Genomic DNA, 115,343 nt, shown 5'->3' on the forward strand with positions numbered 1-115,343 from the left:
GTTTTATTAGCACTTATAATTTTAGGAGGATTGTTTTTTGAGTTTAAAAGGAAAAATGAATAAAAAAAAAGTTTTAATCATTACATACTATTGGCCACCAGCAGGAGGACCAGGAGTACAGCGTTGGTTAAAATTTATGAAATATTTACCTCAATTTGGAGTAGAACCTATAGTTTACTGTCCGTCTAATCCTATTTATCCACAAACAGACGAAAGTTTGTTAGACGAAGTTCCAAACGGAATAACAATACTTAAACAGCCAATTAACGAACCATATAAACTAGCAGGTTTCTTTTCTAAAGAATCTAAAACCATTAGTAAAGGTATTATTCCAGAACAAAAGAAGCAGAGTCTTGTTCAAAAAGCAATGCTTTTTGTGCGCGGTAATTTTTTTATTCCAGATGCTAGAAAAAACTGGATAAAACCATCGGTAAGATATCTATCTACTTATATTCAAGACTTCGGTATAGACACTATTATTACAACAGGTCCACCGCACAGTTTACATATTATTGGTTTAAAATTAAAACAACAATTAGGTGTTAATTGGATTGCCGATTTTAGAGATCCTTGGACAACTATTGGTTACCACAAGCAACTAAAACTTACAGAAGCTTCTAAAAATAAACACAAAAAACTAGAGAGCGAAGTACTTAATACGGCAGACACTATTATAGTAACCAGTGCGGTTACTAAAACAGAGTTTAAAGCATTAACTAATAAACCAATAGAAGTTATAACAAATGGTTACGATGTTACTAAAAACAGTACTGTAACATTGGATTCGGAATTTAGTTTAGCTCATATTGGATCGTTTTTATCTAAACGGAATCCAGAAATTTTATGGCAAGCTTTAAAAGAATTGGTGAACGAGAATCAAGACTTTGCAAAGTGTTTTAAACTTAACTTGGTAGGATTAGTTAGTGAAGAAATTTTAGAGAATATTAAAAATTATAACTTAACTAGCTATGTTAATAATATAGGTTATGTATCACATGGTGAGTCTGTTATTTATCAAAAAAAGTCTCAAATTCTATTATTAATTGAAATAGATTCTGAAGATACAAAAGCAATTATCCCAGGAAAATTGTTTGAGTATATGGTATCTAATAGACCAATAATAGCAATAGGCCCATCTGGTTCTGATGTAGAGAGAATTGTTAAGGAAACAAATACTGGAGATTATTTTTATTATGATGCTTTAGAAGATTTAAAATCGAAAATTCTTAATCATTTTGAAGCCTTTATTGCTGGAGAATTAAGCGTAAATGCGATAGGATTAAAACAATATAGTAGAGAATCTTTAACCGAAAAATTGTCTAAAGTTATTCTTAAAGACTAATTTTAAAAAAATCTCGAATTTTTAAAATACATGGGAATTGTAATAAAACAGTCTATTCAAAATACTATTACAACCTATTTAGGTTTTGTAATAGGAGCTGTAAATACTCTGTTTCTATATACTCAGTTTTTAACTCCAGAATATTATGGTTTAGTTGGCTATTTACTATCTACAGCTAATGTAATGATGCCTTTTTTTATGTTTGGTGTTAATAACACATTGGTTAAATTTTATTCTTCTTATAAAACCAAAAATCAACAAAATAGCTTTTTAACTTTAATGCTTTTTTTACCTTTAGTAGCAATTGTACCCATTGGTTTTATTGGTGTTTTGGGATACGAGTCTATAAGTAATTGGTTAGCTTCAGAAAATGCAATCATTAAAAATTACACGTATTTAATTTATGTAATTGCTGTTGCAATGGCCTACTTTGAAGTGTTTTTTGCGTGGAGTAAAATTCATTTTAAAAGCGCTTTTGGTAATATAATGAAAGAAATCTTTCATCGTGTTTGCATTTTATTTTTACTATTAGCTTTATATTATAAAGTGCTTACTATAGATCAATTTATTATTGCAATTGCAATAGTTTATGTAGTTAGGATGGTGATTATGAAACTTTATGCTTTTAGTATAAGATTTCCGAAGCTCGATTTTAAATTTAATTTTGAAGTGTCTTCAGTTTTAAAATACAGTTTTCTTATTATTATAGCTGGATCTGTAGCTATGCTTATGCTAGATTTAGATAAGTTTATGTTAGGTAAACTTATTGTAATAGAAAATATAGCCTATTATAATGTGGCTGTATTTGTTGCTATTGTAATTGCGGTGCCAGCAAGAGCAATGCATCAAATAACCTATCCTTTAACAGCTAAGTATTTAAACGAAAAGGATAAGGTTTCGCTTGAAGATTTATATAAAAAATCGTCTTTAAACCTTATTATTGTTAGTGGTCTTATATTTGTTTTAATTGTTGTAAATATCAATCAGTTATACGCATTGTTAAAGCCAGAATATCGTCAAGCTTTGTACGTGGTTTTAATAATTGCTGTTGTAAAACTAACAGATAGTCTTTTAGGTATTAATAACTCTATTATTTTTAATTCGGACTACTATAGAATTATCTTGTTTTTTGGTGTTTTAATTATTGTTGTAGCAGTTATTTTAAATTACATATTAATTCCAATTTACAATATTAACGGAGCAGCAACGGCTACTTTCTTAGCCATGATTTTATACGGAAGCTTAAAATTATGGTATGTAAATAAGAAGTTTAAAATACATCCTTTCTCTATAAATACGCTTTATTCATTAATGCTAATATTTATACTATCAGTTTCATTTTACTTTTGGGAATTTAGTTTTCATCCTATAATAAACATTGTAGTGAAATCGGCTATAGTTACCTCTATATATGGAATTGTTGTGTATCGCTTTAAGCTTTCCGAAGACATTTCTACTATTCTTAATAAGCTATTAAAAGCTAGTAAATAAAAAAATCCTGCTACTTGCTTTGGGAAACAAGGTAGCAAGATTATGGTATAAAATACCTTTTATTATTATCTACGACTAGTTTTACTTCTAGAAGATGAAGAGCGATTTGTACTTGATGAAGGTCTAGACGCTCTAGATGTTGTGCTTCTGTTTATAGAGGCTACTCTTTGTTGTGTTCTTGGAGTACTACTAACAGTTCTAGTTCTTGGTTTAGAAGTTGTTGTTGTATTACGAGTTTGTATTCTTGGTTTTGTAGCAGTATTTACTCTAGTTCTAGGTTTAGAAGTCGTTGTTGTGTTACTACGTGTTTGTGTTCTAGGTTTTGTAGCAGCATTTGCTCTAGTTCTTGGCTTAGAAGTAGTTGTTGTATTGCTACGTGTTTGTGTTCTTGGAGTAGCTGTATTATTACCTCTAGTTCTTGGTGTAGAATTTGTAACATTGTTACGTGTTCTAGTTCTTGGTGTAGAAGCTACACGAGTTCTCCCTTCTGTTCTAGAAGCATAACTTCTATTTCTTGTTATTGTATTACCTCTGCGACTTCCAACAGCAGTAGTACGTCTGTAATTGTTTACATAAGGTCTATTATAACTATAACGAATAGGAGTGTAGTGCTGTCTGTAAGGCGTATTAAATACTACACAGTAGTTAAAGCTAGGTACAGCATAATACCTGTGCCATGGTCTGTAAACATAGGCTCTGTTGTAAACATTAATATATCCAGTATAATGATCGAAAGCATTATATCTGTTATAGTGTACATATAATCCACCAACTCTTGTAATATAACCTCTGCTATTATAGCTTATGTTTATATCTCCAGCTTGGCTTATTCTTCCGTAGTAATCGTAATAGATAGGAGTGTTTTCAATTTGAATAATGGCTCCAAACTCATCGTATTGTACATAAGCATCATAATTATAACCAGAGTTAAAACTAATGTTAACATTTGGAGAGCCAACTGTTACATTTACTTTAGGACCATAATTAGGCATGTAAAAATCAAACTGTCCATCTGCATAAATAGAAAATTCTATACCTTGCTCGTTAAAGATAAAAGATTTACCATAACCTCTATAAGAAGTTGAAGTATTGGTTTCTAAAGCGTTTTTGGTGTTAATATTGTCTGCATTTACAGTAAAACCCGTAAGGAGTAGTGCTGAAAATAAATAGATTAGGTGTTTCATAATATTCGTTTTTAAGATTGAATACTAACTAAAAAGCAAGCATCGTGCCAAAACGGAAACGCTGTAGTTTTGTAAAACGGATAATATCACGTAGTTTCGCGTTATACTTAAATTTATCAAGTAAATATGTCTTTTAAAAAATTGAACCCAGAAATTTTAGAAGCTTTAGAAATTAATGATTTTGAAGCTCCAACACCATTACAAAAAACAGCATTACCTATAATTAAAGGAGGTGCAAACGTATTTTGTATAGGTAGTAAAGGCTCTGGAAAAACAACTACTATTGTAATTAGTGTATTGCAAAAATTAAAATGTAAAGCCGTTGGTGATGCACCTCGTGCTTTAATTTTAGTAGAAACGAAGGCTGAAGCTCTTAAACTTAAAGAAGAATTTGAAAAGTTTATAAAACCAAGAACACTTAGAGTGTACACAGCTTACGATGAGCAAACACTAGATCAACAGCGTGAAGAAATTTATTACGGACAAGATATTTTAATTGCAACTCCAAAGCGATTAAACAAGCTTTATTTAATGAATAGTTTAGACTTAAGTCAATTAAAACTATACATAATAGAAGATGCAGAATTTGCAGAAAAAGGACTTTATTTTGCTGCAATTAATCGTATTCCAGAAAGCATAGATAAATGTCAATATCTTGTTTTTGCCGAAAAATTAAGCCCAAGATTAAAGCGTTTTGAAGAGACTTTTATGTTTCGCGCTCAGGTTGTTAAGGTTTAATAAATACTATAAATCATAAAAAAATCCCACAAACTATAAGTCTGTGGGATTTTTTATTTCTATAAATTGATAAATAATTATCTTTTTGTTTTTACTGATTTAAGTTTTTTCTGCTTTATTACTTTCCCATTTTTCTTATAATAGTAATGGCCATTATCGGTATTCCAATCGTTATTCCAGTTATTATCATCTTCATGAGAATTACCAAAATGATTTGTACTACAAGACGTTACACCGCAAATACCACATCCTTTATTATGGTAATTTACTTGGCCAACTAATCTTATTAATTGTCCTTGTCTATTGTATTTTAAATGTAGACCACCAACTTGTGTTAGTAAACCAGTTCTGTTGTAGTTTATATAAACACTACCTAAGCGTTTAACTTGCCCAATACGGTTATAGTTTACAAATACATTACCAATACGTCTTACTTTTCCACTAGCATCATGTGTAATAATTGTACCTCTGCTTCTTGGAGTTGTATATTTTACTCGAGTTCCTGGAGCACCAAAAGTGGTATTAATAGAACGTCTTTTTGTATTTGATTTCCTATAATATTCATTGTCGTAATCATTATCATAATGGTTGTCTTCAATGTGTGTATTAAAATCGAAAGTGCCATCTGGGAAAATTAAAAATTCGACACCACGTTCTGTAAACTGAATAGGTTGTGTGTAATTGTTGTAGCGATTATTTGTTAAATCTTCACCTTTCGATGCAGATTCAACTTTTTCTGCTGCTGTTACAGTTGTTAATCCTATTAACAAACCTGTAAATAATAGTACTAGTTTTTTCATAGTATTATGGTTTTAGATTTTGTGCCTACTCTTTAGCTTTTCGGCTTGCGCTATTTACTTTTAAGGTTTCAATTCGCGTGCCAAACTTGTTAGGTGTTGATTTTGTTGATGTTTTAAAAGGTTTTATAGAGATCATAATAGTTGGTTTAATATTGAAAACCTCGATTTTAATATTATATTTACAGTTATCAATCTAACCAACCTATGTCAATTCAATACAAAACTTGTAAAAATTGTGAAAGCGATTTTAGAGAGAATTTCGATTTTTGTCCACATTGTGGAATGAATGAAAAAGAGAAATTGACCTTAGGTGTTTTGTTTTATAATACTGTTAGTAATTATTTCTCTTTTGATGCTCGTTTTTTTAAGAGCTTTATTCCATTACTAATTAAACCAGGTTATTTAGCCACAAAATTTGTTTCAGGTAAGCGTTTGTTGTATTTGCATCCAGGTCAAATGTATCTTTTTGCGGCTGTTTTGTTTTTCTTTTTGTTTTCATTTAGTGCAAAAAAAGGTGCAAATGAATTTGATAAGGGATTATCACAATCCTTCGGTAAAAACACAAAAATTGATTCATTATCTGTAAAAGCGTCAGAGGCGAAAGTAAAAATCGATTCTGTTTTAATGGAAGAGGCACGGATTGCACTTAAAAAGAATTCAAATCTTACAGGAATAACAGATAAACAAGTAGACTCTTTAGTTAATAATGAAAATTTTAATAAAGAAAAAAACACCTTTACTTTTTCTGGGAAGAAAATAGACTCTTTAATTGAAGCTAAAGTCCCAGATAGTGAGATTTTAAAGGAAATGGGTTTAAATAAAGGAGATAGTGTTTTAAAGAAAAGACTCTATAGTCAAGCACTAAAATTCATAAAATCTAAACAAGGGAGTGGTATTCTATTTGCATTTTTAGACGCAGCTCCAATAGCAATGTTTTTTATACTACCAATTTTTGCTTTAATATTGATGTTGTTTTACAGAAAACGCGGACTTTATGCACATCATTTAGTGTTTAGTTTTTATTACTTTGCGTTTTTATTTACTGTTTTTAATCTTGTTATTATTACTAACTTTATTGTAGATATTCCAGATTATATAGATTCTTTAATTGTTCTATCTGTTTTCTTTTATCTTATTGTAGCATTAAAAAAGTTTTATAAACAAGGTTGGTTTAAAAGCTTTTTAAAAGGAAGCCTATCTACAATGATATTTTTCCCAATTTTAATTTTCGTTTCAGCCTTTGTGCTATTATTCTCTTTTATGTTTTATTAGATTCTGCATGCCAAATAGGAATATTTAAGAATTCGCTTAAAGTTTCAGCATCGTTAATAATACCTCTAAGATTAGAATGGTCCATAACATTTAATCTCTCTGCATTATTTAAAATTATATTCAGCTCAAAGCTTTTAAAGCTACCGTCCTCGTCTGAGATAGTTTCTCCAATTAATTGTATGGCAACAATAGTTTTTAAACTAATATCTACAGACATTTTGGTTTGAATACTTTTAAAGCCTCTATAATATCTATTGGAAGCTTTATCAAAGCCATGTGGTGAGAAGTAATTGAATAGTAAATACATACTAACACAGAAAAAAATCAACCCTACAGCAACAAACAAAAGTCTGTTAAATTCCCAAGAGCCTGTTTTATTGTGTATTAATTTGTAAAGTGGAAATCCGGTAAAACAGATGCTAAATGTTGTAAAGACAGCAACAAATAAAGCGAGTCCAAATGTAGGTTTAATAACAAGTTCACTATTGTTTTTTTTAAATAGAACGTGAGTTTCAAAATTAGAACCACCTTTTGATAGTGGACTTCTTTAAGTTTTTATTTTTATGTCTTCAATATCCAAAAGACTATATTTTTTCTTTCAAATATTTACCTGTTTCAGATGCTTTAATTTTTACAACTTCTTCTGGAGTTCCAAAAGCGACTAAATTCCCACCATATTCACCACCTGTTGGTCCTAAATCGATAATATGATCGGCACATTTTATAAGCTCTAAATTATGTTCTACTACAATTATAGAATGTCCTTTTTCAATTAATGCATTAAAGGATTTTAGTAACTTCTGTATATCGTGAAAATGTAAACCTGTTGTTGGTTCGTCAAAAATAAATAGTGCGGTCTCTTTTGTATTTCCTTTGCCTAAAAACGAAGCTAGTTTTATACGTTGTGCTTCTCCACCAGAAAGAGTAGAAGAGCTTTGTCCAAGTGTTACATAGCCTAAACCAACATCTTGTAAAGGTTGTAGTTTATTCTTTATTTTAGTAACATGATTATCATTAAAAAAAGCAATTGCATCGTCGATAGTCATGTTTAAAATGTCGTCTATATTTTTATCAGCAAAAGTGACTTCAAGTACTTCTTTCTTAAAACGCTTGCCTTTACAAGTTTCACATTCTAAATGCACATCTGCCATAAACTGCATTTCGATTGTTACTTGTCCTTCTCCTTTACAGGTTTCGCAACGTCCACCATCTACATTAAAACTAAAATGCTTTGCGGCGTAATTTCTAATACCACTTAGTTTTTGTTTACTATAAAGTGCACGAATATCGTCGTAAGCTTTTATGTAAGTAACAGGATTTGAACGCGAAGAACGCCCAATTGGGTTTTGGTCTACAAACTCAATATGCTTAACATTGCTATAGTTTCCTTTTAATTCTGAAAACTGTCCTGGTTTATCTCCAAATCCAGTAAGTTGTTTTTGTATTGCAGGATATAAAATTTTCTTTACCAAAGTACTCTTTCCGCTTCCAGAAACACCAGTGATAACTGTTAACATTCCTAGAGGAAAGCTAACATCTATATTTTTTAAATTATTTTCTCTAGCACCTTTTATTTCGATGCTATATTTAGAAGTACGTCGTTTTTTTGGTACTTCAATTTTAAGTGTTTCATTTAAGTATTGAGCAGTTAAAGAGTCTGAAGCTAAAATATCTTTAAATGTTCCAGTGGCAACTACGTGTCCACCAAGAGTTCCAGCTTCTGGTCCAATATCTATAATTTCGTCGGCTTCTTTCATGATGTCTTCATCATGCTCTACAACAATTACAGTGTTTCCTAAATCGCGTAAGGCTTTTAAAACTAAAATTAGTCTCTCAGTATCTTTTGGGTGCAAACCAATACTAGGTTCATCGAGAATATACATAGAACCAACTAGGCTACTTCCTAAAGAAGTTGCAAGGTTAATTCTTTGGCTTTCTCCACCAGATAAAGTGTTTGATTTTCTGTTTAATGTTAAATAATCTAAACCTACTTTAGATAGGAAAGCCAAACGATTTTCAATTTCTTTTAATAATCGCTTTGCAATAGTATTATCATGCTCATTAAGCTCTAATTCCTTAAAGAAAATTGATAGTTTATCTAGTGGCATTTCTACCAAATCGGTTAAAGTAGCGCCTGCTATTTTTACATAATTAGCTTCTGGTCTTAAACGTTTACCGTTACAAAATTTACATTTCGTTTTACCTCTGTAACGCGATAACATTACTCGGTTTTGTATTTTGTACGCTTTACTTTCTAGTTCTGCAAAGAAGGTGTTTAAACCTTCAAAATATTTATTGCCAGACCACACTAGGTCTTTGTATTTTTGTTCTAATTCAAAATATGGTTTGTGTATAGGGAAATCGAATTTATGGCAATTATTAACCAATTGATCGCGATACCAACTCATGCTTTCTCCTCTCCAAGGAAAAATAGCATTCTCGTATACAGATAATGCTGTGTTTGGGATCACTAAATCATCATCAATACCAATAACATCTCCATAACCTTCACACTTTGGACAAGCACCGTAAGGATTATTAAAACTGAATAAATGTACATTTGGTTCTAAAAAAGTTATGCCATCTAATTCAAATTTATTAGAAAATTGTCTAGAGGTATTATCACTTAATTGTTCTATAAAACACTCTCCCTTACCTTCAAAAAAGGCAGTCTGTATCGCATCTGCTAATCTGTTATAGAAATCCTCATCATCTTTAGTAACAATTCTATCAACTACTAAATAAAGATCTTTAGTTTTTTCTGTAATGCCTTCAGCTTTATCCAACCGTAAAACTTCGCCATTGGCTTTTATTCTAGCATAACCTTGTGCGTTTAAGGCTTTTAATTTGTCACTCATTTCACGACCATCTTCAAGATGAATAGGAGCGAGGAGTAATAATTTTTCGCCTATTGCTATAGATTTTACATAGTTTAAAACATCTGTAACGCTGTCTTTTTTTACTTCTAGTCCAGAAACAGGAGAATAAGTTCTACCAACTCTAGCGAACAGTAATTTAAGATAATCGTAAATTTCTGTAGTTGTACCAACGGTTGAACGTGGATTTGTAGAATTCACTTTTTGCTCTATAGCAATGGCAGGAGCAATTCCTTTTATATAATCTACTTTAGGTTTGTTTAAACGACCTAAAAACTGTCTAGCATAACTAGAAAGGCTCTCTACATAACGTCTTTGACCTTCGGCATACAAGGTGTCGAAAGCTAAACTAGACTTTCCAGAACCAGATAAACCGGTAATAACAACGAGTTTATTTCTTGGAATTACAACATCAATATTTTTTAAATTGTGCAATTTGGCACCTTTAATAATGATATTGTGTTTAGGGTTTACTTCGGAAAGCTTAGTGTTCATAAGTGTTTTTAATCTAAAAGAATAACAAAGATAACACTTAAAAGGAGCTTCTTAAAAAGAATATTGTGCAATAAAATGTTAAATTTTCAAATTATTTTTGCTTTTTTGGAATGATTGTTGTTATATTTACCTCAATATTAATAAACTAATTGTCAAGCCTATAATACAACATTACTTTTTAAATTAATTAACCAAGCTGAAGCCCTAACTTCTGCAATAAAAGTAATGATTATGCGACAAGAACTTATCTCAGATGCTACTCTAGTTAGTAGTTATATTGGAGGCGACGAATCTTCTCTAGAAGTTTTAATTAAAAGACACAAACAACGTATTTACAGTTTTATATACTCTAAAGTCTACGATAGAGATATTGCTGAAGATGTTTTTCAAGACACCTTTATTAAGGTTATTCGTACGCTTAAATTAGGGAAATATAACGAAGAAGGTAAATTTTTACCGTGGGTTATGCGTATTGCTCATAATTTGGTAATCGACCATTTTAGAAAGAGTAATCGTATGCCTAAATTTCAAAATAGTGGAGATTTTAGTATTTTTTCTGTGTTAAGCGACACGAGTTTAAATGCTGAAAAAGCAATTATTAAAGACCAAGTAGAAAGCGATGTTAGACGTTTAATAGAAGAATTACCAGACGACCAAAAGGAAGTTTTAGTAATGCGTATGTATCAAGATATGAGTTTTAAAGAAATCTCAGACCGAACAGGCGTAAGTATAAATACAGCATTAGGGCGTATGCGTTATGCATTAATTAATATGCGTAAAGTAATAGAAAAGCATAATATTATTTTAACGAATTAATTTTATACAATATTAGAATAAATGTTGCGTTATTTATTTGAAACAAAAAATCAAATACATGGCAAAAATTTACTCTGAGAATTCTAAAAATGCAAAAAAAATGAATCCTAATGATGAAACCATAAGTTTCATTCTTAATTACTCCAAGGCTTTAAGTGTTATAAATTATAAAAAAATGAAGTTTGAAGCACTTCTGAATTAGACTGAGAGATCCTGTTTTTTTATAAATCAGGATCTTTTTTTGAATTGTAATTCTAGATAATTTTGGGTTCTTAAGTATTCTTTTCTAAGGGCTTCCAAATAATTAATTACTTTTTTATTACTTGGGTGTTCAGGCTTTAAACAGTTTTTTAAAGCATCATCGTAAACGGTTAGTAAAATGTACCATTTGCCGACTCTTTTTGAATAATTATCTTCAAAAAGCCTTGAATTACCATTAGATTCTCTTTTTGCATCTATAGCTGCTAAAGCTAAATTAACGGTTTTTGTTTCTCTTTCTGTCTCTCTGTAAGATAAATAATAGGTTTTATTATCTATTTTAAAAGGTGTATTGGCACCAACGTTTACATGGTATAAGCTATATTTGGCGTTTAAATAATTATAAAATTCACCATCATCTTTTGGATCGTTAAATATAAATGAGGTCTCTTTTGGGAGTTTCCTTTTAAATTTCTTTGCTGTAGTAATTTTATGGTTTTCAATATTTGGTGCAATCTTTACAGGAAAGCAAGATGATGTTAATAGTAAAATAACTAAGATTAGAAGTTGGTTTTTCATAAGTTAGATTTTCTACTAAGCATCAATTATTAGACCATAAAGTATAGGTTACTATTTATATGGAAAACTACTATTTTTTAGATTTTTCGTAGTCATTTATAACAGTACTTCTACCAATAGTTTTTGTAATAATATCTTTATCTAAATCCCAACCTCGAGCAGGTGAGTATTCTCTACCATACCAAATAATTTGTAAATGTAAATCGTTCCAAGTTTCTTTTGGAAACAAACGTTTAGCGTCTTTTTCGGTCTGTACTACATTTTTTCCATTGGTTAAATTCCATCGGTACATTAATCTGTGAATGTGTGTATCTACAGGAAATGCAGGCACACCAAAAGCTTGAGACATTACAACACCAGCTGTTTTGTGGCCAACTGCCGGTAAAGCTTCTAAGTGTTCAAAACTTTGTGGTACTTCACCGTTGTGTTTGTCTATTAGAATATGAGAGAGTCCATGAATACCTTTGCTTTTCATAGGAGATAGACCACAAGGTCTTATTATTTCTTTTATTTCCTCTACGCTCATTTTTATCATATCGTAAGGGTTATCTGCTTTAGCAAAAAGTAGTGGCGTAATTTGGTTTACGCGTACATCTGTACATTGAGCAGACAATAAAACGGCTATTAATAAAGTATATGGATCTTTATGATCTAAAGGAATTGGTATCTCTGGATAAAGTTCATTTAACGTATTTATAACAAAATTTACCTTTTCTTGCTTATTCATTAGTCGTATTTTTGATAAAAGATACCAAAGTAATAATTTATTGGTATAATAATGAAAACCAAAATTACAACTATGAATACATTAAAGCAAGGAGATAAAGTACCAGATTTTACAGTTAACGATCAAAGTGGAAATGCAATTTCTTTAAGCGACTATAGAGGAAAAAAGTTAATTGTATTCTTTTACCCAAAAGCGAGTACGCCAGGTTGTACAGCCGAAGCTTGTAATTTAACAGATAATTATAAAACACTACAAGATAAAGGCTACGAGATATTGGGTGTAAGTGCCGATTCTGAAAAACGCCAAACTAATTTTAAGGAAAAATATAAATTTCCATTTCCTTTATTAGCAGATGAAAATAAAGAAGTAATTGAAGCTTTTGGAGTTTGGGGAGAAAAGAAATTTATGGGGAAAATCTATGACGGAATCCATAGAAAAACCTTTTTAATAGACGAAAATGGAGTAGTTGCACATGTTATTGATAAAGTAAAGACTAAAGATCATGCGGCACAAATACTCGAATTATAAATAATAATTTTAATAAAAAAAGCACTCATTGAGTGCTTTTTTTTACATTTTTATATAGTAATAAAATATTTGCTGGTATTATATTTAATTACCTAACAAAAAAGCTCAGAATTATATTAATTCTGAGCTTTTTTATTTTACTTTTTAATATTCTATTATTGAATACTTACAGAAAAAGTAGCTTCAATATCAGTTTCACCACCAGCATCAGATAAACCAGTATTTGGTTTAGTAGGCTCGTGACGTAATGTAAAAGTTAATGTTCCATTACTAGCTGCTCCAGCTTCTAATGTAAATTCTGTACCTAATGGATTACCATTGCTATCGAAACTTGTATAAGTTGTAGTGACATCAAGATCTCCTCCAATAGTGTAAAAGAATTGGTGCTCATCACTTTCTTCTTCAACTTCTTCTGTAATATTCTCAGCAGGATTCTCAGTTTCATTAAGTAATTCTATAACTGCATTATAGGTAGTTCCGGCAACTAAATCTCCAGAAACATCAACAGTTGGAGCATTTGGTCCATCTCCATCTAAATCTTGTTTTTGTAATATAATTTCTGTTCCTCCACCTTCAGGTGTTAATGTTACAGTTACAGTAGTTATTATTTCTTCTTCATTTATAGGTGTTGGAATAGAAGAATTATCATCATCACTTGAACATGCTGTAGTTAAAAAAAGAGATAAGAATGCGATAGTTAAAAATTTAAAGTTTTTCATTATTTTGTATTTTAAAATTAATAATTTATTTTAAGGTTTATTAAAAAATTTCTACCTAAATCGTCTGCATAAAAGCGTGTGCGATTTAAGTAATTACGGTAGGAAGTATTAAAAATATTAGAAACATCAAAACCTACCGTTAATGATGTTTTGTTACTTAATTTAAAGTCTGCACTAGAATTAAAGCTGAGTAAGTGGTAGGCATCAGGAGGAGTGCTAATGTCTACAATTTCTGTGGTTTCAGTTTCGGCAACAAATACCTCAAAGTTATTATCTGGGTATTCATTTTGTCTAAAAACATATTCACTTTCTAGCTTTAAGTATAGGTTATTTAGTTTTTTGTTATTATAAATAATAGCGTTTTTTGTGCTCGCAGCGGGCATGTTTATTAAAGCTTCGTCTAGGGCAGTGTCTTTTCCTTTTACTAAAGAAAATTGATTTTTAAATTGAAAATTATTTGTCAAGTTAAAAGCACTATTAACATCTACACCTAATAACCTTGCATTAGTTTGTCTATATTCCCAAACCTGAAAGTTTCCTCTAATAGTTTGCTGAATTTCTACGGGTTCAATGACAATAAAATCTTTAATAAAATTAACATAAGGATTTATTGAGAAACTAAAATTATTGCTTTCTCGTTGTAATGTTAACGATACTTTGTTTGCAGTTTCAGAATTGAATTGTAAATCTCCATATTCTATTCTTGAAGCAGAATGGTGTAAACCTTCACTAAATAATTCTGAAGGATTAGGTGCTCTAGAAGCTAGAGAGTAATTGAATAATAATTTATAATCGTCTTTAAATTGATAAGTTAATCCTGCTGTAGCAGAAGGATTGTAGAAATTTAATTTCGGATTTGCTAACACTTGATTTCCAAAGTCTCCATCAATTACAATGTCTTGAAAAATAGTATCATAATCTCTACTTTCCCAAAACGAAGTTCTATAAAACTTTAATGCATCTAGATAAGTATAATCAAATCTAGCTCCAATTTCAAAGAGCAGTTGGTTGTTAATTTTCTTATCTAAAACGGCATAAATTCCAGCGTTATATTTATCGTAATCAGGTATTAATCTTCTAACTCCCGTACTAGGATCTGCAAAATTAGTTTGGTATTGTCCTGTTAGACCTAATTTTAATTTTGTAGTACTAGAAATTTTAGAATCCAAATCTAAAAGTAGTGTGTGCGTATTAAGTTTTAAATCTAAAGAAGCTTTGTCTTTGTCATCTCCACGTCTTACGTCAAACTCTAATCTATTATTTTGTTGAAAGCCATACTGAAAATTTAATGTGCCAATGTTCTCAAGCTTTTTAAAAGCTTTAATTCTTGCTAGATGGTGTGTAACATCTTGGTAAGGAGCGTCTAAATTGTATGTAAAATCTTCAATATATAAAGGTTCTTGGCTATTAATAGCTCTAACCTGGTCTTGTGCACCTCCCAAATGTGAAGCTCTTAAAATACCAGTTTTTACTTTATACAACGAGTAATAGGCTTCTATGCCAGAGTTAAATTTATTTACACCACCACGCAAAGAGAAACTATGCTCAAAAACACCTGTATTACTCAGGTTATAATCCGGTGCATTAAAATCTCCAAAGCGTTTGGTAGAACCTTGTACTTTTCCATACCAACCACTTTTAAAACTTTTGGTTAGTTGAGATGTTATAGATCCGCCACGACCATTGGTAGCACCAGTAATAATTGTTTTGCCATATAAACTATCTTTTACAGGTGTTTTAGCATTTTCAGTAATAATTATACCGCCTATAGCATTTCCGCTATACTGTAAAGCACTTGCTCCTTTTATTACAGTAATATTGTCTATTGCATTAATGTCTATATTAGGAGCATGTTCGGATCCCCAATCTTGATCTTCCATTCTTAAACCATCATTCATTACAACAACTCTACTACTGTGTAAACCATTAATTATTGGCTTAACAATTGTGTTTCCTGTATTTAAAGAAGAAACACCAGAAATATTATTTAAAACATCGCCTAGAGATTTAGCACTATTTCTGTCTATATCTTCTTTTGATATTTTATTTTCTAGAGTAGTGTTAGATTTCTTTTCTACACTTTTCCCTTCTAAAATAATTTCATTTAATTCTTCTAAATGATGTTCAAGACGAAAAGTTTTATCAATATCGCCAGAAACAGCTATTGTATAGGTTTTAGAGTCGCAGAATGCATGATACACTTCAATAGTATATGTTCGATTACATAAACCTGAGATGCTAAATTCACCTTGAAAATTAGTTAAAGCTATTTGCTTAGTCTCTAAAACGGTAACTTTAGCATCAATTAAAATTGTGCTATCATGTTGGTCTATTACTTTTCCAGTAATTGTGTTTTCACAATTTTGTGAAATAGCAATTTGACTACTTATAAAAAGTAAACTTATAAAAAATAAACGCATAATTGTAAAGCGTATTATTAGTTAAACGCACAAAAGCATTTAACTAATTTATATGTTAAGATGGTTTTTTTATGAGTGTATCATAAAAAAGAAGATTGGTAAATTACTTTAGAATAAAGTAATTTAAGAGAAAATAATTAATGAAGAAGGAGGGCCTCTTAATGCAATACCAATACTTTCGTAGCTGCTAATATAAAAATATTGATTATCAATTTTTTTATGATTATTTTGAAATATAGGTATAATAACGTCGTTAAAAACGAACGAAAAAGTATTATTTAATTTAAACTTGTAAAATTCACAGTCTACCTCAATTTCGTGAAAATGAGTATCTGATGGATTATTACAAACCTCGTGTTTATGATCCTCAAAAACATGAGCAAACTTTACAGCAGAAGGAAAAAGAACAACAAGCAAAAGGAGTATTGCCGTGCCTTTAAATAATATATGTTGTAATTTTTGCTTCATTTAATCTAAATACCTACCTAAGCCAAAACGGCGTAACATTTTTTTCTCAAATTCCCAGAAAAATTTACCTTGACCAAGTAAGTAACCAATTGTTACTAGTAAAACTTGATAAAAAATAAGCCCAATGATAATATATAAAATCCAATAGACAAAGACATTTAAGTTTTCTTTAGTAATTCCTATAAACTTAATAAAAGGTCTGCCTACCAATAAAGAGGAAGAACCAGTGATTGCAAAAACTATAAATATTCTAATTATTTCCCAGCGTTGTTTAACAACCCATTTGTTTTCTAACTTCTTGAATATTAGCAAAACTAAACGTAAAAGAAAGAAAGCTATTAAAAGTGCAAATGCAATTTGAAATGCTATATGGGATTCCTTTCTAAACAATCCAGCTATTTTAAAGCTAGAATAGAAGAGACCTAACAACCCAATTAAAGGAAATAGTAATTGCCAGTTTTTTGTAATCTCCCAACGTTTTTTAAATTGCTTCATTGCCTTTTTTTAGAAGCTGCAAATATAAATTAATTTTGAGGAACTCTTGTGCCTAAAAGGTTTTGCTTGTATCTATTTTGAAAATAAACAAAATAGTTATACATTTTGTAGTTTACATCGTAGCCATAATTTACACCTTGAGAGTAGTTAATTTGCATTTCGTATAAATTAGTATTGTATTGTCTAGGTTGTAATACGCGTCTGTTCCATTCTTGAACATATCGTATGTTTCTAGTTTCTAAATAGTTTTGTGTATAGAATCCTTTTGGTTTAGCAATAGAAGAGAGGTATGTGCCAAAACCAGGTTCAATAATAATAACATCGTACTCAATATTGTCTCTCGAAATTTTAATAGTATCACCTTTTTTAATTTCAATGTCTTCGTTTTTTGCAGCTGCAGTTTCTTTAGAAGAGTTACAAGCAAAAAGCATAAGTATAACGGAGAATAAAAGGAATACGTTTTTCATCAGTTTAATTTTTATAAAAATACAAATTATATAATTGAGTTAAGTATTTTAAATAAAAAGAGCCAAACCTTAGTTTGACTCTTTTTATTTATTATTTCAGGATTTTTGAAATATTATTTACCAAAAAGACCTCCTAATAGTCCACCAAGACCACCTTTGCTTTTTGCTCCACCAAGTACCATTCCGGCAACATCATCTACAATACTTCCGTCTCCATCTGCATCTAAAATAGACTCTAAGAAACTTTGTTCTTTATCAGCAGAGTTTCCTCCTAATAAACCACCAAGTAAATCTCCAATACCATTAGAAGAGCTTACGTTTTGCTGTTGTGCTTGTTTTCCTAAAACACCCATTAAAATTGGTGCAGCTACTTTTAAAATATTTGCAACAGAACTAGCATCTAAACCAGACTTCTCACCTATAATTTTTTCTACTCCTTCTTTTTTAGCACCTAAAACGTGATTTAAAATCTTATCTCCATCATTTTTAACTTCGTCATCAACACCACCACCAAATAATCCACCAAGATTATCTAATATACTTCCGTTGTGTTTTCCTTGTATTGCACCCATAAGTCCTTCAGCTCCTTCTGGAGTAGCGGCATTACGCTGCATAGCTTTCATTAATACAGGTAGAGCCATTGTAAGTACGCTACTTGTTTTTGATGAGTCGTTTCCTGTTGATCCTGCAACACCACTAATTATTGATTTTCCTAAATCGCTTCCTAATAAATCTAAAATTCCAGACATTTTTTAATATTGTTTAAGTTATTATTGTGTTGAAAAGGTACATAAAAAAAGCCCTAACATAAATATTAAGGCTTTGCATTTTTTTATTTTTTGAAATTAATCGGCTAAAACGTTAGTTTTTACCGTCAAGTAACAGGTTCTTTATTTGTGTTGCTAATTCTACACCTATACGATCTTGTGCTTCATTTGTTGCCGCACCAATGTGAGGTGTTAATGAAATTTTTGGATTCATAAGTACTTGTACAGCTGGAGTTGGTTCATCTTGAAAAGTATCTAAACCAGCAAATGCAATTTTACCACTGTCTAAAGCTTTTACTAATTCGACTTCGTTAACAACACCACCACGAGCAGCATTTATTAATGCAGAACCATCTTTCATCATATCAAACTGTGCTTGACCAATTACGTAGTCTTTTTGTGCAGGTACGTGAAGCGTAACAAAATCCGATTGCTTTAAAACATCGTCTATTGCTTGTGTCTTAATATTAAAGTTTACCGATTGTCCGTCGAAAAAATCTACAGATACATCTGCAGTTTCAATAAATTTATCGGCAGCAATAACTTTCATACCAACACCTAAACCTATTTTAGCAACTTCTTGACCAATACGTCCAAAACCAATAATACCAAGAGTTTTACCTCTTAATTCAACTCCTTTTGCGTAGTTTTTCTTAAGTTTCTTAAATTGAGTATCACCATCTAATGGCATGTTTCTATTAGAGTCGTATAAGTAACGTACACCTGTAAAAAGGTGAGCGAATACTAATTCGGCTACAGATTGAGAAGAAGCAGCAGGTGTGTTAATGACGTGTAATCCTTGTTCGCGTGCATAATCTACATCAATATTATCCATACCAACACCACCGCGTCCAATAATTTTTAAATCTGGACAAGCATCAATAACTTCTTTTCTTACTGTTGTTGCACTACGTACTAAAACAACACTAATCTTGTTTTCGTTAATATAGTTTGCTAATTGTTCTTGTGCTACAGTTGTTGTAGACACTTCGAATCCAGCACTTTCTAAAGCGTCAATTCCACTTTGAGAAATACCATCGTTTGCTAATACTTTCATAGAAATTTATTTTTTCATTTCCGTGAAAACGGAAATCTCTTTAATTAATATTTTATTTAAATAAGTTTGAGTAAGACTGCCGATTAAAGACTGCTCACTACCAACTGTTTTAAGCTTTACTCTCTAATTCACTCATGATCTCTACTAATACTTTTACGCTGTCTAGTGATAAAGCATTGTACATTGATGCTCTATAACCACCAACACTTCTATGACCATTAATACCGTTAATACCGCCTTCTTTACACATAGCATCGAAGGTTTCTTTAAGGTTTTCATTCTCTAACGTAAAAGTAGCATTCATTTTAGAGCGGTCTTCTTTGGCAGCAAATCCTTTAAATAGAGGATTTAAATCTATTTCAGAATACATTACAATTGCTTTCTTTTCGTTTTCTTTTTCTATAGCTTTTATACCACCTAAGTCTTTTAACCATTGCATAGTTAACATAGAAGTATATACTGCAAATACTGGAGGAGTATTAAACATACTGCCTTTATCGATATGTACTTTGTAATCCATCATAGATGGCATTTTACGAGATACTTTACCTAGAATATCTTCTTTAATAACAACTAAAGTTGTTCCTGCAGGTCCCATATTTTTTTGAGCTCCAGCATAAATTAAATCAAATTGAGAAAAGTCTAATGTACGAGAGAAAATATCACTACTCATATCGCAAACTAATGGTATATCTACTTTTGGAAAACTTTTCATTTGTGTTCCAAAAATAGTATTGTTTGAAGTACAGTGAAAGTAGTCGTAATCTGAAGGGACATCGTATCCTTTAGGAATGTAATTATAATTAGCATTTTTAGATGAAGCTACTTCGTAAACATCGTCATAAATTTTAGCTTCTTTAATCGCTTTATCACTCCATGCACCTGTATTTAAATATCCTGCACGTTTTTCTAATAAATTAAGAGCAACCATTAAAAACTGTGTACTTGCTCCACCTTGTAAAAATAAAGCTTTGTACCCTTTACCTTCTAAGCCTAACAGCTCCAAAGCTAAAGCTCTAGCTTTTTCCATTACATCAACAAAAGGTTTACTTCTATGCGATATTTCAATTAAAGATAATCCGTTATCGAAATCTAATAATGCTTCCGAAGCTTTTAAAATTACTTCTTTAGGTAATACGCAAGGTCCTGCGCTAAAATTGTGTCTTTTCATGGTATGCTGAATTTATTTCAGGATGAATTAATTTTTCATTTCTGTTAAAAATGATTTGAATAACAAGAATACAAAGGTGCTAAATATTGAATTGTTTTCTGTTATTAATATGATAATTTATTAGCGATAATTTTAACAAATGTTAATGTTTAATTTTTCGCAAAAGAACAATATTAATACTGCAACATAAGTTAAAAACTGTTTTTAGTACAGTTTTTAACTTAGTAATATTAGTTTTAATGATTTGATATTGAGTATGTTTTGTTCTTAAGCTATACGCCGTTCAAAAAGTTAAACTAAATGTGTTATAAGTTTTGTTAAATATTCCTTTTGAAAGAATGGTCTAATATTTTAATAATTAAATCAAAAGTAAAGTAGTCTTAAAACTGAAAGGTATTAATATAGCTGTTTCTTCTTTCTATAAGTTTAATAAAAAAGTAATAGTATCTACATTATCTGCATAATCCCAAAGTTCCGGTTTTTGAGTATTACCGAATTTAATTTCATTTTCTGTGAAATCCTTAGCTACAATGCATTGTATGTTTTCTGTTTCTTGTTCTAGTGTATCTTGCAATGCTTTAGTGTTTTCATAAAACTCGTAAAATACTGTAGCTATTGGAGAGGAGAAGCTTTTGTCTTCTTTAATCATAAGAAAACCATTTTCAAGCATGTCAAACTCACTCATTATATAAACGGCCTTATTATAATCGTAATTATTAGCATATTTAGATTCGTTTATAATAGGATTCCATTTGTACATAGCTTTAAAAAAAGCGTCGAAATTATAATCTTTTGGTAAGAATAGCTTAGAAACGTTTCTACATCCTAAACCGTAGTACCTAAAGATATCTTCAGATAGATTTTCAAGTTCTTCGTGAGTTTCGTTTCCAGTTAAAACAGCAACTGAATTTCTATTTTTTCTAATTATAGAAGGTTTGTCTTTAAAATAATATTCAAAATAACGAGCTGTATTAGAACTTCCTGTAGCAATAACGGCATCGAAGTTTTCCATCTTAGCTTCTGTAAACTTTATTTTTCCTTTAAAACCAGGCTCTACATGTTCTAGATATTTTGCTAGGAAAGGTAACAAATGCTTATCGTTAGACGATTGTTTTACTAAAACCGAATGTCCTGAAATTAAAACAGAAATAAAATCGTGAAAACCAACCAAAGGAATATTTCCAGCCATAATAATGGCAACATTTTGAGAGGTGTTTTCTGTAAAGTTATAGTATGAAGTCCATTTTGTTAATTGGTTTTTTGTTAACGAGTTAACCCAACCATTAAGAGAAAATATAATATTGGCTTTTGTAAACCATCCATTATTTTCCTGTGCTAATTTTATTTGATGCTTAAAGCCCTCGAAAAACAATTCATTGTGTGGAATGTTATCTTGTTCTTGGAATGTTTCCGAAGAAAATTGACTAATAAATGTTCCTAATTTTGAGAAAGCGTTAATTCTTTGTTCTAAAGTCATTCTGTATTTGGTTATGAATGGTTTTGGCTTTATTTTTGCAATTGCAAATTTACGCAAACTAAATAAAAAAACTACTATGGCAATTATTATAACAGACGAATGTATAAATTGTGGAGCATGCGAGCCAGAATGCCCGAATACTGCAATTTATGAAGGTGCTGACGATTGGAGATATAAAGATGGAACAAGTTTAGACGGTAATATTGTACTTACAGATGGTAAAGCTGTGGATGCAGATGAAGCGCAAGAACCTATTAGTGATGAAATTTATTACATAGTTCCAGATAAATGTACAGAGTGTGTTGGGTTTCATGAAGAGCCACAATGTGCTGCAGTTTGTCCTGTGGATTGTTGTGTGCCTGATGATGATCACGTTGAAACTGAAGAAGTATTGTTAGGAAAGCAGAAGTTTATGCATCCTGATGGATAATAGATTATTAATCTATACTAATAAAAAAAAGCCGAACATTTAAAATGCTCGGCTTTTTTTTATTTTATGTTAATCAATGTCAGTCATTTCAAAAACTAAATATTCCATTATTCTATCTGTTGTAGTGAAATCGAATTCTTGATTTTCAGTATGAAACGAAGAATAAAAAACAGCACCTTGCCCCAATAGGAACGTAAAAGCTAAATCTTTGTTTTCTGTAATAGTTGTAGAAGTAGCATCATTATAATCTACTTCACCATTAATCCATGAGATAGTTGTAGCAGGATCATAAGAATCTACAACTTGCCAAGCGTATAAGAATTCATCAATTTCCACAACATCATTAACAGATATTCCAAAGTTTAACGATAACCAAGCACTTAAATTACCATCTAAAATGGTAGCAGTAGTTGTTAGGGATTGTCCGCTTCGTCTAGGTGTGTAGAAAGATAAATAATTAGTATCGTTGTTTGTTATGGTATTTAATAGGCTAGAAGACCAATCTGTAACATATAAAAAGCCTCCATTATTAACATAATCCATTAAGTTTTGTTCGTATGTAGGATTTTCTGAATGGCTACTGCAATTAATAAATAAAACATCGTAAGAAGCTAAAAGAGTAGGGTCGGACATTAAATCTGTATAAGAGAAGTTTACGTTGGGATCTAATATTGGGTTTTTCATTTGGCTAGAGCTTTTGTTAGCTCCGTGTGCATGCTCTAAGTTGTCTAAAGACGTATTTTTGTTTGTAGTAATACCATCTATTATATCGAATAGAGGTTGTTCAGTAATAGGGTTTACTAAACCAATACCATATAAAACGCTTTCAATATTGTCGAAACTTCCTGTAATTACTCCAATGCTAGGAAGTGTTTCAATTTTATAATTTTCTAAAGTTGTTTCTTCTTCAACCGTAATTTGTTTTTCGGTAGTAAATAATCCTTTAGCTAGATTTAAATTATAATCACCTTTTTCAAGAGATAATTGAAAATTACCTTGAGCATCTGTTGTGGTTTCATATGTAATTATATTATTGTGTAATGCTGTAACTTTTGCATTTACAATAGGATCTAGATTGTTAGGAGCGAGTAATCTTCCAGAAACATTTATGCTTTCAGGAGTTGGGCTTGGTTTTTCGTCTTCAGAACAAGAGAAAACAAATAATAGTAATAATGCTGATAAAATAATTGATTTCATAATGGTTGGTTTTAGTGATATATAAATATAACAACTTTAATGTCAAAATCCCTACCGTTTTTTTATTTCAACTCTCTATTTGTCAGTTTTATACATGTGTTTTTTATTGTTTTTTAATTAAAATTATTAAATAAAAAAATGCTACTCGGCTAGGAGTAGCATTTTTAAATTATGAACTTAGTTTTTAATTAAAACTTGTAGTTTATAGATAAATTAAACATTGTACCTAATTGGCTAAAATGAGAACCATCGTAAGTCATTTGAGAATAACGTTGGTTAAAAGTAATTAAATTAGATTGGTTTCTTGTTGCAGCAGCATCAGCTAATATAGCTGCACCATCTGTATTTTCTGCTTTAAATTCCCATTCTGGTAATACATTAAGAAGGTTGTTTACGTTTAAAGAGATTGTTAATTTTTCTGTAGCATTATAATTAACAGCTAAGTCTGTAACAATTTTAGGAATAAACTCTGTACGTAAATCATTACTTAAACCTTGTTGTTTAAAAGTAGTTTTACCAAAGTAAGTATTGTTTAAAGAGAACCCGAATTTATTAATATCGTAGTTAGCGCCAAGAATCCATTTTGTTTCTGGTCTAGATGTAAAAAATAAAGCTTCTTGAGTAGCATTTACAACAGATTGTCCTGCATTTGCTACTAAAGGAATATCTTTAACCGCTCCATCTCTTTCGTTTTTAATAGTATAGTTTCCAGAAAGGTTAAGATCTAAATCACCTTCTCCTAAAGAAATGTTTTTCTTACTTAAAACAACATCAATTCCAGATGTTCTAGTGTCTATTGCGTTAGAGAAGAAACTTACATCGTTTAAATTGTTGTCTCTTAAAATATCATCTAATGGAGTTGTTCCAATGTTATTTCCATTATCATCAAATGCAGTACCTGTTATTTCAGAACCTAAAACAATACGATCTTCTACACTAATACTATAATAATCTATAGTAAATGTTAGGTTGTCAGCTAACTTTCCTCCAAATCCTATTGTAAAGTTATTTGAAGTTTCAGCATCTAATTCTGGAATACCTAGTAATTTAGCTTGTGTTGAAACATTATTAATTAAACCTCCAACTTGAATACCTGATCCAGGAGTAAAGCTATATTGTGCTTTTTGAGTATAGATTTGGTGAAGCGTTGGCGCTCTAAACCCTGAAGAAATAGATGCTCTAGCTGTTAAATTTTCTGTTAGTTTGTAACGAGAACTAAGTTTGTAAACAAATGTGTTCCCAAAATCTGAATAGTTTTCTGTTCTAACTGTACCACTTAATAAAAAAGCGTCACTTACATCGTAATCTAAAGAGAAATAACCACCAATGTTGTAACGGTTAAATTTTCCAGAGTTTTGAGGTGCATTACCAGAAAATGAATCTGCTCCACCACCATCATAAGATGCTAATTCACCTTCAATAACTTCGAAAGTTTCATTTCTAAACTCAGCACCAAAACCAACACTTATTTTATCAGATAGTATTCTAGAAATATCAATATTTCCTACGTTATGAGTAAATTTTGTTCCACCTGGGTCGAATGATTGCTGACTATTCTCTCTATATAATTCTGTAGGCTCAAATTCACCAGTATCTGGATTGAAACTAGGAGCAAATACATCATTTCTGTTATGAGAATTACTAACAGTATAAGTTTGCGTGTTTCCACCAGTTGTATAACTTAAATCTACATTCCAATCGTCAATTTTTGTTTTTACACCAATAGTACCATTATAATCATTTAATAAACCTTCAAAAGTAGGAGTGTAACCATCGTAACCACCAGCAGTATTTGGGTTGTTACCAGGGAAAAAATCTGCTAAATAAGGATCTGCATCAACAGATCTCCAATATGGCGTTCTATTATTTGCAAAACTATTAACCTTTTTGTAAACATAAGCTGCATTAAAATACAATTCAGTATTATCTGCAACATCAAAACCACCATTAATTAAAAATTTAGAAGATGCATTTTCAGGAGATCCATTTACATTGTCAGCATCAGGATTACGACCTAAATACTCATCTATTTGTGCAGCTCCTGCTGCATTATCTGCAGTAATAGAAGCTTCAGTAGCTCCATTTACATAGTTATCAGGATTAGTTGGATCAACATAAACAAAATCGGCATATTCACCGCCTTCTAATGGTTCTCCATTTGGTCCAAGATTAGATGTTCCTCCATCTACTGTTCCAGGTCTGTTTGCTAAATTAGTTTTAGATAAATCTATAGTATAGTTAATGTAACCTTTATCGTCACCAATAGTAGTACCATTGTTTACAGAGAAACCTATCGTTTCTCCATCGCCTTCAGATGTCATTCCAGTTCTTAAAGTAGCAGAGCCATTATTTACATCGTCTTTTAATATAATATTCATTACACCAGCAATCGCATCAGATCCGTATTGAGCAGAAGCACCGTCACGTAATATTTCAACTCTTTTAATCGCGTCTGTTGGTATTGCAGAAATATCTGCACCAGTTTCTCCACGACCAGGAGAGGTTTGTGTGTACAATAATGCACTTAGGTTTTTACGTTTACCATTAATAAGAATTAATGTTCTACTAGGTCCCATATTTCTAATTTCATAAGGATCTAAAAGTGAAGTTGCATCATTTACAGGTGTTTGTACCGTGTTAAAAGATGGTATTCTGTATTGTAAAGCTTTATCAAAAGAAGCTTGACCCGTAGAGGTAAGTTCTTTAACACCTACGACATCAATTGGTAATGCTGTATCAACACTACTTCTAGGAGCTGTACGCGATCCTACAAGAACGACTTCGTCTAACGCTTCACCATCAACCATTGTAAGGTTGATTACAGACTTGCCATCTACTGCTACTTCTTGTTTGTTGTAGCCAACTGAGCTAAATACTAATGTTGCAGATTCACTAACATTTAAAGAGTAGTTACCGTCAAAATCGGTAGCTGTTCCATTAGATGTTCCTTTTTCCACAACATTAACACCTGGTAGAGCAGATTCATTCGAATCTGATACTGTACCCGAAACTGTCTGTTGTGCAAAAGCAAATGCTGTGCACATAAGGAGGGATAATAAAAAACTTAGTTTTTTCATTTTTTTTATTTTTAATGATTAGTACTGCTAAATTATGTTAAAGAATTCACAAAATGATTAAATTATTAAATAAATGTTAATTTTTTAAGAAAAAAAAATAGTTTTCATTAGAAAAATACTTAAAAAAATGAAAATAATATTGAGTGATTCAAATTGTATTTTAATAATTAAGTATAGTATATTTGCAGCTTTAAAAATTCGTATATATGAAAGCAGGAATTGTAGGCTTACCAAACGTAGGGAAATCAACGTTATTTAATTGTTTATCTAATGCAAAGGCGCAAAGTGCAAACTTTCCATTTTGTACAATAGAGCCTAATATAGGTGTGGTAAATGTACCAGATCCAAGACTTCAAAAATTAGAGGAATTAGTAAACCCTGAACGTGTTTTGCCAGCAACTGTAGAGATTGTTGATATTGCAGGTTTGGTAAAAGGAGCAAGTAAAGGTGAAGGTTTAGGTAACCAATTCTTAGCTAATATTAGAGAAACAGATGCTATTTTACACGTATTACGTTGTTTCGATAACGATAATATTGTGCATGTAGATGGGAAAGTGGATCCTATAAGTGATAAAGAAACTATTGATATCGAATTACAATTAAAAGATTTAGATACAGTAGAGAAGAAGCTTGATAAAGTTAAGCGTGCTGCAAAAACAGGTAATAAAGAAGCACAGAAAGAAGAAGCTGTACTTTTAAAGCTTAAAGGAGGTTTAGAAGCCGGAATTTCTGTTCGTGCTATAGAGTTTACAGAAGATGAAGATAAAGAATTTGTAAAACCCTCTCAGTTAATTACAGACAAGCCAGTATTATATGTTTGTAATGTAGATGAAGGAGCGGCAGTTAATGGAAACGAATATGTAGATAGAGTAAGAGAAGCGGTTAAAGATGAAGGTGCTGAGGTTTTGGTACTAGCCGTTGGAACTGAAGCAGATATTACTGAGTTAGATGATTACGAGGAACGTCAAATGTTTTTATCAGATATTGGTTTAGACGAGCCAGGTTCGGCTAAATTAATTCGTTCAGCATACAAATTATTAAACCTACAAACATATTTTACTGCAGGTGTAAAAGAAGTGCGTGCTTGGACAATTAATATTGGATCAACGGCGCCACAAGCAGCTGGTGTAATTCATACAGATTTCGAAAAAGGTTTTATTCGTGCAGAAGTTATTGGTTATAACGACTATGTAGAGCATGGGAGTGAAGCTAAAGTGAAAGAAGCTGGTAAAATGAAAGTAGAAGGTAAAACTTACGTTGTTAAAGATGGAGATGTAATGCATTTCTTGTTTAATGTGTAACTTACTTTAATGTTAGACTTTATAAAAAAAATAAGCTACAAGCAAGTACTATTTTTTTTGGTAACTATTTTAGTTTTTCAATTTGTATTATTAAAAGACTTACCTTTTTTTTGGGATGGTATCAGTAAATCTGTAAGGGCAAGTTGGATTTATAATTCTAATTTTACTGAATGGATTGTTCCAACGAACATAAATTCTGGGCATCCACCACTATGGATATTGTTATTGGCTGCTTTTTGGACTGTTTTTCAAAAAGCGCTATGGTCTTCAAGGCTTCTATTATTATTAGTTAATATAGGAGCCGTGTGGCAATTAGTTTTACTATGTAAGACTAATTTTGCTAAAGTAATATCTCCATTTTTAGTCTTTTTGGTTTGTTTAGAGCCTACTTTTATAGCTCAAACTACGAGTTTGAATAACGACATGTTATTGTTGTTTTTTACGCTATTAGCCATAAATTCCTTAATAAAAAACAAGCTATTTTTCTTTACGTTTGCTGTTACAGGTTTGCTGTTTACAAACCTTAGAGGAATGTATATTGTGCTTGCCATATTGTTAATTCATTTTGCATATTTAAAATATAAATTAATAGAAGTCAAGAAGTCAATGTACTTCGGTTATTTGGTATCTGTTCTATTGTTTTCTGTTTTTTGCGCACTACAGTATCAAAAATTAGGTTGGTTTATTATTAGCTTAAATGAAGGGTATAATGATCATAGGCAATCTGTTGATTTTAATCAAATAATTATAAATACTATTGTAGTTTTAAAGTGTTTCTTAGAATATGGTAGGTTTATAATATATATAATTTTATTGCCTTTACTTATTAAGTATCTTAAAGAGCGAAAAAACAACAAGAATAAGGAGATTGATAGATTATTATTAGCTTTTTTAATCCTTGTTTTTGTTTTATTAGCAGGTATGATACCGTTTTCTAACCCAATTGGAGACAGGTATTTTATGATTTGTCATATGCTGTCTATTGTGTTGTTAATCAATTTGGTGAATAGATATTTAGCCAATAAAAGAGCAATTATTTATAGTCTAATTGCTGTGTTTTTTATCTCTGGACATTTTTGGGTTTATCCTGCTACAATATCTCAATCTTGGGATAGTTCGTTAGCTTATATAAACTATTATAAAGTAGAATCTAAAATGGAAGATTTTATAACTTCTCATGGTATTGATAAAGCGAAAATTGGAACAAGAATAAGGTTGAATGAACGTTTTTATTCAGAGTTGAAAACAGTAGAAGTTGCTAAGCGATATTCTACTTTCGATATTACTACAAATGAATATATCTTACTTTCGAATATAGAAAACTACACAAAAGACAAAGAGTTAAATCATGTCAGGAATAATTGGAAACTTATTAAAGAGTATTCTCAATTAGGTGTATTTGTTTCTTTGTATAAAAGGCCATAAAATTACCCCAAAAAACAAGTTTTTAAAGCAAAAAAGACTTATTATAAAACATTGTTAATTAATTTATCAATGCAGTGTTTCATTTTTTGCTATGTTGTATTATATTAGCATTCTATCACGAAATTTTACTCAAATCTATGTCTGAAGAAACTAAATATACCGAAGATAATATACGCTCGCTCGACTGGAAAGAACATATCCGTATGCGACCAGGAATGTATATTGGTAAGCTTGGTGATGGTTCTTCGCCAGACGATGGTATTTACATCCTATTAAAAGAGGTGCTCGATAACTCTATAGATGAGTATGTTATGGGTGCTGGTAAAACTATTGAGATTTCGGTTCAAGGTACTAAAGTAATTGTTCGTGATTACGGTCGTGGTATTCCACTTGGTAAGGTTGTAGATGTAGTGTCTAAAATGAACACCGGAGGAAAGTACGATTCTAAAGCCTTTAAAAAATCGGTAGGTTTAAACGGTGTTGGTACGAAAGCGGTAAATGCTTTGTCATCTTATTTTAGAGTAGAATCTTCTCGAGATGGTAAAAGTGCATCTGCAGATTTTGAGCAAGGAAACCTTGTTGATGAAGAGTTTTTAGAAGAAACTAGCAGAAGAAAAGGAACAAAAGTATCTTTCGTTCCAGATGAAATTATCTTTAAAAATTACAAATACCGTCCAGAGTATATTGTAAAAATGCTTAAAAACTATGTGTACCTAAATCCAGGTTTAACAATAGTTTTTAATGGCGAAAAATATTTTAGTGAAAACGGTTTAAAAGATTTATTAGCCGAAAAAATAGCAGAATCAGATTTACTTTATCCAATTATTCATCTTCGTGGTGATGATATTGAAGTTGCAATAACGCATAGTAAAACGCAATATAGCGAAGAGTATAATAGTTTTGTTAACGGACAAAATACTACGCAAGGTGGAACACACTTAACAGCATTTAGAGAAGCTGTTGTAAAAACCATTCGCGATTTTTACGGTAAACAGTACGATGCATCAGATATTAGAAAATCTATTGTATCTGCCATTGCAATTAAAGTAATGGAACCTGTTTTCGAGAGTCAGACAAAAACAAAATTAGGTTCTACAGATATGGGTGGCGAATTGCCAACCGTAAGAACTTATATTAATGATTTCTTAAAAACGTATTTAGATAATTATTTACATAAAAATCCAGATACAGCAGATAAAATTCAACGTAAAATTCTACAAGCAGAACGCGAGCGTAAAGAATTATCAGGTATTAGAAAATTAGCAAAAGACAGAGCTAAAAAAGCAAGTTTACACAATAAAAAATTACGCGATTGTCGTGTGCATTTTGGAGATGCTAAAAACCCTAGAAATTTAGAATCAACTTTATTTATTACAGAGGGAGACTCAGCATCCGGTAGTATTACAAAATCTCGTGATGTAAACACGCAAGCCGTTTTTAGTTTAAAAGGAAAGCCTTTAAATTGTTACGGACTTACAAAGAAAATTGTATATGAAAACGAAGAGTTTAACTTATTGCAAGCGGCTCTTAATATTGAAGAGTCTTTAGAGGATTTAAGATATAATAATGTAGTAATAGCAACCGATGCCGATGTAGATGGTATGCACATTCGCTTGTTATTAATTACATTTTTTCTTCAGTTTTTTCCTGAGGTTATAAAAGAAGGACACCTTTATATTTTACAAACTCCTTTGTTTAGGGTTAGAAATAAAAAGGAAACAATTTATTGTTATTCTGAAGATGAAAGGCGTGATGCAATCGATAAATTAAAGCCAAAGCCAGAAATTACCCGATTTAAGGGACTTGGAGAGATTTCACCAGACGAGTTTGTGCATTTTATTGGTGAGGATATTAGATTGGATCCAGTGATGTTAGACGATAATATGTCTATTGAAGAACTATTATCTTTCTATATGGGTAAAAATACACCAACAAGGCAAGAGTTTATTATCGATAATCTTAAGGTTGAGTTAGATGTAATTGAAGAATCTTAAAGTAGATAAAAGATGAGAATATTTAAAATAGTAGGTTGGCTTGCGCTAATATGTTATTGGATTTATAAAATTTATACAAACGATTTACAAGTAAAGAGCAATACAATGTACTATGCAGCAGCATTAATCTCAGTTGGAGGTTTAGCTAAAAGTATTTACGATTACAAAAGTGCTTTAAAAGATAAATAATTGTTTGTTATTCTAGTGAAAACTAGAATTCATAAAAAAGAATATATTTCTGCTAATACAGGAATAATAGAAATATGACAGAAGACCAAAACGACGATTTAGAAAACATAACTAACGAAAATTTAGAAAGCCAAGAGCCAAAAGAAACCATTACCAGAATTACTGGAATGTATAAAGAGTGGTTTCTGGATTATGCTTCGTATGTTATCTTAGAACGTGCAGTACCAGCTATAGAAGATGGTTTTAAACCTGTGCAGCGTCGTATCATGCATTCTATGAAGGATTTAGATGATGGGCGTTACAATAAAGTAGCAAATATTGTCGGTCACACCATGCAGTATCATCCACATGGTGATGCAAGTATTGCAGATGCTATGGTTCAAATTGGTCAGAAAGATTTATTAATAGATACTCAAGGAAACTGGGGAAATATATTAACAGGAGATAGAGCAGCAGCTTCTCGTTATATCGAAGCACGAATTTCTAAATTTGGTTTAGATGTTGTTTTTAATCCTAAAATTACCGATTGGCAACAGAGTTACGATGGTAGACGTAAGGAACCAATAAATTTACCAGTAATGTTTCCATTATTGTTAGCGCAAGGTGGTGAAGGAATTGCGGTAGGTTTATCTACAAAAATATTACCTCACAATTTTATAGAGTTAATAGATGCTTCAATAAAGCATTTACAAGGAAAACGTTTTACTATTCTTCCAGATTTTCCAACTGCGGGAATCGCAGATTTTTCAAACTATAACGATGGTTTAAGAGGAGGAAAGGTACGTGTTCGTGCTAAAATTTCTCAAATAGACAAAAACACATTGGCTATTACCGAGATTCCTTTTGGTACAACAACATCGTCACTTATCGATTCGGTTTTAAAAGCGAACGATAAGGGAAAGATTAAGATTAAAAAAATTGAAGACAATACAGCTGCCGAAGTTGAAATATTAATTCATTTACCATCTGGATTATCACCAGATAAAACTATAGATGCATTATTTGCATTTACAAGTTGCGAAAGTTCAATTTCACCATTAGGTTGTGTAATTGAAGATAACAAGCCATTATTTGTAGGTGTAACAGAAATGCTTCGTAGGAGTACAGATAATACTGTTCAGCTTTTAAAACAAGAACTAGAAATAAAACTTGGAGAGTTTGAAGAACAATGGCACTTTGCGAGTTTAGAACGTATTTTTATAGAGAATAGAATCTATCGCGATATTGAAGAAGAGGAAACTTGGGATGGTGTAATTACTGCTATCGATAAAGGACTTCAACCACATATAAAACATTTAAAACGCGCTATAACCGTAGAGGATATTACTCGTTTAACTGAAATACGAATTAAACGTATCTCGAAATTTGATATAGATAAAGCGCAACAAAAAATTGATGCTTTAGAAGATCAAATAGCAGAAGTAAAACATCATTTAGCAAATTTAATCGATTATGCAATTGCATACTTTACAAGATTAAAAAAGGAATATGGAGAAGGTAGAGAGCGTAAAACTGAAATAAGAACTTTTGGAGATGTAGATGCTACTAAAGTAATTATTAGAAACACTAAACTTTATGTAAATAGAGAAGAAGGTTTTGTTGGTACTTCTTTACGTCGCGACGAGTATATTGGTGATTGTAGTGATATTGACGATATTATAGCATTTACTGGAGACGGAAAAATGATGGTAACTAAAGTAGATTCTAAAACCTTTATTGGTAAAGATATTATACACGTTGCTGTTTTTAAGAAAAAAGATAAGCGTACTATTTATAATATGATTTATCGTGATGGTAGTAAAGGTGCATCATACATAAAACGTTTTGCAGTAACTTCTATTACTAGAGATAAAGAATACGACTTAACCAACGGAACAAAAAGCTCTAAACTTTGGTATTTTTCTGCAAATCCAAATGGAGAAGCAGAGGTAATAAGTGTACTTTTAAGACAGGTTGGTAGTGTTAAAAAATTAAAATGGGATATCGATTTTGCCGATATTTTAATAAAAGGTCGCGCATCTAAAGGTAACGTAGTTACTAAGTATCCTATAAAAAAAATAGAATTAAAAGAGAAAGGTGTCTCTACACTTAAGCCACGTAAAATATGGTTCGACGAAACTGTTCAACGTTTAAATGTTGACGGTAGAGGTGAGCTTGTTGGTGAGTTTAGAGGTGAAGATAAATTGTTAATCATCAATCAAAAAGGAATTGTAAAAACAGTAACACCAGAGGTTACGCTTCATTTTGATGACGACATGATAGTCATGGAAAAATGGATTCCTAAAAAACCAATTTCTGCTGTTTACTTTGATGGTGAAAAAGAAAAGCACTACGTTAAACGTTTTGTTATCGAGAACGAAAGTCGTGAAGAAAGCTTTATTACTGAGCATGAGAAATCTCAATTAGAAATTGTTTCTACAGATTGGAAACCTATGGCTGAGATTGTTTTTGTTAAAGAAAGAGGTAAAGACAGAAGAGAGAATGAAGAAATAAATATAGAAGAATTTATTTCTGTAAAAGGTATTACGGCTCTTGGAAACCAGTTGACTAAGCATAAGATTAACCAGGTGAACTTGTTAGAGCCTTTGCCTTATGATGAGCCTGAGGAAGTTTCTGTAGAGGTTATTGATGTTGTAGATGAGGTCGTGGTAGAGAATACTTTATCTATAGATGTTCCTGTTGTAGAAGTTGAGAAACCTGCTAAAGAATTTGTTAGTAAGGAGGAGAAGGCGAAAAAGGCATTAGAAAGAGCAATACAAAAGAAAAAAGAAAACCTTGAAGATGGAAAGGATCAAACGTCATTGTTTTAAGTAGAATTAACTTAATTTTTTGATTCTTTAGTTTTGTGATAATTATTTTTAAATAATTATTAAAACACTTAATCTGAGACTTTTAAAAAACATACTTTTATTTCAGAAGAAAATATTTTTTACTTCTTATATAATTTCAATCCCGATTGCTCTTTTGGGAAATACTGCGGCTGTTGGTGTTTCTGTTATGTTAGTTATGTTGCTACTTCATTATTTTATATATGAAGTCAAAAATCAACACGAATATTTTTACTATTATAATTTAGGGTTTACAAAACTACAAATGTGGTTATCAACTTTTATTATAGGAATAATTAACGTTATAATATTTGTGTTAATATGAGTAGTCTTTTTGTAGATAGTATTACCAAATCTTATAATAATAGAGTTGTTTTATCTGATGTGTTTTTGTCTTGTAAAATTGGAGAGGTAAAAGCATTAATTGGCAGAAATGGTAGTGGAAAATCGACACTACTTAAAATTATTTTTGGTGTAGAAAGTGCAGAAAATAGATTTGTAAAGATTGATAGTCGGTTAATTAAGAACACATCAGATTGTAAAGGTTTAATAAGCTATTTGCCACAAAAGCATTTTTTGCCTAATGGAGTAAATATCTCAAAAATTATTAATTTGTTTCTTGATAAAAAGTATAGAGAAAAACTGTTATCAAACAAATTTATAATTCCATTACTTAATAGAACTAGTCAAGAGCTTTCTGGAGGAGAAAGGAGAATTGTTGAAATCCTATTATTAATTCATTCAAATTCTAGATTTATATTATTAGATGAACCTTTTAATGGAGTAAGTCCAATATTAAAAGAATATATATCAGAGAGTATTTTGGAAGCGAAAAAAGAGAAAGGTATTATAATAACAGATCATGATTACGAAAATGTGCTAAAATTAGCAGATACTATTTCGTTTTTAAAAGATGGTTATTTAAGGACTATTAAAGAAAAATCTCAATTAATTGAATTAGGTTATTTTGTGAGGGTAGACTAAAATGTATCTACTCATTAAATTCAAAGTAATCAAATAAGGCAGTGTGTTCTTATTTTTTAGTCTTACTCGTTTTTTTATTTAAAAATTCTACAAACAGAGAAAATGTAATCGCAAAATATAAATAACCCTTAGGGATTGCGCCAACGCTATTACCAAAAAACTCAGTGTGAGATAGGTGGGCTGCTTCTGTAAGAAGCATAAAGCCAATTAGTATTAAAAACGATAATCCTAATATTTGAATACTTGGGTTTTCGTCTATAAAACGTCTTATTTTGTTTGCAAAGCCAATCATTATAGCAATCGAAATTACAACTGCAATTATCATTAGTATTAAATTATGGTCTTGATTGTCTGATAGTCCATTGGTCATCCCTACAGCAGTTAAAATAGAATCGATAGAGAAAATAAAATCGATAATTAATATTTGCACAATAGCTTGTTGAAAAGACTTTATCACTTTCCCTTTAGCTTCGTCTTCATCATGTTTTGGAGTTTCTACTTTTTCTCTAATTTCTGAAGTAGACTTATAAATTAAAAATAGTCCACCACAAAACAATATTAATGCTTGCCAGCTTATTTCAAGATGAAGCCAACTTGTTTCTATAATTTTAAAAGGCTCGGAAAGGCCAACTAAAAATGATACAAAAAATAATAAAATAATACGTTGTACCATTGCAAGCAATAAACCAATGTTGGTTACTTTTCCACGTTGCTCTTCTGGAAGTTTATTTGCTGCAATAGAGATAAACACAATATTATCTATTCCAAGAATTATTTCAAGGAAGGTTAGTGTTAGTAGAGCGAAAATAGCGTCAGAGGTTAGTAGAAAGTCTAGCATAATTATTTTATGGCTTTTAATTAATTAATTCAGCTTTAGTTACGGTGCCTTTTTGTTTTTCAGATTTCCCAACATAAGAATATTCAAAAGTATAGCCCGAATCTGTTGTGCTTAAAATTTTTAAATGAATATCATTTTTGTCGGCCATGCGTTTTGGGTTGATGGTTTTAAATACCACTTCGCAATCATTAATCCATCTCACTTCAGAAGAATCTATTTTATTATCATAAGTTTCTATTTGAAGATTTTCAGACCTTAATATATGTCCAACTTTTTCAACACCATTATCGTTGTATTTAAATTCAAAATAACCCGTTTTATAATCTGTACAATTTCGTTCTGGCTGCTGGCAACTAATAATAAGAATAAGAGAGAATAGGAAGAATATATTTTTCATTTTTTAAAATTTGCTTTAAAACAAAATTACAAAATGAAAAACTTAAAAAAGGGCTTTTTTGTTATTCTCTTAGAATCACGTATTTTAAAATTTTAAGTGACTTGTGCTTAATTTTCAAAATTTGAAAAACTACCATCTTTATAAAAAATGACAATGCGATCAATTTCCTTTTTAGAATTTGAAACAATTTGTTTTACCTCCAAATTTTCGGTTGGTCTTTTTTCTGTTTCAGTTTTATTTTCAGTTTCTGCTTTCGAAAATAAATCCTGAGTTTCAACTTTTGGTTTCACTTCAACTTTATGTTCAGAATCTTTTTCAGATGGAAATTTTCCTTTTCCATTCATCAACCAATATAATTCTACTTCCGGAAAAGAGGAGAGTACTTTTAATACAAATTCTAAACTTGGCTTATTTCTACCAGAAAGAATGTGCGAAATGCTAGAGCGTTGCACACCTATTTTTTCGGCAAAAGAAGAGGCACTTTCGCCGTAGTAATCTATTACTTTTTTAAGTCTTTTAGTAAATTCTTCGTTGTTTATCATTGTTATACAAATGTAAACAATCTAAAAGAAATAGAGTGTTTACATTTGTATATTTAACAGTATTATTATTAGTAGAGTTAGTCTAATACGCTTAAATATATTAAACAAACACTTTATAATAAATACTTTAAACACCTGAAAATAAGTATTTTGGTTTTGATTTTAGTAATTAGGTGTTATTTGTATTTTGGGTTAAGGGTTTCCTGTATTATTAATATTGTTTTTGGTTACATGTGTAAATTACATTTGTAACAATAAGTGTTTACAAATGTAAAATAGATAATGTTTACATTTGTAACATAAATAAAAACCTATATGGAACAGAAAGCTTTAAAGACTATATTTAATACTTGTAAAGAGACGTCTCTTAGTGGACGATATATTAATGCAGAACATATTAAACCACTTTTAATTAAGCACTCAAATAATTTTAAAATTGAAATTATTGGGCAGTCTGTTTTAAAAGAAGACATACACTCTATTAAAATTGGATCTGGAAATAAAAAGATATTAATGTGGTCTCAAATGCATGGAAACGAATCGACAACTACTAAGGCTGTTTTCGATTTGTTAAACTTTCTTGCAGATGATAATGCTGCAAAATCCATCTTAAAAGACTGTAAAATACTTATTATTCCTATTTTAAATCCGGATGGAGCAAAGGCGTATACGCGTTTAAACGCTAATGGAGTAGATTTAAATCGCGATGCACAAAACTTGTCTCAGCCCGAAAGCAATGTATTAAGATCTCTTTATAATGGCTTTAAGCCGCATTATTGCTTTAATTTGCACGGCCAACGTACTATATTTAGTGCAGGTAATGTGGATAAAAGTGCAAGTTTGTCGTTTCTGTCTCCAGCTCAAGACGAAAAATGTAGTATTACAGACAATAGAAAGGTTGCTATGTCTATAATATCTAATATTAATAATATGTTACAGACCGAAATCCCTAATCAGGTTGGTGTTTATGATGATGCTTTTAATATAAACTGTGTTGGTGATGCTTTTCAAACTTTAAACACGCCTACGGTATTGTTTGAGGCTGGGCATTATGCAGACGATTATCAAAGAGAAGAGGTGAGGCGCTTGGTGTTTCAGTCTTATTTGGCTGCATTAAACGTTATAGTTGAGGGTAGGGTTGATTTAAAAGAATTTGAGGATTATTTAAAAATCCCTGAAAATGGAAAGCTCTATTTTGATGTGATTATTAGAAATGCTTTGTATGAAAATGAAATCGTAAATATTGCTGTGCAGTATCAGGAGAAATTAATTGATAATAAAGTGCGTTTTATTCCAAAAACTGAAAAAATTATAAATGATGATGCTTTTTTTGCTCACAACTATTTGGATGCTAGTGGTAACGCGGTTTATGGAGGTGATGGAGAATCTTTGACTTTAGGGAGCGAAAACGATTTCGTAATAATAAATAATGCAAAATTTTCATTAAAATTTGATTAATCTGTATTTTTAGTATGGATAATTTAGTAAAAATGTATTATTTTTGATTTTTATTTAAGAAAATTAACAAAATGGCTAAATTTAAACTAGACGAAATAGATCACCAAATTCTTGACATGCTGATCGATAATACAAGAGTACCTTTTACAGATATTGCAAAGAAGTTATTAATATCTGCAGGAACAGTACATGTAAGAGTGAAGAAAATGGAAGATGCTGGGATTATTAAAGGCTCTTCATTAACATTGGATTATAAAAAATTAGGGTATTCATTTATCGCTTATGTAGGTGTGTTTCTTAAAAACACATCGCAAACAACTTTTGTTTTAGAGCGCATTAATGATATTCCTTTTGTTACTGTAGCTCACGTTACTACAGGTAAATTTAATGTTTTCTGTAAAATTAGAGCAAAAAACACCGAGCATGCTAAGGATGTAATCTTTATGCTTGATGCTATTGAAGGTGTTTACAGAACAGAAACTATGATATCTTTAGAAGAAAGTATAAACGATAAAAAGCGTTTAATGCACGATATTTTCAATTCTTTATAAGACTATTTAAGTGTGATAATTTAGAGTCCTTTAGCTATCTTGCTAAAGGACTTTTTTATGAATAAAAATTAAGAAAAATGAAAGCAACAGATTTAAATAAAAACGAGTATTTACCGTATTTTCAGCCGTATATTAATAAAATTGGAGATTTAATACTTTTAGAAGGTTTGGTAGATGGTTTGGAGAAAACAATTACTTTCTTGAAGTCTATTCCAGAAGATAAGTTGGAATATCGTTACGAGGCTAACAAGTGGACTATTAAAGAGATAGTGTGTCATCTTATAGATTCGGAACGTATTTTTGCATACAGAGCTTTGCGCTTTGCTAGAAAGGATAAAACGCCTGTTGCAGGTTTTGAGCAGGATGATTATATTTTGGCTAGTGAGGCTAATAAAAGAAGTATGGAAGATCTTTTGGAGGAATTTACGCTGGTAAAGCAGGCTTCTATTGCGCTTTATAAAACTTTTGGTACAGATAGTGAGGTTTTAAAAAGAACAGGTGTTGCAGGTGGTGGAGAGGTTTCTGTTCGTGCTTTAGGATTTTTAATTGCTGGACACGAAAAACATCATTGCGATATAATTAGAGAGCGTTACCTATAAAAGTAATTACTCCTCTTCGTCGTTATTGAAGGACTCATTAATTATAATGTGTCCTTCATTGTTTAAAACTAAATCATCTGTGTCGTCAAAATTCGCCATGGTATAGTGAAGTTTGCTACTTATTTTTACGAGATAAATTATTTCATCGGTTCTAACTTCTACGGCTTCTATAGTTTTGTTTTTGTGGTTATCGAAAACAAGAATGTCGTCATCTCCATATCCATCAGGATACTTTTGAGTAAGTAGTGTTAGTACTTCTGGTGTTAGTTTTTTGTAATCTACAATAACTCTGCGCATAACATTAAAGGTTTAGGTTAGAGGTTTTATTTGGCTTAAAACTTGTATCTTAGTTATAAAAATACGAATTTTTATTTATAAATCATATTAAGATTTATAAAACTTAAAAGCTTCTAAGATGTCTTCGTTTTCAACTATACAATCTGTTTTGGGTTTGCCTATAGCTTCTAGAAGTACAAAGTTAATGTTGCCGTGTTCGTTTTTCTTATCGTATTTTAATAGGTCAATAATAGGTGAGTAGTCAGCCTCATTTATATCTATATTTCCATAAACAGCTTTAATTACGCTTTTAATAGTGTTGCTTTTCTCTTCTGGAAAACCGCAGTATTTAACAGAGAGGTGATTGGCTAAGATAATTCCAATAGCTATAGCTTCACCATGTAGTAAGCGTTCTTTATTGTCGTTATCCATGTAGTAAGATTCTATGGCGTGGCCTAGAGTGTGTCCGTAATTTAAAGTCTTACGCAAGCCTTGTTCTGTAGGATCTTCCTCAACAATAGTCTTTTTTATTATTATAGACTCGTAGATTAAATCGTCTAAATCTTCTATTGTAGATTGCGATAAATCTTGAAGTTGGTTCCAATATTTTTCGTCGTAAATTAAGCCGTGTTTTAGCATTTCGGCTAAGCCAGAACGCATTTCTAATTGTGGTAATGTTTCTAGGAACGAAGTGTCTACTATGATTAATTCAGGTGTGTTAATAACTCCAATTTGGTTTTTTAAAGTACCTAGGTCTATTCCTGTTTTTCCTCCAATCGATGCGTCAACCATTGCTAGGAGTGATGTAGGGATGTTTATAAAATCTATACCGCGTTTAAAAGTTGAGGCTACAAAACCACCTAAATCTGTAACAACTCCGCCGCCAATATTAATGATAACACTTTTTCTATCAGCACCATATTCAGATAAGGTTTCCCAAAGTCCTAAGCATATGTCTAGGTTCTTAGATTCTTCTCCTGGATCAATTTCTAAAATATCATAAGCAATCTCTGTATCTATATTAGCGAGAAAAAAAGGAACGCAATCTATATTTGTGTTAGTATCGCATAAGATAAAAACTTTTGAATAATTTGAATCGCTTAGATGTTGGTTTAGTGCTTTATAACCGTTGCTATTGAAATGAATAGTGTAATCTTGTGTTGTGATAGAAGTCATTAAAAAATATATTATTATGATGTAAAAGTAAGGAGTTTTTGAATAAGTATAACTTAGTTAATTTATATTTGTGAAATAATTTATTTTAAAAATGACATCAAAAAACATCTTCAATAATACGGAAGTCGCTTTCGCTTTAAAAAGTGATTCAGAATTAGAGCGTGCTTATTTTTTATTTAAAATGATTGCTAACGAGCCTTTGGTTCGTATAGGTACAGCAGCTACAAGGTTTGCTTTGAATGCAAAATTACCAGTTGAAGGTTTAATAAGGGCAACGGTATTCGATCATTTTTGTGGAGGAGTAAGCGAAGAAGATTGCTTGCCAGCAATAGATAAGATGTTTACCGCAGGAGTTTGTTCAGTTTTAGATTATTCAGTAGAAGGTAAAGCTTCAGAAAATCAATTTGATGATGCAACGGATCGTTTAGCAAAGATTATTGAGTTTTCCGACGAAAAAGAAGCAATGCCAATTGTTGTTTTTAAACCAACAGGCTTAGGTCGTTTTGCTTTATTTCAGAAAAAAGGAGAAGGAAAAGCTTTTACGGCTGAAGAGAATGAGGAATGGAATAGAATTATAGAACGTTTTAAAAAACTGTGCAGTTTAGCTAAATCTAGGGATGTTGAGGTTTTAATTGATGGTGAAGAAAGCTGGATGCAAGATGCTGCAGATGATTTAATTGAGGAAATGATGGCGCTTTATAATAAAGATGTGCCTATTGTTTATAATACATTGCAGACCTACCGCTGGGATAGGTTAGATTATTTAAAGGCGTCTCACAAACGTGCGAAAGAAAAAGGATACAAGCTAGGTTTTAAAATTGTTCGTGGCGCTTATATGGAAAAAGAACGCGATAGAGCGAAAGAAAAAGGATACGACTCTCCAATTTGTGCAGATAAAAAAGCTACAGATGATAATTTTGATAATTGTCAGCGTTATATTTTAGATAACTTAGAGGATATTTCTATATTTATTGGAACGCACAACGAAGAGAGTACTTATTTAGCTCTTGAGTTAATGGATAAGTTAAATATAAAAAAAGAAGATAATCGCGTGTGGTTTGGGCAATTATATGGTATGAGTGATCATATAAGCTTTAATCTTGCAAAAAAAGGATATAATGTAGCTAAGTACTTGCCTTTCGGGCCTGTAAAAGATGTTATGCCTTACTTAATACGTAGAGCAGAAGAAAACACATCTGTTGCCGGGCAAACAAGTAGGGAGTTGTCTTTATTAAAGAAAGAACGTAAACGTAGAAAAGATTAATCTAGAAGCTTAACAGAGTTTATAGTTGCAGTTTCTTCGCAGTTTTCAACTATTAAGGCGATGTCTTTTTTATTTACATTGCCTTCTACAAAATAGAGCCCGCAAGGTTTTCTTTTGGCTTCACTTTTAGAAAAATCTACATCTCCTTTAAATAGGATATAGTTAATATTTGTAGTATCTATACCTTTAGATTTCATAAAGGCAGTAGCTTCGTTAGAATACACCAAGGTTTTAGTTCTAATGTTTTTTAGTGTTCTAGCATCTGGGCCATAGTCGCATGATGCTTTTTTTCCATTTAGAAAAAAGGCTAAAATGATTAAGCCTATAGAAAAACCTCCAAAATAATAACCAAATCTTTTAAGTAAACTCATTTAAAAACTTCTTTTTGTTATTCTGATTGTGTTTCAGAATGACGTTATTTTCAACAAAATTCGTGAATAAAACTGGTTTATAATAGAGAAAACCATAATTAAAATTGAATTTAAAAAATAAGAAGATTAATATCGTTGTAATTCATGTCAAACCATTCGCCAACTGCACGATTGGTTAAAATACCATGATAGAAGTAGAGTCCATTTTTAAGACCATGATCCATTCTTAAAGAATGTTCCAGGCCACCGTCCTCTGCAATTTTAAGAAGATATGGTGTAAAGATGTTGCTTATAGAAGCAGATGCGGTTCTTGAGTAACGAGCAGGGATATTAGGTACACAATAATGTATTACGCCATGTTTTTCAAAAATTGGATGTTTGTGAGTTGTAACATCGCTAGTTTCAAAACAACCTCCCATATCTATGCTTACATCTATAATTACGGCTCCTTTTTTCATTTGCTCGACCATATCTTCTGTAACAATTACAGGAGAGCGATCTTTTCCTCTAACTGCTCCAATAACAACGTCGCAACGCTTTAAAGCTTTTTTTAGATGTTTTGGTTGAATAGTAGAGGTGTAAAGTGTTCTGCCTAAATTGGTTTGTACGCAACGAAGTTTAGTGATAGAATTGTCGAAAATCTTAACATTTGCACCCAAGCCAATAGCGCTTCTAGCTGCAAATTCGCCAACGGTTCCTGCTCCAAGAATAACAACTTCTATGGGAGGAACGCCGCTAATGTTTCCGAACATTAATCCGTTGCCATTTGTCGTATTACTCAGTAATTCCGATGCTATTAAAACTGAAGCTGTTCCAGCAATTTCGCTTAATGCGCGAACAGCAGGATAAGCACCGTCTTCGTCGCGAATAAACTCGAAAGCTAAAGCAGTAATGCGTTTACTAGCTAGTGTTTCAAAATATTTTTTAGATTGTGTTTTTATCTGTAATGCCGAAATTAATGTAGATTTCGGATTTATTAATTTTAATTCTTCTAGAGTAGGTGGTTCTACTTTTAAAATCATTGGGCAACCATATACCTTTGCTACATCATTAGTTATTTCAGCTCCATTTTCACTGTAATCCTTATCGCTAAATTTTGAGCCTTTTCCTGCACCAGATTCTATAAGTACGCGATGGCCATTGTTTACAATAGCCGAAACAGCATCTGGTGTTAAGCAAACGCGCTTTTCTTGAAAAGCGGTTTCCTTAGGGATACCAATAAATAGTGAGCTTTTTTGTTTTGAAATCTCTAAAGTTTCCTCTTGTGGTAAGAGTTGTGCCTTAGAAAATGGAGTAATGGATTTTGCCATATGTTGCTATTCGTTATTTACAAAGATTTAAATTACGAATAAATAGTAAATTAACAAGTATATTATAAAGTAATATTAACACAATTAAAAAAACTGCTTAATTTTCCCCCAAAGAGTTTTTGGTTTAAAGGTTAATTCGTCTTCAAAGTCTTGCGTGGTTTTGTCAACAGTATTTAGTTTGTTGAAAATTCGAGCTCGACCCAAGTATATTGATGGAATTATTATTGCCATTACCGGTAAAAGGTGCAGGGAATTCAAATCATCAAAAAAGATTAAATCATCATTAATAGAATTTATTGTTTGGTAAATGTAAAGTATAATAGGGACTATTATAGCATGATGCCACCAATGGCGACAAGTCGAGAACCAAATAATAAGTAAGAGTAGTGGTATTAATTTACCCGAAAGAACCCATATTGCGACATTTGCATCGTCATAATGGATACTGGTATAGGTGAAAAGAAAAGTGTCCCAAACTTTTGTGTCTGGAACACTTTTGTAGAATTGAAACATTAAAGGTGTTGATGCAATAATAGTTGCAATAACAGATCCTTTTATTATATGTTTTTTATCCGTGAGTTGGTACTTTGATTTTTCTTTTGTCAACTCCTGTTTCTGTTTGGTCATTTAAGTCAATAATGTTAGTCGCGTTTGCGGTGAATAACACACCTCCGAAAATAGCTAGGGCTATTAAATACTTTTTACTTTGCATAATTTATAGGGATTTAGATTAATTAATTACTCAAATCTAAATAAATCTCTATCTGTATTTTTCGGTAAATGTTAAATTTTTGTTAAAAACAGCAATTTTTGCTTTTTTTATTACGGTAAAAACCGTAATCGGTCCAAAAATACACTTTTTGTTGAGATAAAAAAGTTTTATGATTTTAATTTAAAGTCATTTTTAGTACTCTACAAGTGTCATTTTTTATGCTAATTGTAATACAATTATAAGTTTCAATTAGATTTTTAGCAAGTTCAGGCCATTCTATAAACAGGTAAGCATTTGAGTTTAGGTACTCTTCAATACCAAAATCGTAAAGTTCGTCTTCATCTTCCACACGGTATAAATCGAAATGATATATAGTGTCTGTTTTAGTTTGGTATTCGTTTACTAATGAAAAGGTAGGACTGCTAACTGTATCGTCGCAACCAAGCGCGTTAACTAAAGCTTTAATTAGTGTGGTTTTACCAGCTCCCATTTCGGCTTTAAAAAGAAAGGACTTTGAAGTCGCATGTTTTAAAACTTGTTTAGCAACGTTATCTATGTCTTTTAAAGTATATTCTATTTCCAGCATGTGACAAAATTAAAGTTAAATGTCAAATAACTATAATAAAAGGATTAGAAAAAAATAGAAACTAAAAATTGAAGAGTTTCTTTATTTAAAATTAAGGTAAAAAAAACTGTGGTAGTCTATTTAAATTAATTTATAATTTAGACGGACTACCACAGTTATTAATAATTTGTAATGAAGTATGCTGTTACTTTGGATCTAAGACAATAAAAGGAATAATCATTTCTTCTAATGATACACCTCCATGTTGGTATGTGTTTCTATAATAACTTACATAATGATTGTAGTTATTGGGGTATGCAAAAAATAAATCGCTCTTAGCAAAAATAAAAGAGCTATTCATCGACATAGAAGGTAGGTGTATAGATTTAGGGTCTTTAGCTGCTAAAACATCTTTATTCTCATAGCTTAAACTGCGTCCTGTCTTATAACGTAAATTTAAACTTGTATCTCTATCTCCAACTACTTTAGACGGATTTTTTACGTTAATAGTACCGTGATCTGTAGTAATAATTAATTTAAAGCCCATTTGTTGTGCTTGCTGGATCATTTCTAAAAGCGGAGAGTTTTTAAACCAGCTCTGTGTTAGTGACCTATAAGCTTTATCGTTAGAAGCAAGCTCTTTTACAACATCCATTTCTGTTTTAGAATGCGACAACATATCTACAAAATTGTAGACTACTACTGTTAAATCGTTGTCTTTGGTGCCTTTAAAGTTGTCTGCTAATTTTTTACCGTTTTTTAAGTTGGTAATTTTGTAATATTCATGTTTATAATTAGTTAAGCCTAAACGCTTCATTTGTGCTTCTAAAAAATCATTTTCATGCATGTTTTTACCACCTTCATCTGTATCATTTTTCCAAAATTCAGGATGTAGTTTTTCCATATCACTAGGCATAAGTCCGGAGAAAATGGCATTTCTAGCATATTGTGTAGCTGTAGGTAAGATGCTAAAAAAAGCACTTTCGTTTTTCTTCTTATAATGATTAGTTACAAAAGGCTCGAAAGCTTTCCATTGGTCGTAACGTAAATTATCGACTACTACTAAAAGTGTTGGTTGTTCTTTGCTTAATTCGGGAACAATTTTGTCTTTAAATAAGTTGTAAGATAGTGTAGGGGCATCTACGTTAGGTTCGAACCAAGTAGGGTAGTTTTTGTCAATAAATTTCCCAAACAAAAGATTGGCTTCGTTTTTTTGAGATTCTAAAATCTCAAACATGCCAGTATCTTCAATGTCTTCCAATTGCATTTCCCAATATATTAGCTTTTGGTAAAGCGCAACCCATTCTTCGTAACTATTCACCATTGCCATATCCATAGCAATTTTTCTAAACTCTTGTTGGTAGTTAGAGGTTGTTTTCTCTGAAACCAATCGAGAATGGTCTAAGTTTTTCTTTAAACTTAGTAGAATCTGATTAGGGTTAACGGGTTTTATAAGGTAATCGGCAATTTTATTACCAATAGCATCTTCCATTATATATTCCTCTTCACTTTTGGTAATCATAACTACCGGAAGCGTGTCTTGTTTCTCTTTTATTTCGTTAAGTGTCTCTAAACCTGTTAATCCAGGCATATTCTCATCTAAAAATACAATATCAAATTTTTCTTCTTCTAAAATCTCAAGCGCTTCTGTACCGCTGTTACACTTGGTTACAGCGTAATTTTTTTGTTCTAAAAAGATAATATGTGGTTTTAGTAAATCGATTTCATCGTCAACCCAAAGTATTTTTATTTTATCCATGTATATTTGTTTATCTTAATCATTGAAAATTCATCAGTTTGCAGAAAAGTAACAAACTTAAAATATTAAACGACCCAATTTACGGATTTATTACAATCCCTAATTCGTTAATCTTCGATTTAATCGAACATCGTTATTTCCAAAGACTACGTCGCATCACTCAAATGGGAATGAGTTACTTGGTTTATCCGGGTGCTCATCATACACGTTTTCATCACGCGATTGGTTGTATGCATTTAATGCAAAAAGCGGTTCAAGTGCTTAGATTTAAAGGTGTTGAGATTTCTGAAGAAGAAAAAAACGCACTTTACATTGCTATTTTATTACATGATATTGGTCATGGACCGTTCTCTCACGCAATGGAACATAGTATAGTAAATGGCATCTCTCACGAGCATATTTCTATGCTTTTTATGGAGAAACTGAATGCGGAATTTAACAACGATTTAACTTTGGCAATACAGATATTTAAAGGTGATTATCATCGACAGTTTATGTGCGAGCTTATTTCTAGCCAAATAGATATGGATAGAGCAGATTATTTAAAGCGAGATAGTTTTTACACAGGAGTTGCTGAAGGTAATATTAATAGCGAGCGTTTAATTACCATGCTTAATGTTAAGGACGATAAATTAGTGGTAGAAGATAAAGGTATTTATAGTATCGAAAAATTCTTGGTTGCTAGACGCTTAATGTATTGGCAAGTGTACTTACATAAAACAAGTTTATCTGCAGAACAAGTATTAATAAGAGTGCTTAAACGTGCAAAGGAGCTAACAAGAAGAGGAGAGGAGTTACATGCTAGTAGATCGCTTCAGTATTTTTTAAAGAAAGAAATAACATTAGATAATTTTAATGATGAAAGCTTAGAGACGTTTTCTAAGTTAGACGATTATGATATTGTTTCAGCAATGAAAGAATGGCAATACCATGACGATTTTGTTTTAAAGCACCTTTGTAAAATGATTATTAATCGTGATTTATTAAAAGTCAAAATTAAAAAGAAAGAGATTAAACCTTCTTTATTAATTCAGCATAAAAAGGAATTAATTGAAAAGCACTCTATTTCTGAAGCTGAAGCAGAATATTTTGTGTTTACTGGTAAGATATCAAACCAAGCATATACTAGAAAAAAGCAAGGCATTAATATTTTACATAAAAATGGAAAAATTGAAGATATAGTAAAAGCAAGCGACCAGTTAAACCTTAAGGCGCTCGCTAAACCTGTAACTAAATATTATATTTGTTATCCTAAAAATTAATATAGAGTAGTAATTGCTAAAGCGCGTGTGGGTTTAGTTTTTTAACTTAATTAATAGATTAAACTAATGCAGATAAAACATTAAATTAATCACGACATAAGCTAAGCAGTAAACAACTTTAGAAGTTTTCACGTTATATGATACATTTTTTCTATTTTTGCGAGAGATGAAATTTACAGCAGAACAAATAGCTGGTATTTTAGAAGGCGACGTAGTTGGTAACCCACAAGCGGAAGTTTCTAAATTATCAAAAATAGAAGAAGGCGTAGAAGGTGCTTTAACCTTTTTGGCTAACCCAAAATATACTCCTTATATATATAGTACAAAAGCATCTATTGCGATTGTAAATAAAGATTTTGAGCCTGAGCAAGAAATTAAAACAACTTTAATTAAAGTTGACGATGCTTATAAATCCTTTTCAAAACTTTTAGAATACTATAATCAAGTAAAACTTAATAAGTTTGGAATCGAGCAACCATCGTTTATTTCAGAATCCTCGACAGTAGGTAAAGATATTTATGTTGGTGCTTTTTCATACATTGGAGACAATGTGAAAATAGGTGATAATGTTAAAATATTTCCAGGATGTTACATTGGTGATAATGTAGTTATTGATAACGATACGGTATTGTTTGCAGGTGCTAAAGTTTATTCAGAATGTATTATAGGTAAAAATTGCGTCATAAATTCCGGTGTTATTATAGGAGCAGACGGATTTGGTTTTGCACCAAATGAAGCAGGAGAGTATGATAAAGTACCACAAATAGGAAATGTAATTTTGGAAGATTTTGTAGACGTAGGAGCTGCAACTACTATAGATAGAGCAACATTAGGTTCTACAATTATTAGAAAAGGTGTTAAGTTAGATAATCAAATTCAAATTGCACATAATGTCGAAATTGGCAAAAACACAGTAATAGCTGCACAAACAGGTATTGCTGGATCAACTAAAATTGGCGAAAATTGCCAAATAGGTGGTCAAGTTGGTTTTGCAGGACATTTAGTAATTGGGAATAATGTAAAAATACAAGCACAGTCTGGAATAGGAAAAAATATTAAAGACAACGATATATTACAAGGTTCTCCGGCTTTTGGCTATGGAGACTGGAATAAATCTTATGTTTACTTTAAAAACTTACCAAAACTAGTTAAAACTATTAACGCACTAGAAAAAAAAGGAAATGGCAATAGTTAATTCGGAAATCAAACAAAAAACGATAAGTAATGAAGTCTCTTTGACTGGTGTAGGATTACACACAGGTAAAGATGTTACTTTAACTTTTAAACCAGCTCCAGCAAACTCTGGATTTGCTTTTAAACGTGTAGATCTTGAAGGTAGTCCAGTAATCGAAGCAGATGCAAACTACGTAACGAGTACACAACGTGGTACTTGTTTAGAGAAAAACGGTGTTACTATTCAAACATGCGAGCATGTTTTAGCAGCATTTACTGGTTTAGATATTGATAATGCAATTATAGAATTAGATAATTCTGAACCTCCTATTATGGACGGTTCTTCAAAATTCTTTGTTGAAGCTATTGAAAAGGCTGGAATTGTAGAGTTAGATGCTTTTCGCGAAGAATATATTGTAAAAGATGTTATTTCTTATGTAGACGAAGAGAGTGGTAGTGAGATATTAGTAATGCCGGCTAAAGAATATCAAGTAACAACAATGGTAGACTTTGGTACTAAAGTTTTAGGTACTCAAAATGCAACTCTTAATCGTTTATCAGATTTTAAAGAACAAATTTCAGATTCTCGTACTTTTAGTTTTTTACATGAACTAGAATCACTTCTAGAGCATGGATTAATTAAAGGTGGAGATTTAAATAATGCTATTGTTTATGTAGATAAAGAATTATCTCCAGAAACAATGAAAAAACTTCAAATTGCTTTTAATAAAGATGCTATTGCAGTAAATGCTAATGGTATACTAGATAATTTAACTTTACATCATCCTAACGAAGCTGCAAGACACAAATTATTAGATGTTATTGGAGATTTAGCTTTAATTGGTACACGAATTCGTGGAAAAGTAATTGCTAATAAACCAGGACATTTTGTAAACACACAGTTTGCGAAAAAAATGTCTAAGTTAATTAAAAACGAAAGACGTAACAATGTTCCTGCTGTAGATTTAAACCAAACACCTTTAATGGATGTTAACCAAATAATGGATATGTTGCCACATAGGCAACCATTCTTGTTATTAGATAAGGTTTTCGAATTAACAAGCAGTAAGGTTATTGGAATGAAAAATGTAACCATGAACGAAGAGTTCTTTAAAGGTCATTTTCCAGGTTCTCCAGTAATGCCAGGTGTTTTAATTGTAGAAGCGATGGCGCAAACAGGAGGTATTCTAGTATTAAGTACTGTACCAGATCCTGAAAATTATTTAACATTTTTCATGAAAATGGATAAGGTTAAATTTAAACAAAAGGTTGTTCCTGGTGATACATTAATTTTTAAATGTGAATTAATAACACCAATTAGAAGAGGTATTTGCCATATGCAAGGTTATGCTTACGCTAATGGAAAATTATGTGCTGAAGCAGAATTGATGGCGCAAATATCTAAAATAAAATAAGAATATTAGTAACGTTAACCGCTTACAGATTTTACCTTTCAAAACAAATATTACAAAAATGAACCAACCCTTAGCATACGTACATCCTGGAGCAAAAATCGCAAAAAATGTGGTTATTGAGCCTTTTACAACTATATATAATAACGTTACTATTGGAGAAGGAACTTGGATAGGGAGTAATGTAACCATTATGGAAGGTGCTCGTATTGGTAAAAATTGCAGTATTTTTCCTGGTTCTGTAATTTCTGCAGTGCCTCAAGATTTAAAGTACGATGATGAAGATACTTTAACTATTATTGGAGATAACGTTACTATTAGAGAATGTGTTACCATAAATAGAGGAACAACAGATAGAATGAAAACCGTAATTGGTGATAATTGCTTAATAATGGCATATTGCCATATAGCGCACGATTGTATTGTTGGTAGTAACTGTATTTTTTCAAATAACAGTACACTTGCTGGTCACATTACTATTGGTGATTATGTTATATTAGCAGGTATGACAGCAATACACCAGTTTTGTTCTGTAGGTAATCATGCTTTTGTAACAGGAGGATCTTTAGTAAGAAAAGATGTGCCACCATTTGTAAAAGCGGGTAGAGAACCTTTATCTTACGTAGGTATTAATTCTGTTGGATTAAGAAGAAGAGGATACACGACAGAAAAAATTAGAGAGATTCAAGATATATTTAGAATATTATATCAAAAAAATTATAACAATACACAAGCCGCTGGTATTATAGAGGCAGAGATGGAAGCAACCACAGAACGCGACGAGATTCTTCAGTTTATTAAGAACTCTCATCGTGGTATAATGAAAGGTTATTTCAAATCAAATTAATTTTTGATACAAAAGAATAAAGAAGACCGATTTAATGATTGAAAATAGATTCTAAAATTTAGAATTATATCAATAATAAAAGACTTAATAATAAATAATAATATGGCTACTACTTCAGATATAAGAAACGGATTATGTATTAAATACAATAATGATATTTATAAAATTGTTGAATTTTTACATGTAAAACCAGGAAAAGGTCCTGCTTTTGTTCGTACTAAAATGAAAAGTGTTACTAACGGAAAAGTATTAGATAATACTTTTTCAGCAGGACATAAGTTAGAAGATATTCGTGTGGAAACTCATAAGTTTCAATATTTATATAATGATGGTGAATTTTATCATTTTATGAATGAATCAGATTACACACAGATTAGACTTCTAGAATCTGCTTTAGATAATCCTGGATTAATGAAAGAGGGAGAGGTTGTAACCATTCAAATTAATACAGAAGACAATATGCCATTGTCTGTAGAATTGCCTGCAACTGTTATTTTAGAAATAATAGCTACAGAGCCAGGTGTAAAAGGAAATACAGCAACCAATGCAACAAAGCCAGCTACTGTTGAAACAGGAGCAGAGGTAAACGTGCCTTTATTTATAAATGAAGGTGATAAAATTAAGGTTGAAACAACAAAAGGAACTTATAAAGAACGTGTTAAAGAGTAATCTTACACAATTAACACCTATTTATTAAAGAATGAAATTCCCTAAAACACATACTCTAAAACAAGTTGCTCAAATAATCGATTGTGATTATGTTGGAGCAGATAATTTTCAGGTTTTAGGAATGAATGAAATTCATGTAGTAGAGCCAGGAGATATTGTTTTTGTAGACCATCCAAAGTATTACGATAAAGCACTACAATCTGCTGCGACTATAGTTTTAATTAATAAAGATGTAGATTGTCCAGAAGGTAAAGCACTTTTAATAAGTGACGATCCTTTTCGTGATTTCAATAAGTTAACTAAGCATTTTAAGCCATTTCAGGCTTCAAACAGTAGTGTTTCAGCTTCAGCTAAAATAGGAGAGAACACTATAATTCAGCCTAACTGTTTTATTGGTAACAATGTAACAATTGGAGATCATTGTGTTATTCATGCTAATGTTACCATATACGACGATGCTGTTATTGGTAATAATGTGACTATACATTCTGGAACTATTTTAGGTGCAAGTGCTTTTTATTATAAAAACAGACCGGAAGGTTTCGATCAATTAATTTCTGGAGGCCGTGTTGTTATAAAAGACAATGTAGATATTGGTGCGTTGTGCACTATAGATAAAGGCGTTACAGGAGATACAATTATTGGTGAAGGCTCTAAGTTAGATAATCAAATACAAGTTGGACACGACACCGTTATTGGAAAAAAATGTTTAATTGCTTCTCAAGTAGGTATTGCAGGATGTTGTATTATTGAAGACGAAGTTACTATTTGGGGACAAGTAGGTACAAATAGTGGAATTACTATTGGCAAAAAAGCAGTTATTCTTGGTCAAACAGGTGTTACAAAATCTGTTGCTGGTGGAAAAAGCTATTTTGGTACTCCTATTGAAGAAGCAAGAGTTAAATTAAAAGAATTGGCTTATGTTAAGCAGATTCCTAATATTATAGATCAATTAAAAAACAAATAATATGTCTGCTAAAAAAGTTGTTAAAGCGTTTTATGATTCTAATTTAGCCAAGGATGAAGATATAATCAACATGTTTCATGATGATTGTGTTTTGCATTGGAATAGCAGTCAGGGTTTTACAACGTTAAATAAAGATGAGATATCAGAAAAACTTGAAGGAGTTAAAGAGTCTTATTTTTCATTTGCATATAGATTAAGTCATCTTTTAGAAGATGGAGATACTGTTACGGCTAGATATACTATTTATTGTACAACAATAGAAAGACCTTTTAAAGAAGAGCCTTTGGCGCATTTTATCTCAATATGGGAAGTAAAAGACGGTAAAATGTATAGAGGTTATGAGATTAGTCAGAGATTAGATGAAAGCGTAGAAAATTTAACTACTTTTTCTGAAATAAAAATTTAAATACATTTAAAAAATAGCTATCAAAAACTTACTTTTGTGGCAGATAAATAAAAACAACTCCATTTTTGTTTCCCTTTGGGAAATGTCTGAAAAGACAATGGGACAAAAAACATACAAATGAGCGTTTTAGTAAACAAAGATTCAAAAATTATAGTTCAAGGATTTACTGGTAGTGAAGGAACATTTCACGCTGGACAAATGATTGAGTACGGAACAAATGTTGTTGGTGGTGTTACTCCAGGAAAAGGAGGACAAACACATTTAGATAGACCAGTTTTTAATACAGTTGAAGAAGCTGTTGTTAAAGTTGGAGCAGATACAACAATTATTTTTGTACCACCTGCTTTTGCTGCAGATGCTATTATGGAAGCTGCAGATGCAGGAATTAAAGTAATTATTTGTATTACTGAAGGTATTCCTGTTGCAGACATGATCAAAGCATCAGATTATATTAAAGGTAAAGAGTGTAGATTAGTTGGACCTAACTGTCCAGGAGTTATTACTCCAGGTGAAGCTAAAGTTGGTATTATGCCAGGTTTCGTTTTCAAAAAAGGTACTGTAGGTATTGTTTCTAAATCTGGAACATTAACTTACGAAGCTGCAGACCAGGTTGTAAAACAAGGTTTAGGTATTACTACTGCAATTGGTATTGGTGGAGATCCAATTATTGGAACAACTACTAAAGAAGCTGTTGAGTTGTTAATTAACGATCCAGAAACTGAATGTGTAGTAATGATTGGTGAAATAGGTGGTCAATTAGAAGCTGATGCTGCTAATTGGTATAAAGCTAGTGGATCTAAAAAGCCAGTTATTGGTTTTATCGCTGGTGAAACTGCACCTGCAGGTCGTACTATGGGACATGCTGGAGCAATTGTTGGAGGAAGTGATGATACTGCTCAAGCTAAAAAAGCTATTATGAGAGAATGTGGTATTCACGTTGTAGATTCTCCTGCAGAGATTGGTAAAAAAGTGAAAGAAGTTTTAGGATAAGACTTTAAGTAGTTCAGTATTTTAACAGTTAAATTCTGTTAAAATATATATAATATAATAACGTTATAAGTTCGTTGGCTGTACATTAGCTAACGAACTTTTTCGTTTTATAGCATTGATGTATTTTAAAACGAATCTTTAGTTTGGCTTATAACCACAAATATTAACACAATCAACCAAAAACCTTTACAATGAGAAATTTAAGATTGGTTGTTATTCTTTTACTTGTAGCTTTAGTCTACAGTTGTAAAAAAGAAGACAACAAAACAATGGCTTACGCAGTAGAAAGTCAGAAAGATGCTAACGGATTTACATACGAAACCGTTGAAAACGATCCAACCGGATTACGTTTATATACTTTAGACAATGGTCTAAAAGTGTATATGAGTAAAAATACAGATGAGCCAAAAATACAAACTTACATTGCTGTAAGAGCAGGTTCTAACTACGACCCTAAAGAATCTACAGGTTTAGCACACTATCTAGAACACATGGTTTTTAAAGGTACAGATGAAATTGGAACTATAGACTACGAGAAGGAGAAAGTGTATTTAGATAAAATTTCAGATTTATACGAGCAGCATAGAGCTGAGCAAGATCCTGATAAGAAGATTGCATTATATCGCGAGATAGATAAAGTGTCTTTAGAGGCATCTAACTATTCTGTCGCAAATGAGTATGATAAAATGACGAGTTCTCTTGGAGCAACAGGAACAAACGCACATACTTGGTATGAAGAGACTGTTTATAAAAATAAAATTCCAGCAAACGAGCTTAGTAAGTGGTTAGCATTAGAAGAAGAGCGTTTTGGTAAATTAGTATTACGTTTATTTCATACGGAATTAGAAGCTGTTTTCGAAGAATTTAATAGAGGTCAAGATAACGACGGAAGAAAGCGTTATGCTGCAATGTTAGACGGTTTGTTTCCTAACCATCCATATGGTCAGCAAAAAACTATTGGTACTGCAGAGCATTTAAAGAATCCTTCTTTAGTTGATATTAATAACTATTTCGATAAATATTACGTGCCTAATAATATGGCAATGGTATTAGTTGGAGATTTAGATTTCGATGCGACTATTAAAGAAGTTGAAGCAACTTTTGGAAAATTAAAACGTAAAGAAGTAATACATCCTACGTTACCAAAAGAGCAACCAATTACTCAAGTATTAACTACAGAGGTTTTCGGACCAACATCAGAGAGTATTTCTATAGCATACAGAGCTGCGGCGATAAATACTAAAGAAGAAAAATTAGTAACGCTTTGCGATATGATTTTGGCTAATGGAAATGCAGGATTAATAGATTTAAATCTAAATCAGAAACAACTGGTGCAAAGAGCTGGATGTAGTCCAACTTTTTTGAACGATTATGGTTACCATAGTTTTTCGGGTTCTCCAAAAGAAGGGCAGTCTTTAGATGAAGTTAAAGAGCTAATTTTAGGTCAAATTGAAAAACTTAAAAAAGGTGAGTTTGAAGATTGGATGATGGATGCTGTAATTAACGATCTTAAAAAGTCACAACTTCAAGAGTATGAAAATAGCACAGCATTAGCTTCAGCTTATTTTAATGCTTTTATTCATAGAGTAGATTGGAATCATAAAGTAAGTTTCTTAAACGATTTAAAGAAAATCACAAAACAAGAATTAGTAGATTTCGCAAATACGTTCTATAAAGATAATTACGTAGTAACTTATAAACGTAAAGGTGAAGATAATAATATTGTAAAAGTATCTAATCCAGGTATAACACCAGTTAAACTTAATAGAGATCAATCTTCAGATTATATAAAAGCATTTAATGCTAAAAAATCTAAGCCATTAGCACCTTTATATGTTGATTATGCTTCAGCTATAAAAGAAAAGAAAACAGATAGTGGTTTAAGTGTTTCATATATTGAAAATGAAACTAACGATTTGTTTACTATGAATATCATTTTCGACATGGGAAGTGATAGCGATAAAAAATTAGGTTTAGCAGTTGGTTACCTAGAGTATTTAGGAACAGAGAAATATTCGGCTGAAGCTTTAAAGAAAGAATTCTACAAATTAGGAATCGATTATTCTGTAAATACAGGAGGAGAGCAAACGTTTGTTGGTTTAAGCGGATTAAAAGAAAACTTACCAAAAGGATTAGAGTTATTAGAGCATCTTTGGGAAAATGCAGTGCCAGATAAAGAGGCTTATGGTAAGTATGTAGAGTCAATTGGTAAAGGAAGACAAAATAACAAAACAAGTAAAGGTAGTATTCTGCGTTCTGGTTTATTAAATTATGCTAAATACGGAGAGAACTCAAGATTAAGAAATATTATTTCTGTTAGCGAATTAGAAAAAATAGATCCTCAAGAGCTTGTAGATTTAACTAAGGATTTAAAAAACTATAATCAACGTATTTTTTACTACGGAAAAGATGTAGATGCAGCGGTAACAGCTTTAAATACTTTTCATAAAGTATCAGATAAGTTAGTAGAATATCCAGAAGCAACAGTTTACGAAGAAAAAGAAACTGGTGGTAATGTGTATTTTGTAGATTATGATATGGTGCAAAGTGAAATGATGTTTTTAGCAAAAGGAGAACCTTTTAAAGCAGAAAACATGGCAGCTTCTACATTGTTTAATACTTATTTTGGAGGTGGTTTATCTTCAATTGTATTTCAAGAAATTCGTGAATCTAAGTCTTTAGCGTATTCTGCATGGTCTAATTACTCTACAGCACGTAAACAAGACGATGCTAATTATGTAATGGCTTACATTGGAACGCAAGCAAACAAAATGCCTCAAGCTGTAGAAGCGATGATGGATTTAATGAGCGACATGCCTGAGGCAGAAGAGCAATTTAATGCAGCTAAAGAAGCAACATTAAAGAAGTTAGCAGCACAGCGTATTACAAAGTCTAATATTTTCTGGAGTTACGAAAGACTTCAAAAATTAGGAATAGATAACGATAATCGTGAAGAAATGTATAATGCTATTCAAAACATGACAATGGCAGATTTACGTGATTTCTTCAACAACAACATTAAAGGAGAAGATTATAATGTAATGGTTATTGGAAATAAAAAAGATATTGATTTCAAAGCACTTGAGAAATTAGGTGAAGTACAAGAAATGGATGTCGATCATTTATTTAATTATGAAAAAGCAGAAGACGTTAAGATGTAAGAAATCTTAAGAGTCTTGTACAAGCAGGAATTCATTATTAAAACCTCACAAATACTTTAATTTGTGAGGTTTTTTTATTCTGAAGAACATAGTAATTACTATATTTGAAATACTAAAAATTAATACTCCGAAAACCATCGGAAAATAGAATTAAACCATTTTTTATGAAACTTTTAGAAGGTAAAACAGCTATAATTACAGGAGCAAGTAGAGGTATTGGAAAAGGTATCGCAGAGGTATTTGCACAACAAGGTGCAAATGTTGCATTTACTTACAGTTCTTCTGTAGAAGCAGCTAACGCATTAGAAAAAGAATTAAATGCTTTAGGTGTTAAAGCAAAAGGATATAAAAGTAATGCAGCAAATTTTGATGAATCTCAAAAATTAGCTGAAGATGTTTTAACTGAATTTGGAAGCATCGATATTTTAATTAATAACGCAGGAATTACAAAAGATAATTTATTAATGAGAATGGGTGAGGCTGACTTCGATAAAGTAATCGAGGTAAACCTAAAATCTGTTTTTAACATGACAAAAGCGGTGCAGCGTACAATGCTTAAGCAGCGTAAAGGTTCTATAATTAATATGAGTTCTGTTGTTGGTGTTAAAGGAAACGCCGGACAAACAAATTACGCAGCATCTAAAGCTGGTATTATTGGTTTTTCTAAGTCTGTAGCTTTAGAATTAGGGTCTAGAAATATTAGAAGTAACGTAATCGCTCCAGGTTTTATTGAAACTGAAATGACTGCAAAGTTAGATGAAGAAACTGTAAAATCATGGCGTAATGCAATTCCACTAAAACGTGGTGGAACTCCAGAGGATATCGCTAATGTTTGCGTATTTTTAGCGAGTGATATGTCTGCTTATGTTACAGGACAGACGTTGAATGTTGATGGAGGAATGTTAACATAATTGTAATTCCTGCTTAGGCAAGAATCTCATAACAATTTTATAAAACTTAATGAGTTCTGAAACTCTTATATATATAATATTAGCAGGAATAATAGCGCTTTTACTAGCATTGTTCCAATATAAATACAAAGCAAAAGGTGCATCTAAAAAGAATGCACTTTTTGCTTTTTTTCGTTTTTTAAGCATTTTCGGAGTTTTATTATTGCTTATCAATCCTAAGTTCGAACAAGTAAACGTTTATAACGAAAAACCAAACTTGGTAGTAGCTATAGATAATTCTAATTCTATAAAATACTTTAACCAAGAGGAGAATGTTACTAGTGTAGTAAAACGTATTAAAGAAGATAAAACGCTAAAAGATAAATTTAATATTGATGTATTTTCTTTTGGAAACACGCTTAATGCTTCAGATTCATTGTCATTTACAGAGCATCAAACCAATATAGATAAGGCTTTTAAGGAGTTAGGTCAAGTTTATAAAAGAACAGTGTCTCCAACCATTATTATTAGTGATGGAAATCAAACCTACGGAAACGATTACGAATATGCTGCTAACAAATACAATCAGCCTATTTATCCAATAGTTGTTGGTGATACCACGCGTTATTCCGATTTAAAACTAAAGCAACTTAACGTTAATAAGTATGCGTTCTTAAAGAATAAGTTTCCTATAGAAGCTATTTTAGTGTATAATGGAGACGAAAATGTAAGCACAAAGTTTGTTGTAACATCAGGAAAAAACACAGTGTATTCTAGGAATTTAAGTTTTTCGGAAAACGATAATTCTAAAATTTTAAACTTCACTTTACCAGCAAATAGTGTTGGCGTAAAAAGTTACAGGGCATCTTTAATTCCTATTGCTACAGAAAAAAACAAAGTAAATAATTCTAAGAATTTTGCAGTTGAAGTTGTAGATGAAAAAACAAAAGTAGCTATTGTTAGCTCTGTTTTACATCCAGATTTAGGAATGCTTAAAAAGAGTATTGAAACTAACGAGCAGCGTGAAGTGGTGTTTTTAAAACCACAAGAAACTATTGGTCAATTAAATGATTTGCAATTAGTTGTGTTGTTTGATCCAAATAATTCATTTAAGTCTTTGTTTGATGCTTTAAAGCTTCAGAATAAAAATAAATTTGTAATTGCAGGACCTAAAACGGACTTCAATTTCTTGAATTCGGTTAGCGAATATTACCAACATGATATAACTTCTCAAACCGAAGATTATCAACCCGTATTAAATGTAAATTACAGTTCGTTTATTGTGGACGATTTAGATTTCGAATCATTTCCACCTTTACTTGCTAATTTTGGAGAACCTACTTTTTCGGTTCCTTTTGAAAGTATTCTTTATAAAAAAGTAGGATCTATAAATACTGAAGAACCACTTTTAGCAACTTTCGAAATTAACGAAAGGCGAGAAGCAGTTTTGTTTGGCGAAAACCTTTGGAAATGGAGAGCCCAAAGTTTTATTAATACAGATGGTTTTAATGCTTTCGATAATTTTACAGGAAAATTAATACAGTATTTAGCATCTAATAAACGTAAAAACAGATTAAACCTAGATTACCAATCGTTTTACCAAGGTAGTAGTAATATAATAGTGTCTGCTCAGTTTTTTAATAAAAACTACGAGTTTGATGCTAACGAGAGTTTAAATATTACTGTAACAGACAAGGTTAGTAAAACGTCTAAAACGATTCCTTTTATTCTAAAAAATAATAACTACCAAGTAGACTTAAGTACCTTACCAGCTTCAGACTATGCCTTTACAGTAAAAGCAACAAGCGAAAACATTTCTAAATCGGGTAATTTTAAAATATTAGAATACAATATCGAGCAGCAGTTTTTAAATGCTAATGTTTCAAAATTAAAAACCATTGCAAGTCAAAGTAATGGAAGTAGCTATTTTATTGATAATTACGAATCATTAATAAAAGAATTAACTAACGATGAACGTTACAAACCAATACAGAAAAGCAGTAAAAATATTGTACCTTTAATCGATTGGAAATACCTTCTTGCGCTAATAGCATTAACGCTTGCAATAGAGTGGTTTATGAGAAAATATAACGGATTAATATAAATAATAACAAAAAAGAGAAAATGGAGAAATTACCAAAATTAGGATTACCTGTAATAGTAGGAATAGTTTTACTACTATTTTTAGTAGTAAAATCTGCAGTAACTATTGGTCCAGGAGAGGGAGGTGTTATTTTTGAGCGTTTAGGAGATGGTATTAATACAGATAAAACATACGGAGAAGGTTTTCATATTGTTGCACCTTGGAATGATATGATTGTGCGTAAAGTGCGTCAGCAATCAATTTCAGACGAAATGAATGTATTGTCTGTAAATGGATTAGAGGTTAAAGTAAATGGAACGATTTGGTATGAACCTGAATACGAAAATTTAGGAAAGTTAATTCAAACTAAAGGACAAGATTACGAGCGCGAATTATTAGATCCTGCAATAAACGCAGCAGCAAGAAGTGTTGTTGGACGTTACACACCAGAGCAATTGTATTCTAGTAAACGTGATGTAATCGAGCAAGAAATTTTAGACGAAGTAACTAAATTATTAGAAGGACAATTTTTAAATGTTAAGCGTGTTTTAGTTGAAGATGTAAAATTACCACCAACAATTAAGGAAGCAATTGAACGTAAATTAAAGCAAGAGCAAGAATCTTTAGAGTACGAATTTAGATTAGTAACGGCCTCTAAAGAAGCAGAGAAAGTAATTATCGATGCTAAGGGTAAAGCAGAGTCTAACCGTATATTAAGTGCGTCTTTAACAGATAAAATTTTACAAGATAAAGGTATTGAAGCTACGGTTAAATTATCTGAATCACCTAACAGTAAAGTTATTATCATTGGTTCAGGAGAGAGTGGGATGCCTATAATTTTAGGAAATCAATAATTTAAAGCTGAATTATTAATAAAAACATAAAATTTAGAATAATTTTACAATTGATTTGGAATTGTAAATTTATTTTAACAATATTTGTAAACAGAAAAAAAGCAATGAACTTTATTCAATCACATCATCATCATTTTCATATTTGCACTCAAGCGAACTGATTATGTATTGAATAAAATCAAGATATTATTAAAAACCGTTTGAGCTAATCAAACGGTTTTTTGTATTTATATACTTCCCAAAAGATTTGCTCAAATAAGAAAAATAAAAAAAAAGAAAATGAGTAAATTAAGAATTGCAGTACAGAAATCAGGAAGATTAAACGAAGATTCAATGAAGCTTCTTAAAGATATTGGTATTTCTATCGAGAATGGAAAAGATCAATTAAAAGCATCGGCTAGAAATTTTCCTTTAGAAGTGTTTTATCTACGAAATGGCGATATACCTCAGTATTTAAGAGATGGTGTTGTGGATATTGCTATTATTGGCGAGAACGTTTTAATAGAAAAAGGAAACGATTTACCAATTGTAGAGCGCTTAGGTTTTTCAAAATGTAAAGTTTCTATTGCAGTACCAAAAGAATCTAATGCATCAAGTTTAAAAGATTTAGAAGGCAAGCGCATTGCAACATCGTACCCAAATACAGTAAATCAATTTTTAGAGAAAAACGGAATAGAAGCAAACCTTCACATTATTAATGGTTCTGTAGAAATAGCGCCAAATATAGGTTTAGCAGATGGTATTTGCGATATTGTTTCTAGTGGAAGTACATTATTTAAAAACGGATTAAAAGAAGTAGAAGTGCTTTTAACATCTGAAGCCGTTTTAGCAAAATCTCCAAAATTGTCTGATGATAATGAAGCGTTATTACAAAAAATTCAATTTAGAATCCAATCGGTTTTAAGAGGACAAAATTCTAAATACGTTTTATTAAATGCGCCAAATGATAAATTAGAAGAAATTATTTCAATATTACCAGGAATGAAAAGTCCAACAGTACTGCCATTAGCAGAAGAAGGTTGGAGCAGCGTACACTCGGTAATCGATAAAAATTTATTCTGGGATGTTATCGATGAGCTAAAAGCCAAAGGAGCTCAAGGCATTTTAGTTTGTCCAATTGAAAAAATGGTAATGTAATTAACGTCACTTCGAGTGATTTTGAGGCACGAGAAATTGTATCGAGAAGTAATTTAAAAAGATTACCGCTTTCGCGGAAAATAAATATGAATACTATACTAAACCCAAACAAATCAACGTGGTCAGCCCTTTTAAAAAGGCCTACACAAACGGTTGATGATATTGAGAACACTGTGAATCAGGTTTTTGAAGATGTATCTAAAAATGGAGACGAAGCCATTGTTAAATACACTAAGAAATTTGATGGTTGCGAATTGACTTCAAATGTTGTTACTGCTGAAGAAATAGAAAAGGCATCGGCTTTAGTTTCAGAAGATTTAAAAGAAGCTATCCAACAAGCAAAGTCAAATATAGAAGCATTTCACAGTGCTCAGAAAACAGATAAAGTTGAAGTAGAAACTGTAAAAGGTGTTCAATGTTGGCAAGAAAAAAGACCAATAGAAAAAGTTGGTTTATATATTCCAGGCGGTACTGCACCATTATTTTCTACAGTACTAATGTTGGCAACTCCTGCAAATATAGCAGGTTGTAAAGAATTGGTGTTATGCACACCACCAAATAAAGAAGGTAAAGTAGCTAACGAAATTTTATACGCGGCAAATTTATGTGGTGTTACTAAAATTATTAAAGTTGGAGGTATTCAAGCGATTGCAGGTTTAACGTTTGGTACAGAAACGATTCCTCAGGTTTATAAAATTTTCGGGCCAGGAAATCAGTTTGTAACTGTTGCAAAGCAAATTGCAACTAAGTTTGGTGTCGCTATAGATATGCCTGCTGGACCAAGTGAATTGTTAATTGTGGCAGACGATACAGCTAATGCAACTTACGTGGCTTCAGATTTGTTAAGTCAAGCCGAGCATGGAGCAGACAGCCAAGTTATTTTGGTATCAACCTCTAAATCTTTAATAGAAAAAGTTTCTATTGAAGTTGAAAAGCAGTTAGCAGAACTACCAAGAAAAGAGATTGCAACACAAGCAATAGCGAATTCTAAGTTAATTTATGTTGAAAACGATAACATTGCCTTAGAAATGATAAATGAATATGGACCAGAACATTTTATTGTTTGCGTAGAAAATGAAGATTTATACGTTAATAGAATAGCAAACGCAGGCTCAGTTTTTATTGGTAATTATACACCAGAAAGTGCTGGAGATTATGCGTCTGGAACCAACCATACGTTACCAACTAACGGATTTAGTAAAGCGTATTCCGGAGTGAATTTAGATAGTTTTACAAAAGCAATTACGTTCCAAAAAATATCAAAAGAAGGTATTTTAAATATTGGAAACACTATTGAGTTAATGGCTGAAGCCGAAGGATTACAGGCACATAAAAATGCTGTAACTTTAAGATTGAAGGATTTAAAGTAACTGTCATTTAGAGAGCAGAGAAGAATCTATAAAAGAATAACGTTTTGTTATTCCTGCGAAGGCAGGAATCCATTTTAAGAAACAATATGAATATTAACATAAACAACCTCGTTAGAGACAACATAAAAGCTTTAAAGCCTTATTCATCAGCAAGAGATGAGTTTAAAGGTACTGCCGATGTTTTTTTAGATGCCAACGAAAATCCATTTGGAACTTTAAATAGGTATCCAGATCCGCAACAAAAAGAAATTAAAGAGAAGTTAGCTACACTTAAAACAGTAGAAACAAATCAAATTTTTATTGGTAATGGTAGCGATGAAGTTATCGATTTAGCGTTTCGTATTTTTTGTGAACCAGGAAAAGACAAAGTATTAACGTTTTCGCCAACTTATGGAATGTACGATGTCTCTGCGAATATCAATAATATCGAGATTATAAAACAACCGTTAATTAACGATTTTCAAATTAGCCTAAACCAATTACAACCGTATTTGGATTTCGAAGACATAAAAATCATTTTTATCTGTTCACCAAATAACCCAACAGGAAACAGCATTAATCCTGAAGATATTGAATATGTTTTAGAAAATTTTGAAGGCATCGTTATAGTGGACGAAGCGTATATAGATTTTAGTGCACAAGCATCATTTATTAAAAATATTAATAAATACAATAACTTAATAGTAAGCCAAACCTTTAGTAAAGCTTGGGGATTAGCAGGTGTTAGAGTAGGAGTCGCTTATGCAAGCGAAGCCATTATAAAATTATATAATCGTGTAAAACCACCATATAATATCAGTACTTTAAATCAGGAAGCCGTTTTAAAAAGCTTAAATAATTTTGAAGCAGTTACCGAAAACATTCAAATAATTCTTGATGAAAGAACAAAGTTAAAAGAAGCTTTGAGTACATTATCTATAGTGAAAAATATACATCCAACGGATGCTAATTTTTTACTCGTAGAGGTTGAAAACGCTAATAAAACGTATCAATATTTAATTGAAGAAAAAGTAATTATTAGAAATAGAAATACACAAGTAGAAAACTGTATTCGTATTACAATTGGTACTTCTGAGGAGAATGACAGATTAATAAAAGTATTAAAAGAAATATCATAATGTTTTGTCATTCCTGCGAAAGCAGGAATCCGGAGCATATTAACAATAAAAAAATAGATTCCTGCTTTCGCAGGAATGACAAATAAGATGAAAAAAGTATTATTTATAGATAGAGACGGAACATTAGTATTAGAGCCACCAGTAGATTATCAATTAGATAGTTTAGATAAGTTAGAATTCTACCCAAAAGTATTTCAATATATGGCTAAAATAGCTTCAGAATTGGATTACGAATTGGTAATGGTTACAAATCAAGATGGTTTAGGAACAGATTCTTTTCCAGAAGACACCTTTTGGCCTGCTCAAAACAAAGTAATGAGCGCTTTCGAAAAAGAAGGTGTTGTTTTTACTGAAGTTTTTATAGATAAAACGTTTCCTCATGAAAATGCCGAAACACGCAAACCAAGAACAGGTTTGTTAACGCAGTATTTTGACAAAGAAAAATACGATTTAGAAAATTCTTTTGTTTTAGGTGATCGTATTACAGATATGGAATTGGCTAAAAATTTAGGAGCTAAAGGTATCTTTCTATCTGAAGATCCTGAGTTAGGAGCAGATGAAATTGAAACTTCTAAACAAGCAATCTTAGACTGTATCGCTTTAACAAGCACAGATTGGGAAGCTATCTATGAGTTTTTAAAATTAGAAGATCGTGTAGAAGAAATTACACGTAATACTAACGAAACACAGATTTACATTAAACTAAATCTTGATGGTTCTGGTAAAAACGATATTGATACGGGTTTATCTTTTTTCGATCATATGTTAGACCAAATTGGTCGTCATGGCGCAATGGATTTAACCATTAAAGTAAAAGGTGATTTAGAAGTAGACGAGCACCACACTATTGAAGATACCATGATTACTTTAGGTGAGCTATTCAACAAAGCTTTAGGGAACAAATTAGGAATAGAACGTTATGGTTTCTGTTTACCAATGGACGACTGTTTAGCACAAGTAGCAGTGGATTTTGGAGGTAGAAATTGGTTAGAATGGGAAGCAGATTTTAAACGTGAAAAAATTGGCGATATGCCAACAGAAATGTTTTTCCATTTATTTAAATCGTTTACAGATGGCGCAAAATGTAATTTAAACATAAAAGCTGAAGGTAAAAACGAACACCACAAAATAGAAGGTATTTTTAAAGCCTTTGCAAAAGCTATGAAAATGGCAGTAAAACGCGATTCAAATAAAATGTTTTTACCATCAACTAAAGGCATGTTGTAAATAGTTTTGTCATTCCTGCGCAAGCAGGAATCCACAAGCTAAAAATAATTAAAAATAGATTCCTGCTTTTGCAGGAATGACAGAAGAATGAAACTAGTTATAATAAATTACGGAGCAGGAAATATTAAAAGCATTCAGTTTGCTTTTAAAAGACTTGGTGTAGATGCTATTTTGTCTAACAATCCAGAAGAAATAAAAGCTGCTGATAAAGTGATTTTCCCAGGTGTTGGTGAAGCAAACTCAGCAATGAAAATGCTTAGAGCCTCAGGATTAGATGCTTTAATTCCAACTTTAAAACAACCTGTTTTAGGTATTTGTTTGGGTATGCAATTAATGTGTAAATCTTCGGAAGAAGGAAATACAAAAGGTTTAAGCATCTTTAATGTCGCTATTAAACGTTTTTCAAATGCTGTAAAAGTGCCACAAATGGGATGGAATACTATTTCAGATTTAAAATCACCTTTATTTAAGGACATTAAGGAAGATGCTTTTATGTATTTAGTCCATAGCTTTTATGCCGAAGCGTGTATCGAGCAAATTGCAACTACAAATTATGAGTTTAATTACGCATCTGCATTACAGAAAGATAATTTTTATGGTGTGCAATTTCACCCAGAGAAAAGTAGTGTAGTGGGAGAGCAAATTTTGAAGAATTTTTTAGCACTTTAGGGCGTTATTCTGAATTTATTTCAGAATCTAATAGTAAGATATAATGTTTTGTCATTCCGCACTTGATGCGGAATCCACAATAAAAGAATAAGTATTAATTAAAACAGATTTCCCTTTTCACGGGAAGGTAAACTATGAGAATAATACCAGCAATAGATATTATAGACGGAAAATGTGTTCGTTTAAGTAAAGGAGATTATAACACAAAGAAAATATATAACGAAAGTCCGTTAGAAGTAGCTAAGTCTTTTGAAGGTGCAGGAATCCAGTATTTGCACGTTGTAGATTTAGATGGCGCAAAAGCAAAACACATTATTAATCATAAGGTTTTAGAGCAAATAGCAATTAAAACGAACTTGAAAATAGATTTTGGAGGTGGATTAAAAACCGATGAAGATTTAAAAATAGCTTTTAATTCTGGTGCTTCTCAAATTACAGGAGGAAGTATTGCAGTTAAAAATCCTGAGATTTTTCAAGAATGGTTAATTAAGTTTGGAAGCGATAAAATTATTCTTGGAGCCGACTGTAATAACGAAAACATTGCTATTAGTGGTTGGTTAGAAGAAAGTGATTTAAAAGTAATTCCGTTTATTAAAGAGTATCAAGAAAAAGGAGTAAGCTACGTTATTTGTACAGATATTTCTAAAGATGGTATGCTTGAAGGCCCTAGTTTTGAGTTGTATGAGCGTATTTTAAAAGGTTGTCATTCAGAGAAAAGCGAAGAATCTATAAAACTAATAGCTTCTGGAGGAATTTCAACTTTCGATGAGTTGCCAAAATTAGCCGAGTTAGGTTGCGAAGGTGTTATAATTGGTAAAGCAATTTATGAAAACAGAATTAGCTTAAAACAATTAGAGAATTATATAATTAATAAATAGTTTTTGTCATTCCTGCGTAGGCAGGAATCCACAATAAAAGTAATAGTATAGTTATGTAACACTTGAATAATTAAAAGTGTTTCTACGAAAAGAAAATTAAGAACAATAATTAATAAGATTCCTGCCTACGCAGGAATGACAGATATGCTTACAAAACGAATAATACCTTGCTTAGATATTAAAAATGGACGTACCGTAAAAGGCGTAAATTTTGTCGATTTACGAGATGCTGGAGATCCTGTAGAATTAGCCAAGCAATATGCTTTAAAAGGAGCAGATGAGTTGGTTTTTCTTGATATTTCTGCAACTTTAGAAGGTCGAAAAACCATGCACGATATGGTTTTAAAAGTTGCCGAACATGTAAATATTCCATTTACAGTTGGTGGTGGAATTTCGAGTATTGAAGATGTAGACGCTTTATTAAAATGCGGAGCAGATAAGATTTCTATAAATTCGTCAGCAGTAAAAAGACCAGAATTGGTTAACGAATTGGCGAATAAATTTGGAAGTCAGTGCGTTGTGGTTGCTATAGATGCTAAAAATGTAGATGGTAATTGGATTGTGCATTTAGCAGGAGGAACTATTCCAACAAAACTAAATTTATTCGATTGGGCAAAAGAAGTAGAACAACGTGGAGCAGGAGAAATTTTGTTTACGTCTATGGATAATGATGGTACAAAGGATGGTTTTGCAAACGATGCTTTAGCAAAATTATCTGAAGAATTAAATATTCCAATTATAGCTTCAGGTGGAGCAGGAACGATTCAGCATTTTGTGGATACCTTTAAAAAGGGAAAGGCAGATGCTGCTTTGGCTGCGAGTGTATTTCATTTTGGAGAAATACCAATTTCAGAATTAAAAGAAGCATTAAAAGAAAATAATATAGCAGTACGATTATAGTTGTACATAATGTCACTTCAAGTGATTTGTGAAGCATGAACAAAGTGTATCGAGAGGCTTTTAAAAATGACTTTTGATACTAAATTGTAGAAAACACAATCTCATTAGAACTGGCGTAAATAATAAAACAAAATGAATATAGATTTCAATAAAAACAAAGATGGTTTAGTACCTGCAGTTATACAAGACGCAACAACAAAAAACGTATTAATGTTGGGTTATATGAACGAAGAAGCGTTCAATAAAACGAAGGAAACTAAATTAGTGACCTTTTTTAGTAGAACTAAAAATCGTTTGTGGACTAAAGGAGAAGAAAGCGGAAACGTTTTAAATTTAGTAGATATAAAACTGGATTGTGACAACGACACGTTGTTAATTCAGGTAAATCCAAAAGGACCAACATGCCATAAAGGAACAGATACGTGCTGGAATTATGAAAATACTGAGAATTTTGGTTTTATTTCAAAATTAGAAAACACTATTGAAAGTAGAGTAAAATCCGGTGATTCAGAGAAATCTTATGTCGCTTCATTATTTGCATCTGGTATTAATAAAGTCGCTCAAAAAGTAGGTGAGGAGGCTGTGGAAGTTGTTATTGAAGCAATGGATAACAACGACGACTTGTTTTTAAGTGAAAGTGCAGATTTATTATTTCATTATTTAATGTTGTTACAAGCAAAAGGCTTTAAATTAAATGATGTAGTTGCTGTTTTAAAGGGAAGAGAGAAGAAGTAAGCTATAAAATATAAACTGTCGCTAAAATCATTTAGCGACAGTTATTCTAATGTATTTAGAAAGTTTAATCGTGCATTAGAACCACGTAAACCATTATGTCTATTAGTTATTTTTAGATATAATCTCTAAAGTTTGTGCTAACCAATCGCTATTAAAATCTAATGGATATTCTGGCACAATCCCTTTTCCTTCGTATTCTAGATATTTACTAAAATCCATATCTGTTGGTGTAATATTAAAATGCGCTGAAGGCGTATTATAGTTGTATCCATAATTCATTCCATAAGCAATAATACCTCTTGTAGTTTGCCCTAAATGTTTAGCATTTTTTAATGCTTTTAGTTTTAAGGTAAATTGTTCACCATTACTGCCAGCAAAACAATTGGTTATAATATACACGTTTTTCTTTTTTAATAACTTTAAAAAAGGATCGGACAGTTTACTATTTCCACCACCATTACTTCTTAAATCTACAATTACATTTTTAGCTGTAAGCTTCGTTTTCATGTCTGCATAGAAATTTTTAAAAGCTGTTTTGTTTTTTTTGCTGAAAGAACTAAAATTACCAAAATACATGTATTGTGTTTCTGGTGTTAGTTGTTTAAACTCCCAGTTTGATTGATCTTTAATTGGTAATTCAAAATTATTTGTATTTCCTATTTTTTTGTAAGCCCAAAGCCTTCCGTTTTCTAAAGAAATGCTTTTAACAAAGCTTGGTGTTCTTGTTATTGGGTGGTAATAAAACAAGTTGTATTTATTACCATTTGTATAAGTTGCTTCAAAAATTATTTCTCCAGTTTCCCATTGGTTTAAATCGCTTTTTAAAACCACACCAATTAAGTCTTTCTTGTTTTTAGAATAATACACACCAATAGTTTGCTGGTCTTTAAAGTTATAAAGTCCTTCTAAGTCTGTGATAGCTTTTTGAGACAATTCGGCTTCTAAAGTTTCTAGATTTTGATTTGTTTTTGGATGATTTATAAACTTATTAGTAGCTTTAAAGGCTTCAATTCCGTTTTCTGTATCTATTGTTTCTTGAGATAAATATTTGGTATTAAATTTTAAGCCGCTGTGTACATCGTTAACTAAAACCATTTGTTCTAATAACATTTTATAACAAGTTTCTACTGGAATTGGTTGCGTCATTTTAGCTGAAAGCATTTTGTAACTTGCTTCAAATTCATCTTTTTTAGTGCCTTTAATTTGATGTTTATAAGAAGGCATCTTTTTCAGTTTTTCAACTATAAAATCTAAATCAGTTTTACAGTTACATGTTTCCGTTTGTGAAAAAGCGAATGCGATTCCGAATAAAAAAAAGAGACTAAGTGTGATTACATTTTTCATAATTAAGTGGTTTTATATGATTAAACTTTCTGAAGCAAAGATATTTCAGAATAAGCTTTAAACTCAATTATAATAGTGCTTTGGGATGGAATGATGCTATGCTGTGGTGAAATTCAGGACAACTTTAGTAGCTTCTAGGTAGGTTTTAGAAATTGGAGCTTCAATAGCGTTAGAAAGTAGTAAAGAGTGTTTACCTTTTTCTGTTTTCCATTGTTCAAAATGATACGGATTAACAATATAAGAACGATGCGTTCTCAATAATTCGGGAAAAGATTCTGCAATAACAGATAGTTTATTTCTAATTAAACTTTTCTTTAATGTGTTATTAGAAAGATAAAATATTTCAATATAATTATCGCTGGATTGCAGACATATTAAATCGTTTAAAAGCAGTCTTAAACTTTCGTAGTTTCCTTCTCCTTTAATTTCAATTTTCTGATCTTCTAGTTTTTTTTGCTTGTATTTACCAAAACCAAAACGACATATAACAACTATTGGTAAAATGGTAAACATGGCAGGTAATATAATTGATTTAATGTGGTAAAATAAACTATGAGCATTTGGGTGCCAATCGACCACAAATTGAAGATAGAATAACCTAATTATTACTATTGCCGTTATTATAAAAAAGAAGATAAATAGTAACTCGCTTGAAAACGTCCAAACGTTTTTATTTTTTTTATAAATCCAATATTGAAATGGGAGTGTACCTATATATAAAAGAGCTGCAACTAAGCCATAGCCTGGTAAATAGACTAGTTTCTCGGTTCCATTAAGCTCATTAACATCAAAAGGTTCGGTAAAATAAAGAAACACAAAAACCCATAAAGCCAATCCTAAAGCGATTAAGAGGTGGTGTTTTATAGAGGAATCGAAAGGATATTTAAGCTTCAATAGTATTTGGTTTTAAACGAATTTAATAAAAAAGCATCAATTCTAAAAGGATGAAATTGATGCTTAATATTTAAGTTTAAGTTGGTTTTTAAGAAATCCAACCTTTTTTTGTAGCATGTTTTGCTAGAAAAACTAAAGCTATGCCAACAATTATAATTAAAAGAGTCATAGTATTTGCCATTTCTAAAACAAAAGTGAGGTAACTCATTTGTGCAATAGCAGCAATTAAAGAGACTAGCAATATAATATAAGCCCATTTTTTTCTAAGTACTAAAGCTAAGCATCCTAAAGCACCAGCAAATACTGCTATAGCAAATGCTGCTGTGTACCAAGCTGGTAAATTAGCATACATTTGTTGGTCTGTTTCAGACATTTGCGCTAGTACTTCGTCGCTCATATAAGCTTGTCCTATATAAGCAACAACTCCCATAGCATTCCATAGTAGTGCTAAAATAGATACAATCCAATACCAGATGGGTACTTTTGTAGTTTCAATTTGTGTCATTATTTTTAAATTTTAGTTAGTTTTTTATAATTACAAGGTATAAAAATTTTGCCATTTTTATTAAATTAGGTTACTTGCACCGCTATGGCATTTAATAAAAAATATTTCTACTTAATTACTATTCAATATTTGGGTTACCGTTTTCACGGTTGGCAAAAACAACCGAATGTAAAGACCTTGCATTTAATGGTGGATAGAACTCTAAATTTTATTTTAGAAGGGAAACGTTTTAAAAGTTTAGCTTCTGGTAGAACAGATGCTATGGTATCTGCAGAGGAAGCAGCTATAGAATTATTTTTATTTGAAAAAATTGAAGACGAGACAGCCTTTTTAGAGTTGTTTAATAGAAATTTACCTCAAGATATTCGTGCGCTTACCATTAAAGAAGTTGATGCTGAGTTTAATATAATACAGCATTCTAAAATAAAGGAATACTTATATGTATTTGCTTTTGGAGATAAGTTTCATCCTTTTTGTGCGCCTATACTTACTACTATTTTAGACGATTTAGATATTGATTTAATGATTGAGGCTGCTAAATTATTTGAAGGAGAGCACTATCTTAAAAACTATTGCTATAAACCCACAGATAATGGAATATACAATAGGACGATTATTAAATGCGAGATTGTAGAAAACACTATTTACACTGCAAACTTCTTTCCTGAAAAAAGTTATATCCTTCGCGTAAAAGGAAAAGGTTTCATGAGAAATCAAATACGTTTAATTATGGGTACCTTGATCGAGGTAGGTCAAGGAAAACGCACTTTAAAAGATATAGAATCTAGTTTAACACCAGAGTTTGAAGGTCATATTTACTATGTTGCACCTGCTTCTGGACTAATTTTAAAAGGTATTGAATTCGAGTAAATCTTGAATTATTCTCTCCTAATCTTGCATTTTAACACTTTTTTATTAAGAAAAGACCACTATTTTAGGGTGTTTATTGGAATTCTATAACATTCTTAAAAAATCATATAACACGTCTGCTCGATTTGTGTTGCATCTTTGTACCGAAGATAATAACAACCTTAAAAAACAGACGATATGAATTATTTGAATATGAAAGATGAAAAGTTAATTCCTGTAGTAATGGAGTTAAACTCGTTGTTAGCAGATTACAACATTTATTACCAAAAACTAAGAAGCTTTCACTGGAATGTTTTAGGAAAAAACTTTTTCGATTTACACATCCAGTTCGAAGATATGTACAACGATGCTAAAGTGAAAATTGATGCAATAGCAGAACGCATACTTACCTTAAGACACCATCCTGTAAGTAATTTTAGCGATTACTTAAAAATCTCATCAATAGAAGAAGCTTCAGTTTTAGCTACAGATCAAGAAATGGTGGAAATACTATTAAACGACCATAAAACAATCCTTGCTCAAATGACAGATGTTATTGCAAAATCTGAAAAAGTAGGAGACGAAGGAACAATAGATTTAATTGGTGCATACATTCGTGAGTTAGAAAAATCAAGTTGGATGTTAAATGCTTGGTCTAAAAGCTCAGACGATCAATTAAAGAAGGAAGAGATTAAGAGTGAGGCTAAGAGTTAATATTAAGTGATACAACAGTATTCTTAATTATTAACCTCAAATAACAAATGATGACAGACGAATTAAACACAGCATACGAACTAATATCAGGTAAATTAATAGGTTGGTTAAATACCTTTGTAAAAAACTTACCAAATCTTGTAATTGCAATTATAGTACTAATAGTATTTTATTTCATTGCTAAATATGTTTCTCGATTAATCGGAAAATTAATATCTAAAAAAGTAAAACAAGACTCATTAGTTAATATTATTACTAAAATATCAAGTATTACTATTATAGCAGTAGGATTGTTTCTTGCTTTAGGTGTAATGAATTTAAGTAAAACTTTAGAAACCTTAATTGGAGCCGCAGGTGTCTCTGGTTTAGTAATAGGTTTAGCTTTACAAGGCACGCTTAGCAACACTTTTGCTGGTATTGTATTAAGTTTTAGAAAAAGTATAGAACTAGGTAATTGGGTAGAAACTAATGGTTTTTCAGGAGAAGTTGTAGAGATTAGCTTAAAAAACTTTGTAGTTAAAGAAGCAGATAATAATATGGTACTTATCCCAAACAAGTCAATCTTAGAAAATCCAGTTAAAAACTACTCTTTAACGACAAAAATGAGAATTTTCCTAGAATGTGGCGTTGGTTACGAGTCAGATTTAGATGAAGTTGAAGCATTAACAAAACAAACTGTTGCAGATACATTCGATCAAATAAACTCACCAGACGAAGTAGAATTCTATTATACAGAGTATGGAGGGAGTTCAATAAATTACCTATGTAGATTTTGGATAGAATCTGAAAATGCACTAGAGAAAATGAAAGCAAAAAGTAAGGCTATTATAGAGATTAAAAAGGCTTACGATAAAAAAGATATTAATATACCATTTCCTATTAGAACGCTACAATTTGATAACAAATTAAGTTTAGATCATAATAAGGAATTAGAATTGTCAAAAAACTAAAAATTAGTTTTTTGAAATACATTTATTAACCATTAAAAACAAAAATTATGTTACGTTGGACCATTACATTTATTATAATCGCAATTATAGCTGGAGTCTTAGGATTTGGTGGTATTGCAGGAGGAGCGGCAGGAATAGCTAAAATATGTTTCTTTATATTTCTAGTATTATTTGTGTTATCCTTAATTAGAGGAAGGAGATAAATTTTTCAATTATTTAAAAAAATAAGCTAAGATTTTTGTAAAAGATATTTAGTTTAATTGTAGATTTATTCTAATGTTTAACCATTAAAAAAAACAATAAAAAATGAAAAAAATATCATATTTATTAGTCTTAATGTTTTCGTTATCTATAGCATTAACAGGATGTAGAGAAGAAAAGAAAACACCGGAAGAAACAATTGAAGAAATTATTGAAGATGCAGGAAATGAGATCGATGATGCTTCAGACGATGTACAAGATGCAATTGAAGATGTAGAAGAGGAAATCGAAGAGATTGATGACGAATCTTAATAACCAATAAAACACTAAAAATGAAAAAATTACCATATTTATTTATAGCCTTATTCACAATGTCTATAGCCTTAACAAGCTGTAGAGAAGAGTCAACTGGAGACAAGATAGAAAATGCCGTTGAAGACGTTGCAGATGATATTGATGATGCAGTAGATTAATTTTAATACTAAGTTTTTAGTTAAAGTCTCAGTTTCAGAATATTGAAACTGAGACTTTTTTTTGTATTTTTATAGTCCAATTTCAAACTCTGTTTATGATTTCAAAAAACGTATTTAATTTTTTAAAAAAATTAGAAAAGAACAACAACCGAGACTGGTTTAACGATAATAAACCAGAATTTAAAACATTAGAAACCGAGGTTAAAAGTTTTTACAATACAATAAATGAAAGATTAAATACTCACGATGAAACAGATAAGGTAAAAGTATTCAGGATTTATCGCGATGTTCGTTTTTCTAAAAATAAACTACCTTATAAAACACATCTTAGTGGTTCTTTTCATAGAGTAAAACCAAGATTACGTGGTGGTTACTATTTCCATATTCAACCTAATAACGAAAGCTTTATTGCTACAGGTTTTTGGGATCCTGCAAAAGAAGATCTATTGCGAATTAGAAAAGAATTTGAAATGGACGATGAGGAAATAAGATCCATAATTAACAATAAAACCTTTAAATCTGTTTGGGGAGAGTTAGAAGGAGAGGAGTTAAAAACAGCACCAAAAGGCTTCGATAAAGAACATCCAGCTATAGATTTAATACGAAAGAAACAGTTTGTTTTTACTAAAAAACTTACAGATAAAGAGGTGCAAAGCAAAGAATTGCTAGATATTATAGATAATGCTTTTGTTACTATCCGCCCATATTTCGATTATATGAGCGCGATTTTAACAACAGATTTAAACGGAGAATCTCTAATAGATTAAATAGAGATAAGCGTTTCTGTTTTTTCAAACAACTGAATATTACTTTGCAAGCGTTGTATTACTAAATTCATCATGCGTTTATTTAATGCAGATGAATTTTCTATGTAAAGAGAATACTCTTCGGTAGTAAACTGCCCAATAATCATTCCTTTTAGCGAATTTCTAAGCTTAATGTCCTTATGTATTGCATTGTCTATATAGTGCAAACGCTTATCTATAGTAAGCTCATAAAACACGTTTTTATGCTTTGCTGTGTAGTTTCTAAAGACAGCAACAAGTAAATCGTTTTGTAATTTAATAATTGGACGCAACGTAACGTTTTGAAAACGTTCACCTTTACTCATATTGTCACTTATTTTAATCGTGTTTATTATTGGCCTAATGTCTAATAATTGTAAGTCTCTAGTTGTCATGATTATAAGTGTTTTTATAAAATTATTAATTATAACGGTATAATTATTTCATATAGAAATTTCTTGTTAACGGTCTTATCAACAATTACCTTTATAATAAATTAATATGAAATGAAATTTGGAAGCGTAGATCATCCAGAATTAATAGACTTTACTTTACCAAAAGACCATAAAGATACTAAACGTGTGCTTAATTTGGTAAAGGATGATAATGTGCCAGAAATATATGTTGGCTGTGCAAAATGGAATAGAGCAGACCTTAAAGGTTTTTATCCAAGAGGTACAAAAGACGAATTGGCTTATTATGCATCACAATTTAATTCTATTGAATTAAACGCTACTTTTTATCGCATTTTCCCATCAGAGCAGTTTGCTAAATGGTATGATAAAACACCATCGCATTTTAAATTTTTTCCTAAACTGAATCAGGAAATTTCGCATTGGAAACGTTTACAAGATACAAACGCTGTAGTTGAAAATTATTTATACAATGCATCAAATTTAAAAGAAAAACTAGGAACCATTTTTTTACAAATGCATTCCAATTTTGCGCCTAAAGATTATTCTCGTGTGGTAGATTTTATAGAGCATTGGCCAAAAGAGATTCCCTTAGCGGTAGAGTTTAGGCATACAGATTGGTATAATACAGAAATTGCAGAAAAACTATATCAGCTTTTAGAAGCAAACAATATTTCTAATATTATTGTCGATTCTGCTGGCAGACGAGACATTATGCACATGCGTTTAACAAACAGTACAGCTTTTGTGCGTTATGTTGGTGCAAACCATCCAAGTGATTATGCAAGATTAGACGATTGGATAGAACGTATTAAAGACTGGAGAACACAAGGAATTAAAGAGATTGATTTCTTTATTCATCAAAATTTAGAAGTAGAATCGCCTTTGCTTTCAGCATATTTTATTAAAAAATTAAACAACGAACTTGGTTACGATTTAAAAGTTCCAAACGAGGACACTATCGCACCACAACAAAACTTATTTACATTATGAGATTTCACACAAGAAAATGGGTAAAACCCGAAGATTTAAATCCGAATGGCACTTTATTTGGTGGCCGTTTATTAGCATGGATAGATGAAGAAGCAGCACTTTATACTGTAGTACAATTAAATAATTCGAAAATTGTAACCAAGTATATGAGTGAGATAAATTTTAATAGTAAAGCCGTAGAAGGTGATATTGTTGAGATAGGAATGGAAGTTAAGGTTTTTGGTAAGTCGTCAATCACTTTAAAATGTGAAGTAAGAAACATGATGACAAGAGAAACCATTATTACAGTAGAAGATATTATTATGGTTAATCTTGGAGACGATGGGAAACCAAAACCTCATGGAAAAACTAAAATTGAATATATCAAAGATAGGCTAAAGGAGTAATTTACTCTTTTAGCAATTGCTGAATCCTAGTTTCTAAAGCCTGACCAGAGATCTTTTCGCTAGCAATATTTCCGTTTTTATCTATTAGTAGTTTAAACGGAATAGATTCTACGCCATAACGAAAAGCAATGCTTTTATTTTTATCAATAACATGATAATCCCAAGTTAAGCCATCTGTAGCTATAGCATTTAACCATTGTGCTTCTGCCTTGTCTTCACTAACACTTAAAATTTCGAAGCCTTGGCTTTTGTATTTTTTATGTAGTGCCACCAAGGTTGGATTTGTAGCTCGGCATGGCCCGCACCAGCTTGCCCAAAAATCTACTAAAACCACTTTGCCTTTAGGTATTGATTTTAGAGACACTGTTTCTCCATAAGGATTTAGGCCACTTATTTTATAAGCTTTTGGTCTGTATTCACCCGTAAAATTCTCTTCAACTTTATGCGCTACTACAACTGGTAAACGTTTTTCAATTTTAGACTCTTTTTCTACAATTAAAGAATCTATAGACTTAGAGAAATCTAAATCTCTAATATCTGGAGATAGACCATTGTAAAGTGCTCTCAGTGTTTTTGGATTATAAGTACGAATGTTTTCTTTTACTAAAAAGACGGCTACGTAAGAGTTAGAATGGTCTTTAATATAGGTTTCAATAAAACTATTTTGTTCTGCAAATAATGATAAACGATCTTGTTTTAGTTTCTTTATGTTTTCTGCAGAAAAATTTCCTTTTAAACCATAATACAAAGCCATGCCTTTGTCTTTAAAAACAGTCATTTGCGAAGTGTAATCGTTATATTCTTTTTGTACAGTAGAAGTAGAGTATGATGTAGAGTGATCGATACGTTTATTTAAAAACACATGAATTTCCGATGCATCAACTAATATAGAAAAGCTTTTATTTTTGTTTCTAATTTCCGAAACACGATACATCGAAGGTACTTCGGCTAAACCTTTAAATTGAAATTTAGCATCACTAACCGTTGTAGAATCTACTAAAGCAAAAGAATCATCTTCAGCTTTAAAGAGATAAATGTTTGTGTTTTCTAATGAGAACGAAGTGCCTTTAATTAGAAACGCGTTATCATCTTTTATAGAAGTTACTTGGTCTTTAACAGTTTTCTTTTGTATTTCTAAAGTATTTTCAGGTTTAGAAGATTGTTTGCACTGAAACAATAGAAAACTAGCTATTATGATAGCAAAACGAGGGAAATTGGACATGAATTCGGTGTTAATTACCGAATAATACAACAATTTCTAATTATGCTAAGGGTTTTAAATACTTTTTATCGACATAGAACGTTCCAAAAGGTATAAGAGAACCTAATAAAATGATAATAAATGTTTTAGTATCCCATTTGTAAGTAATGCGTAAAAACACAGCTAATGCAACATAGGCTACAAAAAGTAAACCATGAGGCATACCAAGTAGTTTCACAAGTTCGTCGTTACCATTAGGCATACGTTTATATATTGCTGCTCCTGCTAATAATAAGTACGAAACACCTTCTAATAAAGCTACAATTCTAAATGTTTTAAGCATAATTTTTTTTTAGATTTTAAAAATGTAAAGTTAAGAAATGTCATATTTCAATCCTCATTTATTTATAATAATTATCTTTATCAAAACGAAAAAAACAATCAACATGCGTTTATTAAACAAAACACTCTTATTAGGTACTATTTTATTTTCAATAGGTTGCTCTAATAAAGAAGCAGAAGTGGAAACAAAAGATGTAGAATTTAAAATTGACTACGAAAAATTCACTTTAGACAACGGTCTAGAAGTTATTTTACACGAAGACCATAGCGATCCTATTGTGGCAGTTGCTACCATGATGCATGTGGGTTCTAATAGAGAAAAACCTGGACGTACTGGTTTTGCTCACTTTTTCGAGCACATGAGTTTTAACGATAGCGAAAATGTTCCTGTAGGAGCAAATCGTAAAATGATACCTGAGTGGGGAGGCAGCAGAAATGGTGGGACTTCTAACGATTATACGGTGTATTACGAAGTAGTGCCAAAAGATGCCTTCGAAAAAATCCTTTGGATAGATTCAGATCGTTTTGGATACATGATTAACACCGTAACCACCGAAGCTTTGGAGCGCGAAAAGCAAGTAGTAAAAAACGAAAAACGCCAACGTGTAGATAATGCGGCTTATGGTTATACAGACGAGATTAAGCGTAAAAACCTATATCCAGAAACACATCCATACAATTGGACTGTAATTGGTGCTTTGCCAGATTTACAAGCAGCAACAATAGACGATGTAAAAGAATTTTATAAGCAATATTATGGCGCAAGCAATGCTTCTTTAGTTATTGCAGGAGATATTGATATTGCAGAAACAAAAGCACTTGTAAAAAAATGGTTTGGAGAAATACCTAGCGGTCCAGAAGTAGAAGCTTTGCAGCCAATGCCAGTGACTTTAGAGGAAACTAAATCATTGTATTTTGAAGATGGTTTTGCAAAATTACCGGAGCTACGCATGACTTTTCCGACAGTAGAGGAGTATAATAAAGACAAATATGCACTAGAAATTTTAGGAGATCTTTTAAGCGGAAGTAAAAAAGCACCACTATACAAAACCATTGTAGAAGAACAAAAATTAGCACCTAATGTTGGTACTTACCAAAGTAGTAGTGAACTAGCAGGAGAATTTGTTTTTAGAGTAAGAGCTAATGCTGGTACAGATTTAGACCAAGTAAAAGCAGCTATAGACGAAGGTTTGTCGCGTTTTGAAAAAGAAGGTGTAAACGAAAAAGATTTAAAACGTATTAAAGCAGAATTAGAAACGAGCTTGTTTAGAGGTGTGAGTACAGTTTTAAATAAAGCGTTTCAGTTGGTAGAAGATAACGAATTTAAGGGAGACCCAAGTTATATTACACAAACCGCAAAGCTTACCAATGCAGTTACTGCAGAAGATGTTATGCGTGTGTACACTAAATACTTAAAGGATAAGAATTATGTAATGACGAGTGTTGTACCAAAAGGAAATTTAGATTTAGCTGTAGCTGAAGCTGAATTGGCTACCGTTTGGATTGAAGAAGTTAAGAAAGATGTCGCTAACGAAGAGGTAAGCCAAGGTGCAGAAGCTGTTTATACTAAAACAGAATCTAAACACGATAGAAGCGAACCTGGTTATGGCGAATTACCATTGTTTAAATCTCCAACGGTTTGGACAGACGCTTTAAGTAATGGCATGCAAGTTTACGGCATAGAAAACAACGAAGTGCCTTTAGTGCAATTCGATATTACTATTCCTGGCGGACATTTACTAGATCCTATTAACAAGTCTGGAGTTGCTAGCTTATTAAGCGATTTAATGATGGAAGGTACTGCAACTAAAACACCAGCAGATTTAGAAGAAGCAATTGGTTTGTTAGGTGCAAATATTAATACCTATTCAACATTCGAAGATTTTCATATTACCGGTTCTTGTTTGGCTAAAAATTTCGATGAGACTATTGCATTAGTAAAAGAGATTATTTTAGAGCCGCGTTGGGATGAGAATGAATATAACAGACTTAAAAAAGCTTTAGAAACCAACTTAAAAGGTAAAGAGGCTAATCCTAATAGTATTGCATCATTGGTTTATAACAAGTTAATATATGGCGAAAATCATATATTTTCTGTACCAAGTTCTGGAACACCAGAATCTACTAACGCTATTACTATTCAAGATTTAAAAGATTATTACCAAAAACTGTCGCCAGAGAACGCAACATTTCATATTGCTGGTGCATTAGACAAAGCAGCTATTAAAAATACGTTAGCTTCTTTAAATAATTGGAAGACTAAAAGTGTCGCTATTCCAGAATACCAATTACCAGAAAATACAGCTAAAAATCAATTGTATTTTGTAGACTTTCCAGGAGCAAAACAATCTGTCGTGTTAATAGGTAAATCGGTATTATCACAAGAAAGCGAAGATGCAAATAATTTAAGTTTTGCAAACGAAATTATTGGAGGTGGATCTAGCGGTAAGTTATTTCAAACCTTAAGAATTGGTAAAGGGTATACCTATGGTGCGTATTCAAATGTGGTGGCTAATAAAACAGTATCTCCTTATACTATTAGAACAAGTGTAAGAGCAAATGCGACTTTAAAATCGTTAGAAATTATTAAAGATATGGTTGCTAATTATGCTCAAAATTTTTCTGAAACAGAAGTAGAGCTAACTAAAAACAAAATACTTAAAGGGAACACAAGAGCTTTCGAAAGTTTAGGAGCACAATTAGGAATGCTTAGAAAAATTAGTAAATACAACTTGTCTAAAACATTTACAGAAGACGACCAGAAAGAATTGGTAAATATGTCTTTAGAAGATTATAAAAATATTATTAATAAATACTTAGTTGAAGAAGACATGATTTATGTAATTGTTGGTGATAAAGCCACACAGTATAATGAAGTTAAAAAGCTGGGTAAAATAATTACAGAGTTAGATATTTATGGTAATAAAATGTAGTTTTAAATAACTGAAAAACAGTAAATTAAATCTTGAAAATTAACATTAATTTTGATTTAAATGTATGATATTTGGCACGTAATTTGTAAATGATGTTCTTTACAATAAAATCTTGAAAAATTAAATGAATAACACGATAAAAAATGCCGTTTCAATACTAGTGTTTTTGATTAGTATATTAGGTTTTTCACAAAATGAATTACCACTAAAAAGTACAAGACTAGAGATTGATCCCATTGCGGATTTGCAGAATGCAGATTTGCAAAAAATATTACAAACTGAAATTTATAAGAATTCTGAGTGGAAAGGACTAATTCAAAACAAGAAGATGTCCATAGCTATTGTAGATTTAACAGACCAATGCAACATTAAATATGCTGGTTTAAATGATGACCACATGATGTATGCTGCAAGCTTACCTAAAATAGCTATTTTATTAGCAGCTATGGATGCCATAGATAAAGGTGAGTTAGAAGATACAAAGGAAGTTAGAAACGACATGCGATTAATGATTAGTAAATCTAACAATCAAGCTTCTACAAGAATGATTGATCGTGTTGGGTACGATAAAATTGAAGCTGTTTTAAGAGCTCCTAAAAATAAACTTTACGACGAAGAAGTTGGTGGTGGTTTATGGGTTGGAAAACGTTATGCAGCAGGTGGTAAACGCCATCCAGAACCTATGAAAGGCTTAAGTCATGCAGCAACAACAAAGCAGGTATGTAGTTTTTACTATCAGTTAGCAATGGGTAACTTAGTTAGTAGTGCACGTTCTAAAGAGATGTTAGATATAATGAAAGATCCAGCACTACACCATAAGTTTGTTAATACGCTAGATAGAATAGCACCAAAAGCAACAATTTATAGAAAATCGGGTTCTTGGAAAAACTACCACGCAGATTCTGCTCTTGTTTGGGGACCAAAACGTAAGTATATTATTGTAGCATTAATTGAAAACGATTTAGGTGAACAAATCACAAGAAATTTAGTTGTACCAATAGAGAAAGTTTTAAAGAAATCTCATTCTTCATTAAAAGTATAAATAACTTTATTTGCCTTTACTAAAAAACATATTTAATAAAACATTTGGACTAAGAGATGGTGAAATATACATCTCTTTTTTAATGCAGTTATATATCTTTTTAATTATAACAGTGTTATTAATTGTAAAGCCAACGGTTAATGCAATATTTGTTAATCAATTAGGTGCAGATAGTTTGCCGTATGGTTACTTGCTTGTAGCGTTGGTTGCTGTGCTTACTTCAATATTTTATAATAAAGCAGTTAAAGCCTTTTCGTTGCTAAAAGTAACTATAGGCTCTTTAATAATTTTTAGTTTAGGGTTTATAGCATTAAGTATTATTTTACATTTTAATGCTCTCGATAAAGCATTGCTATATTTTTATTATTTAAGTATTTCGCTTTTTGCAGTTATTGCAACTTCTCAGTTTTGGATTTTAGCCAATATGGTTTTTAACGCAAGAGAAGCCAAGCGTTTATTTGGGTTTATTGGAGCAGGAGCAATTGCTGGTGGTGTATTTGGAGGTTATTTAACGAGTATTATCGTATCTTCTTACGGTAATAAATATGCCATTTTAATGGCAGCGCTACTTATTTTATGCTGCATTCCAATTATTAAGAAAATTTGGAATTTAAGAATTCTAAAAATGACAAGTTACGTTAGGAAACAACGTAAATACAACGAAACTACTACTCAAGATTCTTCATTTAAACTCATATTAAAATCTAAACATTTAACTTACTTAGCATTAATTACTGGTATTGGTGTTATTGTAGCTAAACTAGTAGATTTTCAATTTAGTGATTTTGCTAATAAAGCTATTTCAGATTCAGATGAATTAGCCTCTTTTTTCGGCTTTTGGTTTTCAACTTTTAATGTTATTGCTTTAGTTCTGCAACTGTTTGTTACCAATCGTTTTTTAAGTAGATTGGGCGTTTCTTCTACATTACTAATATTGCCTTTAGGTATAGCTTTAGGGAGTTTACTGTTTTTAACCTTTCCAGAATTATGGGTTTTAGTTATAATAAAAGGAATAGATGGCAGCTTTAAACAATCGCTAAATAAAGCAGCTGTAGAATTGTCTATAATGCCAATTCCTAATAATATTAAAAATCAGGCAAAGTCTTTTATAGATGTGGCAGTAGATAGCGTCGCAACAGGTATTGCTGGTTTTTTACTTATCTTTTTAATTAGAAGATTAGATTTAGACACCTCGTATATTACGGTTATCATTTTGCTTTTTGTCTTTATTTGGATTCTTTTAATCTACAGACTTCGAGAAGCTTATTTCAATTCTTTTAGAACTAATATTCAAAAAACGTTAGTTGCTAATACTAAGATAGAAAAAAGCATTAAATACGAAACGACTTTGGTTGCTGCTAGACGGATTCTACATTCTGGAGCAGAAACCGAAATTTTAAGCCTTTTAGAGCAATTAAGTTCTTATAGGATTATCGCTTTAAAGGATAGTATTATCAATTTATTAGAGCATCCATCAAATAAGGTGAAAACAGAAGCTATAAAGGAGTTGTTTCAATATGATAAAGGAACTGCTATTAATAAAGTTGAAGCTTTAATTACGGAAGAAAATGACGATTTAGTTTATACTGCTTTAGATTATATTATGCAGCATTCTAATATAAATGCGAATGCATTTTTTGATAAGTATTTAAACCACGAAACCGATTATATCTCTAATGCAGCCTTGCTATGTCTTGCAAAAGAAGGTGTAAACAATAATAAACTATCTCTTAAATATAATTTACAGACTAGAATTGCAGAGCTTGTTAGAGCTCTAAATACACCCGAAGGATTTAGTAGAAAAGAAGCTGTAGCAAAGCTATTAGTAACTATTGCATATTCAGGAATCGAGAAGTTTTATCCTTTTATAAATGTACACTTAAATAATAGAGATCCATATATAGTAGGTTATGCTATTAAAGCAGCAGGTATAACGGCTAACGAACGTTTTATAGATGAATTGTTACAATACTTATCGACTAAAGAGCATAGAAAACAAGCAATTAAAGCGCTTAAAAATTATGGAACAGGAATTACCAAAACAATTTTAAACCTCAACAAATCTGAAGAGTTATCCGATAATATTAAACAACATTTACCTAAAGTAATAAGTGCTTTTAACTCTCAAAATTCTGTAAAAATTTTATTAAGATTACTAAAGAGTAAGGATGTAGTTATTAGGTTAGAGTCTGCTAAAGCATTATTAAAACTAAGACAGAAAAACCAATCGCTTTTTTACAACAAGCGTATTTTTAAGCGAGTAATATTAAGAGAAGGACGATATTATAAAAATACAATTAATGCTATTTCCTCAATACAAAACACTATTAATCAATCGCTTTTAGAACCTGAAAACGATAGTGATACCGAGGTTTTTATTGCTAGACAAAGTTTAATTGAGGTTTTAAATGAGCAGATTGATACCAGTTTAAAATGTATTTTTAAGTTATTAAGTTTGGTTTACGATGAAGCCGATATTAATGTAACTTATTCCGGTTTGTTTAGTGATGTTAAAGAGGCTAGAGTTAATGCATTAGAGTTTTTAGATAATTTATTAAATTCACAATTAAAGTCTAAAATTTTTCCATTAATAGAACATACTGTAATAGAAAATGACCATTTCGATTCTGCGATATTAAAAATTAATACAATACCAGAAAAAGCATACTTAACGATGCTAATAAAACGAAGAGGTAAACGTGTTAAATTAGAGATTTTACATCTTATAATGGTACTTGATAACAAAAAGTACATCCCTATTGCAATGCCTTTAAAGAAGCATAAAAATAAGGATGTTAAGTTTTTTGCTTACGCAACTATAGACAGTTTAACAGATGTTAAACCTTAATTACCGCCAGTATCATCTTTATCCTTAAAATTCTCGTCTAATTTAGCATCGGAGTTTTCGTTGTTCTTTTCAATTAAATCATCAATCTTACTCGCTAAATACATATGTGCTCCGGCAGAATTCTTGTTTAAAACGTTAGACATTAAACAAACAATGTATTTAGAACCGTTGTTTGGATGCTCAACTATAATAACGGAATTCATATAATTAAAAACATTTCCAGCATAATCCTTACAATTAGGATCTTTCTTTCTATCGCATTTGTAATAACTACCAGATTTAAAATATACAGCAGCACTGTCTAGTCTATTAGATTTTGCATAACGAATACGTCTATCTGTAGAGTAGAGCAGTCGTTTCATTTCAAGACTAGTCTTTTCATCTACAATTTTACCTTGTTCTAGTTTTACAAACCATTTCATTAAACCTTTTGGTGTGCCAATACTACCACCTTTTCTGCCCACATACTTATCTGCTGTACGTGTAAACATGCCACCAAGTCTCCAATCGTCTTCAGTTATTCCTAAAGTTCTTAAAGGTTCATTTACAACTGTATTTGCTAAGTTGGTTAAGCTATCTCTTGGTGTATCTTTAAAGTAGTTTTCGCCTTGTTCTTCAGTTAAATTAACATAGTCAGGACCAAAGGCAGCCATTAACATTGCTTCTCTGTACATAACACTTGCTGCACCATTATTACTCACAGAAACCATATGGTCTAACCATTCAAATAGCGAAAATTTATCGCTAGCAACTACTTGTCTTTTTGTTAATTTATCTTTTTCAATATCATAAATTGGCACAGTATGGTGATCTCCAGTGCCCCAATAACGAGAAGACACTTTAATATCTTTTAGGTACATAATACGCTGATCGAAATCGGTACAAACCTTAGCCATTTGCGTAAAAACTGCATTTAAAACAGCTATTTTACCAACACTTCCTGGTTGGTAACCTACATTTTCTCTATGTGCAGCATATTTTAAATCGTTAGCATTGGTCATGTCCATAACAGCCAAAGAATAAGCACCACTTGGTACCAAGCGTTTTATGCGTTCTGCAAATTCCTTATTCTCTACAAATAATGCTTTAATACTGTCTTCGGTTCTAGACGTTAGATTAAGTTTAATATCTGCTAACTTTTTATAGGCACCAAACGGAATACGGTTATAAGGCACACTGTCTATTTGCATTTTATGTATTTGGTACAAACGCTTAATTCCAGTACGCTGGTAGCCATCTATTGGGTAAGAAACAAACCCAAAAGACAATAGAATACAAAGACCAACTGCTGCGTAGAATATTTTTTTCATAATATTTTTTATAGTTTTTCTGAAAGACTAATTAATGTATTGCCTTCAATTTTTGGTGAGATAGAAGAGAGGTATTCCGAACTTTTCGCTTGCTTATTTTCCACAAACGGACGAATTTGAAACAACCACAATTTATCATCCTTAAAACCAAATTCTACATCGTAAGCTTGATTTGGAGTATCGGCATGTTGCACCATTTTTTTTCTAATTTCGGTTGCCAATGTTCTAATGTCACTAATATTACGAGCATTTAAAATTGGAGACTCAAAAGTTGTCGTATATTTTTTAGTACCTCCATAATCTGGAAGTCTTATATAATCGTTTTGTCTTGCAGGTGCTAATAATTCATCGGTTTTAGATGAAATTAAACGGGTCTCGGCACTTTGTCCATCTACAGCACCACCAGCACCACGGCTAAAAGCAACAGTTAAATCGTTATCATTTCCAGAGTTAATACCTTTAGTAATCATAACACCAGAATAATCAACATCTACACTTGGTATTATTAAAATAGAAGGAAATACATTTTCAGGATTACTTAAATATTTTTGACGCCATTTAAAGCTACGTTCTGTGTAAGCACTTGCCCAAACACGTTTAATACCTTTTACAATGGCATCTTCATCTTTAATATTAAACAGTGTTAAATTTAAACCAGCACCAGTAAACTCTTTCAAGTCTTCCATATTGGTATCACTACGTAAAAACACAGGAACATTACCAATTGTGTTTTCAAAAGCAGATTTAAAATTGGCTTTCATGTCTTCAACAAAACTATTCTCTAAAGGCATGTTTATAATAGCATCGTGTAGTTTCTTTAAGTTTTTAAGCTGAAATTCTTCAACTGTAGCTTCATCCGTTTTATTAGCACGCATATCATTAGCAACCGTAAAGGTAGCGTTTAGGTATTCCCAATAGGTTTTGTTTTGGTTTGGCATTTGAGTATTCATGTGCGATCTAAAAATTCCGAAAGGAATAATAATACCTTCCACAACTTGTTCAGGAAACAATTGCTTTAACTCACCTAAGTTCGCTGCTTTTGGTCCGCATAGTTTGCCAGAGTCTTTAGCATCAACATCACGCATATTAAGCACTTTAGATACATCTAAACGAATTTGATCTACAGGAACAGCAATAATATTTTTACTGCGTTCTTTTTTGCTAAAAAGCTCTTTTTCGGTAAAAGACATGTCGTCTTCAGCTTTAATAATCACACTACCTTTATTAGAAACCGCATAGAAAATGGTTTTACCATTGTATTTTTTCATTGCTTTTAAATTATCATAAGATAATGCAGCATTTGGTATTCCTAAATTGCGCGCTAAAAGTTGTACGTGAGATACTAGGTTACCTTCAGAAACCGTCATTATTCCAGCAACAGGTTTTAAATCGTGAGGTGGTTTTTCAAAAATATAAATGTTATTACTGTTTACTTCAACATCATCAGGATTACCATCTACAACAACCAATTCTCCAAAGGCATATCCAGGATTTAATCCTCTTATTGCACTTTGGTTTTCTATAGACATAACGTTATTGTTAATCTTAGACGTTTTAGAAACAAAAGCACCAAATTCGCTAACAGTTTCACCTAAACTTAAGGCAACGCTACTTCTAACGCGATCGTCTATAAAGCCATAAGATAATGGCTCGAAAGCTGTATACTCATCAACAATATCTTGATAATTTGCTTTAACCATTGCAGCACTCCATTCTACAACACTGCGGCTTGTGGTTAATAATTGATTTAAATCATTAATACTTAATTCGCTATTTGCAATTTTACTATTTGTTGTCTCTTCTATAGCATTGTATTCCCAATCTTCAATTAAACCAGTTCCCAATGCAGCACAAGACAAAGCACTAATTTTATCAAGGCTTTCTCCAGGTGTTGTGGTTTGCCAGTTTTGAGTTTCGGTAAGTAAAGTATGTTCTAATTGGTTAGATAAATCCAACAATTTCAAACGGTCTTTACTGCTTTTGTAACTTAGTATGTTACTTCTAATTTCGACTAAAATTGTTGCGATTTCAGAAATAAAAGAAGCTGAGGTATTATCATTTTTATTAGCAGTAATAAAATCTTGAATTCTTTTAGTTGTAATATTAGTACTTGGTAATGTTTTTAATTCCTCTTCCAGTCTTGTAAAATCGATAGGAGCGTAAAATTTATCCATGGTTGCTAATAACGCATCAAAATCCTTCTTTAAATCTTCTGGAATACTTTTAGTTTCCATAAAATCTTTAACAAGCTTAATATCTGTAACTTCTGGTTGCCCGTGAATTTTAATTCTAATATCCATAAACGATTTCAAGTCTTCAGAAATAGTTTTACTCTGGCTTCGCATTAATTGTGCAATATTATCATCGCCATTATGTGGGACATCTTTTAAAGCTTGTCTTAAAAAATAATAGTTAGCATCAATAAACTGCTCGTCTTTTAATAACCACTCAAAAAAGTCTTTTCCCCAAGTGTCTTCATCTTCACTTTGTATTGCACCTCTGTAGTATTGCGCTTTTTGTAAAACCCATCCATCATCCACACTAGCAAGGTATTTACCAATCTGGTATTGTTTTAAACGGCTAAATTTATGGTCACGATTTAAAAAATCATTTTGCTTTACAGCAGCAATAATTTCACCAAAATAAAGATGATTCGTTTTTCTTAAATTTAAAGCAGACTCTTTAAAACTTGCATGTTGTATTCCGCCTCCAATACTATCTGGACATGGATCTTTGGGCTCGCGCTCTGTATTATCTTCGCAAAACCATTTGATACGATTATAAGGACCTCTAGGATCTTTTTTATAAGCTTCAATTAAGTTTTTAATTTGTTTAGTAGAAAGTTCTTGAGCTTCAGTTTTTAAACTAAAAGCAATAAGAATAACAAGTAGTGAGATTATTTTTTTAAGCATTATTTTTATTAATTAATGTTTACACAAAAAAGATAGAGTGTTTTTTTGTGGGATTTTTTCTAACGGTATAATATATAAATTTTAACATTAGTATTGTAATTTATTTAGGTATTAAAGCACAGTGTTTTAAGATAATATTATAAATATTTTATTCTATAATTATTAAATTTACTCAATAATTAACTAAAAAATTGAATAATGAAGAGGAAAACATTTGTATTGGTATTTTTAAGTATTATAACTTTTTTCAGCTGTTTAAATACGGTTGAAGGTCAAACACCTAAATCGGTTAAAGAAGCCTTTCAGGCTAAATATCCTGGAGAGAACGATCCAGATTGGGAAATAGATGCACATGGTAATTTCGAGTCACATTTTAAAATTGATGGTATAAAATATAGAGCAGATTTCGCTCCAAATGGAAACTGGATTGAAACCGAAACAAGTATCGATAAAAAGGACTTACCAAAAGCGATTAAAGAGGCTATCAAGAAAAATTATGGTAACGAGAAAATTACAGAAGTAGAAAAAGTAGATAGCGCTACTAAAGGCGAATTTTACGATGTAGAGTTCAAGAAAAAAGGAAAAAATATGGACATAGAATATCGTGCCTCTGGTGTCGAACTATAAAGTTTTTAAGCACTATAAATTAGATATAAAAAGGATAATTCTATTAACAGGATTATCCTTTTTTTATGTTTTAATTACTTGCTAACGTAGAAAGCATGGATAACACCAGGAAACCAACCTAATAAAGTTAATAGTAAATTTACAATAAACTTACCTCCAATACCATGCTGCATTGCAACAGATAATGGTGGTAATAATAAATTGATAATAATTGTAATTAATGACATAGTGTTTTAGTTTAATTAATAAATTTAAAGGCTTAACAATAGCTTATTTTATTAATGAGCGATTGTTCTTTTTTTTGTTTAAAAGAATGAATTTTAAACCATTCAAAATAACAGAATTAATATAATAAATGTATTTAACAATTACAATTATATTTTAATAATTATAATCTAAAATAGAGACTTATTAATACCAACCAACTAAAGAGTAAATACAATGAAAATTTTAGACTTCAATACAAACCACACATTAGAAAACGACATTGTAAAACTAATACCATTACAGGCAGAGCATTTAAGCATACTATCAGAATTTGCAATTAACGAACCCGGTTTATGGGTATACTCGTTACAATCGGCTAGCGGATTAGATAACATGAAAGCCTACCTAAACAAAGCATTACAAGATAAGGCTAATAAAAAAGCGTATCCGTTTTTAGTATTAGATAAGCGCACAAATACATACGCAGGAAGCACACGTTTTTACGATTATCTCCCAGAATACCAAACCGTACAATTAGGCTATACTTGGTATGGTAAAGCGTTTCAAGGTACGGGCTTAAATAAAAATTGTAAATATCTAATACTGTCTTTTGTTTTCGATACCTTAGGAGTAGAGCGTGTAGAGTTTAGAGCAGATAATAACAACAAAAGAAGCATTGCAGCCATGAAAAGTTTAGGCTGTACTGTAGAAGGTGTATTAAGGCAAAATTGTGCCACACCAAATGGTACACGAAGAGACAGTATTATACTTAGTATTTTAAAAGAGGAATGGCTTGGTGGTATAAAAGAGAAATTAGCAGCAAGACTATAACTTTAAAGCTATCGTGTTATATTTTATTGAATATTAGATAGCAGCTATTTTTTCTTCTTTACTAGTTTAATAATCCAGTAGCCAATTATGATAGAAAATAAAATATATGCCATGCTTAGTGTTTTGAAAAATAGAGAAATAAAAGATTAACTCAAAAATAGAAAAAAAGAACTCAAACCAAAAACTGTAGTTATCTTTGCAAAAAAAAGAGTAATGTCAAACCAAAAAAAAACGCATAAAGCAATATTAGAGAAATTAGGTATCGAAGCACTAAATCCTATGCAGGAGGAAGCGTATTTATCTATTACATCTATTGCAAATACTGTTTTGTTGTCACCAACAGGAACAGGTAAAACGCTTGCGTTTTTATTACCTACAATAAGCGAGTTGTCTACTAAGTGCGAGAATGTACAATTACTAATATTAGTACCATCTCGAGAGTTAGCCATACAAATAGAGCAGGTAATTAGAGAAATAGGATCTGGTTTTAAAGCCAATGCTGTGTATGGTGGTAGACCATTCTCTAAAGATAAGATAGAACTCTCCCACGCACCAGCAATATTAATTGGTACTCCTGGTCGTGTTGCAGATCATTTAAGAAAAAAAACCGTTTCTGTAGAAGACATTAAAACGTTGGTTTTAGATGAATTCGATAAATCTCTAGAAATAGGATTCGAAAAAGAAATGAGCGAAATTCTAGGCAGCTTACCAAGCATTAAAAAACGTATTCTAACCTCTGCAACTCAGGATATGGAAATTCCAAGATTTGTAGGGCTTGAAAACGAAATAGTAATAGATTATTTACATACTAAAATATCTAACTTAGTTATTAAAAAGGTAATCTCTCCAGATAAAAACAAACTACAAACCTTAGTAGATTTATTACAGCATATTGGTAACAAACCAGGTATTATATTCTGTAATTTTAAAGATACTATCCAGTATGTAAGCGACTTTTTAAACACTAACGACATTCCGCACGGTTGCTTTTTTGGTGGTATGGAACAAATAGATAGAGAGCGCGCGCTTATAAAATTTAGAAACGGCTCTCATAAAATTATTATAGCTACAGATTTAGCCGCTCGTGGATTAGATATTCCAGAGTTAAACTTTATCGTGCATTACCAATTACCATTAAAAGCTGAAGAATTTACCCATAGAAACGGTAGAACAGCAAGAATGAACGCACAAGGAACAGCGTACGTTTTACAATGGGAAAACGAATACTTACCAGAATTTATTACATCTTCAGAAATTGTAAAACTTAAAGGCAGACCAACCAATATGGATAGTTTATGGTCTACTTTATTTATTTCTGGCGGTAGAAAAGATAAAATCTCTAAAGGAGATATTGCAGGCTTGTTTTTTAAACAAGGCGATTTAGAGCGTAACGAATTAGGTGTTATAGAACTAAAACAAGACTGTGCATTTGTAGCAGTCCCAAAAGCAAAAGCAGAAGCAATAGTCGAGAAAGTAAATAATAAGCACGTTAAAAAACGTAAAGTACGTGTTACCATTATTTAGTAGCATTTTTTGTAACTTTCAATTGTCAAAAAAGTGTAAAATAAGTGTCAACTGCTATTAGAAGTCACTAAATAGCAAGTTATTTACATCGATTTTAAAACACCAAAGCATTGAGAATCTATAAAGCATTTTTAGTACTAATAGTAGCACTAGTCTTTTTTTCGTGTAAAACCGAAAACACGACTAATACTTCGGCATTGGCTAAAGTTGCTATTAGAGAAGCCGGAAACCAACTGCTACTTAAAAATCAAGATTCTACATCATTAATACGTCCTGTTTTAGAATTAAAGACATCGGTTTTTAAACTAGAATTTAATAAACCGTTAGCCTTCGAGCCTAGCCAACTAGTAAAAGCAATAGAAAACAGTTTTAATAAAACAGCACTCGCTAAAAGCTACCGCGTAGAAGTATTGCAATGCACAGATAACGAAGTTGCCTACAGTTACGAAATTCACGAAACGCAAGAACGCACCATAATACCATGTGCAGGCCGTGCATTACCAGAAGGTTGCTATAGCATTAATATTTCATTTTTAGACAACCCTAAAGCTGCAAAAAGCTACACTTGGCTTTTATACTTTTTCGTAATAACGCTACTTATTGTTGTTTTAATAATGGTATTCAAAAAAAGGAAATCAGAAACAGTATCAGAAACGGTAACAAAAGCAATAGATACAGATTTCGAAAAGCTTGGCGTTTTTCAATTCTATCCAGAACAGAACAAACTTGTAAAAGCGGCAACAACCATTAGTCTTTCTAAAAAAGAATGCGAAATTTTAGCCATTTTTGTAGCCAACCCAAACCAAATCATTAAACGCGACGAACTCACCAAAAAAGTATGGGAAGATAACGGTGTTATTGTTGGCAGAAGTTTAGACACCTACATTTCTAAACTCCGTAAAAAACTAAAAGAAGACACTACCATAAAACTTACCAATATCCACGGAGTAGGTTATAAGCTAGAAATAGAATAACACGTTTTTATTCATTTTTATAGTATTTACACGCTTTTTAGCACCAAAAACGGTCATTTTCAGCTCTAACATGTCAATTTTGTAAAGCTCTCGCATAATTGTGTAACAGGTTTGCCTTGGTTTATTAGCACCTTTGTGTAAGCGAATTATTAAACATTAATACTGTTGGTTATTTCAACCTTCATATTAATTAAAACATATAGTAAAAATGATTAAACCAAGAGAAAAAGCACCAGAATTAAAAATAGAACTAGTAAACGGTACAACATGGAAATTAAGCGAGCAATCGCCAGAAAATTTCACGTTACTATTAGTATATAGAGGTAAACACTGTCCGGTTTGTAAAGGCCAGTTAGAAGAGCTTCAGAAAAAAATAGGTAAGTTTTCAGATCGCGGTGTAAACGTCATCGCCATAAGTGCAGATACTAAAGAAATTGCAGAAGAAACTTATAAAGAATGGGACATTAACGATATTCCATTAGGTTATAATTTTTCTATAGATGAAGCCAGAAAATGGGGATTATTTATTTCCGAAGGCATAAAACAAGAACCTAAGCATTTTGTAGAGCCAGGCTTATTTTTAATCACACCAGACCAAACAATGTATTGGGAATCTATCCAATCTATGCCATTTGGTAGACCACCATTTAACGAAGTCTTAGGAGGAATCGATTATATTCTAAAAGCAGATTATCCTGCTAGAGGTGAAGCCTAAAACTTCACGATTAACCATTAGTTAGTCCAACCATTACCATTAGCCTTTTATTAAAGGCCAAAAACACATTAAGCGTTATCATTTTAAAAGTTCATTAGTATCTTGAACAGATAGCGAGTACCATAAACTTAAAGACAAAACAACATGAGTAATACCACAGATAAAGGATTTGCAACCATTAATCCTGCTACCGAAAAAGAAATTAAACAGTATACTTACATGACGGAAGACGAAGCTGTTAAAGCAGTAGAATCTTGTCACGAAGCTTTTTTAGATTGGAAACTAAAATCTCTAGAAGAGCGTTCTAAAATTATTAAAGCAGTTGCCAAAACACTAGTTGAGGAAAAAGACGAGTATGCCACATTAATGACCCAAGAAATGGGAAAATTAGTAAAGCACAGTCACGACGAAATAGAGCTTTGTGCAGGCGTTTGCGAGTACACAGCAACCGAAGGCATCAAACATTTGCAAGATGAAGTAAGAACCATGGAAAATGGCGGAAAAGGAATCATACAACAAGCGCCAATAGGTGTAATATATGGCATCCAACCATGGAATTTTCCATTATACCAAGCCATTCGTTATGCTATTGTAAACCTAATGGCAGGAAACGGTGTTTTATTAAAACACGCTAAAAACGTAACCGGTTCGGCATTAAAACTAAAAGAAGTTTTCGAAAAAGCAGGATTACCAAAAAATCTGTTTACCGTTCTAATTATAGACCACGAAACGTCCGATAAAATTATCGAGCACAAATTAGTAAGAGGTGTTACCTTAACCGGAAGTTCTAAAGCTGGAGAATACGTTGCCCAAAAAGCAGCAAAAGTATTAAAAAAGACAGTATTAGAGTTAGGGAGTAACGATGCGTATTTGGTGTTAGACGATGCCGATATAGACCTAGCAGTAAAAACCAGTATTGTAGGACGTACCTATAACAATGGCGAAACCTGCGTTGCTGCCAAACGTTTTGTGGTGGTAGAAAAAGTGTACGACCAATTTAAAGACGCTTTTGTTAAAGGCATGAAAGCCGTTAATTTTGGAGATCCAATGGACAAAGATTCTAAATTAGGACCAATGGCTAGAGAAGATTTAAGAGACCAAATTCACGAGCAAGTAAAAGAAAGTGTAAGCAATGGTGCCACCATTTTATGTGGTGGGCAAGTGCCAGACGTTAGAGGTTACTATTATCCATCTACCGTTTTAGGAGATGTAAAACCTGGACAACCTGCATATAGCGATGAGTTATTTGGGCCTGTAGCCTCATTAATTAAGGCAAAAGATAACGAAGATGCCATGCGCATTGCAAACGATAGTCGTTTTGGGCTTGGTGGCGGCATTTTTAGTAAAGACGAAGACAAAGCCATACAATTAGCCAAAGACCATTTCGATACAGGAATGATAAACATTAACTCTTACGGTTTAGCACACCCAAACATGCCATTTGGAGGTGTTAAAGACTCCGGTTATGGTCGTGAACACGGCGGATTCGGTATTAGAGAGTTTGTAAATTCTAAATCCATTATGTTGAATAATAGCAAATAATTTATAATAGATTTACGTTTATTGTAGTAAAAGATCAAGTTGTAAAGCTTGGTCTTTTTTTTGTTTTAATATGAAATTTTAAGTTGTTGAGGTTTCCCGTAAGGATTGTGTTTTAGATTGATGTAGATTGCTAATGAAAAGACATGAGGTAATATTAAATTTCGGTAAGTGATTACTATATTATATTTATATATTTGGTACACTTATCTTTAAACTTATAGTTTACTCTGAAATTAATATTTAAACATTTAATTTTTAATAAGTTATAATATGAAAAGGAAAAGTGTAAACTCATCAAATTTATTTTCTATTGGTTATGATGAGTCTTTTATGATTTTAGAGATAGAATTTAAAGAAGGAGGAATATATCAGTATTTTAATGTTCCTAAATCTGTTTATTTAGGTTTGTGGAAAGCTTCCTCTCATGGAAAATATTTTGATAGGCATATAAAAAAAGCAAATTATAGTCAAAAAAAGGTAAGGTAAATGAAGATAAATAAATTAAAAATAAAGAATTGGAGATCTATTATAGATGAAGAGATTCAGTTTCAAGATTTAATTATTCTTATCGGTCAAAATAACCATGGGAAATCGAATGTTTTAAGTTCAATACTATTTTTTTTCGGAGAAATAAAAATTCAACAACTTGATTTTAATAAAGATTCAGATGAAATATTTGTAGAAATTGAATTTTCTGATTTAAATGAAACTGAAAAAATAACATTCCAAAAGTATGTTTCTTCAGAAAACACTATAACTGTTAGAAAAACAGCTAAAAATGATTTAAGTTTAAGTTATAATGGTTTTATTCAAGAACCTAAGTTAGATTGGTTGAAAGAGTCAAATGTTGGCACGTTTTCTAAAAGAGAGGAAGCTGAAAAGCTACCTTTAAAACAGTATTTACCGGTAGCAGGAAGAATTACAAAAACTGATTTTATAACAGCACAACAAGATTATGTTAAAGCTAATTTTGATAAAATAAAATTTGATTACAAATTAGAGGAAACAAATTTTTTAGGAGCAACAAATGTTGCTAAAGGTATTTTTGGTGATTTATTTTTTATTCCTTCAATTAAAAATGCATCAGATGAGTTAAATCCTAAAGGTAATAGCTTTTTCGGTCAATTGTATACAAAGGTAATTAATAGAATTTCTGAGAATAATCCAGAATTTATAGACGCTAAAAAAAGAATTATTGAATTATCTAAAATATTAAATAAAACTGATAAAAATGGCGGAATCAATAAGGATAGACCCAAAGAACTTACTTCATTAGAAGGCTTATTAGATGATGAACTGAAAAGTTGGGATACTAAAATTGATATTCAAATTACGCCTCCAAATGTAGAAGATATTTTCAAAGTGGGAGCAAATGTTTCTTTAGATGATGGAATTAAAACAGATATTACAAGAAAAGGGCATGGTCTTCAAAGAGCTTTAATTTTTGCATTAATAAAAGCTTGGGCAAAAGTTTTAAAATTAGAAAGAGAAGAGCAAGATAAAAACGAGAGTTCAAATAGAAAAGCTTCGAAATCAACTTATTTTATTTTTGAAGAACCAGAGTTATTTTTACATCCTCAAGCACAAAAAGAATTATTTGCGTCTTTAATTAATCTTTCAAATGAAGAAAGTCAAGTAGTTTTGTGTACACATTCAAGTTCTTTTTTGGATTTAAACTATCATAAATCCATATGTATTGTAAAAAAAGAAAATATTGAAGTAGGAACAAAGGTGTTACAATTTACAAATGATATTTTTGAGGAAAATGAAGATAAAAAACAATTTAATTTGAGTTATTGGATTAATCCAGAAAGAAGTGAATTGTTTTTTGCTAAGAAGGTTATCTTAGTTGAAGGGCAAACAGACAAAACAATACTGCCTATGTTAGCTAAAGATTTGGATATATTTAGATATGATTTTACAATCATAGATTGTGGGAGTAAAGACAGTATACCTTTGTATATTAATTTATTAAATAAATTTAAAATTAAATACTGTGTCGTATATGATAAAGATCATCAAGAAGGTAAAAGTGATCAAGCTATAAAGACAGCAGACAAAATCACTAATATCATTGAAGATATAATAGATATCGGTTTAGGAAAAAGTATGGTATTAGTAAACGATATTGAGGAAGAACTTGGTATGTTTGAGAAAGGCGGAAGAAATAAGGCGTATGCTGCAATAAATTTTATAAACTCTGATAAGTACGCATTGTCAAATAGTTTTAGAAATAAAATTATAAGTGTTTTTAGTGAATAAAATTTCACATAAAAAATTAAGTAAATGAAAAACGAAAATCAAATAAAATGTCCTAATTGTGGGACTTCCATAGATGTTCAAGATATTTTATCGCATCAATTAGAAGAGGAAATAAAGCAAAAATACCAGTCGCAAATAGCGGCAGAGAAGAAGCGTTACGAAAGTCAGCAAGAAAAGTTAAAACTAGAAAAGTTAGATTTCGAGAATAAGAAAAAGCGCGAAAACGTGTTATTTCAAGAACGTTTAGAAAATCAGCTTAAAGAAGATAAAAAGGAAATAGAAGCAAAGCTAAAGCTTAAATTAAAGGAGGAATCTTCCGATCAGTTTGAAGCCTTACAAAAGGAATTAAACGAAAAATCTGAGCAAGTAAAAGAGTTAAACCGATCTAAAGCCGAAATAGAAAAGCTTAAAAGAGAAAAAGGCGAACTTAAAGAAGCTGCCGAAGCCGAGGCACAGAAAAAGCTAAACGAGATTCTAACCACAGAAAAGGAAAAGATTAAAAAATCTGAGGAAGACAAAAACGAATTGCGTTTTAAAGAAATGCAAAAGCAATTAGAAGACCAGAAAAAGCTTACCGAAGAAATGAAACGTAAGCAAGAGCAAGGTTCTATGCAATTGCAAGGTGAAGTTCAAGAATTAGCAATAGAGGAGTGGTTGGCGTCTAAGTTTCCGTTAGATACAATACAAGAAATTAAAAAAGGAGCTAGAGGTGGCGATTGCCTTCAAATTGTACACACCAGAACCGAGCAAAACTGTGGTACTATCTATTACGAAAGTAAACGTACTAAAGATTTTCAGCCTAGCTGGATAGAAAAATTTAAAGCAGATATTAGAGACAAAGGCGCTAATATTGGTGTGTTGGTAACCGAGGTTATGCCATCGGACATGGACCGAATGGGATTAAGAGATGGCATTTGGATTTGTAATTACGACGAATTTAAAGGTTTATGTGCCGTATTAAGAGAAGGTATTTTACAAGTAAACAACGCTATAATCACCCAAGAAAATAAAGGTGATAAAATGGATTTACTTTACGATTACCTAACCAGTACAACCTTTAGAATGCAAATAGAAGCGATTGTAGAAGGTTTTACACAAATGAAATCGGACTTAGAAAGCGAAAAACGCTCTATGCAACGTATTTGGAAACAAAGAGAAAAGCAAATAGAGAAAGTAGTGACTAATACTATAGATATGTATGGTTCTATTAAAGGTATTGCTGGAAACGCAATCCAATCTGTTAAAGCATTAGAGTTACCAGGTTACGATGACGACGACGATTTAGAGTAGTATATTTTAAGCAGTATTAATCTCGTGTTTTAAAAGAAAAAGGTAATTAATAAAATATAAAGGATAAATTTGTCCGCTATTAAATATAGCATTATATTTGTCGTATAAATAAAGAAATAGATGTTTTCAAAATCTTGCGAATATGGTTTACGCGCTGTAATTTTTGTAGCTCAGCAGAGCTCGAAAGGAGAGAAGGTGAGTTTAATCACTATTTCGGAAGAGATTAATTCGCCTTCGGCATTTACTGCCAAAATTTTACAACAATTAACAAGAGCACATATATTAACCTCTATAAAAGGTCGCTACGGTGGTTTTTTTATAGAGGATAATAAAATGGATACAAAGCTTAGCGAAATAGTAAGTTTATTAGATGGCGATGCTATATATAATGGCTGCGGTTTAGGTTTAAAACAATGCGATGCAAACTCACCGTGTCCTTTACATTTTAAATTTATTGAGATTAGAGATAACTTAAAGACGATGCTTGAAAGTACATCGTTAAAAGCTTTAGTGGATGATCTTAGTTTGGGGACTTTCATTTTAAAACGCTAAAAAAAATTAATTATAAATAGGATAAAAAGGTCTTTTAATCGATTATGAAAAAACAAATCATTTACAGTATCGCTTTAACTTTTATATGGATAGGTTTTGTAGGCGCAATAAGCTTTATGGAAGCTTGGTTAAAATTTCAAGCACCTAATATTACCACAGCGTTAGGCTTAGGCATTGGGCAGTTAGTTTTTAAAGCACTTAATAGCGTAGAGATTACCTGCGCCATTTTAATACTACTCTTAATTTTTAGTAGTAAACACACACAACGTTTTAAGGCGTTACCGTTTTTAATAATAGCGTTAGTAGTACTTGTTATTCAAACCGTTTGGGTTTTACCAGCCTTAGACGCTAGAGCAAGTTTAATTATTAATATGGTTAAAGTACCACCAAGCAAACTACATCTGTGGTATGTTATTCTAGAATTAATAAAAGTAACAAGCTTAATTATTTACGGTATTAAAAAACTACGCATTCACACATTAGATAATAAACAAATAACAACCACATGAAAAAAGCATCATTAACAGACGACTTGGTTTTTACACCAAACAAACCAGCAATTACACTAATACTAAAAACAGAAACTACTAAAGAAATAAGAATTGCCTTAGAAAAAGGGCAAACCATGAAAGAACACAAAGCACCATTTCCAATAATTGTTGAGGTTTTTGATGGTGCCATAGAATTTGGTGTAAACGGCGAAAAACAACACTTAACAAAAGGAGCACTAATAGCGTTAGACGCAAATGTTCCTCACGATTTAAAAGGGCTAGAAAATAGTATTATTAGGTTATCTCTTTCTATCGCAGATACAGTACAACGTGTACAAAACGTAGGTTAATATAAAAGTAAAAATATATAAAAATGAAAAAAGTTTGGATTGCATTTTCAAGCGTAGTCATACTCTCTTTTATTGCCCTAATTTGGGTAGGAACAGAAGTATACCAAAAACAACCACCAATACCAGAAACGGTAATAATTGAAGAAACAGGAGAGGTAGTATATACAAAAGCCGACATACAAATTGGGCAAAACGTTTGGGAGTCTATAGGAGGTATGGAAGTCGGTTCCATTTGGGGACATGGTAGTTATGTTGCTCCAGATTGGTCTGCCGATTGGATACATAAAGAAGCCGTTTTTATGCTAGATGCATGGGCTAAAAAAGACTACAATACGACTTACGATAATTTAGATGTAGAGCCTAAAGCAGCCTTAAAAGCGCGTTTAATTAAGACCATTAAAACAAATACTTTTAATCCTTTAGATAAAAGTGTTACCATAACGCAAGAGCGTTACACTGCTATTGTTAGCAATACGGCACATTATACCGATATTTTTTCTAACGGTTATGAGCAATATGCCATACCAAAAGGCGCACTAGAAGACACCGAAAAATTAGAGCAGCTAAATGCCTTTCTATTTTGGACTTCTTGGGCAGCAAGTACTAACAGACCAGATAAGGAGTATACTTACACATCAAACTGGCCACACGAACCTTTAATTGGTAATACAATTACTGCCGATTCTCAAATATGGTCGGGATTCTCGGTAGTATTATTGCTATTATTTATTGGGATATTAACGTACTATTATCTTAGAAAACACGAGAAAGGAGAGGCTGTTATACATCCTAAAGAAGATCCTTTAGGAAAATTAGTGCTTACTAGATCTCAAAAATCGGTTTTAAAATATTTTATCGTCATATCACTATTAATAGGGCTTCAGGTAATATTAGGCGTATTAACAGTGCATTATACAGTAGAAGGTCAGGCCTTTTTTGGTTACGATTTATCTAGTGTATTACCTTATTCCATAACCAGAACTTGGCATACGCAATTAGCAGTATTCTGGATTGCAGCCACATGGTTAGCAACAGGTTTATTTTTAGCACCAATGATTAGTGGTAAAGAAATGAAATACCAAGTCTTTGGTATTAATTTCCTCTTTATTGCATTACTTATTATTGTTTTAGGATCTTTAGTAGGCGAGTGGCTTGGTGTACATCAGTTTTTAGATTTAACAACCAATTTCTTCTTTGGCCATCAAGGTTACGAGTACATGGATTTAGGTAGATTCTGGCAAATATTTTTAGGTATCGGTCTTGTTTTATGGGTACTTATGGTTGGAAGACACGTCGTATTTGGTATTAGAAAAAATGACGATTCTAAGCATTTATTAATCATATTATTAATTTCTGTAATTGCTATTGGTATGTTTTTCTTTTCAGGATTAATGTATGGCGAAAACAGTAGTTTGCCAGTAATTAACTATTGGAGATGGTGGTTAGTACACCTTTGGGTAGAAGGATTCTTCGAGGTTTTTGCAACAGTAATTATTGCCTTTATTTTTCTAAGAATGAAAATTCTTTCGGCTAAAACAGCAGGACGTGCTTCTATAGCCTCTGCAACAATATTTTTAGCAGGTGGTATTATTGGGACGCTTCATCATCTATACTATTCGGGTACACCAGTGCAAGCCATAGCTTTAGGTGCTACATTTAGTGCGCTAGAAGTGGTGCCACTTACTTTAATGGGTTTCGAAATTAGAGAGAATTGGAACTTGTTAAAATCGCATAAATGGGTTCAAAATTACAAATGGCCAATATTCTTTTTTATTGCAGTCGCGTTCTGGAATATGGTAGGTGCAGGTGTTTTTGGTTTTTTAATAAATCCGCCAATCGCATTGTATTACATTCAAGGTTTAAATACCACAGCAGTACATGCACATACCGCATTATTTGGAGTCTATGGATTGTTAGGAATGGGCTTTATAATTATATGTTTACGTTTTTACTCAGACCGTGTTTGGAGTTCTACAAAACTAAAAAGAGCCTTTTGGTTATTAAATATCGGTTTAGTAGCTATGGTTGTTTTTAGCATGTTACCAATAGGTATTATTCAAGCATATACGTCTATTACAAAAGGCTATTCGTTTGCGCGTAGTGCAGATTTACTGTACTCACCAACGATTCAAACCTTAAAATGGTTACGTATGATTGGAGATATTATTTTTTCTGTCGGAATATTTTACTTCTGCTGGTTTACTATTAACGAAACTATTTACTGTTTAAAAAAGAAAATCTAATACCCATTTTAATATGAAAACAATTGAAGATAGAGCAGATGTTTACAAGTTGGTAACTACTTTTTATGCTAAAGTTAGAGCTGATGCACTTTTAGGTCCCATTTTTAATCATCATTTAACAGATGAGCAATGGCCACCGCATTTAGATAAACTAACCGATTTTTGGGTAACAAATTTATTTGGTGAAGCCTGTTTTAAAGGAAACCCAAGTCAAGCACACCAAAAAGTAGATAACTATTTAAACCATAAAATGGCACAACACCATTTTACACAATGGTTAGAATTATGGTTTAAAACTATCGATTCTTTATTTGTAGGCGAACATGCCAATCGTGCAAAAGAAGCCTCAAAACGAATGGCGATGGGACAACTTGCTAATGTTTGTAGGACTAGAGAACAATTGTAGACAAAAATAAAGTAACTATATTACTGTTAATGGTTTAGTGATATTTAACTTTAAAACTGTAAAAGGCAACATTAAAACTTTTATTTTGCTACTTAAACCGGGATGGAAAGTTGTAAAAACTTATATTTAAAAGATTTAATGTTGTTTTACGGATTAATGGTATTATCTTTGCTGCACATTAATAAATTAAATTACATTACAATGAATAAAGGTACAGTTAAATTTTTCAACGACGCGAAAGGATTTGGATTCATCACTGAAGAAGGTGTTGACAAAGATCATTTCGTACACATTTCTGGATTAATCGATGAGATTAGAGAAGGTGACCAAGTTGAATTCGATTTACAAGAAGGAAACAAAGGATTAAACGCGGTTAACGTAAAAGTTATCTAAGAATATATTCATATTTTTTCAAAAAGTCCATCTAATTTAGATGGGCTTTTTTTATGCTCAATAGTTTGTGCTACAAAAAGTGTGATTATCTTTACCAAAAAATATTTTATGTCAAAACAGTTTTCAGATATTGGGATTAATAAGCAACTTCAAGAAAGTTTAGCGGCTTTACAAATTTCTGTACCTACAGATATTCAAGAAAAAGTTATTCCTGTTATTCTAAACCAAAAAGAAGATGTTGTTGCATTAGCAAAAACAGGAACAGGTAAAACTGCAGCTTTTGGTTTACCATTATTACAACTTATAGACATAGAAAAATCTTCTATTCAGACTGTAATACTTGCACCTACAAGAGAATTGGGACAACAAATTTTTAATAATTTGGAGTCTTATAATGCAGAAAGCATGCAGGTATCTATTGCAGGATTATTTGGAGGAATCCCAATAAAACCACAAATAGAAAGATTAAAAGAAACAACTCATATTGTAGTAGCAACTCCGGGACGTTTAGCAGATTTAATAGAACGCAATGCTATAAACGTTAAAGACATCACCTATTTTGTGTTGGATGAAGCAGACGAAATGGTAAGTGCGCACAAAGAAGGCGTAGATGCTATTATTAAAGCTTTACCAAAAAGCAGAAGAACATTACTTTTTACAGCTACAATGCCAGGAACCATTATGCAAATGGTTCAAAATTACATGTCTAAACATGTAGTGCAAATTGAAGCGAATATGGAATCTGTTGGTCATCAAGGTATCGATCACCAATACATAGTTGTAGAACCGATAGAGAAACTTGAAGTTTTACTTCATTTTTTAAATGCAAACGAAGGACAGCGTGGTATTATATTCTGTAAAACAAAAGCAGCAGTAAATAAACTAGCAAAAAAATTAGCGATTAATAAGTTCTCATCTGGAGCCATTCATGGAAGTTTAACTCAAGGTATTCGAGATCGTATTATGGGTCAGTTTAGAGAAGGTCATATTGATATTTTAGTGGCTACAGATTTAGCGGCGCGTGGTATTGATGTAAAAGAGTTGTCTTGGGTAGTAAATTACCATTTACCAGATACTTACGAAGCGTATGTGCACAGAAGCGGACGTACTGCTAGAGCAGGTGCAAACGGTTTATCGCTTACAATTATACAGAAAGAAGAAGTAGAAGATATTGGTGAGTTTGAAGAAGAGTTAAACATTAGTTTTACACCTTTTAAAAAGCCAGATGCCCAAAGTATAGAAGATAATAATACGTTATTATGGGCTAAAAAAATATTTAAAGCGAAACCTAATAGAGAGGTCAATGAAGGTTTAAAAGGACAAATTAAAACCATATTCCATCATTTAACAAAAGAGGAATTAGTAGATAAAATACTGGCGAATTACTTGATGCAAACCAGTGCGAGTAAAGAAAAGCCAGAAGAGCCTAAAAAGAAGAAAAATAAGTAATTTTTATAATAGAATGTTGTCATTTCGAGTGATTCTGAAGTATAAGGAATTGTACCGAGAAGTTTAACTCTAAATTTTTATCATATTAATTCTGATAAAAAAGAAACACTAGAAAAGACAATACACCGTTAGATAATTTTATGAAGGAAAAGAATAACAATCAAGAGATTGAAAACTGTATTGCAACAATTCAGAAGTTATTGGATGATACCGATCAACTTTTCGAATTACCAGAAGACCAAAGAGTAGCACTTTTTAAAGTCGCTGGTGCCTTAACACGCCCAAGTCGTGAGGAGTTTCAACGCAGACGTAAAGACGCTAAAAAAGCGGCAAAGCGTAAAATGATTGAAAGCGATAAGCATGCTAGAAAATCTACTGGTATTCGTTCGGCTAGAGAAGCGGCTTTATTTGTAGCACCAAAATTATTGGCAGCTGCCGTAATTAACGAAGATACTCCAGAATTAGAATCGCCAAGAAACTGCTACGTTTGTAAAACAGTCTATACTAAATTGCACCATTTTTACGATACGATGTGTACCGATTGTGGCGATTTAAACTATGCTAAACGTTTTCAAACTACAGATTTAAAAGATCAAGTGGCTGTAATTACAGGTTCTCGATTAAAAATTGGATACCATATTACATTAATGTTATTGCGTTCTGGTGCAACAGTTGTTGCAACTACACGTTTTCCGGCAGATTCTGCTATTCGTTTTTCTAAAGAAGAGGATTATAACACGTGGAGTGATCGTTTACATATTCATGGTCTAGATTTAAGACACATACCAAGTGTAGAGATTTTCTGTAACTATATAGAACAAAAATACGACCGCTTAGATATATTAATAAATAACGCAGCGCAAACGGTTAGGCGTCCGTCTGGTTTTTATTTCCATTTAATGGAAAATGAAAAGTTACCTATCGATAAGTTACCAAAGCTAGCACAAACGTTATTACAAGATCACGAAAGTTGTTTAAAAGAACTGTCTAGCTTAAGTGTTGGACCTTCTAAAACAGATAAAAACAATGTATTACCTGTAACTTGGCATGGTCCAGAACCAGGTATTGGGTTAAGAAACTCAGCAGAGTTATCTCAAATCCCTTATAGTTTCGATAACTCTTTACAAACAGCAGAGGTATTTCCAGAAGGTGAATTGGATGCCGATTTACAGCAAGTAGATTTACGTAAAACTAACAGTTGGAGATTAAAATTAGGTGAAATTGAAACTACCGAAATGGTAGAAGTACAGCTTGTAAATGCTGTTGCACCTTTTGTATTGTGTAATCGTTTGTCTAATTTAATGATGAAAGAAAACACAGGCAAAAAGCACATAATTAATGTGTCGGCAATGGAAGGGAAGTTTCATAGGTTTAAAAAAGAAGACAGACATCCACATACAAATATGGCAAAAGCAGCCTTAAATATGTTAACGCATACTTCTGCTGGAACCTTTGCTAAAGCAGGTATTTACATGAACGCAGTGGATACAGGTTGGGTTACAGACGAAGATCCAGCAGCTTTATCTAAAAAGAAAGTGGAAGTACACGATTTCCAACCTCCATTAGATATTGTAGATGGTGCAGCTCGGGTTATGGATCCATTAATAGATGGTATTAATACCGGTAAACACTGGAGTGGTAAGTTTTTAAAGGATTATTTTCCAATAGATTGGTAGAAAACTATTGCTATAATTGATAAATGCTACAAAAAAGTATATCTGTTTTTTCTCATAGACTCATTAAAGATGGTTTTGAATAGAAATACGACTTAATTGGGTTAAAATAACATAACAATAAGTTAATACCGTTGTTTTTAAACACCAGATATACTATTAAATTTACGCATAGGATATTAAATGAAACATAAAGTAATTGATTGTTAAAATCACTAAAAAGAAACATTTAATACCTATAAGACATTAAAAAGCTTCCAATATTTGGAAGCTTTTATGCTTTTTCTATAATAGTTTCTTTAAAAAATAACTTTAAAACAATTCTTATATTATCGCATTTAAGATTGATTAAAAGAACTATTTTTAGCCCTTTAAAATTAACTAAAATAGTATGCCGAAGTCTAACTCAAAAGTCCTGATTATAGTAGCGTTTTTCTCTATTTACATTATTTGGGGATCAACGTATTTACTTAATAAAATTGCAGTTACCGAGTTGTCTCCATTTTTTTTGGCATCCATTCGTTTTTCTTGTGCAAGTGTTTTAATTTTTAGCATTGCAAAAATCATGAAAATGAAACTGTCTATTACAAAAAAACAGTTTCGAAATTCAATACTTGTTGGATTTCTATTTTTAGTCTACGGAAATGGAGTTTTTGTGTGGGCATTAAAGTATGTAGATAGTGGTTTTGCAGCATTATTGGCATCTACACAACCTTTATTTGTATTGTTATTAATGCGTTTAATGGATAATAAAAAAATGAAACCTAAGTCTTTAATAGGAGTAGGTTTAGGACTTATAGGTATGTACTTATTGGTAAGTCAGCAAGATTTAGTAGCAAATGAAGGTGCACTTTTAGGGATTTTTATGATTTTTACTTGTGTTTTGGGCTGGAGTTATGCTAGTGTATTTGTTTCTAAAGCAGATATGCCAAAAAATTATTTTGTGGCAACAGGTTACCAAATGGCTATTGGAAGTATAATGTTACTTTGTGCAAGTTTATTAACCAAAGAAGAATGGATTTCACCATTAGAGTGGAGTACTAATGTAAAAACAGCTATGTTTTTATTAATAACCTTTGGAAGTATTGTTGCTTTTACGGCTTTTAATTTCTTGTTAAAGCAAGTGTCTACAGAGAAAGTAGCAACATCGGCTTATGTAAATCCAATTGTTGCGATGCTTTTAGGTTGGTATGTTTTAGACGAACAACTAAGTACGCAATCTATGGTAGCTGCAGTAGTACTATTAACAGGTGTTTATTTTATTACTTCAAGGAAAAAAGTATAGTGTTTCTATTTGTGGCATTGTAATTGCATTCTAGTTAGTAATTATTAAAATTAAATATATTATTATGAGTACAGGAACAGTAAAATTTTTCAACGACACAAAAGGATTTGGATTTATTACAGAAGAAGGAGTAGACAAAGATCACTTTGTACACGTTTCAGGATTAATCGATGAGATTAGAGAAGGAGACGCAGTTGAATTTGACCTTCAAGAAGGAAACAAAGGATTAAACGCAGTTAACGTAAAAGTTATCTAAGATATATACTTCAAGTTTTTATAAAAGCCCATCATTACTGATGGGCTTTTTTTTGTTTTTGTAATTTTATAGACCAAGCTATTAGCCTATTAATTATAGAAACATTGAATAGTTTAGCTTAAGGCTATATATTTCATCTATATTTACAACTTAAGTTGTTGATAGCTTTATTATATGGGTTTCCTTTAAACTCATTAAACATTTTCATTTGGTCTTTTTCAATTTTTAATTAAGCGTTTTTCAGTATAAAAAATCTGTGCGTCGTATTATTCTAATTTAAAAATTAATAGCATCAATAATCCAAAATTTTCAAGAGATATAAATCCAGACTTCGCAAGAACGTTAAGGTCACGAGTAAATACGTATTTTAAAACACATAAAAAAAGCAGAAACGGTAATGCAACAATGGTTGTTAAGACTATTATTATGCTATCGTTATTTATTGTGCCATTGGCTTTATTGTCTTCCGGTTTGGTAACAGCAACTTGGCAATTATTTGCTTTATATATTCTTAGCGGATTTGGTATGGCAGGTATTGGAATGGGCGTAATGCATGATGCCATTCACGGATCATATTCTAAAAACAAAACTGTAAATAAAATATTAAGTTATTCTTTTAATCTTATTGGAGCTAATGCTACTGTTTGGAGAATACAGCATAATGTTTTACACCATACATATACTAATATTGATCATTCTGACGACGATTTAAATGCGCCATTTTTTCTAAGGTTTTCACCACATGCAAAACATTATAAATCTCACCAATACCAACATATTTATATTTGGTTTTTCTATGGTATTTCTACTATATCGTGGATTACAACTAAAGACTTTGTGCGTTTAAAACGTTATAGAGACATGGGCTTTTTAAACAAAAAGAATGAATATAAAAAAGCCTTAATTAGCATGACAGCGTGGAAACTTTTTTACTATTCTTATGCTATTGTATTACCTATGATTTTATTACCATTTGCTTGGTATACTATCTTATTAGCTTTTATATGCATGCATTTTGTTACAGGTCTTTTAGTAAGTACTGTTTTTCAGGTGGCACATATAATGCATGACAATACTTTTCCTTTACCGGATGAAGATGGCGCAATGAACGATAATTGGTATGCGCATCAATTTGCAACGACTTGCAATTTTGCTCCAAGAAGTAAATTTCTATTTTGGCTTATTGGAGGATTAAACTATCAAGTAGAACACCATGTGTTACCAGATGTTTGCCATGTACACTATAAAAACTTAACCAAAATAGTATCGGATACTGCGATAGAGTTTGGGATGCCTTACCACGTTAAGAAGTCTTTTTTTCAAGCCATTATAGACCATACCAAAACACTTAAGCAATTAGGTAAAAAGGATGCAGTAGGAGCGTAATAATTTCATGTACTAAACAGCAAAATTGTCATTAAAGATGCTTTGGCATAATATTTGACTTGTATAAAGTAATTATTAAAATTAAATATAATACTATTATGAGTAAAGGAACAGTTAAATTTTTCAACGACACAAAAGGATTTGGATTCATCACTGAAGAAGGTGTAGATAAAGATCATTTTGTACACGTTTCAGGACTAATCGATGAGATTAGAGAAGGTGACGAAGTTGAATTTGACCTTAAAGAAGGAAACAAAGGATTAAACGCAGTTAACGTAAAAGTTATCTAAGATATATACTTCAAGTTTTTACAAAAGCCCATCAATTTATTGATGGGCTTTTTTTGTCATATAATGTGACATTATTAATTAGTGTGTCACTGCCATTTGAATGTGGTTGTCATTTAGAGGATTTTTGTCATTGTGAGCGCAGCGAAGAATCTCTTTTATAAAACAATAGATTCTTCAGTCGTTCATCCTTCTGAATGACAATACATTGATATTTTTTCATTACAAGTAGAATTAAGTGTAGCGATATAACTGCTATTAAGAGCATTATTGTCATTCAGGTCGCAGCGAGGAATCTCTATTATAAAACAATAGATTCTTCAGTCGTTCCTCCTTCTGAATGACAATGCATTGAGATTTTTTTTCATTACAAGTAGAAATGTTAATAGTTTTATAGCTGTTATTCAGAACATTACTGTCATTCAGAGCACAGCGAAGAATCTTAAAATTCAATAACATAACCATTAACAAAAGATTCTTTTATATCTTTAAGTTATGAAAATTCATGCTTCCCATAATTACTATGTTTATATACTTACAAATAAAAACAAAACAGTATTATATGTTGGAATTACTAATAATTTAAAAGAAAGACTCTATTTTCATAAAAATCCACTTCCTTTTTCAAAAGCATTTACGAGTAAATATAAATGTTATTATTTAATTTATCATGAGCATTTTTTTAATATTGAAGATGCTATAAAAAGAGAAAAACAAATTAAAGGAAAAAGTAGAGCTAAGAAAGAAATATTAATTAGTGAATTTAATAAAAATTGGTCATTTTTAGATGAAACGATTTAGAGCTTCCATTCAAAGTATTACTGTCATTCAGAGCGCAGCGAAGAATCTCTTTTTATAAGGTTGTTAGATTCTTCAGTCGTTCCTCTTTCTGAATGACAATGCATTGCGTTTTTTTATAACAAGTAAAAATGTTAGTAATTATATAGTTGTTATTAAAATCATTACTATCACTCAGAGTATAACTGTCATTCAGAGCGCAGCGAAGAATCTTCTATTATAGAACAATAGATTCTTCAGTCGTTCCTCCTTCTGAATGACAATGCATTGAGATTTTTTTCATTATAAGTAGAGTTTTTAGTAGCTTTATAACTGTCATTCAGAGCGCAGCGAAGAATCTATAGAATAAAGACCTAACCATTAGAATACAAGATTAAAAACACGCCAATCATAATTCCTGCTAAAGGCACTAATTTTTTACGTTTGTTCTTTTCTTTAAAAACAATACCTCCAATTACCACAGCTATAATTAACTGACTTCTTTTAATTGCAGACAATAACATTATTAAAGCTTCAGGATCCTGCAAGGCTTTAAAGTAAAAGTAATCTGCAGCTACTAATAACAAACCAACAGCAACAATAGACCACCTAAATTTAAATGCTTTACGCTTTGCGGCATATGGAAACCAGGTAATACTTAATATAACTAGTAAAATAAGGATAGTATATAAGCAAAACCAAAACTGTAAGGTTTGTGGATTTAAACTTAAATTCTGAATTAAAAACTTATCGTATAAACCACTTGAAGCACCTAAAAACGTAGCACCTATAATGGCAAATATCCATTTGTTACGTTTAAAATTAATACCTTCTTTTTTTCCGATTCGAGAATATAATATCACCGAAAATATAATTAAGAAAAACCCAAACCATTGGTATAAATTAGGACTTTCTTTATAAATTACAATTGCTCCAATAAATGTAAAAAATGGTCCAGCCGAACGTATTGGTGTTACAATAGTTAGTGGCAAATGTTTTAATGCTTGATAGGCTAAAATCCATGAAGCGGCCATTATAGCTGACTTAATAAAAATAAAGCCATGCATTTTCCAAGCAATATCTTGAAAATTAAAACCATTCTCTTTTGCATATTCAGGGTAGAAAATGGAGAGTAAATAAAATGCTGCAACAAATAAAAAGCCACTAGAAACAGTACCTAAAAGTACCGGGAAAACCTCGTTTCCTCGTACTGCATGTTTTTTACATAAGTTATGTAATCCTAAAAAAAGTGCGGCCAATAAGCCTAAATACATCCACATGGCGCGAATATAGTTTTTTAAGAGATTTTGTAATTAAAATGAAGTGAAATTTTTAAGGATTTATATCTTTAAAATAAAAGCCGTGTTAACCTGCAACTTTCTCTCTTGTAGTAAGAGATTTCGTTTTGTTATATTTCATAAATAAGTTAATCCATATGTTTCTAGAAACTCTTAAAATTATTGGTAATGCAATAACCATTACAGTAACTATTAGCACATAACAAATGGCTAAAGAAAGATGGAGTAGAAAGTAAGATAGAAAAAAAGTAGTCCCACCAAAAAAGATACCAACAGGATAACTAACATACATAGCACCAAAAAAGAAAGAAGGTTCTATTTTATATTTTGTATTGCAATGGCTACAACGTTCATTCATAGTTAATGTACTTGATATTTTGTATGGATTATGCACAGTGTACATACTCTCGTTTTGACAAACAGGACAATTTCCAGTGAAAATACTATAAACTTTAGTTCCTTTTAAAAATGACATAATCAAACTGTTTTTATTCTTAATTATATGTTTTTATTAAAAACCACATCTAAATAGTACTTATTTGGGTTTTAATCACCTTTTATATAATTACTACAATTGCTTATTTTAACACTGTAAATGTATACTATTGTTATTGTGTATTACTTGTATCAATGTCTCCATTATTTGTATATTTAGGACATATTTGTTATTATGAAAAACTTACCCATTTTAAATATACAGCAGTTTGATGAAGAAGAGACTTTATCTAATTTCTACAGTAACGATTTAAGAGTACACTTAAAAAAGAATGCAGAAATGGTGCATAAACCACATAGTCACAATTTCTTTTTATGTGTTTTTTTTGCTGAAGGTATAGGTACGCACGAAATAGATTTTAATATTTATAATGTTACAAGAGGTAGTGTTTTCTTTTTAAGGCCCGGACAAATGCATAGTTGGAAATTTACTAGTATCCCAAAAGGTTACATTTTTTTTCACACTCAAGATTTTTATGAGTTTCATTTTTTGAATAAAAAACTAAGTCAGTTTCCGTTTTACTATTCTTATGAGAATCCTCCAAATCTTATTTTAAAAGAAGAGCAACTTGATGCTATAGAAATTAGATTTAAAGAAATAAATAACGAGTATCATGAAAAAGACGCTTATAAAAATCAAAAATTAGCAAGTCTTATTAATCTGGTTTATATCGATTTATCTCGAATTTATACAACTATAAAGTCTAGAAAAGAAGTGTTTTCGTCATCTTACTTACAGGCCTTAAGTATTTTAGAGGAAACGATTGACCAATTTTATAAAACTGAAAAAGCGGTTACATTTTATGCCGATAAGCTGAATATAACTTCCAAACACTTAAACCGAATCACAAAAACAA

General features: G+C 31.4%; 112 protein-coding genes (2 of these 112 cut by a window edge). 74 read left to right on the forward strand and 38 right to left on the reverse strand.

The annotated features are described in order from the left end of the window. The 3 genes in view from Q0935_RS00555 to Q0935_RS00565 are tightly spaced (at most 30 nt apart) and all read left to right on the forward strand, a layout consistent with a single transcriptional unit that may run on beyond the window. Positions 1-63, forward strand: partial view of a YfhO family protein gene (locus Q0935_RS00555; protein WP_299381447.1) — the final stretch only. Its footprint begins 2,448 nt before the window's first position; only the last 63 of its 2,511 coding nucleotides appear in the window; its start codon lies beyond the left edge, outside the window; the stop codon is at positions 61-63. Further along, positions 56-1,342, forward strand: coding sequence for a glycosyltransferase family 4 protein (locus Q0935_RS00560; RefSeq protein ID WP_299381450.1), 1,287 nt, complete (start codon positions 56-58; stop codon positions 1,340-1,342). Before Q0935_RS00555 ends, Q0935_RS00560 begins: the two co-directional genes overlap by 8 nt. Before the next feature lie 30 nt (positions 1,343-1,372). Continuing rightward, the gene (locus tag Q0935_RS00565; protein ID WP_299381453.1) at positions 1,373-2,833 is read left to right on the forward strand and encodes a polysaccharide biosynthesis C-terminal domain-containing protein; all 1,461 of its coding nucleotides are present in this window, start codon (positions 1,373-1,375) and stop codon (positions 2,831-2,833) included. 65 nt (positions 2,834-2,898) lie between these two features. On the opposite strand, the gene Q0935_RS00570 is transcribed toward Q0935_RS00565, so the two are convergent. Then, positions 2,899-4,017, reverse strand: a complete 1,119-nt coding sequence (locus Q0935_RS00570; protein ID WP_299381455.1) for a hypothetical protein — start codon at positions 4,015-4,017, stop codon at positions 2,899-2,901. 126 nt (positions 4,018-4,143) lie between these two features. Between Q0935_RS00570 and Q0935_RS00575 the strand changes: the two genes are divergently transcribed. Next, positions 4,144-4,755, forward strand: a complete 612-nt coding sequence (locus tag Q0935_RS00575) for a DEAD/DEAH box helicase (RefSeq protein WP_299381458.1) — start codon at positions 4,144-4,146, stop codon at positions 4,753-4,755. A gap of 77 nt (positions 4,756-4,832) precedes the next feature. Here Q0935_RS00575 and Q0935_RS00580 read toward each other — a convergent pair whose 3' ends face one another. Beyond that, complete coding sequence (locus tag Q0935_RS00580; RefSeq protein ID WP_299381460.1) at positions 4,833-5,555, reverse strand: hypothetical protein; 723 nt, start codon at positions 5,553-5,555, stop codon at positions 4,833-4,835. A 204-nt stretch (positions 5,556-5,759) separates the two neighbouring features. Between Q0935_RS00580 and Q0935_RS00585 the strand changes: the two genes are divergently transcribed. Continuing rightward, a complete protein-coding gene (locus Q0935_RS00585; RefSeq protein WP_299381463.1) occupies positions 5,760-6,827 on the forward strand; it encodes a DUF3667 domain-containing protein in 1,068 nt (355 codons plus the stop codon). On the opposite strand, the gene Q0935_RS00590 is transcribed toward Q0935_RS00585, so the two are convergent. Continuing rightward, complete coding sequence (locus tag Q0935_RS00590) at positions 6,814-7,134, reverse strand: hypothetical protein (RefSeq protein ID WP_299381465.1); 321 nt, start codon at positions 7,132-7,134, stop codon at positions 6,814-6,816. The two genes, Q0935_RS00585 and Q0935_RS00590, sit on opposite strands and share 14 nt — an antisense overlap. A gap of 277 nt (positions 7,135-7,411) precedes the next feature. Continuing rightward, complete coding sequence (uvrA, locus tag Q0935_RS00595; protein ID WP_299381468.1) at positions 7,412-10,198, reverse strand: excinuclease ABC subunit UvrA; 2,787 nt, start codon at positions 10,196-10,198, stop codon at positions 7,412-7,414. A gap of 231 nt (positions 10,199-10,429) precedes the next feature. Between uvrA and Q0935_RS00600 the strand changes: the two genes are divergently transcribed. Both Q0935_RS00600 and Q0935_RS00605 read left to right on the forward strand, forming a co-directional pair. Further along, positions 10,430-11,014, forward strand: a complete 585-nt coding sequence (locus Q0935_RS00600) for a sigma-70 family RNA polymerase sigma factor (protein WP_299248293.1) — start codon at positions 10,430-10,432, stop codon at positions 11,012-11,014. A gap of 58 nt (positions 11,015-11,072) precedes the next feature. Next, positions 11,073-11,216 (forward strand): hypothetical protein, encoded by a 144-nt coding sequence (locus tag Q0935_RS00605; RefSeq protein ID WP_299248291.1) that lies wholly within the window; start codon positions 11,073-11,075, stop codon positions 11,214-11,216. Positions 11,217-11,242: 26 nt separating this feature from the next. Here Q0935_RS00605 and Q0935_RS00610 read toward each other — a convergent pair whose 3' ends face one another. Continuing rightward, positions 11,243-11,791 carry a hypothetical protein gene (locus tag Q0935_RS00610; RefSeq protein WP_299248288.1) on the reverse strand — a complete coding sequence of 183 codons (549 nt, stop codon included), beginning with the start codon at positions 11,789-11,791 and terminating at the stop codon, positions 11,243-11,245. A gap of 70 nt (positions 11,792-11,861) precedes the next feature. Next, entirely contained in the window at positions 11,862-12,518 is a 657-nt protein-coding gene (nth, locus tag Q0935_RS00615) for an endonuclease III (RefSeq protein ID WP_299248285.1), read from the reverse strand. Between the two features lie 72 nt (positions 12,519-12,590). On the opposite strand from nth, the gene bcp reads away from it, so the two are divergent. Continuing rightward, entirely contained in the window at positions 12,591-13,046 is a 456-nt protein-coding gene (gene bcp / locus Q0935_RS00620) for a thioredoxin-dependent thiol peroxidase (protein ID WP_299381471.1), read from the forward strand. Between the two features lie 155 nt (positions 13,047-13,201). Here the strand turns inward: bcp and Q0935_RS00625 are convergent, their stop codons facing one another. From Q0935_RS00625 to Q0935_RS00665, 9 genes are all read right to left on the reverse strand, one after another. Beyond that, positions 13,202-13,765, reverse strand: coding sequence for a type 1 periplasmic binding fold superfamily protein (locus tag Q0935_RS00625; protein WP_299381473.1), 564 nt, complete (start codon positions 13,763-13,765; stop codon positions 13,202-13,204). A gap of 17 nt (positions 13,766-13,782) precedes the next feature. Continuing rightward, entirely contained in the window at positions 13,783-16,185 is a 2,403-nt protein-coding gene (locus tag Q0935_RS00630) for a TonB-dependent receptor (RefSeq protein WP_299381476.1), read from the reverse strand. Between the two features lie 123 nt (positions 16,186-16,308). After that, positions 16,309-16,653, reverse strand: a complete 345-nt coding sequence (locus Q0935_RS00635) for a hypothetical protein (RefSeq protein ID WP_299248272.1) — start codon at positions 16,651-16,653, stop codon at positions 16,309-16,311. Further along, entirely contained in the window at positions 16,654-17,148 is a 495-nt protein-coding gene (locus Q0935_RS00640; RefSeq protein WP_299248267.1) for a DUF6787 family protein, read from the reverse strand. A gap of 29 nt (positions 17,149-17,177) precedes the next feature. Beyond that, the gene (locus Q0935_RS00645; RefSeq protein WP_299381478.1) at positions 17,178-17,615 is read right to left on the reverse strand and encodes a DUF6146 family protein; all 438 of its coding nucleotides are present in this window, start codon (positions 17,613-17,615) and stop codon (positions 17,178-17,180) included. 113 nt (positions 17,616-17,728) lie between these two features. Further along, complete coding sequence (locus Q0935_RS00650; protein WP_299248260.1) at positions 17,729-18,364, reverse strand: DUF937 domain-containing protein; 636 nt, start codon at positions 18,362-18,364, stop codon at positions 17,729-17,731. Positions 18,365-18,476: 112 nt separating this feature from the next. Then, complete coding sequence (locus Q0935_RS00655; RefSeq protein ID WP_299381481.1) at positions 18,477-19,439, reverse strand: D-2-hydroxyacid dehydrogenase; 963 nt, start codon at positions 19,437-19,439, stop codon at positions 18,477-18,479. 109 nt (positions 19,440-19,548) lie between these two features. After that, positions 19,549-20,610: a 3-phosphoserine/phosphohydroxythreonine transaminase gene (gene serC, locus Q0935_RS00660; RefSeq protein WP_299248255.1), complete on the reverse strand. Its 1,062-nt coding sequence runs from the start codon at positions 20,608-20,610 to the stop codon at positions 19,549-19,551. A gap of 418 nt (positions 20,611-21,028) precedes the next feature. Then, positions 21,029-22,087 (reverse strand): acyl-CoA reductase, encoded by a 1,059-nt coding sequence (locus Q0935_RS00665; RefSeq protein WP_299381483.1) that lies wholly within the window; start codon positions 22,085-22,087, stop codon positions 21,029-21,031. 76 nt (positions 22,088-22,163) lie between these two features. Here Q0935_RS00665 and Q0935_RS00670 point away from each other — a divergent pair, with 76 nt between their 5' ends. After that, complete coding sequence (locus Q0935_RS00670) at positions 22,164-22,517, forward strand: 4Fe-4S dicluster domain-containing protein (protein ID WP_299248210.1); 354 nt, start codon at positions 22,164-22,166, stop codon at positions 22,515-22,517. Between the two features lie 69 nt (positions 22,518-22,586). On the opposite strand, the gene Q0935_RS00675 is transcribed toward Q0935_RS00670, so the two are convergent. After that, positions 22,587-23,714, reverse strand: coding sequence for a carboxypeptidase-like regulatory domain-containing protein (locus tag Q0935_RS00675; RefSeq protein ID WP_299381486.1), 1,128 nt, complete (start codon positions 23,712-23,714; stop codon positions 22,587-22,589). A gap of 188 nt (positions 23,715-23,902) precedes the next feature. Then, the gene (locus tag Q0935_RS00680) at positions 23,903-26,791 is read right to left on the reverse strand and encodes a TonB-dependent receptor (RefSeq protein WP_299381489.1); all 2,889 of its coding nucleotides are present in this window, start codon (positions 26,789-26,791) and stop codon (positions 23,903-23,905) included. A gap of 206 nt (positions 26,792-26,997) precedes the next feature. On the opposite strand from Q0935_RS00680, the gene ychF reads away from it, so the two are divergent. The 6 genes from ychF (at position 26,998) to Q0935_RS00710 (ending at position 35,512) form a co-directional block, all read left to right on the forward strand. Beyond that, on the forward strand, positions 26,998-28,092 hold the full coding sequence (gene ychF / locus Q0935_RS00685; protein WP_299381492.1) for a redox-regulated ATPase YchF: 1,095 nt from the start codon (positions 26,998-27,000) through the stop codon (positions 28,090-28,092). A 9-nt stretch (positions 28,093-28,101) separates the two neighbouring features. After that, positions 28,102-29,517, forward strand: a complete 1,416-nt coding sequence (locus Q0935_RS00690) for a hypothetical protein (protein ID WP_299381494.1) — start codon at positions 28,102-28,104, stop codon at positions 29,515-29,517. A 137-nt stretch (positions 29,518-29,654) separates the two neighbouring features. Further along, positions 29,655-31,511, forward strand: coding sequence for a DNA topoisomerase IV subunit B (locus Q0935_RS00695; protein ID WP_299248194.1), 1,857 nt, complete (start codon positions 29,655-29,657; stop codon positions 31,509-31,511). A 12-nt stretch (positions 31,512-31,523) separates the two neighbouring features. Then, positions 31,524-31,700, forward strand: coding sequence for a hypothetical protein (locus tag Q0935_RS00700; RefSeq protein WP_299248188.1), 177 nt, complete (start codon positions 31,524-31,526; stop codon positions 31,698-31,700). Between the two features lie 74 nt (positions 31,701-31,774). Further along, positions 31,775-34,510 (forward strand): DNA gyrase/topoisomerase IV subunit A, encoded by a 2,736-nt coding sequence (locus Q0935_RS00705; protein WP_299381497.1) that lies wholly within the window; start codon positions 31,775-31,777, stop codon positions 34,508-34,510. A gap of 339 nt (positions 34,511-34,849) precedes the next feature. Continuing rightward, the gene (locus tag Q0935_RS00710; RefSeq protein ID WP_299381499.1) at positions 34,850-35,512 is read left to right on the forward strand and encodes an ATP-binding cassette domain-containing protein; all 663 of its coding nucleotides are present in this window, start codon (positions 34,850-34,852) and stop codon (positions 35,510-35,512) included. Between the two features lie 49 nt (positions 35,513-35,561). Here the strand turns inward: Q0935_RS00710 and Q0935_RS00715 are convergent, their stop codons facing one another. The 3 genes from Q0935_RS00715 to Q0935_RS00725 all read right to left on the reverse strand — a co-directional run bounded on the left by Q0935_RS00715 (position 35,562) and on the right by Q0935_RS00725 (position 37,289). Further along, entirely contained in the window at positions 35,562-36,350 is a 789-nt protein-coding gene (locus Q0935_RS00715; protein WP_299248179.1) for a TerC family protein, read from the reverse strand. 16 nt (positions 36,351-36,366) lie between these two features. Further along, positions 36,367-36,747, reverse strand: a complete 381-nt coding sequence (locus tag Q0935_RS00720; RefSeq protein ID WP_299248176.1) for a DNA topoisomerase IV — start codon at positions 36,745-36,747, stop codon at positions 36,367-36,369. A gap of 107 nt (positions 36,748-36,854) precedes the next feature. Continuing rightward, entirely contained in the window at positions 36,855-37,289 is a 435-nt protein-coding gene (locus Q0935_RS00725) for a helix-turn-helix transcriptional regulator (RefSeq protein ID WP_299248173.1), read from the reverse strand. A gap of 315 nt (positions 37,290-37,604) precedes the next feature. Here Q0935_RS00725 and Q0935_RS00730 point away from each other — a divergent pair, with 315 nt between their 5' ends. The 3 genes from Q0935_RS00730 to Q0935_RS00740 all read left to right on the forward strand — a co-directional run bounded on the left by Q0935_RS00730 (position 37,605) and on the right by Q0935_RS00740 (position 39,897). Continuing rightward, complete coding sequence (locus tag Q0935_RS00730) at positions 37,605-38,747, forward strand: DUF2817 domain-containing protein (protein WP_299381502.1); 1,143 nt, start codon at positions 37,605-37,607, stop codon at positions 38,745-38,747. 71 nt (positions 38,748-38,818) lie between these two features. Beyond that, positions 38,819-39,298, forward strand: coding sequence for a winged helix-turn-helix transcriptional regulator (locus Q0935_RS00735; protein WP_055437288.1), 480 nt, complete (start codon positions 38,819-38,821; stop codon positions 39,296-39,298). A 77-nt stretch (positions 39,299-39,375) separates the two neighbouring features. After that, complete coding sequence (locus Q0935_RS00740) at positions 39,376-39,897, forward strand: DinB family protein (RefSeq protein ID WP_299381504.1); 522 nt, start codon at positions 39,376-39,378, stop codon at positions 39,895-39,897. Positions 39,898-39,903: 6 nt separating this feature from the next. Here Q0935_RS00740 and Q0935_RS00745 read toward each other — a convergent pair whose 3' ends face one another. Both Q0935_RS00745 and aroB read right to left on the reverse strand, forming a co-directional pair. Next, on the reverse strand, positions 39,904-40,194 hold the full coding sequence (locus tag Q0935_RS00745) for a hypothetical protein (RefSeq protein WP_299381507.1): 291 nt from the start codon (positions 40,192-40,194) through the stop codon (positions 39,904-39,906). Between the two features lie 87 nt (positions 40,195-40,281). Continuing rightward, the gene (gene aroB / locus Q0935_RS00750) at positions 40,282-41,349 is read right to left on the reverse strand and encodes a 3-dehydroquinate synthase (RefSeq protein ID WP_299381510.1); all 1,068 of its coding nucleotides are present in this window, start codon (positions 41,347-41,349) and stop codon (positions 40,282-40,284) included. A gap of 91 nt (positions 41,350-41,440) precedes the next feature. Between aroB and Q0935_RS00755 the strand changes: the two genes are divergently transcribed. Then, positions 41,441-42,613 carry a proline dehydrogenase family protein gene (locus Q0935_RS00755; RefSeq protein ID WP_299381512.1) on the forward strand — a complete coding sequence of 391 codons (1,173 nt, stop codon included), beginning with the start codon at positions 41,441-41,443 and terminating at the stop codon, positions 42,611-42,613. Here the strand turns inward: Q0935_RS00755 and Q0935_RS00760 are convergent. The 5 genes from Q0935_RS00760 to Q0935_RS00780 all read right to left on the reverse strand — a co-directional run bounded on the left by Q0935_RS00760 (position 42,610) and on the right by Q0935_RS00780 (position 47,330). Then, the gene (locus Q0935_RS00760) at positions 42,610-42,984 is read right to left on the reverse strand and encodes a DUF4258 domain-containing protein (RefSeq protein WP_299381515.1); all 375 of its coding nucleotides are present in this window, start codon (positions 42,982-42,984) and stop codon (positions 42,610-42,612) included. The two genes, Q0935_RS00755 and Q0935_RS00760, sit on opposite strands and share 4 nt — an antisense overlap. 110 nt (positions 42,985-43,094) lie before the next feature. Then, a complete protein-coding gene (locus Q0935_RS00765) occupies positions 43,095-44,294 on the reverse strand; it encodes an alanine dehydrogenase (protein WP_299248151.1) in 1,200 nt (399 codons plus the stop codon). 84 nt (positions 44,295-44,378) lie between these two features. Continuing rightward, a complete protein-coding gene (locus tag Q0935_RS00770; RefSeq protein WP_299248148.1) occupies positions 44,379-44,921 on the reverse strand; it encodes a hypothetical protein in 543 nt (180 codons plus the stop codon). A 260-nt stretch (positions 44,922-45,181) separates the two neighbouring features. After that, positions 45,182-45,592, reverse strand: a complete 411-nt coding sequence (gene tsaE, locus Q0935_RS00775; protein WP_367274996.1) for a tRNA (adenosine(37)-N6)-threonylcarbamoyltransferase complex ATPase subunit type 1 TsaE — start codon at positions 45,590-45,592, stop codon at positions 45,182-45,184. A 184-nt stretch (positions 45,593-45,776) separates the two neighbouring features. Beyond that, the gene (locus Q0935_RS00780) at positions 45,777-47,330 is read right to left on the reverse strand and encodes a PglZ domain-containing protein (RefSeq protein ID WP_299381517.1); all 1,554 of its coding nucleotides are present in this window, start codon (positions 47,328-47,330) and stop codon (positions 45,777-45,779) included. Positions 47,331-47,368: 38 nt separating this feature from the next. Here Q0935_RS00780 and Q0935_RS00785 point away from each other — a divergent pair, with 38 nt between their 5' ends. The 20 genes from Q0935_RS00785 (at position 47,369) to hisIE (ending at position 70,078) form a co-directional block, all read left to right on the forward strand. Then, the gene (locus tag Q0935_RS00785; protein ID WP_299381520.1) at positions 47,369-48,592 is read left to right on the forward strand and encodes an HD domain-containing protein; all 1,224 of its coding nucleotides are present in this window, start codon (positions 47,369-47,371) and stop codon (positions 48,590-48,592) included. A gap of 166 nt (positions 48,593-48,758) precedes the next feature. Further along, positions 48,759-49,787: a UDP-3-O-(3-hydroxymyristoyl)glucosamine N-acyltransferase gene (gene lpxD, locus Q0935_RS00790; RefSeq protein ID WP_299381521.1), complete on the forward strand. Its 1,029-nt coding sequence runs from the start codon at positions 48,759-48,761 to the stop codon at positions 49,785-49,787. Then, positions 49,774-51,180, forward strand: coding sequence for a bifunctional UDP-3-O-[3-hydroxymyristoyl] N-acetylglucosamine deacetylase/3-hydroxyacyl-ACP dehydratase (locus Q0935_RS00795; protein WP_299248135.1), 1,407 nt, complete (start codon positions 49,774-49,776; stop codon positions 51,178-51,180). The genes lpxD and Q0935_RS00795 overlap by 14 nt, the downstream gene beginning before the upstream one ends. Before the next feature lie 58 nt (positions 51,181-51,238). Beyond that, complete coding sequence (gene lpxA / locus Q0935_RS00800) at positions 51,239-52,024, forward strand: acyl-ACP--UDP-N-acetylglucosamine O-acyltransferase (protein ID WP_055437275.1); 786 nt, start codon at positions 51,239-51,241, stop codon at positions 52,022-52,024. A 102-nt stretch (positions 52,025-52,126) separates the two neighbouring features. Then, on the forward strand, positions 52,127-52,693 hold the full coding sequence (gene efp, locus Q0935_RS00805; RefSeq protein ID WP_299248128.1) for an elongation factor P: 567 nt from the start codon (positions 52,127-52,129) through the stop codon (positions 52,691-52,693). A gap of 31 nt (positions 52,694-52,724) precedes the next feature. Next, the gene (locus Q0935_RS00810; RefSeq protein WP_299381524.1) at positions 52,725-53,660 is read left to right on the forward strand and encodes a UDP-3-O-(3-hydroxymyristoyl)glucosamine N-acyltransferase; all 936 of its coding nucleotides are present in this window, start codon (positions 52,725-52,727) and stop codon (positions 53,658-53,660) included. Between the two features lies 1 nt (position 53,661). Next, complete coding sequence (locus Q0935_RS00815) at positions 53,662-54,066, forward strand: nuclear transport factor 2 family protein (protein WP_299248122.1); 405 nt, start codon at positions 53,662-53,664, stop codon at positions 54,064-54,066. A 117-nt stretch (positions 54,067-54,183) separates the two neighbouring features. Further along, on the forward strand, positions 54,184-55,056 hold the full coding sequence (gene sucD / locus Q0935_RS00820; RefSeq protein WP_055437271.1) for a succinate--CoA ligase subunit alpha: 873 nt from the start codon (positions 54,184-54,186) through the stop codon (positions 55,054-55,056). A gap of 191 nt (positions 55,057-55,247) precedes the next feature. Then, positions 55,248-58,217: a pitrilysin family protein gene (locus Q0935_RS00825; protein ID WP_299381527.1), complete on the forward strand. Its 2,970-nt coding sequence runs from the start codon at positions 55,248-55,250 to the stop codon at positions 58,215-58,217. Positions 58,218-58,381: 164 nt separating this feature from the next. Then, positions 58,382-59,128, forward strand: a complete 747-nt coding sequence (fabG, locus tag Q0935_RS00830; protein WP_299381530.1) for a 3-oxoacyl-[acyl-carrier-protein] reductase — start codon at positions 58,382-58,384, stop codon at positions 59,126-59,128. 49 nt (positions 59,129-59,177) lie between these two features. Continuing rightward, on the forward strand, positions 59,178-61,211 hold the full coding sequence (locus Q0935_RS00835; protein WP_299381533.1) for a VWA domain-containing protein: 2,034 nt from the start codon (positions 59,178-59,180) through the stop codon (positions 61,209-61,211). A gap of 20 nt (positions 61,212-61,231) precedes the next feature. Then, positions 61,232-62,044 carry a prohibitin family protein gene (locus tag Q0935_RS00840; protein WP_299248107.1) on the forward strand — a complete coding sequence of 271 codons (813 nt, stop codon included), beginning with the start codon at positions 61,232-61,234 and terminating at the stop codon, positions 62,042-62,044. 279 nt (positions 62,045-62,323) lie between these two features. Next, complete coding sequence (gene hisG, locus Q0935_RS00845; protein WP_299248104.1) at positions 62,324-63,181, forward strand: ATP phosphoribosyltransferase; 858 nt, start codon at positions 62,324-62,326, stop codon at positions 63,179-63,181. Between the two features lie 86 nt (positions 63,182-63,267). After that, on the forward strand, positions 63,268-64,551 hold the full coding sequence (gene hisD, locus Q0935_RS00850) for a histidinol dehydrogenase (RefSeq protein ID WP_299381536.1): 1,284 nt from the start codon (positions 63,268-63,270) through the stop codon (positions 64,549-64,551). Positions 64,552-64,637: 86 nt separating this feature from the next. Beyond that, positions 64,638-65,669 carry a histidinol-phosphate transaminase gene (gene hisC, locus Q0935_RS00855; RefSeq protein WP_299381539.1) on the forward strand — a complete coding sequence of 344 codons (1,032 nt, stop codon included), beginning with the start codon at positions 64,638-64,640 and terminating at the stop codon, positions 65,667-65,669. 87 nt (positions 65,670-65,756) lie between these two features. After that, entirely contained in the window at positions 65,757-66,896 is a 1,140-nt protein-coding gene (hisB, locus tag Q0935_RS00860) for a bifunctional histidinol-phosphatase/imidazoleglycerol-phosphate dehydratase HisB (RefSeq protein WP_299381541.1), read from the forward strand. Positions 66,897-66,983: 87 nt separating this feature from the next. Continuing rightward, positions 66,984-67,565: an imidazole glycerol phosphate synthase subunit HisH gene (hisH, locus tag Q0935_RS00865; RefSeq protein ID WP_299381544.1), complete on the forward strand. Its 582-nt coding sequence runs from the start codon at positions 66,984-66,986 to the stop codon at positions 67,563-67,565. 134 nt (positions 67,566-67,699) lie between these two features. Continuing rightward, positions 67,700-68,443 carry a 1-(5-phosphoribosyl)-5-[(5-phosphoribosylamino)methylideneamino]imidazole-4-carboxamide isomerase gene (gene hisA, locus Q0935_RS00870; RefSeq protein WP_299248084.1) on the forward strand — a complete coding sequence of 248 codons (744 nt, stop codon included), beginning with the start codon at positions 67,700-67,702 and terminating at the stop codon, positions 68,441-68,443. A gap of 144 nt (positions 68,444-68,587) precedes the next feature. Continuing rightward, positions 68,588-69,343 (forward strand): imidazole glycerol phosphate synthase subunit HisF, encoded by a 756-nt coding sequence (gene hisF, locus Q0935_RS00875; RefSeq protein ID WP_299382323.1) that lies wholly within the window; start codon positions 68,588-68,590, stop codon positions 69,341-69,343. 132 nt (positions 69,344-69,475) lie between these two features. Continuing rightward, entirely contained in the window at positions 69,476-70,078 is a 603-nt protein-coding gene (gene hisIE / locus Q0935_RS00880) for a bifunctional phosphoribosyl-AMP cyclohydrolase/phosphoribosyl-ATP diphosphatase HisIE (RefSeq protein ID WP_299381547.1), read from the forward strand. 102 nt (positions 70,079-70,180) lie between these two features. On the opposite strand, the gene Q0935_RS00885 is transcribed toward hisIE, so the two are convergent. The 3 genes from Q0935_RS00885 to Q0935_RS00895 all read right to left on the reverse strand — a co-directional run bounded on the left by Q0935_RS00885 (position 70,181) and on the right by Q0935_RS00895 (position 72,821). Next, the gene (locus Q0935_RS00885; protein WP_299381550.1) at positions 70,181-71,422 is read right to left on the reverse strand and encodes a S41 family peptidase; all 1,242 of its coding nucleotides are present in this window, start codon (positions 71,420-71,422) and stop codon (positions 70,181-70,183) included. Between the two features lie 96 nt (positions 71,423-71,518). Further along, positions 71,519-72,316, reverse strand: coding sequence for a LytTR family transcriptional regulator DNA-binding domain-containing protein (locus Q0935_RS00890; protein WP_299248076.1), 798 nt, complete (start codon positions 72,314-72,316; stop codon positions 71,519-71,521). A gap of 88 nt (positions 72,317-72,404) precedes the next feature. Further along, complete coding sequence (locus tag Q0935_RS00895) at positions 72,405-72,821, reverse strand: hypothetical protein (protein WP_299381553.1); 417 nt, start codon at positions 72,819-72,821, stop codon at positions 72,405-72,407. Between the two features lie 84 nt (positions 72,822-72,905). On the opposite strand from Q0935_RS00895, the gene Q0935_RS00900 reads away from it, so the two are divergent. From Q0935_RS00900 to Q0935_RS00930, 7 genes are all read left to right on the forward strand, one after another. Continuing rightward, entirely contained in the window at positions 72,906-73,691 is a 786-nt protein-coding gene (locus Q0935_RS00900; RefSeq protein WP_299381555.1) for a tRNA pseudouridine(38-40) synthase TruA, read from the forward strand. 177 nt (positions 73,692-73,868) lie between these two features. Next, entirely contained in the window at positions 73,869-74,384 is a 516-nt protein-coding gene (locus tag Q0935_RS00905) for a DNA starvation/stationary phase protection protein (protein ID WP_299248067.1), read from the forward strand. 47 nt (positions 74,385-74,431) lie between these two features. Further along, positions 74,432-75,334, forward strand: a complete 903-nt coding sequence (locus Q0935_RS00910) for a mechanosensitive ion channel family protein (protein ID WP_367181420.1) — start codon at positions 74,432-74,434, stop codon at positions 75,332-75,334. Positions 75,335-75,381: 47 nt separating this feature from the next. Then, on the forward strand, positions 75,382-75,537 hold the full coding sequence (locus tag Q0935_RS00915; RefSeq protein WP_083477220.1) for a DUF1328 family protein: 156 nt from the start codon (positions 75,382-75,384) through the stop codon (positions 75,535-75,537). 103 nt (positions 75,538-75,640) lie between these two features. Continuing rightward, positions 75,641-75,847: a hypothetical protein gene (locus tag Q0935_RS00920; protein ID WP_299248060.1), complete on the forward strand. Its 207-nt coding sequence runs from the start codon at positions 75,641-75,643 to the stop codon at positions 75,845-75,847. A 20-nt stretch (positions 75,848-75,867) separates the two neighbouring features. Continuing rightward, on the forward strand, positions 75,868-76,008 hold the full coding sequence (locus Q0935_RS00925; protein WP_299248057.1) for a hypothetical protein: 141 nt from the start codon (positions 75,868-75,870) through the stop codon (positions 76,006-76,008). 95 nt (positions 76,009-76,103) lie between these two features. Then, on the forward strand, positions 76,104-76,775 hold the full coding sequence (locus Q0935_RS00930; RefSeq protein ID WP_299381558.1) for a DUF2461 domain-containing protein: 672 nt from the start codon (positions 76,104-76,106) through the stop codon (positions 76,773-76,775). Here Q0935_RS00930 and Q0935_RS00935 read toward each other — a convergent pair. Next, positions 76,772-77,188, reverse strand: coding sequence for a glyoxalase (locus Q0935_RS00935; protein ID WP_299381561.1), 417 nt, complete (start codon positions 77,186-77,188; stop codon positions 76,772-76,774). The two genes, Q0935_RS00930 and Q0935_RS00935, sit on opposite strands and share 4 nt — an antisense overlap. Positions 77,189-77,299: 111 nt before the next feature. Here Q0935_RS00935 and Q0935_RS00940 point away from each other — a divergent pair, with 111 nt between their 5' ends. Together Q0935_RS00940 and Q0935_RS00945 are read left to right on the forward strand one after the other, a co-directional pair. Beyond that, positions 77,300-78,199 (forward strand): DUF72 domain-containing protein, encoded by a 900-nt coding sequence (locus tag Q0935_RS00940; RefSeq protein ID WP_299381564.1) that lies wholly within the window; start codon positions 77,300-77,302, stop codon positions 78,197-78,199. After that, positions 78,196-78,585 carry a hotdog domain-containing protein gene (locus tag Q0935_RS00945; RefSeq protein ID WP_299381567.1) on the forward strand — a complete coding sequence of 130 codons (390 nt, stop codon included), beginning with the start codon at positions 78,196-78,198 and terminating at the stop codon, positions 78,583-78,585. The genes Q0935_RS00940 and Q0935_RS00945 overlap by 4 nt, the downstream gene beginning before the upstream one ends. Position 78,586: 1 nt before the next feature. Here Q0935_RS00945 and Q0935_RS00950 read toward each other — a convergent pair whose 3' ends face one another. Together Q0935_RS00950 and Q0935_RS00955 are read right to left on the reverse strand one after the other, a co-directional pair. Beyond that, positions 78,587-79,807, reverse strand: a complete 1,221-nt coding sequence (locus Q0935_RS00950) for a thioredoxin-like domain-containing protein (protein ID WP_299381570.1) — start codon at positions 79,805-79,807, stop codon at positions 78,587-78,589. A 40-nt stretch (positions 79,808-79,847) separates the two neighbouring features. Next, positions 79,848-80,129 carry a DUF3817 domain-containing protein gene (locus Q0935_RS00955; RefSeq protein ID WP_299248041.1) on the reverse strand — a complete coding sequence of 94 codons (282 nt, stop codon included), beginning with the start codon at positions 80,127-80,129 and terminating at the stop codon, positions 79,848-79,850. 103 nt (positions 80,130-80,232) lie between these two features. Between Q0935_RS00955 and Q0935_RS00960 the strand changes: the two genes are divergently transcribed. The 3 genes from Q0935_RS00960 to Q0935_RS00970 all read left to right on the forward strand — a co-directional run bounded on the left by Q0935_RS00960 (position 80,233) and on the right by Q0935_RS00970 (position 86,951). Then, positions 80,233-83,061 (forward strand): pitrilysin family protein, encoded by a 2,829-nt coding sequence (locus Q0935_RS00960; protein WP_299381573.1) that lies wholly within the window; start codon positions 80,233-80,235, stop codon positions 83,059-83,061. A gap of 124 nt (positions 83,062-83,185) precedes the next feature. Then, positions 83,186-84,103, forward strand: coding sequence for a serine hydrolase (locus tag Q0935_RS00965; RefSeq protein ID WP_299381576.1), 918 nt, complete (start codon positions 83,186-83,188; stop codon positions 84,101-84,103). Positions 84,104-84,113: 10 nt separating this feature from the next. Continuing rightward, a complete protein-coding gene (locus tag Q0935_RS00970) occupies positions 84,114-86,951 on the forward strand; it encodes an Npt1/Npt2 family nucleotide transporter (RefSeq protein ID WP_299381580.1) in 2,838 nt (945 codons plus the stop codon). On the opposite strand, the gene Q0935_RS00975 is transcribed toward Q0935_RS00970, so the two are convergent. Both Q0935_RS00975 and Q0935_RS00980 read right to left on the reverse strand, forming a co-directional pair. Continuing rightward, entirely contained in the window at positions 86,948-88,261 is a 1,314-nt protein-coding gene (locus Q0935_RS00975) for a serine hydrolase (protein WP_299381583.1), read from the reverse strand. The genes Q0935_RS00970 and Q0935_RS00975 overlap by 4 nt on opposite strands. Before the next feature lie 8 nt (positions 88,262-88,269). Beyond that, positions 88,270-91,173 carry a PEP/pyruvate-binding domain-containing protein gene (locus Q0935_RS00980; protein WP_299381586.1) on the reverse strand — a complete coding sequence of 968 codons (2,904 nt, stop codon included), beginning with the start codon at positions 91,171-91,173 and terminating at the stop codon, positions 88,270-88,272. A 198-nt stretch (positions 91,174-91,371) separates the two neighbouring features. On the opposite strand from Q0935_RS00980, the gene Q0935_RS00985 reads away from it, so the two are divergent. Then, the gene (locus Q0935_RS00985) at positions 91,372-91,800 is read left to right on the forward strand and encodes a PepSY-like domain-containing protein (RefSeq protein ID WP_299381589.1); all 429 of its coding nucleotides are present in this window, start codon (positions 91,372-91,374) and stop codon (positions 91,798-91,800) included. A 74-nt stretch (positions 91,801-91,874) separates the two neighbouring features. Here Q0935_RS00985 and Q0935_RS00990 read toward each other — a convergent pair whose 3' ends face one another. Continuing rightward, on the reverse strand, positions 91,875-92,027 hold the full coding sequence (locus Q0935_RS00990; RefSeq protein WP_055437241.1) for a YqaE/Pmp3 family membrane protein: 153 nt from the start codon (positions 92,025-92,027) through the stop codon (positions 91,875-91,877). 214 nt (positions 92,028-92,241) lie between these two features. Here Q0935_RS00990 and Q0935_RS00995 point away from each other — a divergent pair, with 214 nt between their 5' ends. From Q0935_RS00995 to Q0935_RS01095, 21 genes are all read left to right on the forward strand, one after another. After that, positions 92,242-92,838, forward strand: a complete 597-nt coding sequence (locus tag Q0935_RS00995; RefSeq protein ID WP_299381592.1) for a GNAT family protein — start codon at positions 92,242-92,244, stop codon at positions 92,836-92,838. A 213-nt stretch (positions 92,839-93,051) separates the two neighbouring features. Further along, positions 93,052-94,362 carry a DEAD/DEAH box helicase gene (locus Q0935_RS01000; RefSeq protein ID WP_299381595.1) on the forward strand — a complete coding sequence of 437 codons (1,311 nt, stop codon included), beginning with the start codon at positions 93,052-93,054 and terminating at the stop codon, positions 94,360-94,362. Positions 94,363-94,472: 110 nt separating this feature from the next. Beyond that, the gene (locus Q0935_RS01005) at positions 94,473-95,336 is read left to right on the forward strand and encodes a winged helix-turn-helix domain-containing protein (RefSeq protein WP_299381597.1); all 864 of its coding nucleotides are present in this window, start codon (positions 94,473-94,475) and stop codon (positions 95,334-95,336) included. 208 nt (positions 95,337-95,544) lie between these two features. Next, positions 95,545-96,051, forward strand: a complete 507-nt coding sequence (locus Q0935_RS01010; RefSeq protein ID WP_299381600.1) for a redoxin domain-containing protein — start codon at positions 95,545-95,547, stop codon at positions 96,049-96,051. Positions 96,052-96,195: 144 nt separating this feature from the next. After that, entirely contained in the window at positions 96,196-97,593 is a 1,398-nt protein-coding gene (locus Q0935_RS01015; RefSeq protein WP_299381603.1) for an NAD-dependent succinate-semialdehyde dehydrogenase, read from the forward strand. A gap of 270 nt (positions 97,594-97,863) precedes the next feature. After that, positions 97,864-98,079: a KTSC domain-containing protein gene (locus Q0935_RS01020; protein WP_299381606.1), complete on the forward strand. Its 216-nt coding sequence runs from the start codon at positions 97,864-97,866 to the stop codon at positions 98,077-98,079. Further along, positions 98,080-99,855, forward strand: a complete 1,776-nt coding sequence (locus Q0935_RS01025; RefSeq protein WP_299381608.1) for an AAA family ATPase — start codon at positions 98,080-98,082, stop codon at positions 99,853-99,855. 24 nt (positions 99,856-99,879) lie between these two features. Then, positions 99,880-101,145, forward strand: a complete 1,266-nt coding sequence (locus tag Q0935_RS01030) for a DUF2130 domain-containing protein (RefSeq protein WP_299381611.1) — start codon at positions 99,880-99,882, stop codon at positions 101,143-101,145. Between the two features lie 120 nt (positions 101,146-101,265). Next, positions 101,266-101,697 carry an Rrf2 family transcriptional regulator gene (locus tag Q0935_RS01035; RefSeq protein ID WP_299247991.1) on the forward strand — a complete coding sequence of 144 codons (432 nt, stop codon included), beginning with the start codon at positions 101,266-101,268 and terminating at the stop codon, positions 101,695-101,697. A 44-nt stretch (positions 101,698-101,741) separates the two neighbouring features. Continuing rightward, complete coding sequence (locus Q0935_RS01040) at positions 101,742-102,206, forward strand: hypothetical protein (RefSeq protein ID WP_299381614.1); 465 nt, start codon at positions 101,742-101,744, stop codon at positions 102,204-102,206. Next, positions 102,203-102,538, forward strand: a complete 336-nt coding sequence (locus Q0935_RS01045) for a cupin domain-containing protein (RefSeq protein ID WP_299381617.1) — start codon at positions 102,203-102,205, stop codon at positions 102,536-102,538. The genes Q0935_RS01040 and Q0935_RS01045 overlap by 4 nt, the downstream gene beginning before the upstream one ends. 23 nt (positions 102,539-102,561) lie before the next feature. Continuing rightward, on the forward strand, positions 102,562-104,781 hold the full coding sequence (locus Q0935_RS01050) for a nitric-oxide reductase large subunit (RefSeq protein ID WP_299381620.1): 2,220 nt from the start codon (positions 102,562-102,564) through the stop codon (positions 104,779-104,781). Positions 104,782-104,794: 13 nt separating this feature from the next. Continuing rightward, positions 104,795-105,187, forward strand: coding sequence for a group III truncated hemoglobin (locus tag Q0935_RS01055; protein ID WP_299381624.1), 393 nt, complete (start codon positions 104,795-104,797; stop codon positions 105,185-105,187). Between the two features lie 201 nt (positions 105,188-105,388). Continuing rightward, positions 105,389-105,580: a cold-shock protein gene (locus Q0935_RS01060; protein ID WP_055437229.1), complete on the forward strand. Its 192-nt coding sequence runs from the start codon at positions 105,389-105,391 to the stop codon at positions 105,578-105,580. A 108-nt stretch (positions 105,581-105,688) separates the two neighbouring features. Further along, positions 105,689-107,029 (forward strand): DEAD/DEAH box helicase, encoded by a 1,341-nt coding sequence (locus Q0935_RS01065; RefSeq protein ID WP_299381627.1) that lies wholly within the window; start codon positions 105,689-105,691, stop codon positions 107,027-107,029. Positions 107,030-107,169: 140 nt separating this feature from the next. Continuing rightward, positions 107,170-108,705 carry an SDR family oxidoreductase gene (locus tag Q0935_RS01070; RefSeq protein ID WP_299381630.1) on the forward strand — a complete coding sequence of 512 codons (1,536 nt, stop codon included), beginning with the start codon at positions 107,170-107,172 and terminating at the stop codon, positions 108,703-108,705. A 388-nt stretch (positions 108,706-109,093) separates the two neighbouring features. Further along, a complete protein-coding gene (locus tag Q0935_RS01075; protein ID WP_299381633.1) occupies positions 109,094-109,987 on the forward strand; it encodes an EamA family transporter in 894 nt (297 codons plus the stop codon). A gap of 64 nt (positions 109,988-110,051) precedes the next feature. Beyond that, positions 110,052-110,243: a cold-shock protein gene (locus tag Q0935_RS01080; protein ID WP_100996022.1), complete on the forward strand. Its 192-nt coding sequence runs from the start codon at positions 110,052-110,054 to the stop codon at positions 110,241-110,243. A gap of 405 nt (positions 110,244-110,648) precedes the next feature. Continuing rightward, positions 110,649-111,629, forward strand: a complete 981-nt coding sequence (locus tag Q0935_RS01085) for an acyl-CoA desaturase (protein ID WP_299381636.1) — start codon at positions 110,649-110,651, stop codon at positions 111,627-111,629. Positions 111,630-111,727: 98 nt separating this feature from the next. Further along, on the forward strand, positions 111,728-111,919 hold the full coding sequence (locus Q0935_RS01090) for a cold shock domain-containing protein (protein ID WP_055437223.1): 192 nt from the start codon (positions 111,728-111,730) through the stop codon (positions 111,917-111,919). A gap of 492 nt (positions 111,920-112,411) precedes the next feature. After that, positions 112,412-112,717, forward strand: coding sequence for a GIY-YIG nuclease family protein (locus Q0935_RS01095; RefSeq protein ID WP_299381639.1), 306 nt, complete (start codon positions 112,412-112,414; stop codon positions 112,715-112,717). A gap of 350 nt (positions 112,718-113,067) precedes the next feature. On the opposite strand, the gene Q0935_RS01100 is transcribed toward Q0935_RS01095, so the two are convergent. Beyond that, positions 113,068-113,973, reverse strand: a complete 906-nt coding sequence (locus Q0935_RS01100; RefSeq protein WP_299247949.1) for an EamA family transporter — start codon at positions 113,971-113,973, stop codon at positions 113,068-113,070. Positions 113,974-114,058: 85 nt separating this feature from the next. After that, positions 114,059-114,466: a DUF983 domain-containing protein gene (locus Q0935_RS01105; protein ID WP_299247946.1), complete on the reverse strand. Its 408-nt coding sequence runs from the start codon at positions 114,464-114,466 to the stop codon at positions 114,059-114,061. Between the two features lie 195 nt (positions 114,467-114,661). Between Q0935_RS01105 and Q0935_RS01110 the strand changes: the two genes are divergently transcribed. Then, a protein-coding gene (locus tag Q0935_RS01110) for a helix-turn-helix transcriptional regulator (protein WP_299381642.1) crosses the window boundary here: on the forward strand, positions 114,662-115,343 show its 5' portion. The gene runs 203 nt beyond the window's last position; only the first 682 of its 885 coding nucleotides appear in the window; its start codon is at positions 114,662-114,664; the stop codon falls past the right edge of the window.

It is taken from the genome of uncultured Lacinutrix sp. (assembly GCF_947500605.1).
Taxonomy (GTDB): Bacteria; Bacteroidota; Bacteroidia; order Flavobacteriales; family Flavobacteriaceae; genus Lacinutrix.

Excerpts from the sequence above, each read along its gene's own strand:
- Q0935_RS00560 (WP_299381450.1), top strand. The coding sequence starts at position 56 with ATGAATAAAAAAAAAGTTTTAATCATTACATACTATTGGCCACCAGCA.
- Q0935_RS00565 (WP_299381453.1), top strand. The coding sequence starts at position 1,373 with ATGGGAATTGTAATAAAACAGTCTATTCAAAATACTATTACAACCTAT.
- Q0935_RS00570 (WP_299381455.1), bottom strand. The coding sequence starts at position 4,017 with ATGAAACACCTAATCTATTTATTTTCAGCACTACTCCTTACGGGTTTT.
- Q0935_RS00575 (WP_299381458.1), top strand. The coding sequence starts at position 4,144 with ATGTCTTTTAAAAAATTGAACCCAGAAATTTTAGAAGCTTTAGAAATT.
- Q0935_RS00580 (WP_299381460.1), bottom strand. The coding sequence starts at position 5,555 with ATGAAAAAACTAGTACTATTATTTACAGGTTTGTTAATAGGATTAACA.
- Q0935_RS00585 (WP_299381463.1), top strand. The coding sequence starts at position 5,760 with ATGTCAATTCAATACAAAACTTGTAAAAATTGTGAAAGCGATTTTAGA.
- Q0935_RS00590 (WP_299381465.1), bottom strand. The coding sequence starts at position 7,134 with ATGTATTTACTATTCAATTACTTCTCACCACATGGCTTTGATAAAGCT.
- uvrA (WP_299381468.1), bottom strand. The coding sequence starts at position 10,198 with ATGAACACTAAGCTTTCCGAAGTAAACCCTAAACACAATATCATTATT.
- Q0935_RS00600 (WP_299248293.1), top strand. The coding sequence starts at position 10,430 with ATGCGACAAGAACTTATCTCAGATGCTACTCTAGTTAGTAGTTATATT.
- Q0935_RS00605 (WP_299248291.1), top strand. The coding sequence starts at position 11,073 with ATGGCAAAAATTTACTCTGAGAATTCTAAAAATGCAAAAAAAATGAAT.
- Q0935_RS00610 (WP_299248288.1), bottom strand. The coding sequence starts at position 11,791 with ATGAAAAACCAACTTCTAATCTTAGTTATTTTACTATTAACATCATCT.
- nth (WP_299248285.1), bottom strand. The coding sequence starts at position 12,518 with ATGAATAAGCAAGAAAAGGTAAATTTTGTTATAAATACGTTAAATGAA.
- bcp (WP_299381471.1), top strand. The coding sequence starts at position 12,591 with ATGAATACATTAAAGCAAGGAGATAAAGTACCAGATTTTACAGTTAAC.
- Q0935_RS00625 (WP_299381473.1), bottom strand. The coding sequence starts at position 13,765 with ATGAAAAACTTTAAATTTTTAACTATCGCATTCTTATCTCTTTTTTTA.
- Q0935_RS00630 (WP_299381476.1), bottom strand. The coding sequence starts at position 16,185 with ATGCGTTTATTTTTTATAAGTTTACTTTTTATAAGTAGTCAAATTGCT.
- Q0935_RS00635 (WP_299248272.1), bottom strand. The coding sequence starts at position 16,653 with ATGAAGCAAAAATTACAACATATATTATTTAAAGGCACGGCAATACTC.
- Q0935_RS00640 (WP_299248267.1), bottom strand. The coding sequence starts at position 17,148 with ATGAAGCAATTTAAAAAACGTTGGGAGATTACAAAAAACTGGCAATTA.
- Q0935_RS00645 (WP_299381478.1), bottom strand. The coding sequence starts at position 17,615 with ATGAAAAACGTATTCCTTTTATTCTCCGTTATACTTATGCTTTTTGCT.
- Q0935_RS00650 (WP_299248260.1), bottom strand. The coding sequence starts at position 18,364 with ATGTCTGGAATTTTAGATTTATTAGGAAGCGATTTAGGAAAATCAATA.
- Q0935_RS00655 (WP_299381481.1), bottom strand. The coding sequence starts at position 19,439 with ATGAAAGTATTAGCAAACGATGGTATTTCTCAAAGTGGAATTGACGCT.
- serC (WP_299248255.1), bottom strand. The coding sequence starts at position 20,610 with ATGAAAAGACACAATTTTAGCGCAGGACCTTGCGTATTACCTAAAGAA.
- Q0935_RS00665 (WP_299381483.1), bottom strand. The coding sequence starts at position 22,087 with ATGACTTTAGAACAAAGAATTAACGCTTTCTCAAAATTAGGAACATTT.
- Q0935_RS00670 (WP_299248210.1), top strand. The coding sequence starts at position 22,164 with ATGGCAATTATTATAACAGACGAATGTATAAATTGTGGAGCATGCGAG.
- Q0935_RS00675 (WP_299381486.1), bottom strand. The coding sequence starts at position 23,714 with ATGAAATCAATTATTTTATCAGCATTATTACTATTATTTGTTTTCTCT.
- Q0935_RS00680 (WP_299381489.1), bottom strand. The coding sequence starts at position 26,791 with ATGAAAAAACTAAGTTTTTTATTATCCCTCCTTATGTGCACAGCATTT.
- ychF (WP_299381492.1), top strand. The coding sequence starts at position 26,998 with ATGAAAGCAGGAATTGTAGGCTTACCAAACGTAGGGAAATCAACGTTA.
- Q0935_RS00690 (WP_299381494.1), top strand. The coding sequence starts at position 28,102 with ATGTTAGACTTTATAAAAAAAATAAGCTACAAGCAAGTACTATTTTTT.
- Q0935_RS00695 (WP_299248194.1), top strand. The coding sequence starts at position 29,655 with ATGTCTGAAGAAACTAAATATACCGAAGATAATATACGCTCGCTCGAC.
- Q0935_RS00700 (WP_299248188.1), top strand. The coding sequence starts at position 31,524 with ATGAGAATATTTAAAATAGTAGGTTGGCTTGCGCTAATATGTTATTGG.
- Q0935_RS00705 (WP_299381497.1), top strand. The coding sequence starts at position 31,775 with ATGACAGAAGACCAAAACGACGATTTAGAAAACATAACTAACGAAAAT.
- Q0935_RS00710 (WP_299381499.1), top strand. The coding sequence starts at position 34,850 with ATGAGTAGTCTTTTTGTAGATAGTATTACCAAATCTTATAATAATAGA.
- Q0935_RS00715 (WP_299248179.1), bottom strand. The coding sequence starts at position 36,350 with ATGCTAGACTTTCTACTAACCTCTGACGCTATTTTCGCTCTACTAACA.
- Q0935_RS00720 (WP_299248176.1), bottom strand. The coding sequence starts at position 36,747 with ATGAAAAATATATTCTTCCTATTCTCTCTTATTCTTATTATTAGTTGC.
- Q0935_RS00725 (WP_299248173.1), bottom strand. The coding sequence starts at position 37,289 with ATGATAAACAACGAAGAATTTACTAAAAGACTTAAAAAAGTAATAGAT.
- Q0935_RS00730 (WP_299381502.1), top strand. The coding sequence starts at position 37,605 with ATGGAACAGAAAGCTTTAAAGACTATATTTAATACTTGTAAAGAGACG.
- Q0935_RS00735 (WP_055437288.1), top strand. The coding sequence starts at position 38,819 with ATGGCTAAATTTAAACTAGACGAAATAGATCACCAAATTCTTGACATG.
- Q0935_RS00740 (WP_299381504.1), top strand. The coding sequence starts at position 39,376 with ATGAAAGCAACAGATTTAAATAAAAACGAGTATTTACCGTATTTTCAG.
- Q0935_RS00745 (WP_299381507.1), bottom strand. The coding sequence starts at position 40,194 with ATGCGCAGAGTTATTGTAGATTACAAAAAACTAACACCAGAAGTACTA.
- aroB (WP_299381510.1), bottom strand. The coding sequence starts at position 41,349 with ATGACTTCTATCACAACACAAGATTACACTATTCATTTCAATAGCAAC.
- Q0935_RS00755 (WP_299381512.1), top strand. The coding sequence starts at position 41,441 with ATGACATCAAAAAACATCTTCAATAATACGGAAGTCGCTTTCGCTTTA.
- Q0935_RS00760 (WP_299381515.1), bottom strand. The coding sequence starts at position 42,984 with ATGAGTTTACTTAAAAGATTTGGTTATTATTTTGGAGGTTTTTCTATA.
- Q0935_RS00765 (WP_299248151.1), bottom strand. The coding sequence starts at position 44,294 with ATGGCAAAATCCATTACTCCATTTTCTAAGGCACAACTCTTACCACAA.
- Q0935_RS00770 (WP_299248148.1), bottom strand. The coding sequence starts at position 44,921 with ATGACCAAACAGAAACAGGAGTTGACAAAAGAAAAATCAAAGTACCAA.
- tsaE (WP_367274996.1), bottom strand. The coding sequence starts at position 45,592 with ATGCTGGAAATAGAATATACTTTAAAAGACATAGATAACGTTGCTAAA.
- Q0935_RS00780 (WP_299381517.1), bottom strand. The coding sequence starts at position 47,330 with ATGGATAAAATAAAAATACTTTGGGTTGACGATGAAATCGATTTACTA.
- lpxD (WP_299381521.1), top strand. The coding sequence starts at position 48,759 with ATGAAATTTACAGCAGAACAAATAGCTGGTATTTTAGAAGGCGACGTA.
- Q0935_RS00795 (WP_299248135.1), top strand. The coding sequence starts at position 49,774 with ATGGCAATAGTTAATTCGGAAATCAAACAAAAAACGATAAGTAATGAA.
- lpxA (WP_055437275.1), top strand. The coding sequence starts at position 51,239 with ATGAACCAACCCTTAGCATACGTACATCCTGGAGCAAAAATCGCAAAA.
- efp (WP_299248128.1), top strand. The coding sequence starts at position 52,127 with ATGGCTACTACTTCAGATATAAGAAACGGATTATGTATTAAATACAAT.
- Q0935_RS00810 (WP_299381524.1), top strand. The coding sequence starts at position 52,725 with ATGAAATTCCCTAAAACACATACTCTAAAACAAGTTGCTCAAATAATC.
- Q0935_RS00815 (WP_299248122.1), top strand. The coding sequence starts at position 53,662 with ATGTCTGCTAAAAAAGTTGTTAAAGCGTTTTATGATTCTAATTTAGCC.
- sucD (WP_055437271.1), top strand. The coding sequence starts at position 54,184 with ATGAGCGTTTTAGTAAACAAAGATTCAAAAATTATAGTTCAAGGATTT.
- Q0935_RS00825 (WP_299381527.1), top strand. The coding sequence starts at position 55,248 with ATGAGAAATTTAAGATTGGTTGTTATTCTTTTACTTGTAGCTTTAGTC.
- fabG (WP_299381530.1), top strand. The coding sequence starts at position 58,382 with ATGAAACTTTTAGAAGGTAAAACAGCTATAATTACAGGAGCAAGTAGA.
- Q0935_RS00835 (WP_299381533.1), top strand. The coding sequence starts at position 59,178 with ATGAGTTCTGAAACTCTTATATATATAATATTAGCAGGAATAATAGCG.
- Q0935_RS00840 (WP_299248107.1), top strand. The coding sequence starts at position 61,232 with ATGGAGAAATTACCAAAATTAGGATTACCTGTAATAGTAGGAATAGTT.
- hisG (WP_299248104.1), top strand. The coding sequence starts at position 62,324 with ATGAGTAAATTAAGAATTGCAGTACAGAAATCAGGAAGATTAAACGAA.
- hisD (WP_299381536.1), top strand. The coding sequence starts at position 63,268 with ATGAATACTATACTAAACCCAAACAAATCAACGTGGTCAGCCCTTTTA.
- hisC (WP_299381539.1), top strand. The coding sequence starts at position 64,638 with ATGAATATTAACATAAACAACCTCGTTAGAGACAACATAAAAGCTTTA.
- hisB (WP_299381541.1), top strand. The coding sequence starts at position 65,757 with ATGAAAAAAGTATTATTTATAGATAGAGACGGAACATTAGTATTAGAG.
- hisH (WP_299381544.1), top strand. The coding sequence starts at position 66,984 with ATGAAACTAGTTATAATAAATTACGGAGCAGGAAATATTAAAAGCATT.
- hisA (WP_299248084.1), top strand. The coding sequence starts at position 67,700 with ATGAGAATAATACCAGCAATAGATATTATAGACGGAAAATGTGTTCGT.
- hisF (WP_299382323.1), top strand. The coding sequence starts at position 68,588 with ATGCTTACAAAACGAATAATACCTTGCTTAGATATTAAAAATGGACGT.
- hisIE (WP_299381547.1), top strand. The coding sequence starts at position 69,476 with ATGAATATAGATTTCAATAAAAACAAAGATGGTTTAGTACCTGCAGTT.
- Q0935_RS00885 (WP_299381550.1), bottom strand. The coding sequence starts at position 71,422 with ATGAAAAATGTAATCACACTTAGTCTCTTTTTTTTATTCGGAATCGCA.
- Q0935_RS00895 (WP_299381553.1), bottom strand. The coding sequence starts at position 72,821 with ATGACACAAATTGAAACTACAAAAGTACCCATCTGGTATTGGATTGTA.
- Q0935_RS00900 (WP_299381555.1), top strand. The coding sequence starts at position 72,906 with ATGGCATTTAATAAAAAATATTTCTACTTAATTACTATTCAATATTTG.
- Q0935_RS00905 (WP_299248067.1), top strand. The coding sequence starts at position 73,869 with ATGAATTATTTGAATATGAAAGATGAAAAGTTAATTCCTGTAGTAATG.
- Q0935_RS00910 (WP_367181420.1), top strand. The coding sequence starts at position 74,432 with ATGATGACAGACGAATTAAACACAGCATACGAACTAATATCAGGTAAA.
- Q0935_RS00915 (WP_083477220.1), top strand. The coding sequence starts at position 75,382 with ATGTTACGTTGGACCATTACATTTATTATAATCGCAATTATAGCTGGA.
- Q0935_RS00920 (WP_299248060.1), top strand. The coding sequence starts at position 75,641 with ATGAAAAAAATATCATATTTATTAGTCTTAATGTTTTCGTTATCTATA.
- Q0935_RS00925 (WP_299248057.1), top strand. The coding sequence starts at position 75,868 with ATGAAAAAATTACCATATTTATTTATAGCCTTATTCACAATGTCTATA.
- Q0935_RS00930 (WP_299381558.1), top strand. The coding sequence starts at position 76,104 with ATGATTTCAAAAAACGTATTTAATTTTTTAAAAAAATTAGAAAAGAAC.
- Q0935_RS00935 (WP_299381561.1), bottom strand. The coding sequence starts at position 77,188 with ATGACAACTAGAGACTTACAATTATTAGACATTAGGCCAATAATAAAC.
- Q0935_RS00940 (WP_299381564.1), top strand. The coding sequence starts at position 77,300 with ATGAAATTTGGAAGCGTAGATCATCCAGAATTAATAGACTTTACTTTA.
- Q0935_RS00945 (WP_299381567.1), top strand. The coding sequence starts at position 78,196 with ATGAGATTTCACACAAGAAAATGGGTAAAACCCGAAGATTTAAATCCG.
- Q0935_RS00950 (WP_299381570.1), bottom strand. The coding sequence starts at position 79,807 with ATGTCCAATTTCCCTCGTTTTGCTATCATAATAGCTAGTTTTCTATTG.
- Q0935_RS00955 (WP_299248041.1), bottom strand. The coding sequence starts at position 80,129 with ATGCTTAAAACATTTAGAATTGTAGCTTTATTAGAAGGTGTTTCGTAC.
- Q0935_RS00960 (WP_299381573.1), top strand. The coding sequence starts at position 80,233 with ATGCGTTTATTAAACAAAACACTCTTATTAGGTACTATTTTATTTTCA.
- Q0935_RS00965 (WP_299381576.1), top strand. The coding sequence starts at position 83,186 with ATGAATAACACGATAAAAAATGCCGTTTCAATACTAGTGTTTTTGATT.
- Q0935_RS00975 (WP_299381583.1), bottom strand. The coding sequence starts at position 88,261 with ATGAAAAAAATATTCTACGCAGCAGTTGGTCTTTGTATTCTATTGTCT.
- Q0935_RS00980 (WP_299381586.1), bottom strand. The coding sequence starts at position 91,173 with ATGCTTAAAAAAATAATCTCACTACTTGTTATTCTTATTGCTTTTAGT.
- Q0935_RS00985 (WP_299381589.1), top strand. The coding sequence starts at position 91,372 with ATGAAGAGGAAAACATTTGTATTGGTATTTTTAAGTATTATAACTTTT.
- Q0935_RS00990 (WP_055437241.1), bottom strand. The coding sequence starts at position 92,027 with ATGTCATTAATTACAATTATTATCAATTTATTATTACCACCATTATCT.
- Q0935_RS00995 (WP_299381592.1), top strand. The coding sequence starts at position 92,242 with ATGAAAATTTTAGACTTCAATACAAACCACACATTAGAAAACGACATT.
- Q0935_RS01000 (WP_299381595.1), top strand. The coding sequence starts at position 93,052 with ATGTCAAACCAAAAAAAAACGCATAAAGCAATATTAGAGAAATTAGGT.
- Q0935_RS01010 (WP_299381600.1), top strand. The coding sequence starts at position 95,545 with ATGATTAAACCAAGAGAAAAAGCACCAGAATTAAAAATAGAACTAGTA.
- Q0935_RS01015 (WP_299381603.1), top strand. The coding sequence starts at position 96,196 with ATGAGTAATACCACAGATAAAGGATTTGCAACCATTAATCCTGCTACC.
- Q0935_RS01020 (WP_299381606.1), top strand. The coding sequence starts at position 97,864 with ATGAAAAGGAAAAGTGTAAACTCATCAAATTTATTTTCTATTGGTTAT.
- Q0935_RS01025 (WP_299381608.1), top strand. The coding sequence starts at position 98,080 with ATGAAGATAAATAAATTAAAAATAAAGAATTGGAGATCTATTATAGAT.
- Q0935_RS01030 (WP_299381611.1), top strand. The coding sequence starts at position 99,880 with ATGAAAAACGAAAATCAAATAAAATGTCCTAATTGTGGGACTTCCATA.
- Q0935_RS01035 (WP_299247991.1), top strand. The coding sequence starts at position 101,266 with ATGTTTTCAAAATCTTGCGAATATGGTTTACGCGCTGTAATTTTTGTA.
- Q0935_RS01040 (WP_299381614.1), top strand. The coding sequence starts at position 101,742 with ATGAAAAAACAAATCATTTACAGTATCGCTTTAACTTTTATATGGATA.
- Q0935_RS01045 (WP_299381617.1), top strand. The coding sequence starts at position 102,203 with ATGAAAAAAGCATCATTAACAGACGACTTGGTTTTTACACCAAACAAA.
- Q0935_RS01050 (WP_299381620.1), top strand. The coding sequence starts at position 102,562 with ATGAAAAAAGTTTGGATTGCATTTTCAAGCGTAGTCATACTCTCTTTT.
- Q0935_RS01055 (WP_299381624.1), top strand. The coding sequence starts at position 104,795 with ATGAAAACAATTGAAGATAGAGCAGATGTTTACAAGTTGGTAACTACT.
- Q0935_RS01060 (WP_055437229.1), top strand. The coding sequence starts at position 105,389 with ATGAATAAAGGTACAGTTAAATTTTTCAACGACGCGAAAGGATTTGGA.
- Q0935_RS01065 (WP_299381627.1), top strand. The coding sequence starts at position 105,689 with ATGTCAAAACAGTTTTCAGATATTGGGATTAATAAGCAACTTCAAGAA.
- Q0935_RS01070 (WP_299381630.1), top strand. The coding sequence starts at position 107,170 with ATGAAGGAAAAGAATAACAATCAAGAGATTGAAAACTGTATTGCAACA.
- Q0935_RS01075 (WP_299381633.1), top strand. The coding sequence starts at position 109,094 with ATGCCGAAGTCTAACTCAAAAGTCCTGATTATAGTAGCGTTTTTCTCT.
- Q0935_RS01080 (WP_100996022.1), top strand. The coding sequence starts at position 110,052 with ATGAGTACAGGAACAGTAAAATTTTTCAACGACACAAAAGGATTTGGA.
- Q0935_RS01085 (WP_299381636.1), top strand. The coding sequence starts at position 110,649 with ATGGTTGTTAAGACTATTATTATGCTATCGTTATTTATTGTGCCATTG.
- Q0935_RS01090 (WP_055437223.1), top strand. The coding sequence starts at position 111,728 with ATGAGTAAAGGAACAGTTAAATTTTTCAACGACACAAAAGGATTTGGA.
- Q0935_RS01095 (WP_299381639.1), top strand. The coding sequence starts at position 112,412 with ATGAAAATTCATGCTTCCCATAATTACTATGTTTATATACTTACAAAT.
- Q0935_RS01100 (WP_299247949.1), bottom strand. The coding sequence starts at position 113,973 with ATGTGGATGTATTTAGGCTTATTGGCCGCACTTTTTTTAGGATTACAT.
- Q0935_RS01105 (WP_299247946.1), bottom strand. The coding sequence starts at position 114,466 with ATGTCATTTTTAAAAGGAACTAAAGTTTATAGTATTTTCACTGGAAAT.